Here is a 112,827-nt window from a genome sequence, read left to right on the forward strand (position 1 = left end):
CCGAACCCAAAATGAAGCACGAGCTGATGTCTTCGATTACATTGAGCGGTTCCATAATCCTAGGATGCGACGTAGAGTTGCTGCTCAGGACAGAAAACTGTTCGCCGTTTTAAAACCGTCCGTGGAAACGGGGTAGAACCCGACTGCGCGCCTACACAAATTACAATTATGTGCCATTATAAAAACTTCACCTCAACAGGGAGTGGGTTGGGGACATCGACATCATGGAGGATTTATCCGTGCAAAAAGCGATACTTTCGGTTGGTTTATTTTTTCTAGTTGGCTGTGCAGGTACCACAATAACAACACCCCTCGATACCGCTGCCAACGGGTTTCGCTATTCTCTCCCAGTCAGTCGCCTTAACCTTGAGGTGGAGAAAACGACAACCTTCCCCTCTGACGCTGTTTTCAATCAAACAGCGGTCGTGACTATGAAGGCGAACGAACGCCTCTCCATTATTACTCAGGGATTCCTTGAAACCTGTTATTCCACCGGCGTTGCTTATTCAGTCTCAAGAGTATTAGATTCAGAATTTGAGACCATCGCAGATACCAGCCAAGTGTATTCAATCCAGATTGAACCGGGCACTTTTGCCGATGGATCCGTTACGCTGATAAGAAACGAACGTGGGCTTCTGAAATCCGTGAACGCCAAACTAACGGGAAAGGCAGGAGAAGCACTAAAGACTAGCGCTAAGTTTTTAGCAAGGGTCATCGGCTACACGACTTCAGTCCCGTCCGTGCTCCCAACAGATACTAGTCTCTTACCCCAAAACGAAAAGTTTAATCTTTTCGGGGTGCCTATCGACGAAAGCTGTGAAGCGGTTAGAGCAAAATTGATTTCTGCAGCTGGGCTTAACGAAATTGTCACCCCGCTGATGCCAGAAACCCAGGTTATCGGCTTGCTAACAGGCCGGATTAAACCTGAGTGGTTCCAAGCGGTCGACCGCTTGAAAAAGGGAGTTACGGCCTCTCAGCAGAATATCGAGGAAATGACCAAAAAAGCAGCGAGTTCTGAGAGCGCAAAAGAAAAGAAAAGCTTGCTTGAAAGCATCGCCCTCGAAGAACAGCTTAAAACAAAACTAGAGCGTCAACTTTCGCGTTATACCGGCTACATCAATGCGTCGGATAAGAAAATCAAATCAAACTACGGAGTCAAACCGCCAGAAGCTGAAACGCTTAATCGAAGCTATGCGATTTCAGATATCATCGTCGACACAACTTCGGATGGCACTCTCGACTTGGCCGAGTTTGAAGAAATTGGTGTAGCGCCCGTTCTTGAAAGAATTAATCAGTCAGTGGCGACATCCCTTACTCGCGCTGACACCACAGACGAAGCCTTTATCGCCTATCGCGATCCAGAGCCTTTTGTATTTAAGCTCTTCGCTGCACAACCCCCAGAGCGTCCATTCAATGGATCTTCTTCCTCGGAAAAAACACCCGTCCAATGGAAAGCTAGCTTATCTGAAGTTGTGAATGTTATTGCTCCAGACTCACCAATCGGAAGAATCGCATATGAGGAAAATGCTTGGTCAAAACGAGATCTACAACTGACCATTAACGATGACGGTTTTATTACTACAGCGAAGTATGATTTCACGTCATCTGGCAATGAGATATCGTCGGCGCTTGATGTCGCAAGCTCCAACTATATTGAAACCGTAGCAACAGCTGAGAAGGCGCGGCTTGATTTAGTGCAGCAGCGACAGACCTTCGCGAAAACTTACCTGAAAGACCAGGCGGAGATTCTTACGAAAAAGAAAGAAGTTTTGCAGAGCGAGCTTGATTTAAGAGGATTCAATAGCGACGCATATCTCGAGCTTCAAGCTGTTGAACAAGAGCTCGACTTACTTGAAAGCCAGCAAAGGCTTCTTTCGAAAGAGATTGAATTTGGGAAAACCGCTGGAACCGCAGAAGCGAATATTGACACTGCCATACTGCAATCTCAGCTAGGTCTTGTTCAGGCTCAACAGAACCTGTCTGGTTACGAAGCGAGTATTTCGAACAGTGCTGCTCAAATCGCAACCCAGCAGGCCATCACCGCACTGCTTCAACAGCAAATATCCACGCCCGATGACGAAGAGCTCAAGAACGAAGTGAAATCACTACGACTTCAGTTAGAGTTGCTCATCCAAGAACTGGAGATCCGAGGCCAAATATCCGAGTAAAGATGGACAAGAGCGTACTCTTTTCAAACCACCGCGCTCAAGACGGTATTGCCTGCCGCTTTGGATAAAGTGATGATTTTGTCACAAGTATAAACCTGGCCTGGAAGAGTTGGAGATCGACGGAGTGTTGCAGGTCTGAAGGGACTGTCGTCAGATCACATGGGAGCTGAAAGCTACCAAATTCTTTTGGATGGGGTTTTGGATGGTAAAACAAAAAAAGCACCCTTAGGTGCTTGATTTGTATCTTTGTTTGGTGGAGACGGCGGGAATTGAACCCGCGTCCGCCAGTACTCAGCCTTGAGGTCTACATGTTTAGCGTCTCTCTATTGATTTAAGTTCAAGCGACCCGAGAGTCAGGGTGCAAGAACCGAGTTCTTTAAATCTTAGCCGTTAACCAGTGAACTCTGGGTAACGGAGCATCCCGTAAGCGATGACGTCCTGAGATGTTGCTTCCGGGCTACGGGCGACCCGGTCAGGACGACTAGCAGCTTACGCTGCTAGTGCGTAGTTTTCGTCGTTTGCGACTATTGCGTTGCAGCTTTGGATTAACGAGATTGGCTGCCATCTCGACATGCACTCAAGGGTTCGCCACCGGCGTCGAAGCCATGTCGTCCCCTTACCTTCAGTATATGTGTCCGGTTTGCCGGACTTCAAGGTTTCTTTGTTGCAGTTTTGTGCTTTCGGGGCTGTAGATGTACCTAGAACCCTAGCTGGCCTTGCGCTCAATGGCGTCATGTCGGCCTGCCAGGGCCTCGTGGCTCAGGGCCTCGAAGCTTTCCCGGAAGTAGCCCATCACGGCGTCCGGATCCGCGTGAATCGCCTTGTCCACGGTGATGCCGAATTGCACGGTGCCGGCATAACTGAGAATACTCATGCCGATACCGATGCTGCCGCTCTGGGGAACCCAGAACATGGGCTGGGTCAGCTTGCTGCCCGCCAGATACAGGGGCTCTTTCGGGCCGGGCACGTTGGTCAGTACCGCCGAGGCCTTGTTGCTGAGCAGATCCAAGGCCCTTCGTTCGATAACATCGGGGCCGCGCCCGAAGATATCAAGCAGGCTGTAGGTAACCTGGGCCTGATAGGACTGTTTGAGCCGGTTCATGTTCTCCTGCACCTGGCGGAAGCACATGAGCGGGTCCCTCACTTCCACCGGCAGGGTAACCAGTACGAGCCCGAACTTGTTGCCGAGGGTTTCGATGGGCTGATCAAGAGGCCGCAGATTGAACGGTACGGCGACCCGAATGCCGCACTCGGGGATGGTTTCTTTGTGGGCGGCAAAATGTCTCTGCAAGGCGCCTGTAACGGTGCAAAGGAGGGCATCGTTGATGGTGCCCCCCAGAGCCTTGGCACAGGCCTTTACCTCGGCAAGGTCGAGGGGATCGGCCCAGGCCACTTGCTTGCGCCCGGATAACGGCTCTTTCAGTCCGGTTTTGGGTTCGCCGGGCGCCAGGCCCAGTTTCAGGAGGTCAAGGGCGACACCGCTGGCGGTGGTGGCCAGTTTTAACGGGTAGTTGGGCTCCTCACGGACGGACTGGATAAACAGTCTGGCTTGGTTGGTGGCTGTCTGCGCGCTATCCACGGCACGGTGCAGAAAGTTCTGGATGGCCGATTTCCTGCCGGGTTTGGAGCGACGCTTGCGGGCCACTTTGCCCAGCCGGGGTTCCGGCGTTTTGTCGGTCAGTGACAGCATCACACGAACCAGCGAGATGCCATCGGCGATGCAGTGGTGAATGCGGATCAGCAGCGCACCGCCGTCGCCGTAATTGTCGATGTAGTGCATTTGCCAGAGCGGTTGCCGGAAATCCAGCGAGGTGCTGTTCATGTCACTGACCAGTTTCTGGAGTTCGGCTTTGTCTGCCTTGCCGGGTAGGGCGATGCGGTGCAGGTGGTTGTCCAGGTAGAACAGCGGGTCGTCCTGCCAGTAAGCCCGGTCTCCGGTGTCTATGACCCGTTGCCGGAATCGGTTGAAGCACAGGAATCGCTCTTCAAGCGTGTGCCTGAGGCGGCTCATGGAAACCGGCCGTTCCAGTGTCCAAACCCCGCAGATCATCATGGGGTTCTGGGGGGTGTCCATGCGTAGCCACGCGCGGTCTACGGCGGACATGGGTGTCTGTTTGGGTGACATAAGCGGCTCCCTTTGCCATGCACCAGAGTTCCCGAGTATAGGCCCGATGGAATTCTGAACAAAGAGAGTGAGTATGCGACATACCCGTTCACGCCGGCCATGACCGGCGTCAGGTATTTGTTAATTGGTGGCGGGCAGGATCAAACGTTGGTTTCGCGCAGGATGCGTTGCTTCTGGCGGTTCCAGTCGCGTTCTTTCTCGGTGGCGCGCTTGTCGAACAGCTTCTTGCCTTTTACCAGGGCGATTTCGCATTTGACCTTGTTGTTTTTCCAGTACAACGCCAGCGGAATGCAGGTGTAGCCGGCCTGGTTGACCTTGCCCACGATCTTGGCAATTTCCTTGGCGTGCAGCAGCAGCTTGCGGGTGCGCGTGGGGTCTGCGATCACGTGGGTGGACGCCGCAATCAACGGGGTAATGTGAGAGCCGAGCAACCAGGCTTCGCCGTCCTTGAGCAGCACATAGGCGTCCACCAGCTGGGCCTTGCCCGCACGCAGGGACTTCACTTCCCAGCCCAGCAGGGAGAGACCCGCTTCAAAGCGTTCCTCAATGTGATACTCGTGCTTCGCCTTTTTGTTCAGCGCAATGGTATTGCTCGGCGTTCCGGGTTTTTTCTTGCTCATGAATCAATGAATCCGGGGTCGGACGAATGAACGGGCCGGCGTTGCTGCAGCCGGAAAAAGGCGCATTGTAGCCCAACAGTGGCGGACCGGTCACGAATTCGGCGTTGTGGCGGTGTCCGGTTCGTGCGCGACGGGATCCTTCAGCTACAATACTGGCCCAGACTTTCTCCCCGACCTGTTGAGTGGCCTCAGGGAAGCGAATGCCTACGCCGTATCAGACACATATCGGGTCCTTTACCCGAAAATCAACCTTCTTCTGGGCCGCGGTGGGCGCTACCGTGGGTCTTGCCAACCTGTGGCAGTTCCCTTATCTGGCCAGTCTGCATGGTGGTGGCTTGTTCATCCTGCTTTACCTCGCCTGCCTGCTGCTGGTGACTCTGCCTCTGATGGTTACTGAAGCGGCTGTTGGTCGGTATTCCCGCCACGGCATTGTGCTGGCTATGGACGGGCTCATTCGCAGTGCCAGGCAGTCCCGGGCCTGGATGGCGGTTGGCCGGCTCAGCATACTGGCCGCCTTTCTGGTGCTCTCGTTTACGGCAGTCTTCGGATCCATTGCTCTGGCTTACGTGTTCTTCGGCGCACTTGGCCGTTTCTCCGGCGCCGGTGAGGCAGAGGCAACCGGGATTCTGGCGGGGCTGGTGTCCGACCCCAGGCAGTACCGGGTATTCATGGGCTGGCATATCTTCTTTCTGCTACTGGTGCTCTGGGTCTCAGCGCAGGGCGTAGTGAGGGGGCTGGAAAGGGCCCTGAGGGTGGTTGTGCCGGGCGCCCTGGTGCTGATGCTCGTGCTGTTCGCCCTGGCTGCCTGGCATGGTCGGATCGACGGGGCCATCAGCCACATTCTGGCCATGCATCCCGAGGACCTTTCCTGGGAAAGCCTGAAAGCCGCATTGTTTCATGCCTTTTTTACGCTCGGGCTCGGTATGGGTGTCTGGGCGATACTGGGCTCGTACACCACGCCTCAAACCCGTCTGAAGCGTTCGATTCTGGCCGTGGTGCTGATGGATACCCTGGTGGCGATTCTGGCTGGCCTGATGATCTTCGCGATCGCAACAGACGGCAACAGCTTTGATGGTGAACGGGGCTTCAGCCTGCTCTTTGTTTCCATGCCGGTCACGCTGGCCCAGTTGCCCGCGAGCCAGTTCGTGATCGCCGCTGTTTTTCTGCTGGTGGTGCTGATTGTCTGGACCACATCCCTGAATCTGCTGGAGCCCATCGTGGGCTGGTTCCGTGAGTGGACCGGGGCGCCCAGGGCGCTTTCGGTGCTGCTGATTGGTCTGTCGGTGTGGCTGGCGGGGCTCGCGTCTCTGCTGTCGTTTAATGTCTGGGCCGAGGAGCGGATGGGCGGCGCCACCATGTTCCGCTGGCTGGAGCTGATCACCGGTGGATTGCTGATCCCGCTCGTGGCCATCTTGATTGCGCTGTTTACCGGCTGGTGCCTGACCCGGCACCTTTCGGGTACCATGCTCGGCGCAACGCCAAGATTGTTCGCCGGCATCTGGTTCTGGGTGATGCGCCTGGTGCTGCCCCTCGTGGTTGCCTGGATAGGGATCCAGTACACGGCCTTTTCACTGGCTAACCTGTGCAGCAACGGCAATGTTGCAGCCTGGTGCGATCAGCCTGCTGCCATGGTCTCGGAAGACGGGGAAGTGGCAGCGAGAGATCGGCCTTTTGCCGCTACGCCGGCCGAGCCGGAGGAGAAAGCCGCCGAGGCCGAGAAGACAGCGCCCGCGTCAGATCAGAAGTCGCCGGAGGTGAAGGAAAATGGTGGTAAGTCAGGCGAAAAAGCCCCAAAACAGGACGATATCCTTTATGATAGCGTGTGATTGAGGCTCTCTTCCTTTCCAGAAGTCTGCAACCTTTTCACAGCGTGTTTGCAAGCAGGACAACCGGTTCCAATGCCCCATCAGATTGATAAAACAGCTTTGGTTATGCACTCCGCCGAGCGCATGTTTCACCTGGTGAATGACATCGCCCGTTACCCGGAGTTTCTCCCCTGGTGCGCTGGCGCGGAGATTCATGAGCGCCAGCCCGAGCAGGTGACAGCGTCGCTTGAAATTGCCAAGGGTGGGGTGCGGCATACGCTTACGACCCGGAATCAGTTGCTGATGCCGGAGGCGATCGAGATGAACCTGGTGGATGGCCCTTTTCGCAACCTGACCGGTCGCTGGCATTTCAAATCCCTGGATGAGAACGCCTGCAAGGTGATCCTGACCCTGGAGTTCGAGTTCTCCGGATCGCTTTCAAGGATGACCTTCGGGCCGGTATTCAGTCAGGCGGCCAATACGATGGTGGATGCCTTTTGCCGGCGCGCTGATGAGCTTTACCGGAAGGAGGGTGCATGATTCAGGTGGAAGTGGCCTATGCCCGGCCTGACCGGCAGGAAATTGTGCCGGTAAATGTGCCCGAGGGCACGACCGCGCTGGAAGCGGCCAAGCTGTCCGGGATCAGCGATATTTTTCCGGAGATCGATCCGGATACGATTGATATGGGCGTGTTCGGGAAGGTGATCAAGGACCCGGCCGCCCACGAACTGCGTGAAGGTGACCGGGTGGAACTGTATCGCCCGCTGAAGATCGATCCGAAGCAGGCGCGACTGAATCGGGCGAAAAAGAAAGATCAGGCTCAGTAGGCCGGCGTTTCTTCCAGCAGTTGTGCCTCGTAATAGGCGTACTGGTCTTCTTCGTAGTACACGATGATTCGCTGTTCCTGGATGTCCCCGCCTTCTCTCTGGAAGGTGTACACGTAGTATTCGCGGGAGGGGTCAACCGGGTTGAGCATGAGCGGTGTTCCCATCACTGCGTGCACCTGGCTGCGTGGCATGCCCTCGGTCAGTTGCGTCAGCTCCTCATCGGTAACGATGTTTCCCTGCTGGACGTTGATTTTGTAGACGCCCGGGAAAACGCAACCGGATAGAACGAAAGTGAGAATGAGAGCTGTGAGCTTTTGCATCGCCGGGGGAAATCCTCTATCTTGAAATCGCCTGCCAGAGGCAGGTGTGACACGGGTTAACCGTTCAATGGCGGCTTCATCATACCGGAAGCCGTGAGGCACACCAAAGAGTGAATAGTAACATGTCATCCGAAAACGCCGAATTACGAAAAGTCGGTCTGAAAGTGACTCTGCCGCGGGTCAAAATCTTCAATATTCTGGAGACCGCGGAGGAGCATCACCTCAGTGCCGAAGATGTATACAAGAAGCTTCTGGAGCAAGGCGATGACGTGGGGCTGGCAACAGTCTACCGGGTACTGACGCAGTTTGAAGCAGCAGGGCTGGTACTGCGCCATAATTTTGAGGGCGGCCATGCCGTGTTCGAGATGGCTGGCGACGACCACCACGACCATATGGTGTGCACCCAGACGGGTGAGGTAGTCGAGTTTGTCGACGAGGTCATTGAAGAGCGACAAAAGAAGATTGCCGAAGAGCACGGTTACGAAATCGTCGATCACAGCCTGATTCTGTACGTAAAGCCGATCAAGTCCTGAGCCTGGCTCGGGCCGTTGGCTCAAGGAACGAAAAAAGGGGCGGGTTTATGGCCCGCCCCAACAGCTCTCAGGATCGAGAGGGGTAGTGGATAGTTGCTCGCGGCTCAGTGATGGGTTGCCTGCCCCTTTGAAAACATTTCCCTGGCATGAGCGATCGTATGTTCGGTCATGTCCACGCCTCCCAGCATTCTCGCCACTTCACTGATTCTGCCCTGATCGTCCAGCGTCTCGATTTTCGAGAAGGTGGCATCCTGCTCGGTAAACTTGCTGACAAACAGGTGCTGATGACACTGGGCCGCCACTTGCGGCAGGTGGGTGACGCAGAGCACCTGTCCGTTGCCGCCAAGAGTCCGTAACAGTCGGCCAACCACCTCGGCCGTGCCGCCGCCAATGCCGACATCCACTTCATCGAAGACCAGTGTGGGTGTGGTTGATGTCTGGGCAACCACCACCTGGATGGCAAGGCTGATTCGCGACAGTTCGCCGCCGGAGGCTACTTTGGCCAGTGGCCGCGCAGGTTGCCCCGGGTTGGCGCTGACCAGGAATTCAATCTCTTCCAGTCCGTGGGGCGCTGGCTCCCCACCGTTGCTGCGGTTCAGGTGTGTAATGAACTGCATGTTGGGCATGCTTAACTGGGTGAGCTCCGCTGCGACCCGCTGATCCAGTTCGGCGGCGGCCCTGGCACGGGCCTCTGACAGCTCCGCGGCCAGCTCATCGAAGCGTCCGCGCTGGCTGTCCAGCTCTGCGGCCAGCTGCTCCAGGCTGCCCTCGCCACCGTCCAGCTCGGCCAGCTCGGCACTCAGGCGCTGATGCAGTTCCGGTAATTCTTCCGGTGTGATCCGGTGTTTGCGGGCCATCTGGTAGATGGCGCTCAGCCGTTCTTCCACTTCCGCCAGTCGAGCTGGGTCGGCCTCGTAGTCCTCGACGAAATGGCGAAGGTTGTCGCCGGCCTCACTGATCTGGATCTGGGCTTCGTTCAGCATCTGGATCGTGTCCGCCAGTGCAGGAACGTCCACCGGAAGCTGCTCCAGCTGCTGTAACGCCTGGCGCACCAGATCCACTGCGCTGGTTTCATCTTCGGTGCAAAGCAGGGCGGCCTGATGGCTGTTGTGCAGAACCGTATCCGCCTGGCTGAGCTGCGCCTGTTCCTGTTCCAGGTTTTCCTGCTCGCCCGCTTCCAGTGCAAGACGATCCAGTTCTTCCACTTGATATCGCAAAAGCTGGAGTTTGGCCTCTGCTTCATCGGCATTCTGCTGGCGTTCGGTCAGCCGCTGGCGGATCTGGTTCCAGGATTTCCAGGCTTCCCGTGTTTCAGCGGCCAGGGTCTCAACGCCGGCGAACTCGTCCACCAGCTTGCGGTGGGTTTCCTTGCGCAAAAGAGATTGGTGCTGATGCTGGCTGTGAATATCCATTAACACACCGCCCAGTTCCTTGAGGTGGTTCAGGGGGCAGGGTTGGCCATTGATGTAGGCGCGGGAGCGGCCATCCTTGCTGATGACCCGGCGCAGGATGCAATCGTTGTCGTCATCCAGCTCGTGTTCTGCCAACCATTCGGTTGCCTCAGGAATTCCGGATACGTCGAAGGTCGCTGTGATGTCGGCGCGTTTGGCACCATGCCGGACGGCGCCGGCATCGGCTCTGCCACCCATGGCCAGGCCGAGGGCGTCCAGAACGATGGATTTTCCGGCGCCGGTCTCGCCGGTCAATGCGGTCATGCCTTTGCTGAACTGGAGTTCCACTCGTTCAGCGATGGCGTAATTGGAAACCGTAAGTTGAGTCAGCATGCAGATAACCTCCGCGTTGTTCCTGAAACCGGCAAAACACTGTGGATGTATACAGTGACTGTGAATATATACAGGGTTTTTGTGGTTTGCAAACCTGAGGCAGGTATTTTCTTCAGGATTGCAGGCTTTGGTGGTTGAAACCTGGAGAGCGGGCCCCATATCCGTTCGCAACGACATTTTCCGGCTCGAGGCGGCCGGAGCCCATGTTTAACCGGCCACTGACAGCGGGCCGCTTTAGATGAAGCAGGAGTAGCCATGAGCACTGACGAGAACCGCAACGAGCACGAGGAACTGAACGAAGCCCTCGAGGCTGCGAAAGAGGAGGCCCAGGCCGCTGAAGGCGAAGCCGGCGACAACGAAACCTCCGAAGTGGAAGCGCTCCAGGCTCAGGTTCAGGAATTCCAGGAGCAGATGCTGCGCTCCCAGGCGGAAATGCAGAACGTGCGCCGTCGGGCCGAGATCGACGTTGAGAAGGCGCACAAGTTTGCCCTGGAAAAGTTCGTCAAGGAGCTGTTGCCGGTAGCTGACAGCCTTGAGAAGGCGGTCGAGAGCACCGAGGGTCACGATGAGTCCGGCGAACTGGTTGCCTCAATTCGCGAAGGCGTGGAAATGACCCTGAGTCTTTTCATGTCCAGCCTGAAGAAATTCAACGTTGAGCAGATCAACCCGGTGGGCGCACCCTTCGATCCCCAGCATCACGAGGCCATGTCCATGGTGCCTGCGCCGGATGCCGAGCCGAACAGCGTGGTAGCCGTGGTGCAGAAAGGGTATCTGCTGAATGGTCGTGTTGTGCGGCCGGCCATGGTGGTGGTCGCGAAAGCGGAAGATGCACCAAAAATTGATGAGCAGGCTTGAAAAGCCGATTAAAGCGCCAATATAGCCAGTAAATAGCGAAAGCGGAGGCAAATGGCCTCCTGGAAAGCATTCAGAAGAATTGGAGTGACTCAATGAGCAAGATTATCGGTATCGACCTGGGAACGACCAACTCTTGTGTAGCCATCATGGATGGCGACAAGGTGAAGGTAATCGAGAACGCCGAGGGTGATCGCACCACCCCGTCCATCATCGCCTACACCGACGATGGTGAGACCCTGGTTGGCCAGTCAGCCAAGCGCCAGGCGGTTACCAACCCGAACAACACCCTGTACGCCATCAAGCGTCTGATCGGTCGTCGTTTTGAAGACGATGTAGTCCAGAAAGACATCAAGATGGTGCCCTACAAGATTGCCAAGGCAGACAACGGTGATGCCTGGGTTGAAGTGAAGGGCGAGAAAATGGCGCCGCCGCAGGTGTCTGCAGAAGTTCTCAAGAAGATGAAGAAGACTGCAGAAGACTACCTGGGCGAAAAAGTGACCGAAGCCGTCATCACTGTTCCGGCCTACTTCAACGACAGCCAGCGTCAGGCCACCAAGGACGCAGGCAAGATCGCCGGGCTGGAAGTGAAGCGCATCATCAACGAGCCGACCGCAGCAGCCCTGGCTTATGGCCTGGACAAGAAGAGCGGCGATCGTACCGTGGCGGTATATGACCTGGGGGGTGGTACCTTTGACCTGTCCATCATCGAAATTGCCGATGTTGACGGTGAGCACCAGTTCGAGGTTCTGGCCACCAACGGTGACACCTTCCTCGGTGGTGAAGACTTCGACCTCAAGATCATCGAGTACCTGGCAGACCAGTTCAAGAAAGACAGCGGTATCGACCTGCGCGGCGATTCCCTGGCGATGCAGCGTCTGAAAGAAGCGGGCGAGAAAGCCAAGATCGAGCTTTCCAGCAGCCAGCAGACCGACGTTAACCTGCCGTACATCACCGCAGACGCGTCTGGTCCCAAGCACATGAACGTGAAACTGACCCGTGCCAAGCTGGAATCTCTGGTAGAAGACCTGGTTCAGCGCAGCCTCGAGCCGTGTAAAGTAGCGCTGCAGGACGCAGGCATGAAGGCAGGCGAAGTCGACGAGGTTATCCTGGTCGGCGGTCAGACCCGCATGCCGCTGGTGCAGGAAAAAGTGAAAGAGTTCTTCGGCAAAGAAGCTCGCAAGGACGTTAACCCGGACGAAGCTGTGGCGATGGGTGCTGCCATCCAGGCGGCCGTTCTCTCCGGTGATGTGAAGGACGTTCTGCTGCTGGACGTAACCCCGCTGACCCTGGGTATTGAAACCATGGGCGGTGTGGCAACTCCGCTGATCGACAAGAACACCACGATTCCGACCAAGAAGTCGCAGACGTTCTCCACAGCGGACGACAACCAGACCGCGGTAACCATTCACGTGGTTCAGGGTGAGCGTAAGCAGGCTGCCCAGAACAAATCGCTGGGCCGTTTCGATCTGGCTGATATTCCGCCGGCAGCGCGTGGTGTGCCGCAGATTGAAGTTACCTTCGATATCGACGCCAACGGTATCCTGAACGTGTCCGCCAAAGACAAGGCGACCGGTAAAGAGCAGTCAATCGTGATCAAGGCCTCTTCCGGTCTGAACGATGACGAAATCGAGAAGATGGTGCAGGACGCCGAGGCCAACGCCGAGGAAGATCGCAAGTTCGAAGAGCTTGTCCAGGTTCGCAACCAGGGCGACGCGATGGTTCACGCCGTTCGCAAGACATTGAACGAAGCCGGTGACAAGGTCAGCGACAGCGAGAAAGAGTCCATCGAAGCGTCCATCAAGGAGCTCGAAACCGCTCTGGAAGGTTCCGACAAGGAAGACATCGAAGCCAAGACTCAGAAGCTGACCGAGGTCTCTTCCGAGCTGGCCCAGAAGATGTATGCAGATCAGGCGGATCAGACCCAGCAAGCCGGTGGGCAGGAAGAAGCCCAGGGCCAGAAGTCTGACGATGCTGTCGACGCTGAGTTCGAAGAAGTCAAAGACGACGACAAGCGATAAATCTGACGTACATCAGGTAGTTGGAAAACGCGGGGAGATCCCCGCGTTTTCCGCGTTTAAAAACAGGGTTTTAAAAGCATGGCCAAGCGCGATTATTACGAGATTCTCGGGATTTCCCGGGACGCGGACGAGAAGGAAATCAAGCGAGCCTACCGAAAGCTCGCCATGAAGTACCACCCCGACCGTAACCCGGACGACACCGAAGCCGAGAACAAGTTCAAGGAGGCCAGCGAAGCCTACGAAGTACTGGCAGAGCCGTCCAAGCGGGCTGCCTACGACCAGTTCGGCCACGCGGGCGTTGACGGCCAGGCCGGAGGCGGCGGATTCGGAGGCGGCGGTGCCAGCTTCTCGGATATCTTCGGCGATGTATTCGGCGACATCTTTGGTGGCGGCGGTCGTGGCCGCAACACCCGGGGTGCGGACCTGCGCTACACCCTGGAGCTGGATCTGGAAGAGGCCGTGAAAGGCAAGACGGTCCAGATCAAGATCCCGGGGCATCGCGAATGTGAAGTATGCGACGGCAGCGGCGCCGAGAAAGGCTCCCGCCCGGAAACCTGCAGTACCTGTAAGGGTATGGGGCAGGTGCGCATGCAGCAGGGCTTCTTTACCGTACAGCAGGCCTGTCCGACCTGTCGGGGCTCCGGCCAGATCATCAAGAACCCCTGTAAGGCCTGTCACGGTCAGGGCAGGGTTCAGGAAGAGAAAACACTGTCGGTCAAGGTGCCGCCCGGCGTTGACACCGGCGACCGCATTCGCCTTTCCGGTGAAGGCGAGATGGGCGTCGATGGTGGTCCTCCCGGAGATCTGTATGTGCAGATAGCCGTGCGGGAACATTCCATCTTTACCCGCGATGGCCGCAACCTCTATTGCGAAGTTCCCATCAGCATCGTTGATGCCTCTCTGGGTGGAGAGCTCGAGGTGCCGACACTGGATGGCCGGGTGAAACTGAAGATTCCACCGGAGACCCAGACCGGCAAGCTGTTCCGCCTTCGTAACAAGGGTGTCAGCCCGGTTCGTGGTGGTCCTGCTGGTGACTTGCTGTGCCGTGTGATCGTGGAAACGCCGGTGAATCTGACCAAGCGCCAGAGAGAGCTGCTGGAAGAGTTCCAGAAAACTCTGGACGCCAGTAACGGCACAGAGCACGGCCCGAAGAAGACCTCCTGGTTTGAAGGCGTGAAAAGCTTCTTCGACGAAATGAAATTCTGATCGGCGCGACAAGAAGGAACGCGAGCATGAGGGTAGCAATCATCGGCGCCGCCGGGCGCATGGGAAAAGTCCTGATTGAAGCCGTTGACGGCGCCGAGGGTCTCGAGCTGGGTGCCGCCGTGGTCGAGCCCGGCAGTAGCCTGATCGGCGCCGATGCCGGCGAAATGACCGGGATCGGCAAAACCGGCGTCAAAATGGCCGGCAGCCTGGCCGATGTGAAGGATGATTTCGATGTGCTTATCGACTTCACCTTCCCGGACCTGACTCTGGAAAACGCCGAGTTCTGCAAGGCCAACGGCAAGATGCTCGTGATCGGCACTACCGGCATGTCCGACGCCGAAAAGCAGCAACTGGCTCTGGCCGCCGAGTCCACGCCCGTAGTGTTTGCGCCCAACATGAGCGTGGGTGTTAACGTCGTCCTCAACCTGCTGCGCACCGCCGCCGCAACCCTGGGTGACGACTACGACGTGGAGATTATCGAAGCCCATCACCGCCACAAGAAAGACGCGCCCTCGGGAACGGCCCTGCGCATGGGTGAAGTCGTCGCCGATGCCCTCGGTCGTGACCTGAAAGAGTGTGCCGTCTATGGTCGTGAGGGCTTCACCGGCGAGCGAACCCGCAAGGAAATCGGTTTCGAAACGATTCGGGCGGGGGATGTGGTGGGTGATCACACCGTCTTGTTCGCCACCGAGGGTGAGCGTATCGAGGTGACCCACAAGGCCAGCAGCCGGATGACCTTTGCCAAGGGTGCCATGCGGGCCGCTTTATGGCTGAAGGATAAGCCGGCCGGGCTTTATGATATGCAGGACGTGCTGGACCTCAAGTGAGGCCATTTCTCGTGGACACAAAGCGCCATATTTTTTACAATAAGGCGGTTTGACTGCACCAAGCGTACCTTTGCACAAAGATTCTGAAAAAGCGGGACCGAGTTAAGACTCCGTCTCGCTTTTTTGCAACCTGAATTTGCGCTTGCGTTCCTGTTCGTGACGAACCGATACGCCACTCGATGAGGATACAAGCCTTGAGCACACCAGCAATCCTTGCACTCGCAGACGGAAGCCTGTTCTACGGCACAGCCATCGGCGCTGACGGAGAAACCAGCGGCGAAGTGGTGTTCAACACCGCCATGACCGGCTACCAGGAAATCCTGACCGACCCGTCCTACTCCCGCCAGATCGTGACCCTGACCTACCCGCATATCGGTAACACCGGTGTGAACGAAGAAGACATTGAGTCAGACCGCATCCAGGCCGCCGGCCTGATTATCCGCGATCTGCCTCTGCTGGCCAGCAGCTGGCGTAGCAAGGGAACTCTGGACGATTACCTGCGAAGCAACAACATTGTTGGGATCGCCGACATCGATACCCGCCGTCTGACCCGCATCCTCCGGGACAAGGGCTCCCAGAACGGTGCCATCGTTGCCGGTGAAAACGCCACTGCCGAGCGGGCTCTGGAACTGGCAAAAGCCTTCCCGGGCCTCAAGGGTATGGATCTGGCAAAAGAGGTTACCTCCGACAAGATCTGGTCCTGGAAAGAGACGGAGTGGACCCTGGGCGAGGGTTACGGTGAGCGTGAGGAATCACGGTTCAAGGTGGTTGCCTGGGATTACGGCGTCAAGCTGAACATCCTGCGCATGCTCGCCTCCCGGGGCTGCGACATCACCGTGGTGCCGGCGCAGACTCCGGCCTCCGAGGTTCTGGCGATGAACCCGGACGGTGTGTTCCTGTCCAATGGTCCCGGGGACCCCGAGCCCTGTGATTACGCCATCACCGCCATCAAGGAAGTGCTGGAAACCGAGATTCCGGTGTTTGGTATCTGTCTGGGGCACCAGTTGCTGGCCCTGGCCAGCGGTGCCAAGACCATGAAGATGGGGCATGGCCACCACGGAGCCAACCATCCGGTTCAGGATATCGCCACCGGCACCGTGATGATCACCAGCCAGAACCACGGGTTTGCCGTGGATGAGGCAACTCTGCCGGCCAATGTCGAGGCGACTCACAAGTCCCTGTTTGACGGCACCCTGCAGGGCATTCGCCGGACCGACAAGCCGGCCTACAGCTTCCAGGGCCACCCGGAAGCCAGCCCCGGCCCCCATGATGTGGCCCCGCTGTTTGACGAGTTTATCCGCCTGATGGAGGCGCGATCGGCCTGAGACCGATCGCTACGGAAAGCTCACGGGCGCCGCGTGTTGCGCTGCCAGAATTCAAAAGTTGCTGACAGGTTTACCAAGACATGCCAAAACGTACCGACATCCAAAGCATCCTGATCCTGGGCGCCGGCCCCATCGTGATCGGGCAGGCGTGCGAGTTTGATTACTCCGGAGCCCAGGCCTGCAAGGCGCTGCGCGAAGAGGGTTACCGGGTTATTCTGGTTAACTCCAACCCGGCAACCATCATGACCGACCCGGTGATGGCCGATGCCACCTACATCGAGCCGATTACCTGGAAGACCGTCGAGAAGATCATCGAGAAAGAGCAGCCGGATGCGCTGCTGCCCACCATGGGCGGCCAGACCGCACTGAACTGTGCCCTGGACCTCGAGCGCCACGGCATTCTGGAAAAGCACGGCGTGGAAATGATCGGCGCCAACGCCGACACCATTGATAAAGCCGAAGACCGGGACCGCTTCGACAAGGCCATGAAGAAGATCGGCCTCGAGTGTCCGCGGGCCACCATCGCCCACTCCATGGAAGAAGCCTGGAAAGTGGCTGACGACATCGGCTTCCCGTGCATCATCCGCCCGTCTTTCACCATGGGCGGCTCCGGCGGCGGTATCGCCTACAACCGCGACGAGTTCGAGGAAATCTGTACTCGTGGTCTGGACCTGTCCCCGACCAACGAACTGCTGATCGACGAATCCCTGATCGGCTGGAAAGAGTACGAGATGGAAGTTGTCCGGGACAAAAACGACAACTGCATCATCGTCTGTGCCATCGAGAACTTCGACGCCATGGGTGTGCACACCGGTGACTCCATCACCGTGGCCCCGGCCCAGACCCTCACCGACAAGGAATACCAGATCATGCGGAACGCCTCGTTGGCAGTCCTGCGTGAAATCGGTGTGGAAACCGGCGGCTCCAACGTGCAGTTCGGCATGAATCCGGACACCGGCCGCATGGTCGTCATCGAGATGAACCCCCGGGTGTCCCGCTCCTCGGCACTGGCCTCCAAGGCCACCGGCTTCCCGATCGCCAAGGTCGCGGCCAAGCTGGCGGTAGGCTACACCCTGGATGAGCTGCGCAACGAAATTACCGGCGGCGTCACCCCGGCCTCGTTCGAGCCGTCCATCGACTACGTGGTCACCAAGATCCCCCGGTTCACCTTCGAGAAATTCCCCCAGGCCGACGCCCGCCTGACCACCCAGATGAAATCCGTGGGTGAGGTCATGGCCATTGGCCGCACCTTCCAGGAATCCCTGCAGAAAGCCCTGCGCGGCCTGGAAGTGGGTTCCGAAGGCTTTGACGAGAAACTCGAAGACCTGGATTCCGAGAATTCCCAGGAAACCCTGACCCGCGAACTGAACGTGCCCGGTGCCGACCGCATCTGGTACATCGGCGACGCTTTCCGGGCTGGCATGACGGTGGAGGACCTGCACGAGCATACCCACGTGGATCCCTGGTACCTGGTGCAGATCGAGGACCTGATCAGGGAAGAGCAGGCGCTGAAGAGTGCCGGCAAGGCCGACATTGACCAGGCCACCCTGTTCCGTCTCAAGCGCAAGGGCTTCTCCGATGCCCGCCTGGCGAAACTGCTGGGCATCTCCGAGGTAAGCCTGCGCAAGCTGCGCCACGATCTGGATATCCGCCCGGTGTACAAGCGCGTGGATACCTGCGCCGCCGAGTTTGCCTCCGACACCGCGTACATGTACTCCACCTATGAGGAAGAGTGCGAGTCGGACGCCAGCGACCGCGAGAAGATCGTGGTGATCGGTGGTGGCCCCAACCGGATCGGCCAGGGCATTGAGTTCGATTACTGCTGTGTGCATGCGGCCCTGGCCATGCGTGAAGACGGCTACGAAACCATCATGATCAACTGCAACCCGGAGACCGTGTCCACCGACTACGACACCTCCGACCGGTTGTACTTCGAGCCGATCACCCTGGAAGACGTGCTGGAAATCATTCACGTCGAGAAGCCCAAGGGCGTGATTGTGCAGTACGGCGGCCAGACCCCGCTGAAACTGGCCCGTGGCCTGGAAGCGGCCGGTGTGCCGATCATCGGCACCAGCCCGGACGCCATTGACCGTGCCGAGGACCGGGAACGGTTCCAGCAGATGATCACCCGCCTGGGCCTGAAGCAGCCGGAAAACGCTACCGTGCGCAGCCACGAGGAAGGCATCCTGGCAGCCAGAGAGATCGGCTACCCGCTGGTTGTGCGTCCGTCTTACGTGCTGGGCGGTCGTGCCATGGAAATCGTCTACGACGAGGAAGAACTGGTTCGCTACATGCGCAACGCAGTGCTGGTCTCGAACGACAGCCCGGTGCTGCTCGACCACTTCCTGAACGCCGCCATTGAGGTGGACATCGACGCCATCTCCGACGGTAAAGACGTGGTCATTGGTGGCATCATGCAGCATATCGAGCAGGCCGGCGTTCACTCCGGTGACTCCGCCTGCTCGCTGCCGCCGTACACCCTGTCCCAGCAGGTTCAGGACGAAATGCGCGATGCCGTCAAGAAGATGGCCATCGAGCTGGATGTGGTCGGTCTGATGAACGTGCAGCTGGCCTGGCAGGGCGGCGAGATCTACGTGATCGAGGTAAACCCGCGGGCCTCGCGTACCGTGCCGTTCGTGTCCAAGGCCATCGGTGTGTCCCTGGCCAAGGTGGCGGCCCGGGTGATGGCTGGCAAGACCCTCAAAGAGCTGGAGTTCACCCAGGAAATCATCCCCAGCTATTATGCGGTGAAAGAGTCGGTGTTCCCGTTCAACAAATTCCCGGCGGTGGATCCGATCCTTGGGCCGGAAATGAAATCGACCGGTGAGGTCATGGGCCTGGGTGACAGCTTCGACGAAGCCTTCGCCAAAGCCGCGTTGGCTGTTGGTGAGCGTCTGCCGGCCAAGGGCACTGCGTTCATGTCTGTGCGGGATGTTGACAAGCCCGGCGCCGCAAAAGTGGCCCGGGATCTGGTCGAAGCCGGCTTCAAGCTTGTGGCTACCACCGGCACCGCCAAGGCCCTGAAAGAGGCCGGAATCGAGGTTGATCGGGTGAACAAGGTCCGTGAAGGCCGTCCGCATATTGTGGACGCCATCAAGAACGGACAGGTTCAGCTGATCATCAATACCACTGAAGGTCGCAAGGCCATTTCCGACTCGGCCCAGATCCGCCAGTCGGCGTTGCAGACCAAGGTAACCTACACAACAACACTGGCGGGCGGCGAAGCCTTCTGCCGGGCCATCAAGTTCGGCCCGGAGCGCACTGTACGCCGCCTCCAGGATCTTCACGCAGGAAAGTGAGACTATGGCTGACAGAGTACCGATGACAAAGGCGGGCGAGACCCGCCTCCGCGAGGAGCTTCAGAAGCTGAAGTCCGAGGATCGTCCCCGGGTTATTGCGGCGATTGCCGATGCCCGGGAGCACGGCGACCTGAAAGAGAACGCTGAATATCATGCTGCCCGCGAGCAGCAGAGCTTTATTGAAGGCCGTATCCAGGAAATCGAGGGCAAGCTTTCAGCCGCTCAGGTAATCGATGTGACCACCATCGAGAATACCGGCAAGGTGATCTTCGGCACCACGGTACACCTGCTTAACATGGATACGGACGAACAGGTGATCTACAAGATCGTTGGTGAGGATGAGGCGGATATCAAGGCAGGCAAGCTGTCGATTTCCTCACCGATTGCGCGGGCGCTGGTAGGCAAGAGCGAGGGCGATGTGGTCGCCATTCGCGTGCCTTCCGGTACCGTGGAATACGAGATTGAGCAGGTCGAGTACATCTGATCTCGTCTGTGCTGAACGAAAAAAGCCGGCTGGGGTTTTCCCGAGCCGGCTTTTTTGTTTCTGTGTTCCGGGCGGATCAGTGTTTGTGGCGCAACAGGTTGGAGAGCTTGGGATTCGGCTTTTTGGCCCGGCGCAGTATTACGGCGATCTTGCCGATGGTCTGGACGAGCTCGGCGCCAGAGGATTCGCACAGCGCGGTGATCGCCTCGTGCCGGGTTTCCCGGTCTTGGCTCGCCACCTTGATCTTGATCAGCTCATGATCATTCAGTGCGCGCTCGAGTTCTTCCTGCAGTCCCTCGGAAAGGCCTTTGTCGCCAACAATGATGACGGGCTTGAGGTTGTGGGCAATCGCCCGGTATTCCCGGCGCTGTTCCGGTGAAAGACTCATGATGTAATCTCTTTATTGGTGCAATTAACAAAAGGTCAGCGGCGGAAAGGCTGACTTGAACGTATAATCGACGAATTGTAACAGATCGTTCCGCTGTAAGAATGGCCGTTAACACGTATCGACGTGGGGGCAGCAAGCAGAAGGAACCAATCCGGGTGGCAAGGGTCAAAAGGTTCGCGGAATTGGGGGCGTATTGAGGGTTGCTGTTGTAATTTCAGATATGGCGCCCAATATGAAGGTTAAGGCGACTTTTCATTAAAAAACTGTGTGCTGCGTGTGGCCGATACGGATGGGCCGTTTCTGGTGGACGGGCGTACAATTGGTGTAAGGTGTCAGAAAAGGGTGCTTTGAGAAAGGTTAACCCTACAATTCACAGGTGATGATCCTTGAACGATATGGCAAAAAATCTGGTTCTCTGGCTAATTATAGCCGCCGTGCTGCTGATGGTGTTTCAGAACTTTTCTCCCACCACCACCGGCCAACAAGTCAACTATTCCCAGTTTGTGGAGATGGTCCAGGAAGGCCAGGTCCGTCAGGTCACAATCGATGGGTTGCAGGTTCAGGGTACCCGTGGTGACGGCTCCCAGTTCCAGACAATCCGTCCTCAAGTGTCTGACAACAAGCTGATGGACGATCTGCTCGCGAACAACGTTGAGGTTATCGGTAAGGAGCCTGAGCGCCAGAGCCTGTGGACACAGCTTCTGGTAGCCGCGTTTCCGATACTGATCATCATCGCACTGTTTGTGTTCTTCATGCGCCAGATGCAGGGCGGCGGTGGCGGCAAAGGCCCCATGTCGTTCGGCAAGAGTAAAGCGCGTCTGATGAGCGAAGACCAGATCAAGACCACCTTCGCGGACGTGGCCGGTGTTGATGAAGCCAAGGAAGATGTTAAGGAACTGGTGGATTTCCTGCGAGATCCCAGCAAATTCCAGCGTCTTGGCGGCAGCATCCCCAAAGGTGTCCTGATGGTTGGTCAGCCGGGTACGGGTAAAACCCTGCTCGCCAAGGCTATTGCCGGCGAAGCCAAGGTGCCCTTCTTCTCCATCTCCGGTTCTGACTTTGTCGAAATGTTCGTGGGCGTGGGTGCTTCCCGGGTTCGTGACATGTTCGAACAGGCCAAGAAGCAAAGCCCCTGCATTATCTTCATCGACGAGATCGATGCTGTTGGTCGCCACCGTGGCGCCGGCATGGGTGGCGGTCATGACGAGCGTGAACAGACGCTCAACCAGCTGCTCGTTGAGATGGACGGTTTTGAGGGTAATGAAGGCGTTATCGTAATTGCCGCTACCAACCGTCCCGACGTTCTCGACCCGGCACTGTTGCGCCCGGGCCGTTTCGACCGTCAGGTTGTTGTTGGCCTGCCAGACATCATTGGTCGTGAGCAGATCCTCAAGGTGCACATGAAGAAAGTGCCCCTGGCGGACGGCGTCGAGCCGGTTCTGATCGCTCGTGGCACGCCCGGATTCTCCGGTGCGGACCTCGCAAACCTGGTCAACGAGGCGGCGCTCTTCGCGGCCCGTCGCAACCAGCGTCTCGTGTCCATGGAAGAGTTCGAGCTTGCCAAAGACAAGATCATGATGGGCGCCGAGCGCAAGTCCATGGTGATGAGCGAGAAAGAAAAGCGGAATACGGCTTATCACGAGTCTGGCCACGCTATTGTGGGTCGTCTGATGCCGGAGCATGATCCGGTGTACAAGGTGAGCATCATTCCGCGCGGCCGCGCTCTGGGTGTCACCATGTTCCTCCCCGAGGAAGACAAGTACAGCCATAGCAAGCGCTTCCTGATCAGCTCGATTTGCAGTCTGTTCGGTGGCCGCATCGCGGAAGAACTGACGCTGGGCTTTGATGGTGTGACGACCGGCGCTTCGAACGACATCGAGCGGGCGACTAGTCTGGCCCGCAACATGGTGACCCGTTGGGGTCTGTCCGAGAAGCTGGGTCCGTTGCAGTATGATACCGACAGCGAAGAGCCGTTCCTCGGCCGGTCTGCGGGTCAGTCCCAGACGGTGTACTCACCGGAAACGGCCCAGCGCATTGATGAGGAAGTTCGCAACATCATCGACAGCTGCTACGAAAAAGCCAAGCAGATTCTGGTCGATAACCGGGACAAGCTCGACATGATGGCCGACGCGTTGATGAAGTACGAAACCATCGACCGTCACCAGATTGATGACATCATGGAAGGCCGCACACCTCGCCCGCCGAAAGGTTGGGGAGACAGTGGTCCCGCTGGTGGTGTCAAGGCCGACGAGCCTGAGACGGCGCCGGAGCCAAAGGCTTCCGATGACGGTCGTCATCCCGGCGTTGGCCGGCCGGCCGGAGAGCACTGACGGCTAGCAGCTTTTGGTTATAAAAAGAGTGTAGTTCCCTGCGCCGCCCGGATTCCGGGCGGCGTTTGTTTTTGTCATTGTGAAAAAGGTTTGCCATGAAAATGAATTTTGCCGGGCGGGAACTGGATATGTCCCGCTGCCACGTGATGGGCGTTCTGAATGTAACACCGGATTCGTTTTCCGATGGTGGCCAATATAACCGGCCGGATGCGGCTCTCGTCCGGGCCAGGCAAATGGTTGCCGATGGCGCCACGTTTATCGACATCGGTGGTGAATCCACGCGCCCGGGTGCCACGCCCGTGTCGTTGCAGGAAGAGCTGGACCGGGTCTGCCCGGTGGTTGAGGCAGCAGCCCGGGAGCTCGACGCGGTTATCTCGGTAGACACCAGTGCGCCGGAAGTGATGGCTGAAACGGCAAAACTCGGGGCCGGCCTGATCAATGATGTGCGGGCCCTGCAGCGTGACGGTGCTCCGGAAGTGGCTGCAAAAGCGGGCATACCGGTTTGCATCATGCACATCCAGGGGGAGCCGGATACCATGCAGGATCGTCCCGAGTACCGGAATGTGCGTCGGGAAGTCAGTGCTTTTCTGACCGAGCGCATCCGCGTTGCGGAGCAGGCCGGAATTCGCCCTGAAAACATCCTGCTGGATCCCGGCTTCGGTTTTGGGAAAAGCCTTGAGCACAACCTGCAGTTGCTGGCCTCCCTTGAGCAGATGCACATCCTCGGGCATCCCCTGCTGGTTGGCGTTTCCAGGAAGTCCATGTTGGGCCATATCACTGGCCGTGAGGTGAATGAAAGGTTGCCTGCGAGCCTTGCGGCCGCGACAATAGCGGCCATGAAGGGTGCCAGTATTATTCGTGTGCACGATGTCAGGGAAACAGTGGACGCTATCCGTGTGGTGGCGGCAGTGAAGGAGGCAGGTTAATGTCCGAGAGAAAGTACTTTGGTACGGACGGTATTCGCGGGCACGTGGGTGAGTTTCCGATAACGCCGGAATTCATGCTGAAACTTGGCTGGGCTGCGGGCCAGGCCTTCAAGCGCGATGGTCAGCGCAACAGCGTACTGATCGGCAAGGATACTCGCCTGTCCGGTTACATGTTTGAGTCGGCCCTTGAGGCTGGCCTTGCGGCGGCGGGTGTGGATGTAAAGCTGCTTGGTCCGATGCCAACGCCGGCAATCGCTTACCTGACTCGCACTTTCCGCGCTTCGGCCGGCATTGTGATCAGCGCCTCCCACAATCCCCACCACGACAACGGCATCAAGTTCTTCTCAGCGGCCGGCACCAAGCTGGACGATGCTCTTGAAGCCGAGATCGAGCGCTGGCTGGACAAGCCCATTGAGGTTTGTGGCCCGACTGAGCTGGGCAAGGCCTCCCGCGTTGACGACGCGCCGGGCCGGTATGTGGAATTCTGCAAGAGCACTGTGCCCAATGAGTTTACGCTCGACGGCATGAATATCGTATTGGACTGTGCCCATGGCGCCACCTATCACGTGGCCCCCAAGGTATTTCGGGAGCTTGGGGCCAAGGTTTCGGTTATCGGTGGCGATCCCGATGGGCTCAATATCAACCTTAACGTTGGCTCCACTCATCTGCAGGCGCTCAAGGCAGCAGTGATCGAAAAAAACGCTGATCTGGGGATCGCATTCGATGGGGATGGCGATCGGGTTCTGATGGTGGATCGGGACGGATCCGAGGTCGACGGCGATGAGCTGCTCTACGTCATCGCGTCCCAACGCTTTGCCGAGGATCGCCTGAAAGGCGGTGTGGTCGGTACGCTGATGACCAATCTGGGTGTCGAGCTTGCTTTGAATGAAATCGGAATCGAGTTCGAGCGTGCAAAAGTCGGCGACCGTTACGTGATGGAGCGGCTGCTCGCCAACAACTGGGTGCTCGGTGGCGAAGGCTCTGGCCACATGGTTATCCGCGACTGCACCAGTACCGGTGATGGTATTGTTTCGGCGCTGCAGGTCCTTCTTTCGGTGTGGAAGTCCGGGAAAACCCTTGCGGATCTGCGGAAGGGGATGAGCAAGCTCCCCCAGAAAATGATCAACGTTCGGGTGGCGCAGCGTTTCGATCCGTTCAGTCGTGATGATATCGTAGCTGCGGTGCGCAAGGCCGAAACCGAGCTGGGCAGTTCCGGCAGGATTCTGTTGAGGGCTTCTGGCACAGAGCCGCTGATCCGTGTGATGGCGGAGGGGCAGGACGCCAGCGAGATTCTTCGGGTAGTCGAGGAACTGGCAAAAGTTGTGGAGAAATCCACCGCTTAATTTTGTGTTTTCAGGCGGTTGTCTGCCGGGAGGGAGTGCTGTATAGTTCGCCCTCCCTAACGTTCGGGAACTGTTATGCGTCGGAAGATTGTAGCCGGAAACTGGAAAATGAACGGGTCAAAAGACCTGGCACAAACGCTGGTAAGCGATGTGCGATCCCAGGCGGCCTCTCTTGATAATGGCGTTGAGGTTGTTATCATTCCTCCCGCTATTTACGTCCCGGACGTAGTTGCCAGCGCAGGCGATGTACTGTCGGTCGGTGTTCAGAACGTGGCGCAATGGGCGTCCGGAGCCTACACCGGTGAGATTTCCGCGGACATGGCGTTGGATCAGGGCTGTCAATACGTCTTGGTCGGTCATTCCGAACGTCGCCAGCTCTTCGCTGAGACAGACGCTGCAGTGGCCGAAAAAGTCGGTCGCATTCTCGCTTCCGGGCTCCAGGCCATGGTTTGTGTTGGTGAAACCCTGGAAGAGCGTGAGGCTGGTAAGGCCGAGACCGTTGTTGCCGCCCAGGTAAAGGCCGGCCTTGCGACGGTCACAAGCGAGCAGTGGCAGCGTGTAGTGGTTGCCTATGAGCCTGTCTGGGCGATCGGAACAGGTAAAACCGCTACGGCACAGGACGCGCAGGCAATGCATGCGTCGATTCGGCAGGTGCTTTCAGAGATGGGCGCGCCGGCCAATGAGATTTCCCTCCTTTACGGGGGCAGTGTAAAAGCGGATAATGCAGCCGCTCTTTTTGCCGAGCCGGATATTGACGGCGGTTTGATCGGCGGAGCGTCGCTCAAAGCAGAAGATTTTGTAAGTATTTGCCGGAGTGTTCCGGCGGGTACCTGAATTTAAAGGTTCGCGAGAGTCGTTATGGATTGGGTAGAAACGCTGGTAGTCGTTGTGCACGTGGTGATCGCGGTGGCGCTGGTGGGTCTGGTGCTGATCCAGCAGGGCAAAGGCGCAGATGCCGGCGCTGCCTTTGGTGGTGGTGCATCGCAGACTGTGTTTGGTAGTCAGGGTAGCGGTAGCTTTCTCACCCGCTTCACGACTCTGCTCGCAGTGGTATTTTTTGTAACAAGTTTCTCGCTGGCGATTTTTGCCAAGCAGCGTGCCGAAGTGGCAGGCGAAGCCGGTATTCCTGTTGTTCAGGAATCCAGCAGCGCAGCCCCTGCTGATACCGCTGCTGACAATGGCGAAGCCGCAGCCAGCGAAGCCGAGGGTGGGGAGTCTGATCTCCCTGAACTCGAGTAAGAATGTTGCCCGGGTGGTGAAACTGGTAGACACGCTATCTTGAGGGGGTAGTGGCGAAAGCCGTGCCGGTTCGAGTCCGGCCCCGGGCACCATATTAGAAGAAAAACGGCTTGGAGTTTCCAGGCCGTTTTTTTTGGTTAGTCCTTGACCAGTCTGTCCGGCGTCTCTATACTCCGGCGGATATTGGGACCTGCCGCTTGGTGCTGGCGGGTTTCTGGCAGGCCAGGTGTCTGTCAGCAGGAAGCGGTACACCGGTTTGCTTCCTGCGAGTTCTTGCAACAAAAGGCCCCATTGTCAGGGGCTTTTTGATTAAGGGGCCTGGCGCAAAGGGCCCTGGTGCATAAAAAGGGCTGATAAAACAGCCCTTTTTTTGTTTTTGGGGCCGGTAAATTGATAACGGAGAAGGCACAACTTGTCAGCCAAGCTTAAGCAACTGGAAGACATTCTTCAGCCCGTGGTGGAAGGTCTGGGGTATGAGTTCTGGGGCATTGAATTCCGCTCGCAGGGCCATCATTCCCTGTTACGGGTGTTTATTGACGATGCCGAAAACGGCATCGGAGTCGACGACTGTGAGAAAGTCAGTCGCCAGATCAGCGGTGTGATGGATGTGGAAGATCCCATCCAGACCGAATACACACTGGAGGTCTCATCCCCGGGGATGGATCGCCCGCTGTTTCGTCTAGAGCAATACGAGGCCTTTGTTGGTCATCAGGTTCAGATTCGTCTCCGGATGGCATTTGAAGGTCGCCGGAAGTTTCAGGGGCTGATCAAAGGCGTGGAAGGTGATGATGTGGTTGTGGTCGTTGATGATCACGAGTATCTGCTGCCATTCGACAGCATTGAAAAAGCCCACATCGTGCCGGTATTTGAGTGAACGATTTGAATAAAGTCCGTGGACGCACAGTTGATTTTAAGGGCAGGGCAATCCAATGAGTAAAGAGATCTTGCTGGTGGTTGAATCCGTCTCGAACGAGAAAGGTGTCGAGAAGGATGTGATTTTTGAAGCGATCGAGCTGGCACTGGCCACCGCTGCCAAAAAACGCTTTGAAGACGAAGAGGCGGATATCCGCGTATCAATCGACCGGAAAACCGGCGAATACGAAACCTTCCGCCGCTGGCTGGTGGTGGATAACGATGCCGTTCCTGCGCTGGGCACTGAGCTCACCCTGCAGGAAGCCGAGGAAATCGACCCGGCCCTGAAGCCTGGCGATATCCACGAGGAGAAAATCGAATCCGAAGCCTTTGGCCGCATTGGCGCCCAGGCTGCCAAGCAGATTATCTTCCAGAAGGTTCGTGAAGCTGAACGCACCAAGATTGTGGACAGCTACCGCGACCGCGTTGGTGAGCTGGTGTCGGGTACCGTCAAGAAGGTTACTCGCGACAACGTGATTGTCGATCTGGGCGCCAATGCCGAGGCGCTGCTGCCCCGCGAATTCCTGATCCCCCGCGAGACGTTCCGGATGGGTGACAGGGTGCGTTCGCTGCTGCTGGAGATCCGTACGGATCACCGCGGTCCCCAGTTGATTCTCAGCCGCACCTCTCCGCAGATGCTGATCGAGCTGTTCCGCATCGAAGTGCCCGAGATTGCTGAAGATCTGATCGAGATCCGCGGCGCTGCCCGTGATCCCGGTTCCCGGGCCAAGATTGCGGTGAAGACCAACGATCGCCGTATTGATCCCGTTGGCGCCTGTGTTGGTATGCGTGGCTCCCGGGTTCAGGCCGTGTCCAATGAGCTGGGCGGTGAGCGCGTTGATATCGTGTTGTGGGACGACAACCCGGCACAGCTGGTGATCAACGCCATGGCCCCCGCAGAAGTGGCGTCCATCGTGATGGACGAAGACGGGCACACCATGGAAGTGGCAGTGGCGGAAGACAACCTGGCACAGGCAATCGGCCGTAACGGCCAGAATGTCCGCCTGGCCACCGACCTGACAGGTTGGACCCTGAACGTGATGACCGAGGAAGAAGCCGGTGAGCGTCAGGAACAGGAATACAGCCGGCTTGTCGAGCATTTCATTGGCAATCTGGATGTTGATGAAGAATTTGCCGGTGTGCTGATCGAGGAAGGCTTTACCTCTATTGAAGAGGTGGCCTATGTGCCGATGGAAGAGATGTTGGCGATCGAGGGCTTTGACGAAGAGACCGTCACCGAGCTGCGCCGTCGCGCCAAGGATGTCCTGTTGAATCAGGCCCTGGCAAGCGAGGAAGCGCTCGAGGGCGCCGAGCCGGCAGACGATCTTCTGGGAATGGCCGGCATGGACCGCAGCCTGGCCTTCAAACTGGCCGGCATGGGTGTGCGCACCATGGAAGATCTGGCAGAGCAGTCGGTTGGCGACCTGCTTGAGATTGAAGGTATGGATGAAGAGCGTGCTGGTCAGCTTATCATGACCGCACGTGCCCCCTGGTTTGAAGACCAGGCTTAATTCGGGAGGAGGACCAGTATGGCTGAAGTAACGGTAAAACAACTGGCCGAAGATGTAGGCGCTCCCGTGGATCGTTTGCTGAAGCAGATTGTGGAGGCTGGCCTGAAAGCCCGCTCCGAGAATGACTCTGTCTCCAGCGATGAGAAGCAGCAGTTGCTGGCCTATTTGAGAAAGACCCACGGTGAGGCTGACGCCGAGCCGCGCAAGATTACCCTGAAGCGTAAGACCACCACCACGCTCAAGGCCGGCAAGGCAAAGACCGTCAACGTTGAGGTTCGCAAGCGCCGTACCTACATCAAGCGGGCTGAATTGCAGCCTGAGGCCGAAGCGCCGAAACCGGAAGAGCCGGTAGCAGAGCAGCAGCCTGAGCAAGCGCCGGTGGAAGAAGCGCCGAAGGTGGCCGCCGAGCAGGCGCCGCAGAAAGAGGCAGAGAAGCCGGCCGAGGCAGCGACATCAGAGCAGCCGGAACCGACAGAGAAGGCCGAGCCCAAGAAAGAGCCTGAGCCCGAGCCGGTTCCCGCTCCGGAAGATATGCCTATGCCGCCGCCCGAGGGCGAGGGCAAGGATCGGAAGCCGAAGAAAAAGAAAGAGAAAGTTCGCGAGCGCGGCGACGAGATCGAAGAGGGCAAGCCGAAGAAGAAGCAGGCAGGCCATCGTGGTCCTCGCAGTCGTCCGGTGGAAGAGCCGCTGGTTATCTCCGAGGATGAGGAAGAGACCACGCTGCGCAAGCCGCTGCGTGCGAAAAAGAAACCCAAAGAGAAGCGTCATGCTTTCGAGAGGCCGACCAAACCAATGGTCAGAGAAGTAGAGATTCCGGAAACGATATCTGTCGGTGACCTTGCCCAGCGTATGGCAGTCAAATCGGCTGATGTTATCAAGACCCTGATGGGCATGGGCGTCATGGCCACCATCAACCAGGCACTGGACCAGGAAACTGCCGTTCTGGTGACCGAGGAATTGGGTCATAAAGCCAAGACCGTCAGCGACGATGCGTTCGAGGAAGAGGTTCTGAGCGAATTCTCCTTCGAGGGCGGCGAAAAGACCAAGCGGGCTCCGGTTGTGAGCGTGATGGGTCATGTTGACCACGGTAAGACCTCCCTGCTGGACTACATCCGCCGTACCAAGGTGGCCTCCGGTGAGTCTGGTGGTATTACCCAGCACATTGGTGCTTATCACGTAGAAACGGATCACGGCATGGTGTCCTTCCTGGATACCCCGGGCCACGCGGCCTTTACCGCCATGCGTGCCCGCGGTGCCCAGTGCACGGATATCGTTGTCCTGGTTGTTGCCGCCGATGACGGCGTGATGCCACAGACCAAGGAAGCCGTCCAGCACGCGCGCTCCGCCGGGGTGCCGATCGTTGTTGCCATCAACAAGATGGACAAGGAAGAGGCCGATCCCGATCGCGTCAAGACCGAGTTGGCGGGCATGGAAGTCATTCCGGAAGACTGGGGCGGTGACGTTCAGTTCGTGCCTGTTTCAGCACACACCGGTGAGGGCATTGAAGATCTGCTGGAGGCGTTGTTGCTTCAGGCAGAAGTGCTCGAGCTTGAGGCGGCAACCGATGCGCCTGCCAAGGGCGTGGTCGTAGAATCCAGCCTTGAGCGTGGCCGCGGTTCCGTTGCGACTGTCCTGGTACAGAACGGTACCCTGCGTCAGGGCGACATGGTTGTGGCCGGTTCCTACTTCGGTAAGGTCCGTGCGATGACCGATGAAGCCGGTAAGCAGGTCAAGGAAGCAGGCCCGTCTATTCCGGTCGAGATCCTCGGTCTGAACGGAACACCGGATGCCGGTGACGAGTTCTTCGCCGTTGCTGACGAGAAGAAGGCCAAAGAGCTGGCCGAGTTCCGTCAGAGCCGCGAGCGGGAGCAGCGTCTCCAGCGTCAGCAGGCCGCCAAGCTTGAGAACCTGTTCGAGAACATGGGCAAGGACGAGGTCAAAACCCTCAATGTTGTGCTCAAGACCGACGTTCGGGGTTCGCTGGAAGCCATCACCAAGGCCTTGCAGGACCTGGGTAACGATGAGGTCCAGGTCAAGATCGTGTCGTCCGGTGTTGGCGGTATTGCCGAGACCGACGTCAGTCTGGCCATGGCAACCAATGCGGTTATCTTCGGTTTCAACGTCCGTGCCGACACAGCGTCCAAGCGCCTGGTTGAGCAGGAAGGTCTGGATCTGCGCTACTACAGCATCATCTATAACCTGATTGATGATGTGAAAGCAGCCCTGACTGGCATGCTGGCACCGGAATTCCGCGAAGATATTGTTGGCATCGCCGACGTGCGTGATGTGTTCCGTTCGCCGAAGTTTGGTCAGGTGGCCGGTTGCATGGTTACTGAAGGCACGGTTTACCGTAACAAGCCGATCCGGGTTCTGCGGGACAATGTGGTTATCTTTGAAGGCGAGCTGGAATCCCTGCGTCGCTTCAAGGACGACGTACCTGAAGTCCGTAACGGTATGGAATGCGGTATTGGCGTTAAGGGTTACGACGTGAAAGTCGGCGACCAGATCGAGGTTTTCGATCGCGTCCGGGTCGAGCGCAAGCTTGAGTCCACCGGCGCGTGATGCGCCCGATTTTGAAGGAAGCCTAATGCCAAGAGAGTTCAGTCGTATTGATCGCATCGGCGATCAGATGCAACGGGAACTGGCCCAGCTCATCCAGCGGGAAGTCAAAGACCCGCGGGTGGGTATGGTCACGGTCAACGCAGTCAAGGTCAGTCGTGATCTTGGCTACGCCGATATCTATGTTTCCCTGCTTTCCACCGAAGAACTGACGGAAGAGTCTCCGGAGGTCCGGGAATCGATTGCGGTGCTCAACAAAGCCTCGGGCTTTCTGCGGGGCCAGGTAGGTCGCGCAATGAAGCTGCGGGTTGTGCCACAGCTGCGTTTCCACTTCGATACGCTGCAGGGATACAGCCGCAAAATGGATAGCCTCATTCGGGAAGCGGTCGGCGACAAGCCGGCCGTTGACCGCACCGACGATGATCAGGATGACCCGGAGCGTAACGCTTGAGCCGCAGACGCAAAGGCCGTGACGTTAACGGTATCCTCGTTATCGACAAGCCGGCAGGTGTTACCTCCAACGGCATCCTGCAGCAGGTGAAGCGCCTGTTCGGGGCCGCCAAGGCGGGCCACACCGGTGCTCTTGATCCCCTGGCCACGGGCGTGCTGCCGCTGTGCTTCGGTGAGGCCACCAAGTTCTCCCAGATGATGCTCGACAGCGACAAGGCCTACATTGCCACCGCCCGGCTCGGAGTCCAAACCGAAACCGGTGACAGTGAGGGCGCCGTCGTTGCCGAGAAACCGGTACCGGCCGGTCTCACCGCCGAGGTCCTGGAGCCGGTACTTGACGGTTTCCGGGGTGATATCCAACAGGTTCCCTCCATGTACTCGGCGCTCAAGCACAAAGGGCGTCCGCTCTACGAATATGCTCGCGAAGGTATCGAGGTGGAACGTCCGGCAAGACCGGTGACCATTTACGAACTGACGCTCCTGGATATTCGCGAGAATGAACTGGATATCGCGGTCAGCTGCACCAAGGGTACGTACATCCGCTCACTGGTTGAGGATATCGGTGAAGCCCTGGGCTGCGGAGCCCATGTAACGGCGCTGCGCCGTACCATGGCTTCCGGGTTCACTCTGGCCGATGCCCATGCCGTGAGTGATCTGGAGGCGATGCGTGAGCGGGGTGAAAGCCTTGATGGTCTCCTCGTGGCACCGGATGCCGCGCTGTCCATGTTCCCCGAGCACCGTCTGGCGGGGCAGGCGCTGGTATCGATCTTGAACGGACAACCGGTTAGAATACCGGGTCAGGCTTACGACGGGTTCGTGCGTCTCTATGCGAATGAGAGCGCTAACGAAAGCTTCGTCGGGCTTGCAGAAGCATTCCCGGAAGGCGAGCAGACCAATCTGGTCCCACGCCGACTGGTGAAAAGCAGCGGAAAGCGTTAGGCGCGTCGCTGTCTAGCCGGGCTGTAGAGATGCGCGGTTCGGCCGTATTCGAAAGCATCGCAAACAATGAGGTGAGTTATGGCACTTTCTGCCAACGAGAAAGCACAGATCGTTAAGGATTTTCAGCAAGGTGATGGCGATACCGGTTCCCCTGAAGTTCAGGTGGCACTGCTGAGCGCGAACATCAACAAGCTGCAGGATCACTTCAAGGCCAACAAGCAGGATCACCATTCCCGCCGCGGCCTGATCCGGATGGTAAACCAGCGTCGTAAGCTGCTGGACTACCTCAAGCGCAAGAACGCCGATCGTTACCTGGAGCTCATCCAGCGCCTGGGTCTGCGTCGCTAATCCGGGTCTTTACGACCTGAGGGCTGTGCCGGTACGTCCGGCGGCAGTCGTCAACCAGCAGTCCTCCTCGCGGGGACTGCTGGTTGTGTTTTTTCCCACTGCAGTTGGATTGTCTGTGTGTTCGAAGGATTCCCTGTCGTAATGGAAAGCCGAAATTGATAGCAGGTTGTTGAAAAGCCCGGGCCTGGCGGCCTCCGGAACTGCCGCCTCCCAGACCGGGGTTTTGCAACAGCCTGTTAGCTTTCAGACGGGTTGCTCTTCAGACCACAGCACATCATCTGCAGAACTATGGTTTCGAGCGCAGGGGCGCCCGGAACGAATCAATCTGGAACAGATAGACCAGGAGTTTTTTGTGGATCTGAAACCTTTCAAGAAATCATTTGAGCTTGGCGGCAAAACCGTCACTCTGGAGACCGGCCGTATTGCCCGTCAGGCAACCGGTTCCGTACTGGTAACCGTGGATGATATTTCCGTTCTCGGCACCGTTGTTGGCGCCAAAGAAGCCAAGCCCGGCCAGCCGTTCTTCCCGCTGACCGTGAACTACTTCGAGAAGACCTACGCCGTGGGCAAAATCCCCGGTGGCTTCTTCAAGCGCGAAGGTCGTCCTTCCGAAAAGGAAACGCTGACCTCACGCCTGATCGACCGTCCGATTCGTCCGCTGTTCCCGAACGGCTTCATGAACGAAGTTCAGGTCATCACCACGGTCATGTCCTCCAGTAAGAACCAGGACCCGGATATTGCCGCGATGCTGGCGGCGTCTGCCGCTCTGTCCATCTCCGGTATTCCGTTCGATGGCCCCATCGGTGCGTCCCGCGTGGGTTACACCAACGAGCGCGGTTACTTCCTGAACCCGACGTTTGAAGAACTGCAGACCTCCCTGCTGGATATGGTCGTTGCCGGTACTGAAGACGCGGTTCTGATGGTTGAATCCGAAGCCAAAGGCCTGACCGAAGACCAGATGCTGGGCGGCGTGCTTTATGGTCATCAGGAAATGCAGACAGCGGTTACCGCCATCAAGGAATTTGCTGCTGAAATCGGCAAGCCCCGTTGGGACTGGCAGCCGGCCGCCGAGAACACCGAGCTGCTGAATGCCATCAAGGCCGACTTTGCCGGTGCTATCGAGGAAGCCTACGGCATCCGTGACAAGATGGCCCGCTACGAGCGGCTTGGCGAAGTAAAAGCCGCTGCCGTTGAGAAACTGGCCGGTGAAGAGGAAGGCCAACCTTCCGAAGACGAAGTCAAAAAGTACTTCGGCAAGATCGAGAAGAGTGTGGTTCGCCAGCAGGTCATTGATGGCAAGCCGCGAATCGATGGTCGTGACAACAAGACTGTCCGTCCGATCGAAATTGAAGTGGGTGTTCTGCCCAGCGTTCACGGTTCCGCCCTGTTTACCCGTGGCGAGACCCAGGCCATCGTGACCACTACTCTGGGTACGTCCCGTGATGTGCAAATCATTGATGCACTGGAAGGTGAGCGCAAGGATCCGTTCCTGTTCCACTACAACTTCCCTCCGTACTCCGTGGGTGAAGCTGGCCGTGTAGGCACCCCGGGCCGCCGCGAAGTTGGTCACGGTCGTCTGGCCAAGCGTGGTGTTCTGGCTGTTATGCCGACACTGGAAGAATTCCCGTACGCTATCCGTGCGGTTTCCGAGATCACCGAGTCCAACGGTTCCAGTTCCATGGCCTCTGTCTGTGGTTCCAGCCTGGCGCTGATGGACGCGGGTGTACCCATCAAGGCACCGGTTGCCGGTATCGCCATGGGTCTGGTCAAGGAAGGCGACAAGTTCGCGGTCCTGACTGATATCCTGGGTGACGAAGATCACCTGGGCGACATGGACTTCAAGGTGGCCGGTACCCAGGAGGGCGTGACCGCCCTGCAGATGGATATCAAGATCAACGGCATCACCGACGAGATCATGGAAATCGCTCTCGAGCAGGCTCACGCTGCGCGTCTGCATATCCTGGGCGAGATGAACAAGGTGATCTCCGAGCCGCGTGCCGAGCTGTCTGCCCGTGCGCCGAGCATCACCACCATCAAGATCAATCCGGAGAAAATCCGCGACGTTATCGGTAAGGGCGGTTCTGTTATCCGCGCGATCTGTGACGAGACCGGCGCCTCCATCGATCTGGATGATGATGGCAACGTGAAGATCTACGCCGACAACCAGGAAGCTGCCCAGGCGGCGGTTAACCGGGTCAAGGAAATCACGGCCGAGATCGAAGTGGGTGCTATCTACAAGGGCCGCGTAGAGCGCATTGTAGACTTCGGTGCCTTCGTTAACATCCTGCCTGGCAAGGATGGTCTGGTGCACATTTCCCAGATCTCTGATCGCCGCATCGAGAACGTGACTGACGAGCTGAGCGAAGGTCAGGAAGTTCTGGTGAAGGTGCTGGATGTGGACAACCGTGGTCGCGTGAAGCTGTCCATGAAGGAAATCAAGGAAGGCGATCAGCCGACCGATTTCTCTGCCTGATCGTTTTCGGGCTTGATAAAAACCCGCCTTTCCTCTGGATTGGCGGGTTTTTTCTTGCGCTTGGCTTGGTTGCAAGCGGCTGTTGGGTTTCCCTTTTCAAAAGACGCTACGAGCACATCCATGTGCGCTTGTTTCGGGCCGTCCTTGGCCCTCAACACTTTTGAAAAGGGAAACCCAACAGCCGCCCACACTCTATCGCCCAGCATTCATGAAGCGAAGCACCTCTCTCCGGTACCCGGGAATAACAAACGTCGCCCCGTGAGGCGTATCCGTCTGCAAGAACTCTTTGGGCTCCTGTGCTGCCTCAAACAGCGCCTCTCCATGATGAAAGGGAATAATCCCGTCTCGAACGCTGTGGATTACCATCACCTGCACCGGACTGATCCTAGGAATATGATCCACACCTTCGTAGTCGTCGGGTATGGTCCAGCTTAGCGGGATCTGCAACGGCCAGGTAAGCCAGAACCCACCTAATTTCTCCCGGGCGATCTTGCGAAAGCCGGAGAAGGTACCATCCAGGATTACACCGTCCAGCCGGGGCTGTTCCTCCCTCTGAGTCCATTCACTGGCCAGGGCGATTCCGAGACCGCCGCCGAGGCTCTGGCCGAGGATGTATAGGGGGCGGTCGGTCACGTCAGGTTTTTTGGCCAGCCAGCGCAGGCCGGTTTCCACGTCGTGCAGGGCGCCTTCGATGTCCGGGTCGCCAGTAGATTTGCCGTAGCCCCGATAGTCGATGGTAAAGACGTTGTAGCCCTTCTCAGGCAACCACGCCACGTTGAGGATGTGACTGCTGATGTTCTGTGCGTTGCCGTGCAGGAAGTAGACCGTGCCCCTGGCGTTGTTCTCAGGTGCTTGTGCGGGCAGCCACCAGCCATGCAGGGTCTCGCCGTCCTCGGTATCAAGGTAGACGTCCTCGTATTCGAGATTTAGTCGGTCCGGGGTGATGTAGGTGACCCTGTCCGGGTAGAAGAACACGCTACTGCAACCGGACAGCATGAGAACTGCAGCCAGAAGCCCGGGCATCCGGGCGTTGGCGGCGATCAGAAGTAGGCGTGAAGTCCGGCGTGCCATGTGCTCTGGTACCTGTCGTAGTGATCTTCGCGGGTGAATTCGGCGAACAGGCTGAATTCCCGGCCGATGTGCCAGTTGGCTTTGGCGTAGAGCTGGTCCTGGCGGTGCTGGCTGCTGACGATCCAGGCCTTGGTTTTGGCACCGGCAAGCAGGCTGAACTTGTTGTTCTGGTGGAGCAGGCCGATGTCGGCGCCCGGGGCAGCATCGTAGCCTCGGCGCAGGTCGTCGTCGATCTCCAGGTCGGCGGTGGCGATGGCAAAGGCCTGGGTCTGGTTGCCAAGTCGCCAGCTGCCGCCAGCTCCGCCCTCGAGATAGGGCGTCAGGACCCGATCGTTGCCAGTATCCGTGCGGCGGCCACCAAAACCTACCTGCCAGGACAGTGGCGAGAAAAAGGCGTTCCGCGGGCTCAGGGAGCGGATTTCCACGCCGGTAAGCTGTTCCAGTTGAAGTTCGTCGTTGTCGGTATACAGGCGCGCGTCGAGTCGGAGGAACTGCAGCTGGGCACCGGTACGGTAGCCGGCCGGCGGGTCCAGCACATCGTGGTAGGCCGGGCGCAGGGTCAACTGGGTAAATTCCCTGTGTGCCTGCTGGCCTGCTCCGAGGCTCAGGCGGAAGGTGTCGTGGCCCTGATCATCCCGAACTACCGGTTCTGGTGGTTCCTCGGGCGGTGCGACGTCGCTGATCTGGCTGCGCTCTCTCAACAGGTCATGGGAGAGTGGTGCGGCGATTTCACGGGGCCAACCGTCGGCCTCGCTCTTGTATCGAACATAATCGTAGGTGGCATCCAGAACATGTGCTCGTTGCTCGGCTGGCAGTGACTTCACTTCGCTACCATCAGCGGCTACATATCCGTTGGCGACGGCTGCCGCAAGGGTCTGTTGATCGTCGGGCAGGCTAGAGAGACTGTAGGCCACCGACGTGGCAGCCGAGGGGCGGTAGTAGACTTCGCTGACCAGATCCTTGTCGACCACCCAGCGAACCGTGTCCGACGGAATGGCGTGAGTGCTTACTTCCCCCAAAAGGTCCGTGCCCGGGCGGGCAATGTCTATCAGCGCCAACAGGCGATAGGCGCAGTTTTCATCGAAGAAGTAATAATCAAAATTCCGATCCCGTATTTCCCAGGCGTGGGCAATCATCAGGTCCACTTCATCCTGGGTAAGGTTCAGTTTGTACTCCCACAGGTCACGATGTTCGATGTCGGAGTAAAGCCGAATTTTCTCGTAGTACGGCTGGACCGTAGTGATGCCGGGATAGCCGCCGAAAATGCCCTTGTACGCGAACAGCAGTTCACTGTCGTGGGCGGCGGCATCAGCGGCATAGGAGATTGTGTTGGCCAGCAGCAGGTTGGTTTCGTCGTCATCCTGGGGTGGGTCCAGGCGCAGAAACGTGTGCCCGAACATGGAAGACGGGCTGTTGAGGTAAGAGGCGGCAAACACCAGGGTCACCGTCTCGGTGTTCAATGTTTCCGACCATTCCTGGAAGCCGGGACACTCGATCTCCGGTAGCGACAGATCAAGTTGCTGACTGAGCCAGGTTGCCCGTGCCGGGAAGCGGCAGAGGGCGTGGTCGTCGCCTTCCCCGTCTATCTGGATAGCATCCAGGGTGGCTTTGAGCTCTGCCCGGGGGGAGTGCTTGCCATTTTCGCTCAGGAAAAAGGCCGGATCATCGGCCTGGCTGGTATATCCGCTACCAAACCTGTCGGGTTGATAATGAATGAGTGTGAGCCAGGCAGGGTCGAGATGGAGCTCGGTTGCGTGTTCAGGCGAATTGGCCTGGGTCGGCAGGCTGACTGCAAGCCAGATCAGGGCTGGCCCAATGCGAAGCATGTTGCCCATGGGTTGGTGCTGCATCCGGGGTTGAACAGGGTAGAGAATGGAACGATGCGCCGTCCCTGGCGCATGAGAGTCCCTTCAAGGAGCCTGGATCAGGCTGCTACGTATTTGCTGAGTGACTCGTTTTGCTCCAGGAGCGCGACGATGGCGTCCACAGCTTCGCCGGAGGTGGTGTCAGAGTCCGGGAAAATGGAGGCAAAGTTGTCCTGCAGCACCTTGCGGAACGCATCGCGATCCGCTTCGTCAACACCCAGAAGTACTGCCAGGGTGTCCAGGTTCTCGCCGGAACCGCGGGACATGTCCCGGGCCACCTTGTCGATGTTGCTGTCCATGTACATGGCCATGGACTGAACAGACTGGTTGGTCTGGCAGCCAAGGGTACCTGTGGTCATACCAAACGTCTGGTTACCAAAGGTACCGTTGGTGGTTGCAGCGAGTACGTGGGGGGCAATGCCGGATTGTCCTTTCCAGATCATGGCACCGACGCCACAGCCCGGTTGGGCAAAGGCCATGGAAGAGGCACCAAGAAGAATTGCACCTGCGATCAGTTTTTTCATTATCCACTCCTTCCTGTGGTTTAAAGCTGTCGTCGCAATACACAATGCTGCTCCTGACGTGGAGCAGCATTGCGAAAACGGCCCTGACTGGTCTTGTGGAGACAGGTTGACCGTTGATCTGAGTATAGTTGAAATCCAGCCAACGCAAGTTTAAAGATTGGTGAGTATTTGATTTAGCCCAAAAAAAAACCGGAGCAGCGTGCATGCTCCGGTTTTATGCTTCGAGGCAAGGATCCAGGATCAGCCGCCCAGATAGGCGTTCTGGACATCCGGGTTGTTGAGCAGATTCTTGCCCGTGTCGTGCAGGCGAATCTTTCCGGTTTCCAGCACGTAACCCCGGTCTGCCAGGTTGAGGGCCTGGTGGGCGTTCTGCTCGACGAGGAAAACCGTAATGCCTTCCTCGCGAAGCTGGCCGATGATCTCGAAGATCTGCTTGATGATCAGCGGTGCCAGGCCCAGTGATGGTTCATCAAGGATGATCATCTCTGGCCTGCTCATCAGGGCCCGCCCGATAGCCAGCATTTGCTGCTCGCCGCCGGACATGGTGCCGGCGCGCTGATGTTCACGTTCCTTGAGGCGCGGGAAGAGCTCGTAGACGTGCTCCTGGCTCTTGCGGATTTCGGCCTTGGTGTTGAAGAAACCACCCATGTGGAGGTTTTCCTCCACGGTCAGGCCCGAGAACACCCGACGCCCCTCCGGAACAATGGCGATGTCGGAGCGCATGATCTGCGCCGTGGATTCGTTGGTGATTTCCCGGCCCTCCAGGAAAATGCGTCCTGAACTGGCCCGGGGGTTACCGCAGACGGTCATCAGCAGCGTGGTTTTGCCGGCGCCGTTGGCGCCGATCAGTGACACAATCTCGCCCTTCTTTACTTCCACGGACACGCCGTGCAGGGCCTCGATTTTGCCATAGTGGGTATGTACGTCTTCCAGTACCAGCATGGTGTCTCCTCAGGCCTCGCCCAGATAGGCTTTGATCACGTCGTCGTTCTGGCGGATTTCTTCCGGTGTGCCACTGGCCAGGGGGCGGCCCTGGTTGATGACGTTGATGCGGTCCGAAATATCCATTACCAGGCTCATGTCGTGCTCAATCAGCACTACGGAAACGTTGTAGTCCTCTTTCAGGCTGATGATCAGCTGGTTGAGTTCCTTGGTTTCCGCCGGGTTGAGGCCGGCTGCCGGCTCGTCGAGCATCAGCAGCTTGGGCTCGGTGACCATGCAGCGGGCAATCTCCAGGCGGCGTTGCTGGCCGTAGGCCAGGTTGCCCGCTTCCCGGTTGGCCAGATCCAGCAGGCCTACCCGGTCCAGCCAGTAGGCGGCCCGGTCCAGGGATTTCTGCTCTTTCTTCCGGTAACTGGGTGTCTGGATGAGGCCGGAAATCAGGTTGGTGTTCAGGTGGCGATGTTGTGCCACCAGCAGGTTTTCCACCACCGTCATCTGGCTGAACAGCCGGACATGCTGGAAGGTACGAACCATCCCCAGTCGGGAGATCTTGTAGTCGGGTTTACCCTGTACTTCCTTGCCCTCGAACAGGATCTTGCCGCCCGTGGGCTTGTAAAAACCGCTCATGCAGTTGAATACAGTGGTTTTTCCAGCCCCGTTGGGGCCGATGATGGACACAATCTCGTGTTCCTGAACGTCCAGAGACACTTCGTCTACCGCCAGCAGGCCGCCAAAGCGCATGGACAGATTCTGTACTTCAAGCATCGTCTGTCACTCCTGCCTTTTGAGTTCAATATGAATGCGGCGCATGGGCATCAGCCCCTGTGGCCGCCAGACCATCATCAGTACCATGGCGGCGCCGAACACCAGCATCCGGTAGTCGGAAAACTCCCGGGCCAGTTCCGGCAGGATGGTCACGGCAATGGCGGCAAGTACAACGCCCAGCTGCGAGCCCATGCCGCCGAGTACCACGATCGCCAGGATGATGGCAGACTCAAGGAACACAAACGACTCCGGGCTGATAAAGCCCTGCTTGGAGGCAAACACCGTGCCGGCAAATCCGGCAAAGAAAGCGCCAATGGTAAAGGCGGAGAGTTTTACCGCGGTACGGCTCAGGCCCAGGGAGCGGGCTGCAATCTCGTCTTCCCGCAGGGCTTCCCAGGCACGGCCAACGGGCATGCGCATGAACCGGCGGATGATCAGGGCTGTAATCACGGCCAGGACGAGAGCAATCAGGTAGAGGAAAATCACCTTGTGCTCGCCGCTGTAGGCGATGCCGAAGGTCTCATGGAAGGAGGTGTTGCCTTCTTCGCGCACCCGGCGGCCGAATTCCATGCCGAACAGGGTGGGGTCGGGAATGCCGCCAATGCCGTTGGGGCCGCCGGTGACGGCCGTCCAGTTATTGAGCAGAATCCGGATGATTTCACCGAAGCCGAGTGTGACGATGGCGAGATAGTCCCCTCGTAACCGGAGCACGGGGAAGCCCAGAACCAGGCCAAACAAGGCCGCCAGGCAAGCCCCGATAGGCAGAGCCATCCAGAAGGAAATACCGGCGTATTGGGACAACAGGGCAAAGGTGTAGGCGCCAACCGCGTAGAACGCCACGTAGCCGAGATCCAGCAGGCCGGCCAGGCCGACCACGACGTTCAGGCCCAATGCCAGCATGACGTAGATCAGCACCAGCGTCGCCAGATCCACAGCGCCACGGGAGACAAAGAAAGGCCAGAACAGAGCCAGAACGACAATGCCGGTGAGTACCCAGGATTCGATTTTGGCCCGTTTGTTCTCGGCCATCGGCTCCTTCTGGGTTTTGGGCAGCGGGCTCGGGATGCTCTTGAGCCCGCCCATGATCTGGTCCCGGAACAACTGGAACAGGAACACGATCACCGCGGCCAGCAACACGAGGATAACCGTGCTGGTGTCGGCGCCGGTCAGGGTCACGCTGATGCCCTGGGCTTCCAGATTAAAGCCGATGATCGGGTAGGAAATGATCAGTGTGATGATCGCGCAGAAGAGCGCGTGTCGAAAATTGTTGGCAGCCATCAGATCTTCTCAACCTCCGGTTTGCCCAGCAGTCCGGTGGGTTTGAACAGCAGAATCAGAATGAGCAGGCTGAACGACACCACATCTTTGTATTCACCACTCAGGTAGCCCGAGGTCATGCTCTCGGCAACGCCGAGGATGAGACCGCCCAGCATGGCGCCGGGAATGCTGCCAATACCGCCAAGAACGGCTGCGGTGAAGGCTTTCAGGCCGGCAATAAAGCCGAAGAGCGGATCCACAGACCCGTAATACATGCCCAGCAACAGGCCCGCGACGGCAGCGAGCGCGGCACCAATTACGAAGGTGGCGGAGATGATGCGGTTGGTGTCGATACCCAGCAAGTTCGCCATGCCCAGATCCTGCGAGACCGCGCGGCAGGCCCTGCCGATACGGGAGCGGGAGATGAACAGGGAAAGTGCGGTCATGCAGATCAGGGTGGTGATGAATATGGTGATCTGAATGTAAGAGATGGACATCGGGAAGGTATCTTCGGAACCGAACCGGAAGCCACCTTCAATCAAGGCAGGGAAGCCGATGTTGCGGGAGCCCTGGGCCAGATGGACATAATTCTGCAGGAAGATGGACATGCCAATGGCGGAGATCAGCGGGATCAGCCGGTGCCGCCCACGTACCGGCCGATAGGCCACCCGTTCCACGGCCCAACCCATGGAGCTGGAGACAATTACCGCGCATATCAGCGCCACGATCAATATCAGGGGTAGCCAGGCAATCCCCATGGTTGCCAGGCCGGTTATGGCGATCAGCGCGGTGTAGGCACCGATCATGTAAACCTCACCATGGGCAAAGTTGATCATGCCGATGATGCCGTAAACCATCGTGTAGCCGATGGCGATCAGGGCGTAGGTGCTCCCGATCGTCAGCCCGTTAATGAGCTGCTGAAAGAAATACAGGAGGTCTTGCATGTTTGTGGAACTCCGAAAGCCCGCTCCCTCGCCTGGCTGCGACCGAGCACCGGTGTCGCCGGTGCGGATGTAGTGAGGGTCTGCAGGAGCCCAGAAAAACACCTTCCCCCGGATCGCGGTGGGAAGGTGCTCTCATTATTACCGTTAGTTAACGATTTTGGCTCAGTTTACCGGAGTTTTGCTGCCGTCTGAATGCCATTCGTACACCACAAACTCGAACGACTTCATGTCGCCGGCTTTGTCGTACTGAACAGTGCCGATGGGAGTCTCGAAGCTTCCGGCACGAAGGGCCTGGGCCACGTCGAACGGATCTTTGGAATCGGCGGCTTCAATGCCTTCCGCAATCAGCTGTACGGCGGCATAGGAGGTGAGTACGAAGGGGCCGGAGGGATCTTCACCTTTGGCGTCAAAGGCTGCGATCAGTTCCTGGTTTTCCTCTTTCTGGTCGAAGCTGGGGGGCAGGGTAACCAGCAGGCCTTCGGCGGCTTCGCCGGCGATGGTGTTGATGTCCTTGTTACCCACGCCCTCGGGGCCCATGAAGCGGGCATCCAGGCCAGCGGAGTCAGCCTGGCGCAGAATCAGACCCAGCTCCGGGTGGTAACCGCCGTAGTAGACGTAGTCCACATCAGCCTGTTTGAGTTTGGTTACCAGCGATGAGAAGTCCTTGTCGCCGGCCGTGATGCCTTCAAACATGGCAATTTCAACGCCGGCGTCTTTCAGGGTGTCACGAACCGCAGTCGCAATGCCTTCACCGTACTGCTGCTTGTCGTGAACAATAGCGACGCGCTCGGGATTCTGGGAAGCAATGTAGTTGGCTGCAACCGGGCCCTGCATGCTGTCGAGGCCGATGGTACGGAACACCAGTTCATAGCCACGCTCGGTGATTTCCGGGCTGGTAGAAGCCGGGGTCACCATCAGGATGCCTTCGTCTTCGTAGATGTCAGAAGCGGGCTGGGTGGAGCTGGAACACAGGTGACCGATAACGAAGCGTACGCCATCGTTGACCAGGCTGTTGGCAACGGTTACCGCCTGCTTCGGGTCACACACGTCGTCGTACTCGACGGCAACAAGTTCTTCACCCATGACACCGCCATTGGCGTTGATCTGTTCGATCGCCATGCGGGCACCGGAGAATTGCATGTCACCATACTGGGCAACGGGGCCAGTCATGGGTCCGGCGATACCGATCTGGATTTCAGCAGCGGCATGGCCGGCGCCCATCAGGGCTACGGAAGTGCTAACAGCAGTTACGAGTTTTTTTACTGAAGTTCTCATTGAGTCTGTCCTGTTTTATTTCAGGGTTATTCTTGTGTTCTCAGAGAGTTAAACAAGCACCACACCCCGCTGCTTGTCAACTGGATGAGTCTGGGGTTTGGTCCGGAACACGGGCCTGTCTGCAGAGGCAAATCCCGTGCCGCTCTGAGCGGTGTCACGCATCCGTGCTGTTTTCTTCATCCTGGTAGACCAGCTCGCGGAAGCTCTCATGTTCGCGCAGCTGATCAAAACTAACGTCTACGGAAGCATCGTCGCGGTATGCCTCGGAAATTTCAATAGCTTTCTTCAAGGTGCTTACTGCGTCCTCCCAGCGGCCGATTTCCGCATAGGCGCATGCCAGCTGATAGTGCGCGTGGCCATTATCCGGTGCAAGCTTCAGCGCGCGTTGGCAGAGACTGATGGCCCACAACGGTTCCTGCATTTCCAGGACAGCGTCGGCCTTGTAACTCAGAGCTTCCACATCATCCGGGCGAAGATCCAGAATCTGGTCGTAGGCGGAAATCTTGTTCTGCTGTGAGGTTTCCTGGCTGGCTTTCAGCCACAGGGAATGCACTTCGTTGGTGCGCTCGATCTCGGCCTGGTTCTGGTGAATGATGTCGGATTTCTGCTTGAGCTGGTCCTCGATGAACTCGAGCCGTTGCTCATACTCGATCACCAGCTCGTTGACCCGTTTTTCGGCCAGACTGGTCAGCTGATTGCGCATGTCCCGGATGGAGTTCCAGCCGATCACCACGAGAATGGAGGTGGCGCCGGCGATCAAGTAAAAGAAGTAGGTAACGGTATCGGTGGCATAGGACATGGTTTTGTCGGCAACGGACAGTTCCTTGTCTACCACCTTTTCGATCAGTTCTGCGCGGGTGTTCTGCATTTCTTTGCGCAACGCTTTGCTCTCTTCTAACAGGTAAAGCTCGATGAAAGGGGTATACATCGGCTTTTCCAGCGTCTTGATGCTCTCTCTCAGGTCTTCTGAGGTGAGTTCTCCCTCTGGCCCCAGTTTATCCTGGGCGAAGAGGGTACCGGCGAACGTCGTCATCAAAAGAAAAGGCAGGAAATACTTGATCATCGGGCGCATTCCGTCCGTCTGTCGTAAGTGGAACAAGTGGGAAACCTTAGCATAGTGGAAGGCCGAAGAAATGCCGGGAATCTCCCTGACTTGCAATCATGGGTGCAAAGACCTCTAATAGTTAGGGGTATAAAGAAATTCCCATGACCGAATCGGAGTATTGCTGTGAACAGTTATGAAGATGTACTGGTAGCTCTCAGGCGGGTTATCCGGGCGACGGACCTTCATTCGAAGCGTCTCAGCAAGCATGCCGGGCTCACGGGGCCCCAGCTGCTGATCATGAGAACGATTCGGGATCTGGGCGAGGTGACTATCGGCACCATTGCGGAAAAGGTCAGTCTCAGCCAGGCGACGGTAACCACCATCCTGGATCGCCTCGAGCATCGGAAACTGGTTTATCGGGTACGCAGCACCCAGGACAAACGTAAGGTTCACGCGCACCTGACCGAGGAAGGTGCAGATCTTCTGGCCCGGGCGCCCAATCCGTTGCAAGAGGATTTCATTCAGAAATTCCAGAGCCTGGCGGAGTGGGAGCAAACCATGATTCTGGCCTCGCTTCAGCGGGTGGCCAACATGATGGATGCCGATGATATTGATGCATCACCGGTGCTAACCGTTGGGTCGGTTCTGAAGGATGACGGGTGGAAGGAGAAAGCCTGACCTCAATGAGCCAGGCTTTCTCCTGCCATTAGTGCACCGAAGACCCTTTCCTCGGCTTATTGGCGAAGCACACCTGGAAAACATCGCTGTAATGCTTGGCAAAGTTCACCGCCAGGCCTTCCTTCAGGTACTGCGGCAGCTCCTCATAATCCCCCCGATTGGCTTCCGGCAGGATCAGGTTACTGATTTTCTGCCGACGCGCCGCAATGACCTTCTCTCGAATGCCGCCTACCGGCAGCACCTGTCCGGTCAGGGTGAGCTCTCCGGTCATGGCGATGTTTTGTTGTGGCGCCTCTCCGCGTGCGATCGACAGCAGGGCGGTGGCCATCGTGACACCGGCGCTGGGGCCGTCCTTGGGCGTGGCTCCCTCGGGTACGTGCAGGTGCACGAAGGATTTGTCGAAGAAAGTCGGCTCGCCCTTGAAGCGTCTGAGGTTGGATGACACATAACTGTAGGCGATCTCGGCGGACTCCTTCATCACATCCCCCAGCTGACCGGTCAGTTTGAAGCCGCGCTGAGAGCTATGGATTCTGGATGCCTCGATGCTCAGTGTGGCCCCGCCCATGGCGGTCCAGGCCAGTCCGGTGACAACGCCGGTGCCTTTGAGAGATTTCTCTTTCTTGAACGAGGGCTGTCCCAGGTAGCTCTGCAGATCCGAAACACCCACCTTCACAGGTTGGTCCGGGGTCTCCAGCAGCTTCACGATGCCCTTGCGAATCACCTTGTGCAGCAGCTTCTCCAGGCTTCGCACACCGGCTTCGCGGGCATAACCCTCAATAATCTGCTTGATAGCGGCGTCGGTAATGTTGAGCTGCTTTTTAAGCAGCCCGGCCCGTTTGAGCAGCCTCGGCAGCAGGAAGTGCTTGGCGATGGCCAGCTTTTCTTCCGCGATGTACCCGGATAGTCGAATCACGTCCATCCGGTCTAGCAGTGGCCGTGGAATCGTGTCGAGCTGGTTGGCGGTGCAGATGAACAGAACCTTGGACAGGTCCATGCGGACGTCCAGGTAGTGGTCCAGGAAGTCGCGATTCTGTTCCGGATCCAGTGTCTCCAGCAGGGCTGACGCGGGGTCGCCCTGGAAAGACGCTCCGATCTTGTCGATTTCATCCAGCATGATTACCGGGTTGGCTACCTTTGAATCTTTCAACGCCTGGACAAACTTGCCCGGCATGGCGCCGATGTAGGTGCGGCGGTGGCCTTTGATTTCAGCTTCATCGCGCATGCCGCCCACACTGAAACGGTAGAATTTCCGCTCCAGTGCGTCTGCCACGGAGTGACCGATGGAGGTCTTGCCAACACCTGGCGGGCCGACCAAAAGCAGAATGGAGCCGCTCACCTCGCCCTTGAAGGTACCTTCTGCCAGAAACTCGATGATGCGGTCTTTGACATCGTCCAGACCGTCGTGATCCCGGTCCAGAATCTGGCGGGCTTTCGCCAGGTCGAAGTGGTCTTCGGAATGGATGCCCCAGGGCACCTGCGTCAGCCAGTCCAGATAATTTCGGGTGACGCCGTATTCGGGTGAGCCCTGCTCCAGCACCTGCAATTTTTCGACTTCATCGTTGAAGCGCTCTTGTACGGCCTCGGGCGGGTTGAGTTCCGCCATCCGCTGCTGGAAGCGCTCGACATCGGCGGTCTTGTCGTCCTTGGCCATGCCCAGCTCGCGCTGGATCACCTTGAGTTGTTCCTTCAGGAAGAATTCGCGTTGGTGCTTCTGCACTTTCGCGTTCACCTCTTCGCTGATTTCTGACTGCAGCCGGGCAACTTCCTGCTCTTTGCGCATCAGCAGAAGAACCTTCTCCATGCGGCGGAGCAAGGGGACGGTGTCGAGCACATCCTGCAACTCTTTACCCGGAGCGCTGGTCATTGAGGCGCCGAAATCGGCCAGAGGTGAACTATCGTCCGGCCCGAATCGGGACAGGTATTGCTTTACCTCTTCACCGTAAAGTGGGTTGGTGCGCAGCAACTCCTTGATCGCGCTGATAATGGCGAGGGTGTAGGCCTTGAGTTCGTCGGCGTCTTCTTCCGGTTCTGTCGGATACTCAACTTCCACCAAATACGGTGGCTTACGACGCAGCCACTGGACAATCCGGAAACGTTGAAGCCCCTGGGCGATAAACTGGACCTTGCCACTGTCATTCTGGGCATGATGCACACGCACCGCGCAGCCAATGGTCTCCAGCTGCTCAGTGGCCGGGACGCCTTCTTCAGCGTCCGGTTCTTCCACAAAGCAGATGCCCATGACCTTGTGGTCAGTCTCACCGACCCTTTTCAGGGTTTCCTGCCACGGGTTCTGGTTTACCACTATCGGCTGAACCTGGGCCGGAAAGAAAGGCCGATTAGAAACCGGCAGCACATACATGCGCCGGGGCATCATCTGCTGGGGCAGGGCAAGGCTTTTGCTATGCTCGTCCTTGCCAATGTATTCGGTCACGTCCTCTTCGAATTCCTCAAAAGAATCGTTTTGCGTCTCGTCATTCATGCCGCGAGTGTCCATCCGGAAAGGTTGTGAATCGGCCCGGGACAGGCTGCGGAGTGATTGTCCCGGCGTGTTGCTTACTAGCTATGTAACGGCAGATACGGTGATTTCAAGGACTTGGGTTAGCGCGTTTGGCGCTTGAATTTCGGGGAGTTGGCCCCATGTTTCTGGCAACTCCGAACGAATCATTCGACTTTTCAGGTGCCTTGCATGAGCAACTCTCCCTACATCTTTGACGCCACCATGGAAAACTTTCAGCAGAAGGTGATGGAAGCCTCTGCAAGCACGCCCATCCTGGTGGATGTGTGGGCCGAGTGGTGTGCCCCCTGTAAACAGTTGATGCCCCTGCTGGAAAAACTGGCGGAGGACTACCAGGGTGCGTTTATGCTGGCCAAGGTGAACGCCGACGAGCAGGAACAGCTCACCTCCAGCCTTGGTGTGCGTAGCCTACCGACCGTAATCCTGGTCAAGAATGGCCAGGCCGTGGATGGCTTCAACGGTGCCCTGCCGGAAAGCGAAATCCGCAAGGTTCTGGACAAACACGTGGAAGCCCCCAAGGAAGATCCCTATGAAAAGGCGCATCGGATCTGGGAAGAAGGCGATGTGGAGGGAGCATTGGCTATCCTGTCCCAGATGAACCAGGAGGACCCGGAAAATCTCAAAGTCCTGATCGACCTGGCCCAGTTGAAGGCGGAAATGGGTGATCTGGAAACGGCCGAGCAGGTCCTTGAAAGTCTGCCTCCAGAAGAAAAAATGCAGCACCAGGCCAAACAGCTGGCAGCACGAATCAAGTTTCTGAAGCAGTCGGCCGAACTGCCTCCGATCAAGGATCTGGAAATGGCGCTGGAGCAGGACCCGAAGGATCCGAACGCACTGCACCAGTTGGCACTTCATCACGTATTACAGGAAAACAACGCCGAGGCCATGGACCTGCTGATCCGCCTGATGCAGGTGGACAGCAAGTACAAAGACGAAGTGGCCAAGACAACGCTGATCGAACTGTTCGACAAGCTGGGTAACAACAACCCGGACGTAAGGACCTATCGCCGGAAGCTCTATACCCTGATGCACTGATTGTTTGGCGCTGGCCAAATACAACATAGGTCGGGTGGAGCCATGGGCGAAACCCGACTGGTATTTCCGCAATGCTCAAACTCCCTCCCCAACCCGACAACTGCGAACTCTGTGAACGCCCGGTTGCGAAACTTACCAGGCACCACCTGATTCCCAAACACCTGCACCGCAAGAAGCGGTTCCAGAAACTGTTCACCAAGGACGATTTGATCACCCGAACGCTGTGGGTATGCCGTCCCTGCCATAACGCCATTCATAAGGCTCGCTCGGAATACGAGCTAGGGCTGCACTTCAATACCCGGGAAAAGCTTCTGGAACTGGAGGAGTTGCGAACGTTCGTGGAATGGTTGAGCGACAAGCCGGAAGGGTTTGTGCCGAAGAAATGAGTAGATTGGAGATGTTCTAGTCTATTTAATTCACAAACTCATATTTAAGATGATCTTTTATAATGTTTCACATTTGAAGGTCAGCATAAAAAGCCAATAAAAACAGTGCAGTGTGGAGTTTCTTCTCGTTTTGAGTGTTTTGTGAACGAAACCCTGCCTATCGAATGGTCTTTCCTTGGATTAGCCTCTTTGACGGTTTGCGACATTGCTGGATGTTAATTTTGTCGTAGCCAACCGTCAGAAAATAAAGATCTCAAGGAGAGACGCTTTGGATAAGTTCAAAAGGTTAGCGCTTGCTGTTGCAGTTTCCTCAGGCCTGGTTGTAACTGGTTGCGGCGGAGGCGGTTCATCGTCACCGTCAGCTGGCACCCCTCCTGGAGGTGATGCCTCTGTTGTATCTGGTTCTGCAGTTAAAGGTGTGATGAAAAATGCGGTTGTGACTGCTTACGAACTGGATGATTCCGGTGAGCGGTTGGATACGCCCGTTGGAACAACTACAACAGATAACGAAGGCCAATACCGTATTGAGCTAAACGATAACTACGAGGGTGGACTTGTAGAGATCGAGATCACCGTGAACTCTGAAACCCGTATGGTTTGCGATGCTTCAGCCTGTGGAACGAAAGGCTCCGATGTGACGTTGCCTGGTGATTTCAAACTCAATGCCATTGGCAAAGCCAGTGCACCTGGTAGCGCCGTGAGTGTTCCGGTGACCGCATGGTCAACCATGGCAGCAAAACGTGCAAAAACTCTTGTTGCCGGAGGAAAGAGTGTTGCCGATGCTGCGAGGCAGGCGAAAGCGGAAGTGAGTCAGGTGGCAGGCTTCGATATTGAAAATACCGTGGCTCGCGACGTGAATGACCTGACCGGTGCAAGCGCTGCTGAAGCACAGGCTGCAGTTATGAACGCAGCTGTTGCCGAACTGGTGTTTTCCGGAGGCGAGAATGTAGCGGCTACATTGGACAGCTTCTCTGATGCTCTCAATGATGGCTCAATCAACAGCGAAGATACATTTACAGCGGCAAGCCTGTCTTCAGCTGTGAAAACTGTTGTCGAGACAACGGACGGCCTGGATGACGAGACTCAGGAGTCCCTGAACAACCAGACTGCTCAGTTTGACGCTGCAGGGGACAACCTTGCTCCCAGCTATGACGAGGAACTGGATCTTGATGAGGGTGCCACGCAAGCGGACAAGGTTGCGGCCTTCCAGTCGTTTGTTTCCCAGTTCCGCAGCTGGGCCGGCTCTATCGATGAAACCGCTGCTGCCCTTCAGGACGAAACGTCCGCCGTTTCTGTTGCGCTGGATGCGGACGCAGAAACCGTCAGTGACGTATTCGCCCAGGCTGGCGTTACCGGCGATCTGGTAAGCAAGGTACTCGATGCCTTTTCTCAACAGTTGGCCGGTACCGAAGGACGGGCGGCTCTGCTGGACGCTCTGGAAAACGGCACGCCTTTCACAGCCCCGTTGAACTGGACGGATGAAGAAGATCCAACAGTGACTGGTACTATGGATGCCGAGCTGGTATTCGAAGACACAGAGTCCGGCCTCAAGGCTACGGCCACTGGCAGTGTTTCCCAGATCGGTGGAGAGACCCGCGAGTTTGACCTGGTTATTGGTACCAGCCTTTCTCAGAGCGATCTGGATCTAACCTACGATGCCGAGAAGGTTCTGTCACTGCTTGCACAAAACAATGTCAGTGTCAGCGGTACGGTCGGTGATGGCACCGGTTTTGATCGTGCAGCTCTGGATCTGGTTGCCAACCTGGAGCTTTCCGAATCGATTGCAGGCGAGGTGACGGCCGATGCGGTTCTGGAAAAATTCAGTGCCATTACTCTTAACGGTTCCGTTGCTCTTGCCAACCCCGAAGCAGCAAGTTTCGATGGCGAGATCTCTGTGAAAGCCGTAAATATGACTGGCTCGAGCTTCAGCGCTTTGGATGAGCCATTCTCTCCGGAGTCTTTCGCCCTGGCTGGGGACTTCACCGCGACGTCCGGACGCACTTTCAATCTTTCAACATCCTTGAACAGCAGCAGCGCTCAGCGCTTCAACCTTTTCACTTACCTTGATTACAACGACACAACTGCGGCGTTTGATTTTGAGGTGGATCGTGCCGAGGTGTCGCAGTTTGTTGAGTATGATGAAACTGCTCAGGATTTCTGGTTTGATATTTATTCATACGGCTCCTGTTATGACTTCGACTCGGGAACAGAAGTTTTCGGTGAGAGAGTGGCTAACTCTGGTTGGTATGACAGCGAGCTTGGCTTCTACGATTACAACTGCAATGTGCTCGATAGTGCCGAAAATGACGCCGTTGACCAGCTAATCCTCGGGAAACTCGAAACCGCCGTTGGCGCCACCGTTGCCGGTCAATCCAGTATCCAAAATGTTTGGGTTTCCGGAAGCAGTGCATCTGATCTTGCTGAAGTTAATGCGGACATTACTTTCCCTGATCTGGAAACCGCCGAAAACTTCGTCAACCTGTCGTTCAACATCGCTGCAGGCGTTTCTCTGGCTGATATGCCGAAAGCTACGGCCGTGGTTACACTGACACGTTCAACTCTGAACGGTGGCAGCGTGCTCGCAAACGTTAGCTGGGATGGTGGCAGCTACAGTCTGAAGGTCAGCACCGATGAGCTGAATGCTGAAAATCCGGAAGTCAGCCTGGCATTCTGGAACCCGCAAGGATTCCGTCTCGAGGCGGTTGGCTCAGAAACGGCCAGCGGTGTTCAGAGCCTGACAGGTAATGTCTTCGTTAACGGCGAAGACATTGGTGACGTAGAGCTACGAAACGGCGTTCCGGTCATCACCTATCCGAACGGCGAAGAAACCGTGTTCGAGACTTTGTTCTGATGAAAGCACCGGGTAACCGGAAAGAAAGGTGGGGCTTCGGCCCCGCCTTTTTTTTCGTTATAGCAAGTGTTTATGCCAATACAGCGCCGGCCGTGGAGATGTTCGGCAGGTTCGAGGCCCAACTGGTTAGCGAGCCGGAGCCAATCAAAACTACACTGAGCGATTGGGGCAGTGAATTCGATTCAGGTCGCCGCCAATGGGCGGTCAGTCAGGCGGAGGTTGGGTTCCGTGAGCGGGGAATCGAGATTTCGGTTTTCACCCGTGCGCTGGCGGATCTGAGGATGAATTCGGAGGCCGTGAGCTTTTACGGACAGATTGCCCGTAAGGAGCCGCTGAACGAGGGCGAACGGATTCCAGTGGCTCTGCGCGTTAACGGTTTTTCGGGGTCCGGGATCCGGTCTGGCTATCGACATAGCCAGGAATCCTGGACCATTTCCGGCGGCATTTCCGTGTTCAAAACCCGCCATTTGATGAGCGGCACCCTTGATGGGGAGTTTGTGGCGGCCGCCGAAAATGACTATGACTTCAGCGCAGACGTTGACTATGTCTACTACCGGGACGTGATCTTTGATCGGCCGGATGTAGAGAAAGCCAGTGGCATCGGCTGGGCTTTTGACATCGCCGCCAGTTGGCAGCCAATGAAAAAACTCAATCTGAATTTTCGAGCCGAGGATCTTTTCTCACGGATTCGTTGGAAGGACGCACCTTTCACTCAAGCTCAGGCAAATACCGACAACAAGTCCTTCGATGACGAAGGCTACGCTGTCTTTGCCCCAACGATATCTGGCACGGAAGGGTATCGGGATACTTTTTATCAGGATCTGGATCCCAGGTTTTATGGTACGGCCCAGTGGCAAGAGGGTGCTTGGCTCGCAGTCGTGCATGGCCAATATCAATTCGGCTATGGGCTCTACGGCGCCGGCTTCGGGCGAACGCTGGCCGGTGAAGCACGGATACTGGCCAGCTACTGGCCGGAGCTGGAATCGTTACGGTTGGAACTGACCAGGGGGAAATGGCAGGCTATGGTTTCTGCAGATGAGGTAACGTGGTCCAGCGTTCGCGCCATAAGTCTGGGGCTGTCTTACAATTATTGAGCTTCAGTACTCCAGATGGGCGCAGGCGCAGATCAGTTCCAGATAGCTGAAAGCGCGCCGTAGTGAGCGCCGCTGATGACCTCAGGGGAACCGTCCGGAAAGTTCCCGGACAACGTGCTCTGGTGTTCTATGTGCACAAGCCTGTCCCCCGAGCCATGAATGACCCTTACTGGCAGGTGTATGTCCTGGGGTGAAAAAGGCCATGATTGGGCTGTTAGAAACGAATCTCTGGCAAGCGCATTGGCTGCCGTTTTGGATCCCTGCTCCAGGGCGGCGCAAAGGTTCTGCGTAAAGCCCGGACGAACAGAGTTTGATAACAGGTAGTGCTCCTCCTGATCGCCTACTGCTCCTATGAGCGCCTCCAATAGCAAATCCACAGAACCGGTAATGACCTCCAGCTCTTTTGCAAGCGCATCGCGATCGTCCAGTGCCGCTCGCCAGGTGCTGGCGGTAAGTTCTGAGGCATAATCGAAGGGATTGTCCATCAGGGGAACCGCCGGCGTTGCTGCGATCACCAGCTCCTCGATTCGTTTACCCAGATCATGGGCGGCGGCCATGGCGAATACGCCGCCACCCGAGAACCCGGATAGCATGACGTCATCCAGTTCCAGATGGTCGGCCAGTTGCCTCAGATCATCCGAATGGTTTGAAAATCCATAACCGGGGCAGGGGCTGGACTGCCCATAACCCGGGCGATCCGGAACAATGACCCGCACCCCGGCGTGGAACAGAGCACTCTCCAGGTGAAGCAGTTCGTTACGGGATCCGGGAATTCCATGGCAGTGAATCCAGGTGCCATTTTCGCCGGTGCCGATGTCTGAAAAACTCAGATTACGGCCGTCTGGCAGTCGAAGATTCAGGTTTCTTGCAGCATCAGTCATTAGGGGATCTTAGCGTGTCGGCGCAAAGTAACAGTATTCGCTGCAGGCTGGCCTGACGGCGAACGCCGGTCTTGCGCATGATGGATTTGAGCTGTGTCCGGCCGGTGTGAGGAGAAATCTCAAGCACTGCGCTGGCCTCGTTGACATCGATGCCGGTTACCAGAAGATTTGCAAGCCGGTACTCCGCAGGTGTGAGGTGATACATCGTGGTCAGCCGATTCTCGTCCAATTCCGCTGGCCGAGTGGTGTCCAACAGAAAACATAGAATTTTGGGTGCCGGTGAGCGGGTTATGTGAAGACTGGTTCCGGCGGTGCAGGTTGGCACCATGAGCAGGCAGGCACCGGTTTGCCCAAGTTTTACGGTTTCCGTGAGCGAGCGATGCTCAGTCAAACGTCGCACCATGGCTCGCAGGGTTGCGGATGCGCCTGCGGCCAGCATTCGAAGACGGTTGTATTGGACTTTCAGACCAAAGCTGTTGGTGGCGAAGGCCTCTTCCGCGCTGGCGTTCAGCCATTGCACCCGTAATTCGCTGTCCATGTACCAGACTCCGAACGGTAATCGGTCCAGGGCATGCCTGGCGACAGAGAGCGCATCGTTCAGGTCGGCCATCATGCGCGATAGCTTCACGACTCGCCGAAGATGGGGGCTGAAGAGCTCCAGCAGTTTGAGTTCGTCGTTACTGAAGGGGCCCTTTTGTTTCGGTCGGTGAATGCCTATATGCATTGCCTGACCGTTCTGGCGTTCGAATTGAGTGCCCAACGCATAAAAGTTGCCGTTGGGCCGAAACACGGATTGGTAGTGGACGGAACGTTCAAACGCCCGGTCTTCGATAACCGCGGTACTCTCTAGCGCCTTGCCGACGGGTAACGCCGCCAATGCATCCCTGAAGGGATCACACTCAACGCCCTCGGCTTCGTATATTCGATTGATTTCCTGTCGGAAACCGGTGGTATAGGATTGGTGTATTACCGGATTGTCCAGGTCGCTCAGACGTATGGTGGCGGTTTCTCCACGGAACAGAACCATAAGCTTGGCAAGGAACTCCGGCCACTGGTCCGGGGCGGTCGCTCGCTCATACAGATCATCCAGCAAGTGAGGGACTTCAGACCCCGGATCCTTCAAACCAATCGCTCCCTGTTGCTTTTTTGTACATATTGGTTGCGTCCTGCAAGTAAAGCACAGGCTTGCAGTCTGTGCCAAACATCCATAAAAAAGCCCCGCACTTGGCGGGGCTGAAGAGAAAAATCAGTTGAGGTGTCAGTTGCAGTTGTTGCAGATGGCGTAGGCTATGTAAACGCCAGCGGGTCCCATTGGTACACCTCCAGAGTTGTCGTAGAAGCGCGAGACCAGTACCAGCAACCGGTTGTCTGCAGAGGAATAACCGAACTGTTCACCATAGCCAACGTCCCCGCCAGAATACGTGTATTGAGGGGATTCCATTCTGATCAGCCCGGTCGGGCCGTCGACCTGATACGTCCAGGTGTTGGCGGGGAGGCCGGCAGATTGCCGGGTCACATCCAAAACGTCGGTGTTCAGACCAAAATTGGAATAGGCAAAGGTAAGGCCCCTTTGTGAGATTGCTGTGCCACTGGCGTCGAATTCCAGTGTTGCTCCTGGCAGGAAGATGTCCGTTTCAAAGTAGTTCTGCCCGGCAAAGTAGCCTTTCAGCATCAGGTCGTAGGACTTTCCGGCGAGGTCGGTGGCCTGGAAGTTCGGGTCCAGTTTTACACCGATGAGGAACGACGATTCTTCGGTCTGCACGGTATAGGGCGTGAATGGATTGGGAAGCCCCAGTGTCATTACGTCGCTGCCCTGCGACACAAATCCGCCGAGCTCGCCATTCAGCAGGTCCAGCGTGCCATCAGTTGTGAGCCCGAAAGCGCCAAGATCAACGTTGAGTGCGGTTTCTTCGTTCCTTGTATCAATGAAGATATCGCTATTCACCAGGGGTTTCAGGCCCTGGCCGACATTCAGCTGTACTTCGTCGGTCAGAGTGGCGTTGCCAGCCGCATCAACGCTGATGTTGAGGGCCCCTGCTCCGTACTCCATCTCGTTCGGTACGACTGCGTCGAAATCATCAACGATGTTGGAGATGCGCAAGGTGGCGAAGCCCCAGTCTCCGGCAAGCGAATCGACGGTCAGCGAGGGATCTGTCTTGCTGAGAACATGGGTATTCATGTCCCGGCCTTCGGTGAAACTTCCGTCGCTTTCCTCGTACTGGAAGCTATTCGCCTCAGTCGCAATAAACAGGCTGCGACCAGCGTCAAGCGCCCGGAAGTCGATCTCTGTTGCGCCGGTGACAATCTGGGAACCATCCTCGGGGTCAATCGTGGTGCTTTCGGGAACTGCTGCAAAAAGCCCCGTTTCGGTGAAGGTCAAATCAAAGCCGTTGCTCTGACCAAAGCACTCACTGACGGAATCGAACAGTGCGTCCCGACCGTCTTCGCTGGTTCCCGGTTCAATGAACAGATCGCCGACACAGAGATCTGCCCAGCTCAGCGTCCCTTTTCCATCGGAATTGTCCGCGATGCTGGCGCCGGTGTGGGCGTAATGCGCCTGAAATACTGTTGGCGGATTGTTTAATCGTGAACTTTCAATGCCAGCGGCAGAGCGTAGGTAGTGAAAGTCTCCTGTGACGGCAGGACCGGGCGCTATTTCCTCATCCGGGCTAACGTAGTTGACAGTGACAGTACCATCGCTCGGTGTCACGCCAGGCGCTATTTCGCTTAGCTGGAACGCTTCACCATCATCAATGATCAGGGCACCGTCGATGACGGTCGCATAGTCAAAGCCTTGCATCGGATCAGACAGGCCGTACTCTCCATTCTGGTCGATCGCCGGGCTTGCGTTAAGTAGAAGCGTTTCACCGTCATAGGTGAAGGTGCCGAACTCCAGCCCTGGCGAACCGGTTTCATCGGCAGGCTGAGTAGTGCCGAGGAAGTAAAAGTTGTCTGCCAGAGCGGTAAATATTGAGACGTTTGTGGGGTCAACGGTGTCCTGAATGATCCAGCTGCCGGTGACGCCTGTTTGGTTCAGTGATACGCGTGTAAACTCAGTTGTTTCAGACTGGCCAACTGTCGGATCATAGGCGGACAGAGTGTCTCCATCGACACGCAAAGCAAGACGCTCCACTCCGCTTTCAACCGATGTCAGTCCCCATTCGCCGTTGTCATCTCGAAGGATCTGAGAAACGGTCAGCTCACCCGTTTGGTTGTCCCACTGGTATTGACCGAATTCGATGCCCGTGCTGCCGGACGTATCCTCCTCCGGGCGGTAGGGCAGATCCAGCTCCTGGTGCATGTAATAACCGTTCTCGAGGAAAGTTATCTGGACCCATGGGGCATTATCCGTCCGATTGCCATTGCGTGCGACCCAGCTGCCGATCAGAGCGTCTTCTGCCATTGGCGCTGGCACCTGGCCGGGGAATGGATTTGAAAGCCTTGCAGAGACGAAGACACCGAATGGATCCCGGGCAATTAACCGGAGTTGATCTGTTTCGGCAGGTACATAGCTTTCAGGCAAAGTGCCGATAAAGCTGGTGGCATCGTTTGCCAGTGGGTTGCCAGTAAAGCCGCCGCCCTGGCCGCCTGAGGTCTGGCCGGTAAAATTATTGCGTACAGATACGGCGTCGTAGCCCGGAGGCAGAGTCCACTGGAAGCTGTATTCATCGGCTGCCAGATCTGCTGAAGCCGCGGTGATTTCCGGCGCGCCATTGCTGAAGTCGGGGCTGCCCCGACGGATGGTGAAGGTCGCTGTGGAATCGACAACCCCTTCGACCGGGTTGTTCCAGGCAAAGGTGACCTGATCGCCAGAGTTGATGGAGCCAGCAGTAAGGCTCTGGAAGGCGGCGAAACGGTTGTTCCCGGAATCTATGGGCAGCCCGCCGTTAAAGCTTTCCAGATCACCGGAAACGGTCACGCTGGAATCTGCGACTGCACCCAGGTTTGCTGAGGGGAAACCGGCATAAATAAGCGTTGCGATCTCTTCAATCGCCACGCTTTCAGCGCCATTTTCATATCGATGTGTAGGTTCAACAAAGACGAAGAATTCCAGCTGGTTACCCTGAAGCTTCCAGTCGCCGTTGTCATTGATGGCCTGCCATGGTCCCTGGGCCTGGCCAACGTTCAGCTTCGCCGTACCTTCGCCCAGGTCTGCCAGGGACCAGTTGCGAATGTCTGCCGCCAGTTCGCCGGCATCTTCAATAGCTGCAGCTGAACCGGACAGGCGAGCCGTCAGGCCACTGATGGTCTCGCCGTTGTTGACGAAGTTGCTGGTTAGGCTCTCCAGGGTTGTTTCATCCTGGCTCTCAAGGGCGTCAGCAAATGAGTTGGCCAGGGTGTTGAGTGCCTGCAATGTGGTTACACCGTCATTGATCTCTGTTTCGTTCACTTCCAGCGTGGTTTCTTCGCTTTCCGGCTGAACAAAACTGTTGGTTATGGTCTGGGTTGGATTTACCCGGTTGGTAATGGTCGCAGTATTCGTTTCCGGATCGACCTGTACCTCGATCACATCGAGAGCCGCGTCGAACCCCGAACGGTTGGCGGTAAAGGGTGAGTTGCGCAGATCAAAATCGTCTTCAACGCCGAGGGCATCAAGCAGGGGCTTCAAGCGCGTCTTCAGTGCGTCTTCCTGAGTCTCGATAGCGGCTTGTTGGATCAGGTCGAAGTCCGGGTTGTTGAAAAACTCCTGAGGGTTTCGGCCCACAGCGTTACCAACAATCAGGTCTGTTAGTGGTGTAATGTTTGCTGTGCCATTCAAATCATCGGCAAACGCCACGGAAAGCATCTGGTAGGCGTTACCGCCTGCAATACCGCTGGCATAGAGCAGAACCGGTGTGGTCAGTTCGGAGAGGTCCAGCTCGAAGCTGCCATCGGCATTGATGGATGCTGTTGCCGTATTGTCTGCGGCGTCTCGGGCGCCCACAACACCCGATACAGGTGCCCCGGCCGCTGCGGTGCCGGAGATGGTTGCAGAATCATCGGTGGAAGGTGTAGTTCCGGAGCCGGAGCTGCTGCCGCCTCCGCAACCACTGATAATGAGTGCTGCTGCCATGGTGCACAGCAACAGCCATAAACGAAGCGAGTGTTGCCTGATCATTTGGTGTTTCCTCATTCTTGGTTTTTATCGGTTTCCGACAAACCAAAGCTAGAAGAGCCACAAATGCCAGGCATCACCCATATGGTGTATGAGCCTTCAGCCGTTACCTTTCTTCATTTCTTCATACTCATCTTCAAAGAAGAATTTCTCTTCTCCAAAGGCCGGTTCCAGCTCATGCAACCAGGTGGCCGTTTCGCTGTACTTTGCGAAGAACGGGCGCTGAACCCAATCGGGGTTGCGGCCCTGCAGGAAGCGCAGTACAAACACCTTCTCGCCGTTGATTTCGGTAATCCCCTGGATCTCCACCTTGCCGGGGCCGGCGCTCATGGAGGGGCCGCGGGCGGTTCGGGCCAGGCCGCTGACCTTCTTCATGGCTTCCCTATAGATGTGGAAAGCCTCGACCAGGGGCACTTCGAAGTAGTTCTTGGCGCCGGTGTCACGCTCTACAAACATGTAGTAGGGGATGATGCCCAGCTGTACTTCCTTCTTCCACAGCTTGGCCCAGGCGTCGGCATCGTCGTTGACGTGCTTGATCAGCGGGCCCTGGGCACGGATCTCGGCACCAGTGGCGCGAATACGGCGGATGGCCTCTTCGGCAATCTCGGTGGTGATTTCCTGCCAGTGGTTGTAGTGGGCCATGATGGCGACGTGCTTGCCGGCGTCGACCAGTTTCGCGAAAAGGTCGATCAGTTCATCGGCATCCTTGTCGGTCACGAAGCGGTAGGGCCAGAAAGTGAGGGCCTTGGTGCCGATGCGAATGGTCTGGATATGATCGAATTCCGGCTGTAGCAGCGGTTCCAGATACTGCACCAGGTTCTTGGTTTTCATCACCATGGGGTCGCCACCGGTGACCAGCAGGTCAGTGACCTCGGTGTGCTCCTGCAGGTAGCCATGAAGCTTTTCCGCTTCGGTGCTGGCCATTTTCAGGTCTTTGTCACCCACGAACTGCGCCCAGCGAAAACAGAAGGTGCAGTAGGAGTGGCAGGTCTGACCCTGGGCCGGGAAAAACAGCACTGTTTCGCGGTACTTGTGCTGAACGCCGTCCAGCACCTCACCGTCGAGCTCCGGCATGTTCATTTCCATCTGGCCTGCCGGGTGCGGGTTCAGTTCATCCCGGATTTCCTTGGCAACCGCCTGGATCTCTTTTTTGTCGGCACCTTCCCGGTGCATTGTTGCCATGCGCTCGTAATGCTCTTCTTTCAACATGCCTTTCTGGGGGAAGACAAGCTGATAGATCGGGTCGTTGGGAACCTTGTCCCAGTTGATCAGTTCATTGATCACATATTCGTTGACCCGGAACGGTAGCACGCTGGCTACCACCTTCATTTCAAACAGCGTCTCCTCAGGGAGATTCTGAATAACTTCAATCTTGTCGAGCTGGCGGTCTGTGTAGACCTTGAAACGCCGTTCCTCGAACTCGGTAGTGGGAATCCGGTTCGGAAAGGTGACGATGGAGTTCATAGATCGCCCTCTGTTGGTGCCAATGACGGAAAAAGTGGTCCGACCACTTTTCGGTGGTTAAAAATCAGGCAGGCGAGTATACATAAACGGGGGATTATTTTCAGGTCTAATTAAAAAGTTCCGGTAAATTAGATGGGTAGAAGAGTTGAAGGCTCAGAATATTCAACAAAAATCGCTAACGGCGGCGAATGTGTAGCGAATTGCGGCGAGGATATCGTTTAGCGTGGTAATCAATTTTCCGGTTGATAAGAATGCTACGACATTGGTCGCAGTCTGGTTGTCTGATGGTCCAAAAACGGTCATTCTTCCGTAAGTAACCGCAAAGAGCGCCCCTGAAATGGATTTGGATAGGGTGTAAATTGAATTTAGCGTTAAAAATGTAGTAAAAAGACGACAAAATGGGTTGGCTGATCCGCGCGCTTCATCGGCATACCGATCATTCGTGGGGCCAAAAGCCCGTAAATCGGGTGCGATCGGGCAGGAAAAGTGTGAAAGCTGTTCTATGCTTTGTACAGGTTCTGTGTACTGGGAGCCGGTACACCTGTCAGGCTGACATACCCACAACAAAACACTGCATTTCATCGCAGCTTATCGACACCGCAACGCGCCCGGCTGCTGATCGTGGCGGCGCTGCACTTTTTGATGCCAAGGGGAGGGTTTGATGTACCAGGACGATGATCCCATTGAAACCAGTGAATGGCTGGACGCGCTGGAATCTCTGATCGAGAACGAAGGCGTAGACCGGGCCAAATACATTCTTGAGAGGCTCTCTGAACGGGCGAGCCGTGACGGAACCGAACTGCCATATTCCATTACCACGCCATTCCGGAACAGTATTCCTGTGTCCCAGCAGGCGCCGATGCCCGGCGACCTCTTCATGGAGCGCCGTATTCGCTCCCTGATCCGCTGGAATGCCATGGCCATGGTTATGCGCGCCAACCAGCGTCCCGGAGATCTTGGCGGCCATGTCTCCTCGTTCTCGTCGGCTGCGACCCTCTACGATGTTGGCTTTAACTACTTCTTCCATGGTGGCGACGAAAAGCGCGAATCCGATCTGGTTTATTTCCAGGGGCACTCATCTCCGGGCATCTATGCACGTTCCTATCTTGAAGGCCGGTTCGATGAAAAAGATCTCGACAAGTACCGCGAAGAGGTAGATGGCACCGGCCTTTCGTCTTACCCGCACCCCTGGTTGATGCCGGATTACTGGCAGTTCCCCACGGTTTCCATGGGTCTGGGCCCGATTCAGGCCATTTATCAGGCCCACGTAATGAAGTACCTGGACAGCCGGGAGCTCATCGAGATGGGCGATCGCAAGGTCTGGTGCTTTGTCGGTGACGGCGAGTGTGACGAGCCGGAAACCCTGGGGTCTATCTCCATGGCCGGCCGGGAAAACCTCAGCAACCTGATCTTTGTGGTTAACTGCAACCTTCAGCGTCTGGACGGCCCAGTCCGTGGTAATGGCAAGATTATCCAGGAACTTGAGGGTGTCTTCCGCGGTGCCGGCTGGAACGTGTTGAAGGTCGTTTGGGGTCGCCACTGGGATCCCCTGTTCGAGAGGGACAAAGAAGGGAAGATGCAGCGCGTCATGGACGAGGTCTGTGACGGCGACCTTCAGAACTTCAAGAGTAATGGCCCGGCCTATACCCGTAAGAATTTCTTCGGCAAGTACCCCGAAACAGCCAAGCTCGTTGAGGACCTGTCGGATGAGGAGATCAACAAGCTCAACCGGGGTGGCCATGATCCTTACAAGATCTATGCAGCCTTCCATCATGCCATCAATAAGAACGGTGGGCGTCCGACCGTCATACTGGCTCATACCATCAAAGGCTATGGCTTTGGTGAGGCCGGCGAGGCGCAGAATACCGCCCACTCTCTGAAGAAGCTCGATATCGAGCAGCTCAAATCGTTCCGCGACCGCTTTGCAGTGCCGCTGAAGGATGAGGAGCTCAAGGACGTTCCCTACTACCGGCCAGCGCCGGATAGCCCGGAAATCGTCTACATGAAGAAGCGCCGGCAGGAATTGGGTGGTTTCTATCCCAAGCGCCGCAAGGATTGCCAGCCGCTGCAGATCCCTGATCTGGATATCTTCAAAGCGGTACTGGAAGGCTCCGGCGACCGGAAGATCTCCACCACGATGGCCTTCGTCCGTATCCTGACAGCCCTGACCAAGGACAAGCGTATCGGCAAGCGCGTGGTACCCATTGTGCCCGACGAAGCCCGTACCTTTGGTATGGAAGGTATGTTCCGTCAGCTCGGTATCTACACCGCCGAGGGGCAGAAGTACGTTCCGGAAGACCGTGATCAGATCATGTACTACCGGGAAGACAAGAAGGGCCAGATTCTCGAGGAAGGCATCAACGAAGACGGCTCGATGGCAGCGTGGATGGCGGCAGCGACCTCCTACAGCACCAACAACTTCCCGTTGATTCCGTTCTACATCTTCTATTCCATGTTCGGTTTCCAGCGAGTTGGCGATCTGGCGTGGGCATCCGGTGACATCCAGGCCCGTGGTTTCCTGATCGGCGGTACCGCCGGCCGGACCACCCTGAACGGCGAAGGCCTGCAGCACCAGGACGGCCACAGCCACGTGCTGGCCAACACCATTCCGAACTGTAAAGCCTACGATCCGGCTTATGGTTATGAAATGGCGGTCGTGCTCCGCAAGGGTATGAAGGAGATGTTCGAGGATAACCAGAACGTCTTCTACTACCTGACCATCGAAAACGAGAACTACGAACAGCCTGCCATGCCCAAGGATTGCGAAGACGGCATTATCAAGGGCATGTACAAGTTCGAGTCTGTTGAAACCAAGGGCAACAAGAAGACGCCTCGGGTTCAGTTGCTTGGTGCGGGCGCTATCCTCAACGAGGTGCGTGCTGCCGCCCAGATGCTGAAAGACGACTGGGGTGTTGCCTCCGATGTGTGGAGTGTTACCAGCTTCAACGAGCTCGCCCGTGAAGGCTTGCACGTAGAGCGCTGGAACCGCCTGCACCCGGATGACAAGCCGAAAAAGGCGTATGTTACCCAGTGCCTGGAGAAGCAGACCGGGCCAGTGGTTTCTTCCACCGATTACATCAAGCTGCACTCCGAGCAGCTCCGGGCGTTCATCCCGAAAACCTACCTGACCCTGGGCACAGACGGCTTTGGCCGCAGCGACACCCGGGAAAAGCTGCGCAGCTTCTTTGAAGTCGACCGTTACTACGTAACAGTCACGGCGCTGTCAGCTCTGGCCAAGGACGGTGAGGTGAAGAACGATGTGGTTCTCGAAGCCATGCGCAAGTACGGAATCGATCGCAACAAAACGAACCCGGTGCTGAGCTAAGGAGACCGCCATGAGTGAACAGGAAATCAAGGTTCCGGATCTCGGCGGTGCGGATGAGGTCGAGGTTATCGAAATCACCGTCAGCGCAGGGGATTCGGTTGAAGCAGAAGATCCGATCCTGACCGTAGAGTCAGACAAAGCCTCGGTGGAGCTGCCGTCGCCCGGTGCCGGCAAGATCACCAAGATCACCGTTAAGGTGGGCGACAAGGTCAAGGAAGGCGACGTCGTGGGGATGATGGAAGCCAGTGCCGATGGTGGTGGCTCTGACGATTCCGAGGAAGAGCCGGAAGGAAAAGCCGAGGAAAAGAGCGAAGCCGAGAAGCAGGAGAAATCCGAAGAGAGCAAGCCGGCGCCGAAGAAGGCTTCCGGGGGCTCACGCAAGGAGACCGTGAAGGTTCCTGCGCTGGATGGCTTCGATAATGTTCCGGTGATCGAAATCAATGTTGCCGAAGGCGATACCATCGAGGCTGACGATCCGCTGGTTACCGTGGAATCAGACAAGGCCACCATGGAGATTCCCTCGCCGTACTCGGGCAAGGTGGGCAAGATCCTGGTGTCCGAGGGTGACAAGCTCTCCGAGGGCCATGAGCTGCTGGAGATGACCGTTCAGGAAGAGGGCGGCGAATCGGAAGACGACTCCGAGCCGGCGTCTGAAGAACCGGCGAAGGAAGCGAAGTCGGAGCCCGAGTCCGAAGAGAAGCCAAAGCAGCAAGTAGAGTCTGCCCCTGAACCTCAGGGTGCAACCTATGAGCCGCCCACGCCTGGCGCGAAGGTCCATGCTGGCCCTGCTGTTCGCAAGCTGGCCCGTGAGCTGGGTGCCGATCTGGCCCGCATCAAGGGCTCTGGCCCGAAGAGCCGGATTATCAAGGACGATGTCCACGCCTATGTGAAGAGCCAGTTAAAGCAGGCTCAGCAGGGTAGCGGTGTTGCCACCGGCTCCGGTATCCCCGGGGTCAAGCTGCCAGACTTCAGCCAGTTTGGTGAAGTGAAGCGTGAGGCCATGTCGCGGATGATGTTCGCCACGGCCAACAACATGCAGCGCAGCTGGCTTAACGTGCCTCACGTCACCCAGTTCGAGGATGCGGACATCACCGATATGGAGGATTTCCGCAAGGCCCAGAAGGCAGCCGGCGAGAAGAAGGGCGTTAAGATGACGCCGCTTCCGTTCCTGCTGAAGGCCTGTGCCACGGCGCTGGCAGAACTGCCCCAGTTCAACGTGTCTCTGGACATGGAGCGCAAGGAGGTGGTTCGCAAGAAGTACATTCACATCGGGATTGCGGTGGATACGCCCAACGGGCTGATGGTGCCGGTTATCAAGGATGTGGACAAGAAGGGCTTGTGGGAGCTTGCTGCCGAGAGCGCCGAGCTTGCCCAGAAAGCCCGGGACAAGCAGTTGAAGCCGGCAGAGATGCAGGGTGCCTGTTTTACCATCACCAGTCTGGGTGGTATTGGCGGTACCGCGTTTACGCCGATTGTGAATACGCCTGAGGTGGCGATTCTTGGGGTGTCCAAGGCGGCGATGAAGCCGGTTTGGGATGGCAAGGAGTTCCAGCCCCGCCTGATGCTGCCGTTGTCTCTGTCTTATGATCACCGCGCGGTGAATGGGGCCGATGCAGCCCGGTTTACCACGGTGCTCAGTCAGCTTCTTGGGGACATTCGTACCCTTCTGTTGTGATATCAAGCTAGTTGTCACCCAGCCTGAGGGTTGGGTGGCGCGACAAAGGCCGGTGCGGCTTTTCAGAACACGCTACAAGCACATCCCTGTGCGCTTGTTTCGGGCCATCCCTGGCCCTCTACAGTTCTGAAAAGCCGCACCGGCCTTTGTCGTTCTGGCTCTTTCCTGATCGCTTTTTCGCACAAACAAAAACCCCGGCCGGAGCCGGGGTTTCTGCTGAGTTAACTAACTTCTAACGGAAGGATTAGAAGCTGTATTGTGCTACGTACATGAGACGATTTGCGTCGCCGTCGGCTCCGCCTTGGCTTTCAGTTTCCAGATTCTCGAACTGTACGCCCATGCTAACCTTATCAACCGGGCTCCACATATAGTTGATATACATGGACGTGTTCTGCTCAGTCGTGGTTGCTGCGTCTGCTCCGGCAAAGTTGCTACCCGCGCGATATACATACGCATTGGCGCCATCTGCATAGTTGATCGCACCCTGGATTGAGATCATATCGGTAATGGCAATTTTACCAGCCAGGAAACCGGCAAAACCGATGGCTGAATCATCGGCCGAACCTGTGTCGTAAGCTGTTTGCTTGGCCATGACGGCTGCTGCGTAAGAAAATCCACCCTGTGAATCTTCAAACTTTGCAGTCAGTGCAGGAGAGCTGGCGACGGTGCCTCTATCTTGGCCCGGTGTTGGCTCTAGCTGTTGCGTTCCGTCGGGTTGAAGTGTAAGAACCGGAGCTACGCCTACTACTCCGCCGTAGTCGATAGCATTCTCCAGTGAAACGGAGAGCGGGCCGTTCATGTAGGTGATTTGCTCGGTACGGTCTTGTGCACCAGCAGTACCCGGAACGCCATCGAAGTCCACGTTAGCAGTGTTGCCGACCCAGGAGTTACAGTTGGACCAGTACCGACCAATTCTGACATTGTTGTATTCGCCATAAGCGTGGCGCAGGCGCGGATCAAGGCTGGCGCTATTGCTGAAGTCGAATTCGACAACAACTTTGACCCCTTCCGGATTAACCACAGAAAGACCGACACGGCTGGTATTTGCGTCCATGCCAAAATGGCCGTCGGCTGTGTCAGCGTCGCCTTTTGTGATTTTGGCAAAGTTACCGGCGCGACCGCCGTTAGAAATTTCTTCGTCGATTTGTCAATCTCAGTTTGTTGCTTTGCATCGTTGTTGTCTCTACACATTTTTGTTGTTGGACCCAAAAACAAGGTAGTTACGAATTCGTGACAATTTAAATAAATTCATGCAGAAATTAGACGAATGTCTATAACAGCTTTTCGTTCATATACAGACATCTGCAGTTGCCAATGAGGCGTAAAGTTGTTCCATGACGTCCGAAAGTACAGTTATTGAGTCAGCCACCTTCGCGTTTCTTGATATTGAAACCACCGGCGGTAATTCAGCCCGGGACCGGATTACCGAGATTGGTATCCGGTTCTGGCAGGCCGGCGAGGTGGTGGGTGAGTGGCAGACGCTGCTGAATCCGGAAACGCGGATATCCCCGTTTATCGAGAACTTTACCGGCATTTCCAATGAAATGGTCGCCGATGCCCCGTTGTTTGAAGAGGTGGCGGATGAGCTGGAGGAGCAACTCAAGGGCAAGGTGTTTGTCGCTCACAATGCCCGCTTTGATTACGGTTTTATCAAATCCGAATTCCGCAGACTGGGGCGCCTGTTCTCAGCGAAGGTGTTGTGTACGGTAAAGCTTTCCCGGCGGCTGTATCCGGAATTCCGGCGGCATAACATGGACGCGCTGATTGCCCGCCATGGCCTTGCCCGGGTTCAGCGCCACCGGGCCATGGGCGATGTGTCCGCCATGCTGGCGTTCTTTGAGCATGCGCGTTCAGAAAAAGGCGACGGGACGTTCGATAAGGCTCTCCGAGAGCTGCTGCAACGGCCCAGTATTCCTTCCCATCTTCCGTCGGATACGCTTCAGGACCTGCCCCGGGGCCCTGGGGTATACCGGTTTTATGGCGAAAATGATGTGCTTTTATATGTGGGCAAGAGCACCAATATTGCCCAGCGGGTGGCCTCGCACTTTTCCGGCGATCATAACTCTGCCCGTGGTGTCAGGATGTCCGAGAGTCTGCGCCGTGTTGAGTGGACGGAAACTGCCGGCGAGCTTGGCGCGCTCTTGCTTGAGCTCAAGCAGATCAAGACCCTGAAGCCTCTGTTCAACCGTCGCTCCCGGGCGGCCAAGAATCTGGTGAGCATTGAGCTGTCGAAAAACGAGGCGGGGTATCTCCAGGCGCGCCTGGTTCGAGAGATCGAGCCCCACCGGTTGGGGGACTATTTCGGGTTGTTCCGAAGCAAGCGGGATGCCGAGCGGGCATTGAGCGGTATCGCGGCCAAGAATGAATTGTGCAACCGGCTGCTCGGCCTGGAGCCGGAGCACGAGGGTCCTTGTTTCCAGCGCGCACTGGGGCGCTGCAAGGGCGCCTGTGAGGAACTCGAGAATGTCGAGCGCTATAACCTCAGGGTGCAGATTGCCTTCCACGGCCTGCGACTGAAAACCTGGCCCTGGAAAGGGCCGGTCGGGATCGTTGAGCGGGATGGGCGGTCCGGGCGCACGGACATCCTGGTGGTTTATAACTGGATGCATGTCGCCACCCTGCATGAAGAGGAGGAGCTGGCGGATCTCTCACTCAGCGGCCAGGCAGTCACCTTTGACCTGGATTCCTACAAACTTCTGATCGGCGCCCTCATGGACAGAAAAAAGGGCGGGCACGAACAGCAGCGGGTGATCGAATTGCCTGCCATCGGGGAACCGGATGTTCTTATGCCGTGAGTGGCGTATTATGGTGCAAGAGTCCGCATACCTACTTACTTGTTTGGTGCGGCCACTCTACTATTTTTAATTGCTTAGCCGCTTTCCCGAGAGAGATTTATGAATAAAGAACCCGTCAGCCGCGAACTGTTCGATGAAGTCATGGTGCCCAACTACGCTCCCGGTTCCATCATTCCGGTGCGAGGAGAGGGCTCCCGGATCTGGGATCAGGAAGGCCGCGAGTTTATCGATCTCCAGGGCGGCATCGCAGTGACCTGCCTGGGCCATTCCCATCCGGGGCTGGTGGGCGCGTTGCACGATCAGGCAGAGAAAATCTGGCACCTGTCCAACGTGATGACCAACGAACCAGCCCTGCGTCTGGCGAAAACCCTGTGTGACCTCACCTTTGCCGAGCGCGTGTTCTTCGCCAACTCCGGAGCCGAGGCCAACGAAGCGGCGTTCAAGCTGGCCCGTCGGTACGCCTGGGAGCATCACGGCAAAGAGAAGAACGAGATCATTTCGTTCAAGAATTCCTTTCACGGGCGCACCCTGTTTACCGTGAGCGTCGGTGGCCAACCCAAGTACCTGGAAGGATTCGAACCGGCACCCGGCGGCATTCACCATGCCGAGTTCAACGACCTGGAATCCGTGAAGAAACTGATCTCGAAGGAGAAAACCTGTGCCATCGTGGTCGAGCCCATTCAGGGTGAGGGCGGTGTTATGCCCGGCGACCAGGCATTCCTGCAGGGGCTGCGAGATCTGTGCGACGAAAATGACGCATTGCTGGTGTTTGATGAGGTTCAGTCCGGCGTTGGTCGAAGTGGCCACTTCTACGCCTATCAGATGTATGGCGTGGTGCCGGATATTCTCTCCAGTGCCAAGGGGCTTGGCGGCGGTTTTCCGGTCGCAGCCATGCTGACCACGGCCAAGGTTGCAGCCAGCCTGGGCGTCGGTACTCACGGCAGTACCTACGGCGGTAACGCACTGGCCTGCGCCGTAGCGCAGCGGGTAGTGGATACCGTCAGCCAGCCGGAGATTCTCAAGGGCGTGAAAGCCCGTTCCGACAAGCTCCGCAAGGGCATGATGGATATTGGCGAACGCTACGGCGTGTTCACCGAAGTGCGCGGTGCCGGCCTGCTGCTCGGTTGCGTGCTCACCGAGAAATGGCAGGGCAAGGCCAAGGACTTCCTGAACGCCGGGCTGGAAGAGGGCGTGATGGTTCTGGTGGCCGGCGCAAACGTGATTCGTCTGGCGCCATCCCTGATTATCCCGGAACCGGACATTGAATTAGCCCTCGAGCGTTTCGAAGAGGCAGTGAAAAAACTGACGGCCTAAGGAGATCTTATGTGGCTGGTACGTCCGGCTGAGCCGGATGATCTGGACCAGATTCTCGCCATCGCGGGCACCCAATGTGCCCGTCTTTCTTCAACCCTGCCCAAACAGGGCGACGCCCTGGCCTACAAGATCGAGCAGTCCCTGGCGTCGTTTGCCGGCCGGATCAGCGCAGAGGATGACCCTCCCAGGTTCCTGTTCGTGCTTGAGGATACTGAAACCGGAGACATCGCCGGCACGGCCGGTATCGATGCCCATGCCGGCAATGGCCAGCCTTTTTACAGTTACCGGCGGGATGCCCTGATCCATGCCTCCCATGAACTGGGAGTGTCCCGCCGTGTGGAGGTGTTGTACCCCTCCCACTCGCTGACCGATGTATCGCTGCTGTGCTCTTTCTCGATCCGCCCGGGGCTGCAGGGCACGGATGCGTTCGAGTTGCTGTCGCGGGCCCGGATTCTGTTTATTGCTGATCACCGTGAATGGTTTACCCAGCGTATGGCCGTCGAAATTCAGGGCGTTCAGCTCGAAGACGGGAGCGTGCCCTTTTGGGACAGCCTTGGCCGGCATTTCTTTGATATGGATTTTGAAACGGCGGACCAGTACTCCGGGCAGCTCAGCAAAACCTTCATTGCCGAGCTCATGCCGCCCAATCCCATTTATGTGACGCTGCTGAGTGAAGCGGCCCAGAAGGCGATGGGGCAGCCGCACCAGATTACCGTACCCAACTTTGAGTTGCTCCAGCGGGAAGGGTTCCAGCCCGGAAACTATCTGGACATTTTTGATGCCGGTCCGGTTCTTGAAGCTCGTACCGACAGCCTGAAAACCCTCGTGACCAGTCACCCGAAGGAACTTCATGGGACCAACGAGGACTCCGGCGAAACCTGTCTCATTGCCGCTGGCGAGGGTGAACAGTTTCGCTGCACCCTGACACCGGTCGCCGAAACACTGGACGACAAACTCAAGGTGCCGGTCTCGACCTGGCATACGCTGAACCGGACCGCAGGTGACCGGGTAAGGATCGCGCCGCTATGACCTATTCGGGAACCGAGGACGCAGTTAAGTATCAACCCGCCGGGATCACGGAGGCGACACCATGCTGGTAATTCGCCCGTTGCAGGAAAACGATCTGGACGACCTGTATGCCATGGCCCAAAGCGCCGGGAAAGGGCTGACCACCCTGCCGGCGGATCGCGAGCTGCTGCAGAAGAAGATCAATCACGCCCGTGAAACCTTCAACCAGCGCATTGCACCGGAAGCAGGGCTCTATCTCTTCGCTCTGGAGGATACCGAACGCAAGAAAACGGTCGGTATCAGCGGTATCCAGGCTCGCGTTGGTCTGGATGAAGTTTTCTACAATTACCGTCTGAGCGTCACCGTCAATGCCTCGAAAGAGCTGGGTGTGCACGTGCGGACTCCAACGCTGCATCTGTCAAACGACATGACCGATACCAGCGAAATCTGCTCCCTGCTGCTCTCCGATGAGTACAAAGGCGGAGGCAGCGGCCTGCTGCTTTCCCGCTGCCGGTTCATGTACCTGGATGAATTCCGCAAACACTTCTCGGAAAAAATCTTCGCGGAAATGCGGGGCGTGTCGGATGCCAACGGCCGGAGCCCTCTGTGGGACGCGCTGGGAACCAAATTCTTCGACATGGAGTTCAGCGAAGCGGACATGCTCTCGGGGCTGGGCAACAAGTCGTTTATTGCCGAGTTGATGCCCAAGTATCCGATATACCTGTCCATGTTGCCGGATTCCGCACGTGCCGTGATCGGCCGGGTCCATGACAACACCGCTCCGGCACTCCGGATGCTTCAGTCCGAGGGGTTCAACTTCAACGGACTGGTAGACATATTTGATGGCGGGCCCGTGGTTGAAGCCTTCGTTCACAATGTCCGGACGGTTCGCGAAGGCATGAACCGGCACGCCATGGTCACTCGCAAACCGGTCAACCTGGACGTTCCATCTGAGGAGCGGGTCATGGTTTCGAACCGCTCATTCCGGGATTTCCGGGTGACTACCGTGCCGATAGATTGTATCGGACCGGATACCGTCAGCCTGCCACCTGAAGTTGCCGAAGCCTTGCAGATTGAATCTGGCGATCCGGTTCGCCTGGCCCCCTTGAAAGACTCGGGGCTGCTGACCAAACATAGTTATAGAAGCTCAGTACCGGGAGGTGCATCGAAATGGCAAAGCTGACGGGTGAACTGTTTATCGACGGGCTCTGGCTACCGGGCCACGGGCCGGTATTCGAATCTGTCCAGCCGGTGACCGGTGAAACACTCTGGGATGGCGAAAGCGCCAATCTGGAGGATGTGGATGCGGCCGTTCGTGAAGCCCGCAATGCCTTTGTGAAGTGGCAGCGCAAGAGCTTTGCCGAACGCCAGGCCGTTGTTGAAGCCTTTGGTGAACTGCTTGAGGCTCACAAGGAAGAGCTGGCACACCAGATTGGCCTGGAGACCGGCAAGCCGCTGTGGGAATCCCGCACGGAAGTGGCGGCGATGATCGGCAAGATCGGCATTTCCGTGAAAGCCTACAACGACCGTACCGGGACATCTGAATCCGATGTTGCCGGTGGTCACGCCGTGCTCAGGCACCGGCCCCACGGGGTCGTTGCGGTTTTCGGCCCCTACAACTTTCCAGGGCATTTGCCGAATGGCCACATAGTGCCGGCTTTGCTCGCCGGTAACACGGTGGTGTTCAAACCGAGTGAGCTGACCCCGGGGGTCGCCGAGCTGACGGTAAAACTCTGGGAGAAGGCCGGCATTCCCGATGGAGTGATCAACCTCGTCCAGGGCGCTTCTGCCACGGGCAAATCCCTGGCCGGCCACCCGTTGATTGACGGCCTGTTCTTTACCGGCAGTTCTACCGTGGGTCATCTGTTGCACAAACAGTTCGGTGGCCAGCCTGAGAAAATCCTGGCCCTGGAGATGGGCGGCAACAACCCGCTGATCGTTCAGGATGTGGCTGATGTGGATGGTGCAGTGCACCATGCCCTGCAGTCGGCCTTCCTGTCGGCCGGTCAGCGCTGTACCTGTGCACGTCGCCTGCTGGTACCCAAGGGCAAGAAAGGTGACGCGTTCATCGACCGGCTGGTGGAAGTCTCCGCCCGAATCAAGGTCGGCGAGTTCGATGCCGATCCGCAGCCGTTTATGGGCTCCGTGATTTCCGCGGAGGCCGCCGAAAAACTCCTGGCGGCCCAGGCCAGCCTGCTTGAGAAGGGCGGCAAATCCCTGCTGGAGATGAAGTCCCTGAAGTCCGGAACCGGCCTGCTGTCGCCTGGTATCGTGGATGCCACAGGTCTGGACGTGACCGATGAAGAGTTCTTTGGCCCCTTGCTGAAGGTGTATCGCTACAAGAGCTTTGATGATGCACTGGCACTGGCGAACGATACTCACTACGGGCTGTCAGCGGGCATCCTGACGGACGACCGGAAACTCTATGAACGGCTGGTGGAAGAAGTGCGCGCCGGTATCGTGAACTGGAACCGGCCGCTGACCGGCGCCAGCAGCGCGGCGCCCTTTGGTGGTGTTGGCGCCAGTGGCAATCATCGCCCGAGCGCCTACTACGCTGCCGACTACTGTGCCTGGCCCATGGCTTCTCTGGAGGCCGGCAAGAGTGAGATGCCAGAGTCTCTGGCACCCGGCCTCAATTTCGATTAACGGAACCCAGTGCCATGGTGAAACACGCGGTTGAAGCAAACTTCGATGGTCTGGTCGGTCCCACCCACAATTACGCGGGACTGTCCTGGGGCAATGTAGCCTCCAAATCCAATGTCAGTTCCGTCTCGAATCCGAAAGAGGCGGCACTGCAGGGCCTGGCCAAAATGAAGCGCCTTGCGGACCGGGGCTATGTGCAGGGCGTTCTGCCTCCCCATGAGCGGCCGCATATTCCGACACTTCGGGCCCTGGGGTTCGAAGGTCCGGACGCTCGCGTTCTCGAGCAGGCGGCCAAATCCAGTCCATCGATCCTGGCGGCAGTCTCTTCTGCGTCGCCGATGTGGACGGCCAATGCGGCCACGGTATCGCCGAGTGCCGATACCTCTGACCATCGCGTGCATTTCACTCCGGCCAACCTGAGCGCCAAGTTCCACCGTTCCATTGAGCATGCGGTGACCGGACGGGCTCTGAAATCCATTTTTGCCGACGAGAGCTATTTTGCGCACCATCCGGCGCTGCCATCAGTGAGCCACTTTGGCGATGAGGGCGCGGCCAACCACACCCGGTTGTGTGCCGGTTACGGTGAGCCCGGCGTGGAACTGTTTGTGTATGGCCAGATGGCGTTCAACGAGCAGGCTCCGGCTCCGAAGAAATACCCGGCACGGCAAACGCTTGAGGCATCCCAGGCGGTGGCACGGCTGCATGGTCTCAGGGACCAGAATGCGGTGTTTGCCCAACAGAATCCGGACGCCATTGATGGCGGCGTTTTCCACAACGACGTGATAGCGGTGGGCAACGGTAATACGCTTTTCTACCATGAAATGGCGTTTCTTAACGAAGCGCAGGTGCTGGCGGACATCAGGGAGCGGCTCACCGGTGCCGAGCTGGAAGCGGTCCGGGTCAGCAGTGCCGATGTGCCGCTGGAAGATGCCGTGGCCTCCTACCTGTTCAACAGTCAGTTGCTGAACACACCCGACGGCATGCTGCTGGCGGTGCCCGGCGAGTGCCGAGAAGTGGCTTCGGTCAGCCGTTATCTGGATGGCCTGGTGAAGTCCGGCGGGCCGATCACCGCGGTGGAAGTGTTCGACGTCAAGCAGTCTATGCGCAATGGCGGTGGCCCGGCCTGTCTGCGGTTGAGGGTGGTGCTCAACGACGATGAGCTGAAAGCCATCAACCGGGGTGTGTTGCTCACCGATGAACTCTATGAGCGCCTGACCACCTGGGTGGAAGCCCATTACCGGGATGAACTCAGCCAGAACGAGCTTGGCGATCCGATGTTGCTGGAGGAGGTTCGCAAAGCCCTGGACGAACTCACCGGGATCATGGGCCTGGGCTCCATCTACGATTTCCAGCTCTAGCAGCCTGCCGGGCTGCGAGTTGTCAGGCAGAAATCGACGACGTCAGCATATCCATGGTGTGCCGGATCAGCTGCTCGGCCGGAAACGCCGGGTTACCCTCGCCCATTTCCGACTGGCAGAGCAGGATCACCCCGTGCAGGGCCCCGCGCAGGTACAGTGCGGTCTGAACGGGGTCGTTGATCCGGTCGCGGTTCATGGTGCCGTCCCGTAGCCCCAGTTCGATGGCCCCCACCATCAGCTCCATCAGGTCTGATTTGGAGCACAACATTTCCTCTGCCTGACTTTCGTCTGCCTCTGCCATGGCGGTGGACGCCTTGGTCAAAGCCGAGAAGTAATCCGGTTCCTCCAGATAGAAGCGATAATAGGATTCTCCCATCGCCCGGATCTGGCTCAGCCCGTTATCCGCGGTCTGTCTTGCCTCTTCAAATCGACGGAACAGGCTATGGCCAGCCCTGAGCATAATGCCCCTCTGTATCGCAGCCTTGTCCTTGAAGTACACGTACAGCAAGGCCCGGCTAAGGCTGGCGGTACGGGCGATGTCGTCCATGGACGTGCGTTCGTAGCCCTTTTCCGAGAACACCAGTTCGGCGGCGTCCAGGATGGTGTCGTAACGGGCCTGTTTCTCACGCTCGCGACGGGTTTTCAGCGGTTCGCTCATTCAATCATCCGGTAAGTTGGCAACAGCACGCATAGGATACCTGAAATCGAATCAAACCCGATTATTGACAAAATGTCAAAGAATGACATGATGTCTAAATCAATCATCGGGTTTCTCCAGGGACAGGACCCCGCCAACTACACAAGCAAGGATGAAAGGAAGAGTCATGACACCACTTCGAATCCCCGTTGCCATCGTTTCTCTTGCGGTTTTTTCACTGTTTCTGTCGGGCTGTAAAGCCAGTGACGTAGCCCCGGAGTCCGGGCAGCAGAAGGTTTCAGTGCGTGTGTCTGAAGTTTCCGGCGGCGAGAGCCAGGATATGCCGCTGCGGTTTTCCGGAATTGTTCGTGCTACCCAGCGAGCGACACTGACCTTCCAGGTCAGTGGCACCCTCAAAGAGCAGGCGGTGGAGCTCGGTCAGAAGGTGCAGGCCGGTGATCTGCTCGCCCGGGTCTACAATCCTGGCCTGGAGCCGGCCCGGGATTCTGCCAGGGCCCGCCTGGAAGAGTTGAGAACCCAGTATCAGCAGGCTCAGCGGGAGTGGGAGCGCTCCAGCCGATTGCACGAGCGCGGTGTGGTGTCCGAACAGACGCTGGAGCAGCTCGCAGCTCGGCGGGACTCCCTGGAGGCGAGCGTCGCAACGGCGCGGGCGTCCCTGGCGGAGGCAACCCAGCTGCTCGAGGAAAGTACACTTCGGGCGCCCTTTTCCGGACGGGTTGAAGCCCTGCTGGTGGAGCGGGACGAATTCGTGGCGGCCGGACAGCCGGTGATGCGGCTTTCCTCGCCCGAGGGCCGTGAGGTAGAGGTGCGGGTACCGGCGTATCTGCTGGATCATGTCGAGCTGGAGCAAACCTTGCCTGTCTGGTCCGTCCAGGACCGCAGCCGCCCGCCACAATCCGGTTCGGTGGTCGAGATTGCCCAGGCCAGCGCCATTCGCGGCGAGCTGCATCCGGTTCTGGTGAGCCTGCCGGTAAACACCCTGGAGCCCGGCCAGCCGGTAGAAGTGGGCATCACGCCTGTTCGGGAATCTGCCATCACAGTGCCCCTGCTGTCGGTGATCCGCAACGCCGAGGGCGTCAGTGTGTTCCGGGTCCGGGATAATGTGGCCTCCCGTGTTGCGGTGGAAGTCGACCGGGTCGTGGGCGAGCGGGTGGTGGTTACCTCTGGCGATTTGTCCCCGGGTGACCTGGTGGTTTATGCCGGCATGACACGGCTGGCGGACGGTGATGCCGTGGAGGTGCGCTGATGACCCGCCGGCTTCTGAACTGCCAGCGTCTGCTGGGCATGGTGGTGACCATGCTCTGCCTGTTGGGTATCGCGGCTTACAGCACCATGCCACGCCAGGAAGACCCGTCGTTTCCCTACCGGGCCGGCCTGATCAGCATCAACTATCCGGGTGCCAGCGCCGAGGCCGTTGAACGGCTCGTACTCAGGCCCCTGGTGGATGAACTTCGGCAGGTGGAGGAGGTGGATTATACCCAGTCCACCGCCCGTACCGGCGTTGCCATCGTGCGCCTGCGCCTGAATGACGACATCTACGACACCGACCCCGCCTGGGACCGAGTGCGCCAGGCCATGGAGCGCGCGAAGCAGGACTTCCCGGACGATGTGGGCCGGATGGTACTTGATGACCGTCTAATCGATATTCCTGCCATCGTCATGGCCGTAGGTGGCTCGCCCTCGGTAACGGAACTATCCGACGTTGCTGAACGGTTGAAGCAGAACCTCTCGGATTTGCCGGGGGTTTCCCGGATTGAGCTGGAAGGCGATGCAGACGAGCAGATTACCCTGGCACTGGACGATGCCGCGCTCTTCCGGCTTGGTATCTCACCGGCGCGGGTGCTGGACACGCTGGCGCGGCGAAACCAGACCATTCCCGGCGGCTTCGTGGTGGTCAATGGCCGCCGCCTGTCGGTCCTTCCCAACAGCGAGTTTGCCGATATTGACGCCATCCGCGCCACGCCCATTGAACTTCCGGATGGCTCACAGGTGCCCCTGGCCGCGGCAGCGGATGTCTGGCGTGGACCAGTAGAACCCAGACAGCCGGAAACCTGGTACGACGGCGAACGGGTGGTGCTGGTCTCCATCATTATGGAAGAGGGCACCACCGATGCGATCCGCTTTGGTCAGCGGGTGCGCGAACGCATGGAGCAGATTCGCGGAGACTTTGAACCCTACGAGATCCGGGAGATGTTCTTCCAGCCGGACAAGGTGCAGGAACGGCTCGATAACCTGGCCTGGAGCCTGGTGCTTTCAGTGCTGATCATCGTGGCGGTGGTCTTTACCGGCATGGGCATTCGTATGGGGCTGCTGGTCGCGTCCATTCTGCCCATGGTTGCCCTGATCAGTGTCGGGCTCTATGACCTCGGTGGGGGCGTGCTGCATCAGATCGCCGTCATTGGCATGGTGATCTCATTGGGCATCCTGATCGACAACGCCATCGTGATCGTCGAAAACATCCAGGGGCACCTGGATGAGGGCATGCGGCGGCTGGATGCCCTGCGCCAGGCCGTCAGCGAGCTGGCCGGCCCGCTGGGTGCCTCAACGGGAACGACACTGGCGGCCTTCGCACCCCTGCTTCTGGCCAAGGGCGGTGCTGCGGATTTCACCCGTGGCGTGCCGGTTATGATCATGCTGACACTGTCCGTCAGCTATCTGTTGGCTATCTCCGCCGTTCCCTTGCTGGCGGCCAGATTCCTGAAGCCCCGCCGCAAGGCGGGCCAGGACCGATTGATCGGAGTAGCCCGTTTTCTGGGTGGCCTGGTATCCCGTTACCCCGGACGGCTGATTACCGCCGGCGCCATACTTGTGGGCATCAGCCTTGCGATGACCCCCTTCATGGCCCAGCAGTTCTTTCCGAATGCCGATCGCCCGAGGGTGATTGTCGAAGTCTACATGCCCGAAGGCACCGACCAGGCCCGCACGGCTGAGGCCACGGAAAGTCTGGAGCGAATTATCCGTTCACAGCCGGACGCCCTGAAGGTCCACCGGTTCGTAGGCTTCACCGGACCTTCATTTTATTACAACCTGCAGCGCGCCCCCCAGGCACCGAACCGGGCACGGCTGGTGGTTACCACACCCACACTGGAAGACACTACCGGCATGATCCGCTGGATTCGCGCGCACGTGAAAGACCAGATGCCGGAACTGGATGTGACCGTGGGTATCCTCGGGCAGGGGCCGCCCAGGGCTGCGCCGGTGGAAATCCGTGTCTACCATGCCAATGATGGTGCCCGGATCGAAGCGGTGGAGCGGATCTTCAGCATTCTGAGAGGCGTTGAGGGCACGGTTGATGTCCGCCATGACCTGGATATTGGCGTTCCGAGTATTGCCATCAACGTCGACGATGCCACGGCGGCCCGCTACGGCCTGACCCGGGCCGATGTGGCCCAGAGCCTCTATGGCCAGAGCTTTGGTGTGGTGGCTGAGCGCTATCGCCAGGAAGAGGATCCCATCCCCTTGGTGCTGCGTTCCCGCGAGGGCACGGCCCTGTCGCTTTCACGGTTGCTGTCAGTGAATATCTACAACGACCGGGGGGACGCCGTACCGCTCTCAGCAGTAGCGACAGTGGATACCACCTGGGAACCGGCGGCTCGATACCTGCGTGATGGCGTAAGAATGAACACCGTCACGGCTAATCTCGAAACCGGTTACAGCTTCAGCCAGGCTCTGGACGGCCTTTACGCAGGGCTTGAGAGAAACCCGTTACCGCCGGGTACCCGCATGGCCATGGGCGGCGATGCTGAGGGCTCCGGTGAAGCCAATACCGCATTGCTCACCGCAGCCCCCATCGGGATGCTTTTGCTGCTGTTCTTCCTGCTGCTGCAGTTCAACTCCTTCCGCCGGGTCGGCATTATCCTTCTGACGGTGCCGCTGGCTACCGTCGGTATTTTCCCCGGATTGGTGCTGTCCGGCTCACCCTTCGGTTTCCAGTCTCTGCTTGGCGTGATCGCCCTCGTGGGAATCGTGGTGAACAACGCCATCGTTCTGCTGGACGTGATGGATCGGGAACTGGAGAAAGGAAGAGACATCCGCGACGCCATGCGCAACGCGGTAGAGCAGCGCACCCGCCCGATCCTGCTGACCACAGCAACCACCGTGGCCGGCCTGCTGCCATTGGCGTTCTCAAGCTCCACGCTCTGGCCACCCATGGCCTGGGCCATCATCTCCGGCCTGCTGGCCTCAACGGTGCTCACGCTGCTGGTCATCCCGGCTGTCTGCACCCAGTTGATCAAAGCCAGCGTGCCGGAACCCGAAAACGCCCCGGCCTGATCAGCCGGAACGAGGGTCAGATGAAACTTTCATCTGACCCCGTTTCTGGCCGGATCATCAGCCCGACTCGATGGCCCACCGGAACCTCCGGATTGGGGAACACAATCGCCTCTGGTGAATGCCCCACCCGGTAACTGGTCTCGTCGTCCTCCCAGATGACTGTGCCGGGCTGATACTCGGTGAAATTGGCGACATCGTCCGGAATGTGGAACCGGAAGTTCTTCCCGGTGTTCAGAATCTCATGCACCACCTCGAACACCGTCAGGTGATCAAACGGCGGCTGCGGCGCAGGTGAGGGTAGCCCCCGGAACCGCCGTCGCAAGGCATCCTGGATGCCGGAAAAGCGCCCCAGATCATTCTGACCAAACGGCCGAACCTTACCCAACTCCATGGTAAAACTCTCGGCCTTCAACAGCGACGAGGAAAACGACGAAAACGTGGTGCCCGCCTTGTGCTGCAGCAGAAGCGTCTCCACCTCCGCCTCCAGCAGAAAATCACGCTGGTCGACCGGAACCGTCCGGCCCTCAACAAACGGATACAGTGCAAACCGCTCCCGGTGTGACGGCCGAATGGCCGTGTGCAGGTCGTAGTGATAGAGCGCCTGGGGATTGGCCATGGCAAACTGCCGGCAAGCCTCCTCAAGCTCCTGCGCCCGCGCAGCCTCGGCCAGCCCCTCATACTCGTTCCGACTATGCGCGCCATCGAACAGCCGATTGAGGTTCACTTCCAGAAAGCGCTTCCCTGCGACCATCGCGGGGGGATTACCCAGAATCAGCAAGACCGGGCAAGCCAGCTCCCATTCGCCCTCAATCAGTTCGGAAACCAGTCCGTTAAGAACCTCAATGGGCGCTGTTTCGTTCCCGTGAACACCTGCGGAAACGATGATGGCCTCGGCATTCGGGTTGCTTCGGCCAGCCGGGGGAACAATGTCCAGAACACCCACGGCCTTGCGGCTGATTCGGGTACCGTCGGGGAGAAAGGTCTTGATTTCTGGGAGTGATGCGGCTGGGTTGTCCAGGGCGTGGGAAAGCCAGTCACAATTCGTTCCGAACAGATCTTGTTTTGCCGACATAGAAGCCCCGAACCAGGTTTGGGGGCGGGCAGGGTATTGCCTCCCGGGAATGTCTGAAGCCATGGATGGCTTCAGTCAAGCGCACATGGATGTGCTCGTAGCGTTTCCCGGGAGGCAATACCCTGCCTGCCCGGGCACTGAAGTATGATGTTCCGCGGGCTCAGCCGTTCACCGGCCGCTGATGCTTCAGAAGATGAGTTTCGAGTTTGCGGAAAGCAAAAACCAGTATAAACGTGAGCGCCATATAGCAAAGTGCCACAAAGATAAACGCATCAAACGGCGCATAAAACCGGGAGTAAATATTACGGGCTGCTCCCGTCAGATCCACAATGGTTACTACACTCGCAATCGCACTGGCGTGCAGCATGAAGATCACCTCGTTGGAGTAGGCCTGCACCGCCCGCCGCGCTGCACTTGGCAGCACAATCCGCCGCATCCGCATAAACCAGTTCATGCCATAGGCTTTGGCTGCTTCAATTTCACCGTTGGGTGTAGATATGATCGCACCGCGGATAATCTCCGTGGTATAGGCCGCCGTGTTCAGTGTGAAAGCCAGCAGTGCCGGGTAGAAAGGCTCCCGGAAAATCTCCCACCAGAAGGTCTCCTGGATGCCCTCAATCTGGGCCAGCCCGTAATAGATGATGTAAAGCTGGATCAGCAATGGTGTGCCGCGGAACAGATAGGTGTAAAGCCACACCGGGCCGGAGACGAAGGGGTTGCGAACCGTCCGGAGGATGGCCAGCGGAACCGCCACCAGCAAACCGATAACCAGGGACAGAAACACCAGATGCACGGTGGTCACCATGCCATCCCAGTATTCCATGATGGTCATGGCAGTAAAGATTTCGTTCTGGTTCAGCCACTCGGCAATGAAATCAGGCATCCGTTAACCCCCCTGAACCACGCCGACATTGGCCCGTTTATCGAGCCACTTGATGAACAGCTCAGACCCCGCCGTAAGGGCCAGATAGACAAATGCCACCGGAATGAAAAAGTGGAACGGCATGCGCTCCGCCTTGGCGGCTTCCTCCGCCACACGAACCATGTCGGTCAGGCCAATGATCGAAACCAGGGCGGTGGTCTTCAGCAGAACCTGCCAGTTGTTGCCCAGACCGGGCAGGGCATGGCGCAGCATCTGCGGCAGCATGATTCTGCGGAAGGTATGAAAACGGGTAAAACCATAGGCCCGGGCAGCCTCAATCTGGCCGGTTTCAACAGCCAGGAACGCGCCCCGGAAAGTTTCGGTCATATAGGCGCCGAAAATCAGCCCAATCGTTACAACGCCGGAGATAAACGGGTCGAACTGAAAGAAAAAGTCGATCTCGTAAGTTTCCCAGATGTAATCCGAGAGCATATTCACTGCAACCTGGCCGCCATAGTAGAACAACAGCATCATGACCAGATCGGGCACGCCACGAATCAGAGTGGTGTAGGTGGTCGCGATACCTTTGGCAACCCGGCTTTGCGACAGTTTGGCAGACGCGCCAATCAGTCCCAGGGCAACCGAGAGAGCAAGAGACAGGAAGGCCAGTTCAATGGTGACTATTGCCCCATCCATCAGGGCCGGGCCATAGCCTTTCAGATCAAGCATGGGAAAGTCCGGTAAGCAGGGGCGGCCCCAACGGGCCACCCCTCGGCAGATTTACATCTTGATGTCGTAAGCGAAGTACTTCTGCATGATGGTGTCGTAGGTACCATCTTCCTTCAGGGTGCGAAGGGCAGCGTTCACTTCTTCGGCAAGCTCGGTATCGCGCTGGCGCATGGCAACACCCACGCCCTGACCCAGCTTGACCGGCTCACCGACTTCCTTGAAGCCTTCCTTGGTGAGGACGGTCTGCTCGCCAACCGGATAGTCTACGAACACAACGTCCAGACGCTGGCCTTCGAGGTCCAGAACCATGTCATCGGCGGTGGTGTAACGCTTGATGTTGACAATGCCACCCATGTTTTCGGTGACGTAGGTGTCCATGGTGGTGCCGCGCTGAACGCCGACGGTCTTGCCTTCCATCGCATCCATGTCGGTGACGTCGCTGTTGAAGCTCTCAGGGCCGAACCAGCCACCCGGGGTGTTGTAATACGGCTCGGAGAACAGAACCCGCTCTGCGCGCTCCGGCGTGATGGACATGGACGACATGATCAGATCGAATTTACGTGCCAGCAGGCCCGGGATCATGCCGTCCCATGCCTGGATCACGAATTCGCAGTTGGCGTTCATTTCTTCGCACATGGCTTCGGCCAGTTCCACTTCGAAACCGGTCAGTTCGCCATTTTCGTCTTTGTACTCAAACGGCTCGTAGGGCACGTCGAAGGCGATACGCAGATCCCGTTCCTGGGCCTGTGCGCCACCAGCAATCAGGGCGAGGGCGCAGCTTGCTGCAACAATCAGTTTTTTCATGTGTCACTTCTCCAGTGGTTTGCCTTTTGGGCTTTATTTTTGATGGAAGTTTTTGGTTCCAGCATTTTATTTTTCACCGGTTCAAGATAGCACCGAGTGTCAGAAGTTGGGAGTCAGGAACTGCTTCATGCGTTCCGAATCCGGGTGATCAAACACTTTTTCGGGGGTACCCTGTTCCTCGATCACGCCCTGATGCAAAAACAGGACCTGACTCGACACATCCCTTGCGAACGCCATTTCGTGGGTAACCACGATCATGGTGCGGCCTTCCTCGGCCAGGCTTTGCATAACCTTCAGTACTTCCCCCACCAGCTCAGGGTCCAGCGCCGACGTGGGTTCGTCAAACAGCATGACTTCCGGTTCCATGGCCAGGGCCCGGGCAATAGCCGCCCGCTGCTGCTGGCCACCGGACATCTGGGCCGGGTAGTAGTCCTTGCGCTCGTAGATGCCCACCTTGTTCAGATAGGCTTCCGCGCGCTCGATGGCTTCCTTCTTGGGAACCTTGAGCACGTGGATCGGCGCTTCAACGATGTTCTCCAGCACCGTCATGTGAGACCAGAGATTGAAGCTTTGGAACACCATGGAAAGTTTGGCGCGGATCAGCTCAACCTGCTTGTTATCCGCGGGAATGCGTTCGCCCCTGCGGTTGGTCGTGAACTTTATTGGGTCGCCGTGCACGATAATGTCGCCGGAAGTGGGGGTTTCCAGCAGGTTTATACAACGCAGGAGGGTGCTCTTGCCGGAGCCGGAGCTGCCGATCAGGGAAACCACGTCGCCTTTGCGGGTCTCCAGTGAAATACCTTTGAGCACTTCAAGCTGGTCAAAGGTCTTGTGAATGTCCCTGCAGATCAAAGGCGACTGGTCCGCCATGGGTGACTCCTGGGGCTGTAATTCAAAGGCGCATGTTTTACGGACTGTGGATACGGAAATCAATCCCTTAAAGAGAGCGTTTTGCCGAATTTCACCGCCGTTCGCTGCATGACATTGTGGTCGAATGATTGTTCAATGCAAGCTTTTTGCCATGCTAGGCTTCTGCCCGCAAATGATCATTCGCTTTGTCCTGTTCAATGGGCAGCCTGATCAGTTTGCCTCCGTCTTTCTCCATGTCTCTCATGGCCTCACTGACAAACCGTACGTGGGCCATCGCCACCTTCTGGGCGTTGGCCGGCTTGCCAGCGATGACGGCCTCATACAGCTGCCGGTGCTGGCGGACGATTTTCTTCCGCATTTCTTCTCTCGGGTTCAGGTTGGCAACCGAGGCCTGAACGGTCAACAACATCATGTTTTTCAGGCTGTTGAGCACATGCACCAGTACCGGATTATGGGATGCCTCGACAATCGCAAGATGGAAACCATGGTCGAGACGGGCGTTACGAAGCGGGTCGGTATCCTCAAGCGCCCGGAACGCCTTCGTGATGCGATGCCGGTCGAGGCGGGTTGCCCGCAGGGCAGCGAGATAGGCGGCCTGGCCTTCCAGTTGTTCGCGTACTTCCAGAAGGTCGAAAAGTGTGCGGGGATGTCCCTCGAAAAGATGCATCAGCGGACTCTGTTCTCCCAGCTCGCTCGCGCCGGGCACCATGCTGGCCACAAACGACCCCTTGCCGTGGCGGGTCTCAATAACGCCGCGGCCCTGAAGCTCATGCAGGGCTTCCCGGATCACTGCGCGGGAAACACCCAGCCGGGTCGCCAGTTGGCGCTCGGACGGTATCTTCTGCTCCGGAGCCAGCCCGCCGTCGAGAATAAGGCGTTCCAGCCGATATGAGATTTCCTGGGAGATTGCCATTTGGGGGCCTGTTTATGCTCTCTGGTCTGACCAGTGAATGCTTCTGATTGTAGGTGTTTCCGTTCTCAGCTGATGTGCGTCCGAGCCCGTTAAATATGGCCGATTCAGAGTATTTCGTCCATTTTTAATACTTCAAAAACTGGTCAGACCAGTGCTCACCGAACTGGACTAAACCCGGATTGGCTACGAATATCATTCTAATGTCGGCCTGCGCCGGCGTTGCCATAGACGCTGATAAAAACAAAGCCAACGGAGACGTTTCGATGAATTCGAAGAATAACATCCGAAATAGCTGTGACACTGGCGAGACCCCACCTCGCAGAAGTTTCCTCAAGACAATCGCCATGGGCGCCACTCTGGCAGGCGCAATGCTCATGGGCGCAGGTCAGGTCCAAGCTGCTACCACGTGGAAAATCCAGTCGACCTGGGACGCGGGTACGGTGGGCTACACGCTCTTCGAGGAGTGGTGTAAGAGTATTGAGGCCAAGTCCGGCGGAGAGCTCAAGTTCCAGTGCTTCCCGGCCAAGGCGGTTGCTGCCGACAACAACGCGCTGTTTGACGCTGTTCGTAACGGCGTGCTGCAGGGTATGAACCCGTTCACCCTGTACTGGGCGGGCAAGATCCCTGCCTCTGTGTTCCTGTCTTCCTACCCAGCGGGTCCGGATCAGCCCCATCAGTGGGACACCATGTTCTACTCCATGGGTATGCTCGAGAAGACCCGGGAAATCTACAAGAAGTTCGGCCTGTTCTACGTTGGCCCGATCCAGCACGATGCCAACATCATCCATTCCAAGCAGCCGGTAAACAGTCTTGACGACCTGAAAGGTATGAAGATCCGCGTACCCGGAGGCATGGTTGCCGAGGTTTTCCAGCAGTTTGGCGTGTCCACGGTCAGTCTGCCGGGCTCGGATATTTTCCCGGCTCTCGAAAAAGGCACCATTGACGCGGCGGACTTTGTAGGTCCTGCGGTCAACTACGAGCTGGGCTTCTCCCAGGTTACTGACTACATCATCTTTGGACCTCCCGGCGTGATGTCTATCTACCAGCCGGTGGACCTGATGGATCTGACCGTCAGTCTGCGTGCCTGGAACTCTATCTCGCCTGAGCTTCAGCAGCTGGTTGAGGACGAGGTTCGGATCTACTCCCAGAAGCACTACCTGGCCATCCAGGCGCGCAACATCGAGGCGATGGAGAAGTTCAAGGCGGATGGCGACACGGTTACCCGCCTGAGCCAGGAAGATCTGGAAACCTGGCGTAAAGCTGCGATCCCCATCTGGTTCAACTGGGCCAACAAGAATGATGACGCGCGCGCCATCCTGGATATCCAGCTGAAGTACATGATGAACGACACGGTTGGCTACATAACCGAAGAAGACATCAAGGGCTTCTGAGTTCCAAAGCTCAAATAAAAAACGACACACGAGGAAGGCAGGGTTAGCCGACTAAGGATTAGCCCTCCCTTCCTCGCTCTTTGATCTGGGTGGTAACAACATGTCTGATCTGAGTTCCTTTGGCTTTGTTTTGCCGCACTGGTTCTACTGGGGCTGGCTTGCGGTAATGCCATTGCTCATGATGGCTTGGGATAAGTGGAGCAGTAAGCACGGCGGAGATGACGCCGAGCCCGAGAAAACGGTTTCCGAGCTGCAGTCTGAAGAAGATGATCCTCTTGCTCACTTTGAGTACGAGGGTAACTGGTTTACGAAAATCGTTGACTGGATGTGCGAGAAGTCAGGTCTTTTCGTTGCGTTCTGGACCATCAACGCCGTGCTTTTCTATTTCTTTGAAGTGGTGATGCGATACATCTTTAACATGCCAACGATCTGGGTGCATGAGGCCAGCTTCCTGATCTTCGGTATGCAGTACATCCTTGCCGGTGCCTTTGCGCTGTTGCACGGAGCGCACGTTCGGGTAGACGTCGTCTACAACTTCCTGCCGGTTCGCGGGCGCGTGGGCATGGATATTTTCACCTCCATGTTCTTCTTCATATTTGCAGCCGTTCTGGCCACCACATCCTGGACCTTCTTCCAGGACTCCCTGATGATGCAAGAGACCACTGTCGAGACCTGGGGTATCCAGTATTACCCCGTGAAAGGCGTGATGTTTGTGGGCGCAATCCTGTTGCTGCTCGCCGGCTTTTCGAAGCTGCTTAAAGACATCGTACTGTTCATCCGTCTCGGTCAGGAGCGCACATCATGAGTACAACAACTGCAGCGCCCAGCAGCGGCATGGCCGGAAAACTGGGTACATGGTTAATGATCATCGCCACCGTGGGTCTGGCGTTTGTCATCTGTGTTGAACTGATCAACATTCTCTTTTATGACCCATGGAGTGATGACAAATTCCTCTTCAAGCTCTCGGGTAGCTTGTCCGGCGTCGAAATCGGGCCGTTGACTTACCTGATGTTTGGATCTCTGGCTGTCGCCCTGATGATGGGGCTGCCGCTTGCTTTCGTGACCGGTGGTCTTGGTGTCATGTTCATCTACCTGGTGGGTGACGCCATGATGTTGAACATTGTCCCCGGCCGGATCTTCCCGTTGATGGCAAACCCCGACATTGCTGCGATCCCTCTGTTCATCTTCATGGCGTCGATGCTTGAACGCGCGGGCCTGATCGAAGAAATGTTCAGCGTGGTTTACAAGTGGATGGGCGGCATCAGTGGCGGCCTTGCTGCTGCAACCATTGTCGCCTCTACGATTCTGGCTGCGATGGTCGGTGTTATCGGTGCCGCCGTTGTCACCATGGGCATTATCGCACTGCCGGCCATGTTGAAACGTCATTACGACCACAAGATTGCCATCGGCTCCATCATGGCGGGTGGAACCCTGGGTATCCTCATTCCGCCTTCGATTCTGGCCATTCTGTATGCCGTTGTTGCACAGCAGTCTGTGGGCGAGCTTTATCTGGGCTCTCTGTTGCCCGGTCTGATGCTCTCCGGTCTGTACCTGACTTATGTTCTGGTGCGCAGCTGGCTGAATCCGAAGCTGGGCCCGCCCATTCCGGTGGAAGACCGGATCAGTCTGAAAGAAAAGCTCAAGCTTCTGGGCAACCTGATTGCACCCCTTGCACTGGTTGGTCTGGTTCTGGGCCTGCTTTTCGGTGGTATTGCCACGCCGGTTGAAGCGGCTGGTATCGGTTCGTTCGGTGCCATTATCGTTGCGATGATGCACAAGAAGTTCTCGATTGCCGGCCTTCGCGAAGCCTCCGTGACCACGGCCAAGGCGTCTGCCATGGTTCTGTGGATCATGTTCGGTGCATCGGTATTCGTCGGTTTCTACATCCTCCAGGGTGGTCAGCAGTTTGTCACCGACGCCATACTTGGAACCGGCATGTCGGCGTACGGGATCCTGCTCCTGCTGATGGTCTTGCTGGTGGTTCTGGGTATGTTCCTTGACTGGGTTGGTATCCTGCTGCTGGCAGTGCCCATCTTCATTCCGATTGTGAAGGCGCTGGAATTCCCTGGCTTGTTCGGCTTCCCGCCGGTAGCCGGTGACGACGTGGTGCTCTGGTTCGGTGTGTTGTACCTGGTGAACATGCAGATGTCTTTCCTGAGTCCGCCGTTTGGTTACGCACTGTTTTACATCCGCGGCGTTTGTCCTCCGGAAATCTCCATGGGTACCATCTTCAAGTCTTCCCTGGTGTTCCTGGCGATTCAGGCGTTCGGACTGTTCATGTGTGTCCTGATCCCCGGCATCGTAACCTGGCTGCCAGGGCTGGTTTACGGTTAATCAAATCAAGGAGTAAAGCTTTATGTTGACGATCAAACGACTGGACCTTGCCGAGGCGCGCATCCTCATTGAGGGCGCGGCTGAAAAGGCCCGTGAAATCGGTGTGCCCATGTGCATCGCTGTGGTGGACGAATCCGGCAATCTGGTGGCCTTCGAGCGCATGGACGGCGGCAAGATCACCAGTGTGACCATTGCCCAGGACAAGGCCTTCACGGCGGCTGCGGCCAAGAAAGCCACCCATGACTACAACAAGGTGAACGTGCCCGGCAGTCTCGCTTTCGGTATCCACACCGAAGTTGGCGGGCGCATCAGCTCTGTTGGCGGTGGTCTGCCGGTGATCGTCGACGGCGAAGTGGTGGGTGGTATCGGAATCAGTTCCGGTACCCCCCAGCAGGATATGGACTGTGCCCAGGCCGGTCTTGACCACTTTGAAACAAAACGCGGTTGATGACTGTCACACTGACGTAATTCGAACCCAGAGAGTGCTATGACTACCAAGCCGAAAGTCAGCAAAGCCGAGCTGGCGGAGCAGTTCCGGGCGTTTATCGACCCGGACTACGTCATCACCGATGACGAAACCATGAAGCCCTACGAATGCGACGGCATGTCGATGTATTGCGAAATGCCGTTGCTGGTGGTGCTGCCGGAAACCGTTGAACAGGTGCAGCGGGTGATGCGCATCTGTAACGAGAACGCGGTACCTGTGGTGGCCCGTGGAGCCGGAACGGGACTCAGTGCCGGTGCCATGCCCAACAAGGAGGGCGTGGTACTGTCGCTGGCCAAGTTCAATCGCATCGTGGAGATTGATCCGCTGGCCCGAACGGCAAGACTGCAGCCCGGGGTGCGAAACCTCGCCATCAGCGAAGAAGCGGCCCAGTACGGTCTGTATTACGGGCCAGATCCTTCCTCGCAGATCGCCTGCACCATTGGCGGTAACGTGGCCGAGAACTCGGGCGGCGTGCATTGCCTCAAGTACGGTCTGACCGTTCACAACATCCTGAGCGTGGAAATGGTCACCGCCGAGGGTGATGTCGTGACCGTGGGCAGTGATGGTCTGGACGGCTGTGGGATGGACCTGCTTGCGCTGATGACCGGCTCCGAGGGGCTGCTGGGTGTGGTGACGGAAGTCAAAGTGAAGCTGTTGCCGAAACCCGAAGTAGCCCAGGTTGTCATGGCCGGGTTTGATGACGTGCAGAAAGGTGGTGACGCCGTGGGCGGGATTATCTCCCACGGCATTATCCCTGGTGGCCTTGAAATGATGGATGGCCACGCCATCATCGCAGCGGATGACTTCGCCCAGGCCGGCTACCCGCGGGACGCCAAGGCGTTGTTGCTCTGTGAAGTGGACGGCACCGAGGAGGAAGTTCACGAACACATTGCCCAGGCCGAAGAAGTCTTCCGAAAGCTGGGTGCCACTTCGGTTCGGACCTCTCAGAGCGAGGAAGAGCGAGCCCTGCTGTGGAAAGGCCGTAAGTCTGCGTTCCCGGCCGTGGGCCGGATTTCACCGGACTACTACTGCATGGACGGTACCATTCCCCGTCGTGAGATCGCCTATGTTCTGACGGAAATGGAGAAGATGTCCGAGGAGTTTGGTCTGCGCGTCGCCAACGTGTTCCATGCCGGCGATGGCAACCTGCACCCGCTGATCCTGTTTGATGCGAATGTGCCCGGCGAATTCGAGCGCACGGAGGCCTTCGGTTCACGCATCCTGGAAATGTGTGTGGAGGTAGGTGGCTGCATTACCGGTGAACACGGCGTTGGCGTTGAAAAGATTCGCCAGATGGCAGTGCAGTTCAACGATGAGGAGCTCCAGCAGTTCCACGACGTAAAGGCCGCGTTTGATCCCGCCGGTATCCTGAACCCGGGCAAGGGCGTACCGGCCCTTCGGTTCTGCCAGGAATACCGCTCCCTTGAGCACAAACAACACACGCACGAACATACGGAAGCCGCCCATGGCTGATATTTCCCAACAGTTGAAGGAGCAGGTGCTCCAGGCCCGGGAGAGCGGGCACAAACTCAATATTGTCGGCGGTGGCACCAAGGCCTTTATGGGCCGGGAAGCCGACACCGATGCCGGAACCCTCAACGTGGGCGAGCATACCGGTATCGTTGACTATCACCCGGTGGAGCTTGTTTTGACCGTCCGTGCCGGTACGCCGCTGAGCGAAATCGAGGCGACTCTGGCTGAAGAAGGTCAGTGCCTGCATTTTGAGCCACCCCATTTTGGTGCCGCCTCCACCATCGGCGGCACCCTGGCCTGTAACCTTTCCGGTCCGGGACGCCCCTGGGCCGGCTCGGTGCGTGACCAGGTGCTGGGTATCCGGCTGCTCAATGGCAAGGGCGAACATCTTCGCTTTGGTGGTCAGGTCATGAAAAACGTGGCCGGCTATGACGTATCACGTCTTCAGGCCGGTGCCCTGGGAACTCTGGGCGTAATCACTGAAATCAGCATGAAAGTGATGCCGAAACCGGCCGCTTCCCTGACCCTGGTTCAGGAAATGGGCATGGACGAGGTGGTTCACTATATGAACAGCCGGGCGGCCGAGCCCAAGCCCATCACCGCCGCCTGCTGGGTGGACGGCAAGGTTTACCTGCGCCTGGCCGGTGCGAAATCCGGTGTGGAAGCCACCGCTGAAAAGTGGTCCGGCGAAGTGATGGAAGAGGGCGACCACTTCTGGCGACAGGTGCAGGATATGCGTCACGAATTTTTTGCCGGTAACGACGTGCCTTTATGGCGCTTCTCCGTTGGTTCGACAGCTGCCACACCGAAACTGGAAGGTAACTGGTTTATCGACTGGGCCGGTTCCCAGCGCTGGTTCCGTGGCGCCGGTGAGCTGAAAGATCTGGAGCCTGCGGCCCGAGCTGCCGGTGGCCAGGTCAGCCTGTTCCGTGGTGGCGATCGCACCGGTGAGGTGATGCATCACCAGCCGGAGGCCCTGAAGGGCATTCAGCGCCGCATCAAGAATGCCTTTGATCCGGACAATATCTTCAATCCCGGACGTTTATACAGCTGGTTGTAATTATGCAGACGAATCTGGTTCAACAATTTGCTAACACCAAGGAAGGCCAGGAAGCCGAGTCGATCCTGAGGGCCTGTGTGCATTGTGGCTTTTGCACCGCGACCTGCCCGACCTATCAGGAACTGAACGATGAGCGTGATGGTCCTCGTGGCCGGATCTACCTGATGAAGATGTTCCTGGAAGGGGCGGAAGTTACCGAGAAAACCCGCGAGCACCTGGACCGCTGCCTGACTTGCCGCAGCTGTGAGACCACCTGTCCGTCCGGTGTCCAGTATGGGCGTCTGGTGGACATCAGCCGCGGTCTGATGGAAAAGGAGATGCCCAGGGAGCCGAAAGACAAGTGGCTGCGCTGGGCCCTGGCGCGGGTGATTCCCAACCGCCAGTTGTTCGGTGTTCTGCTTCGTCTGGGGCAGGTTTTCCGCCCGGTATTACCGGAAAAACTGCGCACCAAGGTGCCGCCCAGAAAGCAGGCCAGCCCCTGGCCTGCAGCCAGTCACAGCCGTATTGTGCTGGCACTGGCCGGTTGCGTGCAGCCTTCGGCCACTCCGAATACCAATGCAGCCGCCGCCCGGGTTCTGGATCGGCTCGGCATTACCATGGTGGAAGCCCCGGAGGCTGGCTGCTGTGGTGCCGTGAATTATCACCTTTCCGAGCACGAGAAAGGCCTGGAAAGAATGCGCCAGAACATTGATGCCTGGTGGCCCGCTATCGAGGCGGGTGCTGAGGCAATCATCATGACGGCTTCCGGTTGCGGGGCGATGGTTCAGGATTACGGTCATCTGTTGAAGGACGATCCGGTCTATGCCGCCAAGGCCCAGAAGGTGAGCGAACTGTGCACCGATCTCGGCGCCTTTTTGCTGAAACAGGATCTGGAAAAGCTCAAGGTCCGGCAGGACCCGGGCAAGGTGGCATTCCATTGTCCCTGCACCCTGCAGCACGCAATGAAGCAGAACGGTGTGGTGGAGCAGGTGCTGACACGGGCGGGTGTTAACCTGGCTGCGACCAAGGACAAGCACCTTTGCTGTGGGTCTGCGGGCACCTATTCGGTGACCCAGCCGGAGATGAGCCAGAAGCTGCTTGGTAACAAACTGAAGGCTTTGACCGTCGACAATCCGGACCGCATCGTGACCGCCAATATCGGTTGCCAGATGCACCTGGAAACCAAGTCGCCGGTGCCGGTGCAGCACTGGATCGAGCTTCTCGACCAGTAAAACCGAAATCGGGGTCGGATGAGGTGTTCATCTGGCCCCTAGCCTATCTGCCCCCAAGCCCGGGGCTTTTTTCGCTATACTGCCCCACCAAATTACCGAACCACAGGGAGTGGAACCGTATGCCAAGGATGATGGCTGGTCTTGTTTTGTCTTTATTTCTCACTTCAGCAGTCAGTGCCGAGGTATACACCTGGATAGACAGCCGGGGCGTAGCGCATTTTTCCGATTACCCGCCGGGAGAAATTCCCCATAAGCAGCTTGACGTGCAGGCGCCTGTCACGGTGCCGATGTCCGAGAATCTCGGGCAAGGCAAACGCGTGTCAGGAATCCGCAAAGAGGTTGAAGGCCTGCTTGCCTCCGGTCGCCCGACGGGCTCCGGAGCAACGGCAAAAGAAAAGGCCGATGCCGAGCTGGAGAAGACCTGCGCAACCTATAGAAGCAAACTGGAGCGGATCCAGTCTAAACTGCGGGCGGGCTATAGCAACGACCGGGGGAACAGTCTCCGGCAGCAGCGCAGGACGCTCAGCCAAAAGCTGAGCCGCGAGTGCATCCTGCGCTGATTCAGGCTGATATCAGGCGCGCTTGAAGCTGGCCAGGGCGACAGCGGCGGTCACAAACAGGCCGCCAAATACGCGGTTCATCTGCCGCTGGCGCCGGGCTGTGGTCATAAACCGGAACAGCTGGCTTGCCAGCAGGGCGTAGCCGAGCATTACCAGGCAATCCACCAGAATCAGTGTGATGCCCATGGTGAGCAACTGCGGGCCATGGGGTGCGCCTGCTACCAGAAACTGTGGAAACAGGGCCACCAGAAAGACCGTGGCCTTGGGGTTGGTGAGGTTCACGAACACGGCATTCCAGAACCGCTTGTACCCGCTAACGGGCTGACGGTCATCGTCCATGGATTCCATCACAGGCTCTCGCCATTTAGAAATGCCCAGCCAGATCAGGTAGGCAACACCCAGCCATTTGATAACCGACAGGGCGATGTTGGAGGACGCGATGATGGCGCCGAGGCCGGCACCCACCAGCAGAATCTGGATGCCAAAACCAAGCTGCAGCCCCATGATTGCCGGCAGCGATCGGCGAACGCCGTAACGCATACCATTACTCATGGTATTGATCGCCCCTGCACCCGGGGACACACTGATCAGAACGGCTGCAACAAGGAAGGTCAGCCAGGCTGCAAGTGACATGATTTACGCTCCCGAAAAAGCCAACAGATACACGGTATAAGCCACGAAGGCAAGTAGCAGGGCGCTCCCTTCAAACCGGTTGACACGTCCGGGCCCGCGGAAGCCATAGCACATGGCAAACAGAACCAGGGTGAGGGCAGCCATTACCGGGAAGTCACGGGTGAGCACTTCTGGCGCCACCGGCATGGGGGCAATCAGTCCTGCAATCCCCACGACGGCAAGGGTGTTAAACAGGTTGGAACCCAGAATGTTGCCCAGGGCCAGATCATGCTCTCCTTTGCGGGCGGCAATGATGGATGAGGCAAGTTCCGGAAGTGATGTACCAACGGCCACGATGGTCAGGCCGATAACCAGATCGCTGATGCCAAAGGTGGTCGCCAGATCAACCGCACCCCACACCAGTATGCGGGAGCTGATAATCAACAGCAGCAGTCCGACCACCAGCCATAAAATGGCTTTGCGCACTGGCATTGCGTTCACTTCTTCGGTCATCTCTGTAGCGAGAGCATCGTCTGGTTGCCGAAGGCCCTGGTAGATGCTCCAGCCAATCAGTACAACGAAAGCCAGCATCAGACCGATGGCATCCATCCGGCTCAGATCTCCGTCCCACAGTTGCCAGCCGGCAAAGGCGGTGACCAGAATGAGAATGGGTAGCTCCTTTCGCATGACCTGGGAGTGAACGGCGATCGGCGCCAGCAGGGCTGTGATGCCCAGAATCAACGCAATGTTGGTGATATTTGAGCCATAGGCGTTGCCCAGAGCCAGACCGGGATTACCCTGCGAGGCCGCCAGTGCAGACACGGCCATCTCTGGCGCAGACGTGCCGAAACCCACCACAACCATACCGATGAGCAGTGGTGGCGTACCGAAGTGGCTGGCTGTGGTAGCCGAGCCTTCCACAAATTTGTCCGCACTCCACACCAGCAGAATCAGGCCTGCAATGATCGCCCCAATGGCCATCAGCATTTCAATCACTCCTTGTCATCAATTGCCGTCTCGGCAGCGCAAGGATTAATGGTGCCACAGGTTCCGGCAATAGGTACAAATGCGCTTCGACCATAAAACCGATCCCGCTGTAATTGATTTCAATCAACCCTCGTATGGCCGCAGCAATGTTAGTTTGGTTAAACATTGATCAGGAAAGGAGTTGATGACATGGCAAATGGAAATCAAAGCATCGTAGTCGCGTGTGACGGTTCGGAGCATTCATCACACGCCGCCAAAATGGCAGCAGAGTTTGCCAAAGCGACGAGCCAGCCACTCAAACTGCTTGCCGTCTTCCCCGGTACCAAGCTCGAGAGACTGATCGTAAGTGGCATACCGCAGAGTGACATTGACGAACAAGCCAGCGAATACGGACGCAAGGCATTTGATGCCGCGAAGCAGGCGGTAAGCGGGATTGTTGAGCCGGCGGAAGAAGTCCTGCTAAAGGGTGATCCGGCCAAGGAAATCGTCGAGTACCTCGATGAACATCCCGGCTCCCATATGTTTCTGGGGCGCCGCGGCGACTCTACGTTGAGAAGCCTCACTCTTGGCAGTGTGAGCGAGAAGGTCGTCAGGCATGCCCATCGTCCGGTGACGGTGGTTAGTGAGTAACCGGCAAAACTTGGTAGACTCTCCAAAGCCCGCATGAAGCGGGCTTTTCCATTCCTGATCCTCAATGCCCTCCATGTTTTGCCACAATTCATGCGAAAAACAACCGAGATAGCTCTGTGCCAGAGACCTTATGCTGACCGGGTGAATTCAACGAAACGAGGTGGCTATGAAGACTGCAGAGTTGATTGAGAAGTGGCTTGATAAGTGCGACCTGGCGAGACTGGCCCAGGAGCGCTACGAAGAAGATCCGAGCCCCACCAATTACTCGGAACTGAAAAGGGCCATGTGTGAGCGACGGTTGATGGAAGAGCGCATTGATCCCAGGACTAGCAATGCCCAAAGAATCCCAGCATGAGTCGGCTTTCTAGGGCGTCAGAAACAACAAAACCCGCACAAGGCGGGTTCTGTCTGAATTCTTAATGGTGCCCGGAGCAGGCACTGGCGCTGGCAAAAGCCAGTGACCGGGCCCGGAAGGCCGGTGCCTTTACCGGCCCTTTGATGGGCTTGCCGGTATCGGTGAAAGACCTGTTCGGTGTGCCGGGACTGCCCATTCACGCCGGCTGTGCCCGGCCATTACCGGAAAGATGGCAGGCAGCAGGGCCTGTGATCAAAGCGCTAAGCGCCCAGCTGGCACCGGTGATGGGGAAAACCCATTGTGTGGAACTGGCGTTCGGCGGGCTTGGTACCAACAGCCACTGGGGAACGCCGGCAAACCCCTGGGAAAAACAGGTTCACCGTGTGCCGGGTGGTTCCAGTTCGGGTGCCGGGGTGTCGCTGGTTAACGGAACAGCGGCGCTGGCGTTGGGGACCGACACCGCCGGGTCCATCCGGGTGCCAGCCAGCATGACAGGCGTAGCAGGGTTGAAGCTGACAGCCGGGCGCTGGCCCACCCAACAGATTGTTCCGCTGTCCCACACGCTGGATACACCGGGATTAATGGCCCGGCGGGTTGATGATCTGGACTATGCTTTTCGCGCTCTTGATCCGGTTGTCAGCAAGCAGCGGGTGGTGCACACAAGCGCTTCCGAGTTGGCTGACCTGACATTCGGCGTACCAGCTGCATTCTTTTGGGAAAACTGCAGCCCCGGTATTGCGGAAGCGGTGGAGGCAGCGCTTAAGGTGATTGAGCGTGCGGGCGCACGCCTGGTGCCTTTTGAGCTGCCAGGTGTGGAACAGATTCATGAATTATTCCTGAAGGGTGGGGTGGCCGCACCCGAGCTGGCCGCCTTAATTCGAGAAGACATGCCGGAAATTGTGGCCTCGCTGGACCCCAATGTGGCGGCGAGGTTGCACACGGCCGAAGAGCTGCCAGCCTGGGAGTATATTCAACGCCTGCAGGTGATGACACGACTCTCCGCCGAGGCAGCCAGTCAGATGCAGCAGGTTGATGCCGTCCTGACCCCGACCGTCACCCTCACCCCGCCCACTGTGGATAGCCTGAAAGATCCAAAGGCCTACACGGCTGCCAATATGCAGGCCCTGCGTAACACAGCAATCGGCAATTATCTGGGGCTTTGTGGGCTGAGTTTGCCGGTCGGGCTGGACAAAGCCGGGTTGCCGGTAGGTATGCAGGTTTTGAGCAGGCCATGGCAGGAGGAGCGCCTGCTGGGTATTGGTCAGGCCATTGAACGTAGCATCGGGTGCGGCCCTGATACACTCGGGCATCATTGCTGAGCGTTATTGGATGAACTTGATGAATCAGAGGTTTGCTTGACTGCTTTAAATGTTCTGATGATTGGTGCCGGTGGCATCGGTGGCTACTATGCGGCAAAGCTGGCGCAAGCGGGCCATAACATCGTCCTGTCTGCCCGGGGCGAGCACCTTGAAGCCCTGCAGGCAAACGGGCTGGTCGTTGATTATGAGGGGGCTGTCACTCACCACGATCTGCCGGCGTTTGATCACCAGGCTCTGATGAGAACGTGCCGGGCGGATGATTTCGACCTGATTGTCATTGCCCTGAAATCCACCGCCACGGATTCGGTGATGGTTGAGTTGTCAGAGTGGCTGCAGGGTGGCTCAGTGCCCGTGTTGTCCCTGCAAAACGGGGTGGATAACGAACAGCGTATCGCCCGGGAGGTTGGTGAACAGCGAGTGCTGGGCGGTCTGGCCGTGCGCATTGGTGGTCATATCACAGAGCCTGGCAAAGTTTACGCCGAAGGCGTGGCTCAGATTGTTTTGGGGGCCTGGCCGGTACAGGCCAGGAACGACCCGCGCACCGGCCTGCTGGCGAGACTGGAGAGAGAATTCACTGAAGCTGGCATACCCACGCGTGTGACCGACGACATTCATTACGAACTGTGGCGCAAGCTGGTGATCAATAATGGCGTGAACCCGTTGTCGGCGCTGACCCACCTGGACACCCGCACTCTGACCCACCATCCGGAATTCGGAAAAATGGTGTACGGCATGATGGCGGAAACCGTCCAGGCCTCAAAGGCCGATGGCGTGAACCTGACTGAGCGTGATCTGGATGAAATGTTTGACCTGATCAGCAGCTTCAATGCCATCAAAACTTCCATGCTGGTGGACCAGGAAAAAGGCCGGCCGCTTGAGCTGGACAGCATTTCCGGTGCTGTACTTCGTCGCTGCCAAAGCCTTGGGATCGAAGCGCCCTATACCCGTACGGTGCATGCACTTCTGCAACATCGAAATGTCCGCTAACTGCTAACTCCCTTCCACTTAAAGGTTATAAGAAATCATGAATGAGCTGATGTCACAAGCCGTGGACCTGATGATTGCCGGCATGGGCTTTGTGTTTGCGTTCCTGATCATCCTGGTGTTCGCAACCACGTTCATGTCCAAACTCATCCTGCGGTTTGCGCCGCCAGAGCCGGTGACCCCGGCCAGCACCCAGCGTGCCAAGCCCAAGGCGCCCACGTCGGTTGATCCTGACACCGCCGAGGCCATCAAGAAGGCAATTGCACAATACCGGTCACGCCACAAGAAGTGACGGTGAAAGACTAGAACCTTTTAACAGAAGGCTGACACGATGACTGACACGAAAAAACCGCTGGGGATTACGGACGTAATTCTGCGCGACGCGCACCAATCCCTGCTTGCCACCCGCATGCGACTGGACGACATGCTCCCCATAGCCGAGAAGCTCGATCAGGTGGGCTTCTGGTCACTGGAATCCTGGGGTGGCGCTACCTTTGATGCCTGCATCCGCTATCTGGGCGAAGATCCGTGGGATCGCATCCGCCAGTTGAAAAAGGCCATGCCCAACACGCCCCAGCAGATGCTGCTGCGCGGCCAGAACCTGTTGGGTTACCGGCACTACGCAGACGATGTGGTAGAGCGGTTTGTCGATCGTGCTGCCGAGAACGGCATTGACGTGTTCCGTATTTTTGACGCGATGAACGACCCGCGCAACATGGACACCGCCATCAAGGCCGTTCGCAAAACCGGCAAGCACGCCCAGGGCACCATTGCCTACACCACCAGCCCCGTACACACCATCGAGAAGTGGGTGGAGCTGGCGAAAGACGTGGAATCCATGGGGGCCGACTCCATTGCCATCAAGGACATGGCCGGCCTGCTCAAGCCGTACGTGGCCTACGATCTGGTCAGCCGTCTGAAGAAAGAGCTGAAAGTGCCCGTGCACATGCAGTGCCACGCCACCACCGGCATGTCCACCGCCACCGCCCTGAAAGCCGCGGAAGCGGGCATCGACAACGTGGACACCGCCATTTCCTCCATGAGCATGACTTACGGCCATTCACCCACCGAAGCGGTGGTGGCCATCCTGGAAGGCACCGACCGTGACACCGGTCTGGACCTGCACCTGCTGGAAGAAATCGCCGCCTACTTCCGCGAAGTGCGGAAGAAGTACGCCAAGTTCGAAGGCAGCCTGCGTGGTGTGGACTCCCGCATCCTGATCGCCCAGGTGCCCGGTGGCATGCTCACCAACATGGAAAGCCAGCTCAAAGAGCAGAACGCCCTCGACAAGTTTGATGACGTGCTGGCGGAAATCCCGAAAGTACGTGAAGACCTGGGCTATATCCCGCTGGTGACCCCGACCTCCCAGATCGTGGGTACCCAGGCGGTACTGAACGTACTGACCGGCGAGCGCTACAAGTCCATCTCCAAGGAAACCTCCGCCATCCTGAAGGGTGAATACGGCGCAGCGCCGGCACCCTTCAACAAGGAACTGCAGGATCGCGTCCTGGATGGCGCCGAACCCATCACCTGCCGTCCGGCCGACCTGATCGAACCGGAAATGGACAAGCTGACCACCGAGCTGGAAGAACTGGCGAAAGAGAAAGGCTTCGAGCTGGCGGACCAGAAAGTGGACGACGTACTGACCTACGCCCTGTTCCCGCAGATCGGCCTGAAGTTCCTGGAAAACCGGGGCAACCCGGACGCCTTTGAGCCGGTGCCGAGCGCCGACGACATGGCGCCGGCCAAAAAGTCTGAAGGCCCGGAAACCTACACCGTGGAAGTGAACGGCCAGAAGTACGTGGTGGCCGTGAGCGAAGGCGGTGAGATCACCCAGATTGAAGGGCAGGGCGGTGCCTCGGCTCCGGCTGCGGGCAACGTGCCGGCGGCCGGTGAAGGCGAGCCGGTGACGGCACCGCTGGGCGGTAACATCTGGAAAGTGGAAGTGTCGCCGGGTGACCAGGTTGAGGAAGGCGATGTGCTGATCATCCTGGAAGCCATGAAAATGGAAACCGAGGTGCGGGCCCCGAAAGCCGGCACCGTGGGTGAAATCTTCATCAAGGTCGGTGATGCCGTCGCTGTTGATGATGAAATGCTGACAATCGCATAAGGGCCAGCATTCCATGGATAAATTAATGACGCTGTGGACAGCCAGTGGCCTGTTCAACATAGAGATCGGGCAGGTGGTGATGATCGCCATCGGCCTGCTGCTCCTGTACTTGGCGATTGCCAAGAAATTCGAGCCGTTGCTGCTGGTGCCGATTGGCTTCGGCGGCATTCTGGCGAACATTCCCGAAGCGGGGCTGGCCCTGACGGCGGCCGAGAACGCCATCCACTTCGCCCTGAAAGACGGCGGCTCGCAGATTCTGGCGGCGCTGGCCGCGCCACTGGACGTGAGCTACCAGGCCGGGCAGGCGATCACGCCGGAATTGAAAGACGCCTTCAAAGAGGCCGTGAAAGAAGCCAGCTACTCTGAAATGGCCATGGCTAATTCGATTGCCCAGGATTACGGCTACGGCAGCGGCATGCTGTACAACTTCTACTCGGTGGTGATTGGCAGTACCGTCGGCCCGCTGCTCATTTTCATGGGCGTGGGGGCGATGACGGACTTTGGCCCGCTGCTGGCGAACCCGAAAACCCTGCTGCTGGGCGCCGCCGCCCAGTTCGGTATCTTCGGTACCGTGATCGGCGCGGCCCTGCTGGATTGGTTCGGCATTCTGGATTTCACCATCCTGGAAGCCGCCGCCATTGGCATCATTGGGGGTGCGGATGGCCCGACGTCGATCTACGTATCGAGCGTGCTGGCGCCGCATCTTCTCGGCGCTATCGCGGTCTCGGCCTACGCCTACATGGCGCTGGTGCCGATGATCCAACCGCCGATTATGAAGGCGCTGACCTCCCAGAAAGAGCGCGCCATCAAGATGAGCCAGCTGCGTCCGGTCACCCGCAAGGAGAAGATTTTCTTCCCGATTGTGGTGCTGATTGCCGTGGTGCTGTTCCTGCCGGATGCGGCGCCGCTGCTGGGCATGTTCTGCTTCGGTAACCTGATGCGCGAGTGTGGCGTGGTGGAGCGTTTGAGCGATACCGCCCAGAACGCGCTGATCAACATCGTGACCATTTTCCTGGGTCTGTCGGTGGGTTCCAAGCTGATGGCCGACAAGTTCCTGGACGCTCAGACGCTGGGCATTCTGGCATTGGGCATTGTTGCCTTTGGTGTCGGCACCGCCACCGGTGTGTTGATGGCCAAGCTGATGAACAAGCTGACCAAGGAACAGATCAACCCGCTGATTGGCTCGGCCGGTGTTTCCGCCGTGCCCATGGCGGCGCGGGTGTCCAACAAGGTGGGCCTGGAGGCCAATCCGCAGAACTTCCTGCTGATGCACGCCATGGGGCCGAACGTGGCCGGTGTGATTGGCTCTGCGGTGGCAGCGGGTGTGATGATCAAGCTGTTGGGTTAACCAAATTTCCCGAGAGGATTCTAATGAGTAAAAGTGGCGAATTTCGCCCTGTTAGCGAGTCTCAGATTGTACTTAAGGAACTGATGGTTCCTTCCTATGAAAATTTTGGCGGCAAGGTTCACGGCGGGGTGGTGCTGTCCCTGATGGACAAGATCGCCTACGCCTGCGCGGCCTCGCATTCCAAGTGCTATTGCGTCACGGCGTCGGTCGATAAAGTGGACTTCCTGAACCCGGTGGAAGTGGGGGAGATTCTGACCCTGTACTCGTCTGTGAACTATACCGGCAAGTCATCGATGGAAATTGGTATTCGGGTGGAGTCTGAGAACTTCCAGACGGGCGTTATTCGTCACACCAACACGTCTTACTTCACCATGGTTGCTTTGAATAGAGATACAAAATCTCCCGAAGCTATACCAGGGCTGCTACTCGAAAGTGACGAAGAGATTCGCCGTTTCCTGGAGGGGCGTTTGCGGCGCAAGGTTCGAAAGCTGCAGCGGCACGAGCTGGAGCAGGCCAGAAGCGAGATTGACTACGATATTGACGAGCGTTCTCTGGAAGGTGAAAACTGCAAGATTGCTGCTGGCTGACGGTCTGTGCTGACAACGTGGAATCTGGTTCATAAAGTCCAGGATAAAGAGAGCGTTCCAAAGCTGAAGTTGTCTTTGTGTTGATCTCCTGCTCCTGTGGTAGTGCGTAGTGTCAGGGCGGCTTGCAGATTGTTCCACTGCCAGGTGCCCCCCACTCCGATTTGGCTAATAATGGGGTCATTGTCGAATCGGTAAGGGGCGGCATGCTCCTCAATGTAGGAATAGGGGGTGTATTCCACCCCGGCTCCTATGAACACAGACCAGCTGCTTTCTGTATTGCTGAATGACCCCGGTAGGGCAATGGAGGTGGAGCTCCCTGCGTAGTCCGGAGCAAAGTTCATTGGCAGGTTGTGGCCGATACGCCATATCAGGCCGGTCTGCACAGAGGTCTGGAATGTTGACAGCATGGCCGAGCCTATCGCAGATACCTGTTGCTCGACCTCCCCCTTGCTTCCCAGCTGCAGAAGTTTCCGGCCATGAATAGCCTGCACGCCACCTACCACGTCAGTACCGAGTTGGTACTCCCATCCTCTTGGACGTTCGCTGCCGGTTACTTTGTGCACCCATTTCTGCGTAGCTTCTGCACCGCTCTCTGGCCCAACAACTCCCAGGTGTAACCCAGCGCCGGTGATTTGATCGGCACGCCAGCTCCAAAGCGAGCTGCTTAAGGAAAGATAGCCCGCGTAGGGAAGGTCGTCATATTGCGGTTCAGGATTTGAAATGTTCTTGGGCGTAACAATTAGCTGACGCAGGCTGAAACTGGTTGCGTGCTGATTTGATTCGTCGTCTATTCCAGGCAGAAATGCCAGGTGGTCCCTAACAGCTGCGGCGAAACCTGAAGATTCCCGTTCAGGCCCCTCGGACGGGGTGTTCAGGTAGGAAATTCGCCCGCCATTGGTGTACCCCTGATCACTGCCGAGGAAAAGGTCGTTATCCCAGGAAAAATTAATAACATCAGCGCTGGCGGGCGCAGAGTTGTGAGTGAATGCTAAAAAAACAATGGTTGCGAATAATGAGGATCGAGGCATGCAATCGAAGGTGGTTTGGGTTGAGAGGGATGAGGCCATAACCCTGTATGAAAAGGCTGACTCTATAAGCTAATTAACGATACGTGTACTAACTATAAATTTTAGCGTATATCGATCCTTGAAGCTAACAGAGCTTTTTGGCAGAGGTGTTCAATAAAATTGAGGCTTCACGATTTTTATGTGTTGGCTGTGCCAAACGGCAACGGTATTTGTCATGTCTCTGGCGGCGTGGTCTGGTGTTGCGCTGGTTGGGCAACTTGCGATCTTCGCATTGCTTCCAGCATTCCCGTTGCCGATTCTGTTACTTCTACGTTCGTAGGTGCTTAGAACTGATCCCAATAAGGTGTTTTGCCAAAGAAACCATCAACAAAGTCGATAAAACCTCGTACCTTGCTGGCCAGCAGCTGCCGATGGGCGTAGACCGCATAAAGCGCCATCGGTTGCGGTTCGTACTCTGGAAGGATCACCTGCAATTTTCCGTCCTTGATGGCGTCACCAGCAATAAAGGTTGGCTGCAGGGCTACACCGGCTCCTGCAATGGCCGACTCCACCAGCACATCGCCGTTATTGCTGATCATGCTCCCATCACTCTTTCGCCCCTGGGTCTGCAGCCATTTCTGAAGTGGATGGCCAGGGCCAATGTCCATGTAGCTGTACTGCAGATAGCGATGATGGCTCAGTTCTTCAGGGCTCTGTGGCGTGCCGTGTTGCTTTAGATAGTCGGGCGAGGCGCAAAGCACTAGTCGGACTGGTGCAAGTCGCTTGGCAATTAAAGAGGAGTTTTTCAGGTGACCAATTCGGAGTGCGATGTCGAATCCTTCTTCCAAGATGTCCACTTTCCGGTCGTTCAGCTGCAGGTCGATGCCCACCGCGGGGTGCGCTTTCTGGAATTCACTCAGCAGAGGTGCCATGTGGCGAATGGCAAAAGAGACTGGTGCGCTTATGCGCAACAGCCCCTGGGCCTGGGTTTGCAGGTTGCCGAGCTGATTTTCCATGTCGTCAATGTCGGCCAAGACCTGTTGGGCTCGCTGATGGTAGTGAGTGCCTGCTTCCGTCAGGTGGGTTCGGCGAGTGGTCCGGTTCAGCAGCCGCACACCCAGGTGTGCTTCAAGTTGGGAGACGTATTTGCTGACCAGCTGTGGTGAGGTGTCCAGCCGGTCGGCGGCGCGGGTGAAGGTGCCTTCATTGACCACAGCCACGAAGGCACGCATGGCCTCGATGCGATCCATTGGCCTGTCCTGTTTGAGGGTGTTATCTGATTATCAATATAAAGTTGATAATAAAGCAACAGTATCCGTCTTAGTCTGCTCCATTGGTGATAGTAAAGTGGGTTCATCGCTTCAAACGGGAGCGGCGGGATAAACCAATGAGAGAAAAATTCGAGGTGACGATTATGAACACGCAATTTTAACAGAGACTGTTTCGCTCCAATGGCGGCTATGCGGCATTGGTACTGCGGGTACAGGTTGGTCTGGTTCTGGCAGCCCACGGTGCTCAGAAACTCTTTGGCTGGTTTCGCGGCTACGGTCTGGAAGGCACCGGGCAGTGGCTGGCAAGCATTGGTCTTGAGCCGGGGTACCTGATGGCCTTGCTGGCTGGCGGTGCCGAGTTCTTTGGCGGTCTGGCGTTGGTGCTTGGGTTGCTGACGCGGCCGGCGGCACTGGTTGCGGCGTTTACCATGCTGGTTGCTATATTCTCAGTGCATATCGGCAACGGTTTGTTCATGTCGAATAATGGTTATGAGTACGCTTTGACCTTGCTGGTTGTCACGGTGGCATTGGCGATGCAGGGCGCGGGCCGGTTTGCAGTAGACAATCTGTTTTACAAAGAGGGCTGAATCATGCTGGTCAACGGCGTCTGGAAAGACAACTGGCAACCGGTACAGGCGAAGGATGAACAGGGACGTTTCATCCGCCAGACCTCTTCCTTCCGAAACTGGGTCACCAGGGATGGCGCCCCGGGGCCTACCGGGACGGGCGGGTTCAAGGCAGAGCCGGGGCGCTATCATCTGTACGTGGCCTACATCTGCCCCTGGGCATCACGAACCTTGATTGCTCGTGAGCTTAAAGGACTCAAGGACATCATCGGGGTAACGGTCGTTAACCCACGCCTGACGGATCAGGGCTGGCAATTCGGCGGCTACCCCGGCGCGCAAGAGGACACGCTGAACGGTGCGCGTTACATGCACGAACTTTACACCAGGGCCGATCCACACATCTCTGGCCGCGCCACGGTGCCGGTACTTTGGGATAAACAGGCCGGGACCATTGTTAATAACGAGTCTGCGGATATTCTCCGGATGCTCAACAGCGCTTTCACCGACATTGTGGATGAAGGCCCGGATCTGTACCCGCAGGCATTGGCGGAGGACATCGACAGCCTCAATGAATACCTCTACACGGATCTGAACAATGGGGTCTACCAGGCCGGCTTCGCCTCCAGCCAGGTTGCCTACAACGAAGCCTGTGAAAAGGTGTTTGCGGCGCTGGATGCCATGGAGTCACGCCTGGCAGCGGGTGGCCCGTTTTTGTTCGGGGATCAACTGACGGAAACCGATGTTCGCCTGTTTGTAACGCTGGTGCGTTTTGACGCGGCTTACCACGGCCTGTTCAAGTGTAACCGGAACACGCTGAAAGCCATGCCGCATTTGCACGGTTACATGCATCGGATCCTGGCGCTGGAGAGTATTGCAGATACGGTGAATCTCGACCATATCAAGGCCGGGTATTACTCCATCAAGGCCCTGAACCCGAGCGGCATTGTTCCGGCGGGGCCGGGCAAGCTCTGAACGGAGGAGGCATAGTCATGACGAAAACAACCGATGTGCTGTTCCTTTCCCATGGTGGCGGGCCCATGCCGCTGTTGGGCGATCCGGACCACCGTGAGATGGTGGAAAAACTCACCGAGCTTGCCGGTAAGCTCCACAAACCGTCGGCGATACTGGTGATCAGCGCCCATTGGGAGGCGTCGGTGCCGACGATCACCTCCGGAGCCAATCCCGGGCTTATTTATGACTACGGCGGCTTCCCGGCGGAGGCCTACGAAATCCAGTATCCCTGCCCGGGGGAGCCCGAGTTGGCGAAGCAGGTATACCATGCATTGGAGGCAGCCGGGATCACGGCGCGGCTTGATGACCAACGTGGTTTTGACCACGGCCTGTTTGTACCGCTCAAGCTGATGTACCCGGAAGCGGATATCCCGTGCATCCAGCTGTCGCTTGTAAGCAGCCTGGACGCCGGCACCCACCTGGCCATCGGCCGTGCTTTCCAGGCCCTGGACTATGGTAACCTGCTGGTGATTGGTTCGGGGTTTTCCTTCCACAACATGCGGGCGTTCTTCGCGACCCAGACACCGGAGATTCAGGCGCGCAATGAGGCGTTTGAGCACTGGCTCGAGGAAACCTGTGGCGACCCCAATATGAGCGAATCGGAGCGCGCGGAACGATTGGTTCACTGGGAACAGGCGCCCCATGCCAGGTTCTGCCATCCCCGGGAAGAACACCTGCTGCCGTTGCATGTCTGTTATGGCTTGGCCAATAAACCCTGTGATGCACATTCATCGGTGGCCGTTCTGGGGAAAGAATCAGGATTTTTCTACTGGAAAGCGGGGTGACGGTACGGGTTTCGGGTGGTGACTCCGTTCGCCACCCTTTGATAATCCCGTTCCTCGCAGGAGTCAGCAGAACACAAAGAGAAGGCTACTCCTTCTTCTTGGCGATTAAATACAGCACTGCGCCCGTTAATCCCACAATCACCAACGCTGCAGCAACAATCAACATGGGGTGAATCACGCTCTACCTCATCGTTCAGAAGGATTTTTGCCGCTCGCACCATTTTTTGATGTCGCTTGGATACCACCGGCGGCTACCCATGCCTTTCTTGGAGGGCAACCGGAATCCTTTCGGGAAGTCCGGCATGTAATAATAGTTTTTCATCACACTCGCCTCACTGACCTGCAGAAAATTGGCTACGTCTGCGGGAGTCCAGAGTCGCTCCTCAGTGTCCGGCTCAGTCTTTTCCAGCAGCTTTTCTAGCACTTGAGTGAGTTGTATTAAAGTTTGAGGGATGGCGTTAGTTTCAGGTTCGAACTGGGAAATCTCTCTCATTTTGACCTCCTCGAAGTATCTATTCGAGGAGGGTACGGATCGCAGAGTTTTAGACTGGGCGCTTGTTGCCTGAACGGTTTCATCTTCTTTAGTAGCAATTAGTAACGCGAAATACTAATTGCTACTAACTCATTGGGGCTAGTCGAGTTTTTCCACCAAATCGGAAGGATCCGGCGCGTAGTAAACTGACTGTAGGATCTTCAGGTCCTGATGACCAGAAATTTTGGCAAGCTCCATCGGCCCGAACTTTTGCGATAGCCGCGTGAGGGCCGTTCTACGGGTGTCGTGAAAGTTGATGCCCTCAAGGCCGGCCTTCTTCATGATTTTCCGTGAGAGAGCGTCTCGCTGGCTGGCCGTTACGCAAAATACTGTTGGTGTGCCTTTGGTGTAGTCCAACACATGGTTGAGTATCTTGATGGCCTTTGTTGATAGCGGAACCCACCTTGGTACACCAGTCTTGGTTTCAGGGATATAAACCACGTGTTTGTTGAAATCGATATCTGTTTTTTTCATTTTGCAGATTTCGCCGCCCCGCATTGCCGTTTCTGAGGCGAACAGAAACATGGCACCAACGCGGCTGAGGACCGTTGCTGGTGGTGTTTTGAAACTGAAACCACTCGTTTCGACGTAGGATTCGATTTCAGCATCGGTAATGACCCTGTCTCGCGGTTTATTCTCGGGTGGTCGCGAAACCCCGACCATTGGGTGCTCTTTGAGCCACTGCCACTCCCTCCATGCGAGCTTGCAGGCGTGAGTTAGAAGATTGAACTCTCGATTCACGGTAGAGCCGGAAACTTCCTTCAAGCGCTTGTCACGCCACGCCGAGAAATGCCGGGGGCCAACGTCCGATAGTTTTACGTCGGCCAGCAGCGGATCCCGCATCATTTGATTCAGGCGCGTCACCTCCCATCTTGCGCCTCGTTTTTTGGGGGAGACGTCATCCCGGTAGCGTTCCAGTATGTGGTACATGGTCGCATTGGGTGGTGCTGCACCGGTATCGTGGTGGCCTTGTTCGATTTCATATTCGATCTGGTTAGACCAGGCAACGGCTTCTCGCTTGGCGCGAAAAGTTTTGGAGCGCCGGATACCTTTTTTGAAAACATCCGCTCGCCAACCGGTGGTGGTTTTTTTGAAGCTAGCCACTGATATCCCTCCATGCATCGGAAAACTCGAATGCGACGGCCAGTGGTTGGGCTCGTACGCCCAAAAATTACGGTCGGAGGAATATTAGGAAGAGGGTGGTGCAGTCGTGATTTTGTCGTGACTGGTTTTACCGGATTTTTCCAAATTTAGGAAAATCAGAGGGTTACGAGAAGCAAGAAAAATGGCAATCACGACAGATCAGGGTGTCGATTTTTGCTTTTTAGACAAGGGGTTACGTTATTTGGGGGAGGGTAAAAATGGTGCCCGGAGGCGGAATCGAACCACCGACACGGGGATTTTCAATCTGGCGAATGCTGTTTTTGACAAAAATCGACAGCATTTAACGACAATAAAATCAGCTACGTACTGAGTATTGGTGTTGCTGAGTTTTGTGGAATATCGCCGTTTGTTTTCATTTAGTGTCCCGCCAGTGTCCCATGGGGCAGCCGCAAGCAATTCGAGATAAAGTCTGGACTATTCGGCAGGCCAATACACTTTTACCAATGGCAGTAAACGCTGTCCCTCGATATCGAATCTTTCATAATTAGCCACCACGAGATCCGCCAGAAGGTCGATGTCGATGAGAGTCACCGGAATGGTAGCCCTCTCGGCCTCATATCGAGCTTCCCGAGTAAAGCCTCCGGTGCTAATGAATAACCCTTGGTCGCCTTCTCGAAGGGCGCCGATGAAGCTTCGGATGGGGTTGGAACCCATGCTGCCGCTTCGGTGCTTTACTTCTGCCTTAATTCGAGGCTGAGTCAGACCAAGGCCGTCGGGAGAGGCCAAAACATCTACACCACGGTCAGGCCCTCTGGCGGAAACCCGAGATTGGTAGCCCATGGCCCGTAGCAGGGCTGCAGTAAGCTCTTCCATTTCATCTGGGTCCAAGCCTTGGATTTTGTCTTTGATGAGCTCGTGGCCCCTGGAGACGACTTCCTCTCGAAGTAGCTCGAACTCGGCCTCTGCAGTGGGTGTGTCGTCTGGTGAGGAGGGCAGCTCGGCCGGCTTGCCTGAGAGCCGGTCCTGTACTTCGCTGATGACCGAATCAGAAAGCGAGAATACGGTCAGTACAGAACCCAGACTGTTTCTGGCTGCTTGGCTGAACTGATCACGGGAAACCCTGCCCAGCCACTTCACTTTGCGTATGTGCTGGAACTCTCCTACCTGGTCCGGTTCTGGTCGGAACTCATACTGACCAAGGTCTTCACCAACGAGGTACTCACGATGCTCCTGACTGTACGTGATGAGGGTGTCGCCTTGCTTGATGTCGTCGCGGAACTTGCGAATCATGGCGATGGCGTTCGCAGTCCGCCCAGGCTTTGCGTTACCGAAATGCTGTATGTAGGCCTCCTTAAGCGCTTCGGGACTGCTGTACTGGCGCAGGTCACCTAGGCTATTCCAGCCAATTGCCACACAGTCGTTGTCCTTGAAGTCGTCAAAATAGCGGCCGCCATTGCCAGCGCGAATCATCCAGCCATTTGTCATCTTTACCCCATCTTTTCAGTGTTTTCTGCGGTTACGTTCGAAGCCGCCACCGGTTGAGGCTCGGTTTAGCGCATCTTTCGGCTTCGAGTCAGACCAGTAGTCAGGATTGTCCGAGTAATAGGTTGAGTAAGCCCCGGGGTCGTGGAGTCGACGGGAGAATCCGCATTTTTTGCATTTCATCACCTCATGCTTTTCCGATCCGCATTTGGGACATTTCACATAGGCCATAAAGTAGCACTCCTTTCCGGTGGCTCACTCTCGCTTTGCCTAGAACGCGCGGTAACAATAGCGGGGTTGCGTTCCATCACTAGCCTGTCTATTATTATTGGCAACACGACCCTGGCCTCTTGGTTGCTTGCAACTTACGCTGGGGTTTTTATTTTCTGGCTACCACCAGTCCTTCCAGTCGTCCGTAATCCCCATCCCGCTCAAATCCAGCTTCCTCGATGAGTGCTGCTCTGGAAACTGTTCTAGGTGCTCTGCCAGCCGGTTGTGCCATTCGGTATTCGGGCATATCGACTTTACCAGCATGCGTGTAATGGCCAGCAGCAGGAAGGGTTTGAAGCGGGTGTCTTCGTTGTTGATGAACGCATCACACCAGGCTATCTCGTCCCGTTTGGGGAGCATGGGCTTGGAGGTGATGTTCCGATTCCACAGGCGGCTGTGGTGGGCCACCAGGTTGCGCAGGTAACTCAGGCTGAACAGCCAGCTTTTGAACACCTTCCAGTCGTTCACGCCATAGCGGTTGGCGATGGCTAGCTGGTCTTTTACGTTGAGCATGCTGAACAGCTGGGAGATGGCACCGAAGTCCAGCACCTCCACGGCGACCCATATCGGCAGTTCATCGCCGTGGTTAGCGTGGTAGTGCCGCACGAAGTCTTCCTTAGACCGGCTGACCAGTCCCCGGTATTTGTTCAGCCAGGCATCAAAGGCGGACTGGGGGCTGCCTTTGTGGAAAGGCCGGCTGGCGAAGCCCGGGTGGAAGTGAGCCTTGGTGTTCTCGATATGGGCGAACGGGCTGCGTCTACCCAACAGGTACGACAGGTCTACCCGCAGAGAAATCTCGATACGTTCGAGGGCATCGGCCAGGTACAGGCGCAGCTGTTTGTCGAACAGGTACAGGTGCACTGCGTCCACGAACTGGGTGCCCGGCTGGAACTCGTCCACAGCCTTTGTAGCCAGCTTTCCGGTTCTCTGGTCCAGCACCACCTCGAACTTACGAAACGGATACCAGTAGCCACTGAGGCGGTAGTAGCCGACGCGCTGCAGGTAATCCAGAGCGGCGGCTTCGTCGGTGACCAGCATGCCCCGGGATTTGAGCAGTTCCAGTTGCTCGGTGAAGGGCTTCCATGGCCTGTTGTACACCATTAGTCCAGGGCTCCTTCCACGACGGCTTCGGCCAGCTGGCAGCGGGTTTCACTGGCCTGGTTCAGGCGCTCCTTGAGTTGGTCGCAGAGGGCCATGAGTTCATCGACTTTTTGGACGATGCGGTGTTGTTCTGCCAGGGGGGGAAGGGGCATCAACCAGCTTCTTAGTTTGCCAAGCGAGACAAACGACTGCACACCGCCTGCAGCTTGCTGCTTGAGGTCTTCAGCCGCGTTTTCTAAGAACAGTTTTAGGAAGGGGGGGCTGGAAAGCTCGTCTGAGTAATACTTGAATAAGGCGACGTTTTTTATGCTGAACTCGCGGTTTGTATTCACTATTACGGGATTTCCAATACTGCCAATCATTGCGAACAAAATGTCGCCTTGCCGAACCCTGGATCGCTCCTGAATTTTTTTGTGGTCTGACTCACTGATGAGCTTTACATCATCAAAGGAGAGTTCGCCAGATGAGAGGTTTTTGCTGGTAATCAAAGGATAACCAGCCGTCTCATACCTAGCCCGGATTTCTCATAGTGCTCCAACAACCTTCGCAGACCAAGCCTGGTAGTGCCAGATCCGAGTGGTCATGGTCGAAGTTGGCGATTATTTAGCCAGTTTCCGGCATTCAGGCACAACTCCCCCTTTCCCCCATTGG

The 112,827-nt window shown here is 57.2% G+C and carries 94 protein-coding genes, 1 tRNA gene, 1 other RNA gene and 2 pseudogenes; 60 read left to right on the plus strand and 38 right to left on the minus strand.

Going from position 1 to position 112,827, the window contains the following annotated elements; translation table 11 throughout:
* Positions 1 to 136 (plus strand): annotated as a pseudogene (locus AC13E3_RS06810) (IS3 family transposase); the annotation flags it as partial.
* An 88-nt stretch (positions 137 to 224) separates the two neighbouring features.
* The gene (locus AC13E3_RS06815) at positions 225 to 2,168 is read left to right on the plus strand and encodes a hypothetical protein (RefSeq protein WP_482901847.1); all 1,944 of its coding nucleotides are present in this window, start codon (positions 225 to 227) and stop codon (positions 2,166 to 2,168) included.
* Between the two features lie 251 nt (positions 2,169 to 2,419).
* Here the strand turns inward: AC13E3_RS06815 and ssrA are convergent.
* The 3 genes from ssrA to smpB all read right to left on the minus strand — a co-directional run bounded on the left by ssrA (position 2,420) and on the right by smpB (position 4,913).
* Positions 2,420 to 2,784, minus strand: a transfer-messenger RNA (tmRNA) gene (gene ssrA / locus AC13E3_RS06820).
* A gap of 90 nt (positions 2,785 to 2,874) precedes the next feature.
* A complete protein-coding gene (locus tag AC13E3_RS06825) occupies positions 2,875 to 4,293 on the minus strand; it encodes a wax ester/triacylglycerol synthase family O-acyltransferase (RefSeq protein ID WP_008171504.1) in 1,419 nt (472 codons plus the stop codon).
* A 140-nt stretch (positions 4,294 to 4,433) separates the two neighbouring features.
* Entirely contained in the window at positions 4,434 to 4,913 is a 480-nt protein-coding gene (gene smpB / locus AC13E3_RS06830) for an SsrA-binding protein SmpB (RefSeq protein WP_008171507.1), read from the minus strand.
* 200 nt (positions 4,914 to 5,113) lie between these two features.
* Between smpB and AC13E3_RS06835 the strand changes: the two genes are divergently transcribed.
* The 3 genes from AC13E3_RS06835 to AC13E3_RS06845 all read left to right on the plus strand — a co-directional run bounded on the left by AC13E3_RS06835 (position 5,114) and on the right by AC13E3_RS06845 (position 7,545).
* Positions 5,114 to 6,739 (plus strand): sodium-dependent transporter, encoded by a 1,626-nt coding sequence (locus AC13E3_RS06835; protein ID WP_008171508.1) that lies wholly within the window; start codon positions 5,114 to 5,116, stop codon positions 6,737 to 6,739.
* Positions 6,740 to 6,811: 72 nt separating this feature from the next.
* The gene (locus AC13E3_RS06840) at positions 6,812 to 7,258 is read left to right on the plus strand and encodes a type II toxin-antitoxin system RatA family toxin (protein WP_008171509.1); all 447 of its coding nucleotides are present in this window, start codon (positions 6,812 to 6,814) and stop codon (positions 7,256 to 7,258) included.
* Complete coding sequence (locus tag AC13E3_RS06845) at positions 7,255 to 7,545, plus strand: RnfH family protein (protein ID WP_008171510.1); 291 nt, start codon at positions 7,255 to 7,257, stop codon at positions 7,543 to 7,545. The genes AC13E3_RS06840 and AC13E3_RS06845 overlap by 4 nt, the downstream gene beginning before the upstream one ends.
* Here AC13E3_RS06845 and AC13E3_RS06850 read toward each other — a convergent pair.
* The gene (locus tag AC13E3_RS06850; protein ID WP_008171511.1) at positions 7,539 to 7,865 is read right to left on the minus strand and encodes an outer membrane protein assembly factor BamE; all 327 of its coding nucleotides are present in this window, start codon (positions 7,863 to 7,865) and stop codon (positions 7,539 to 7,541) included. The genes AC13E3_RS06845 and AC13E3_RS06850 overlap by 7 nt on opposite strands.
* Before the next feature lie 122 nt (positions 7,866 to 7,987).
* Here AC13E3_RS06850 and fur point away from each other — a divergent pair, with 122 nt between their 5' ends.
* Complete coding sequence (gene fur / locus AC13E3_RS06855; RefSeq protein WP_008171512.1) at positions 7,988 to 8,398, plus strand: ferric iron uptake transcriptional regulator; 411 nt, start codon at positions 7,988 to 7,990, stop codon at positions 8,396 to 8,398.
* Between the two features lie 104 nt (positions 8,399 to 8,502).
* Here fur and recN read toward each other — a convergent pair whose 3' ends face one another.
* Positions 8,503 to 10,182, minus strand: a complete 1,680-nt coding sequence (gene recN, locus AC13E3_RS06860; RefSeq protein WP_014578304.1) for a DNA repair protein RecN — start codon at positions 10,180 to 10,182, stop codon at positions 8,503 to 8,505.
* A gap of 255 nt (positions 10,183 to 10,437) precedes the next feature.
* On the opposite strand from recN, the gene grpE reads away from it, so the two are divergent.
* The 7 genes from grpE to greA all read left to right on the plus strand — a co-directional run bounded on the left by grpE (position 10,438) and on the right by greA (position 20,196).
* On the plus strand, positions 10,438 to 11,037 hold the full coding sequence (gene grpE / locus AC13E3_RS06865; protein ID WP_008171515.1) for a nucleotide exchange factor GrpE: 600 nt from the start codon (positions 10,438 to 10,440) through the stop codon (positions 11,035 to 11,037).
* Between the two features lie 92 nt (positions 11,038 to 11,129).
* Complete coding sequence (gene dnaK, locus AC13E3_RS06870) at positions 11,130 to 13,055, plus strand: molecular chaperone DnaK (RefSeq protein WP_014578301.1); 1,926 nt, start codon at positions 11,130 to 11,132, stop codon at positions 13,053 to 13,055.
* Positions 13,056 to 13,133: 78 nt separating this feature from the next.
* Positions 13,134 to 14,261 (plus strand): molecular chaperone DnaJ, encoded by a 1,128-nt coding sequence (gene dnaJ, locus AC13E3_RS06875; protein ID WP_008171518.1) that lies wholly within the window; start codon positions 13,134 to 13,136, stop codon positions 14,259 to 14,261.
* Positions 14,262 to 14,287: 26 nt separating this feature from the next.
* Entirely contained in the window at positions 14,288 to 15,088 is an 801-nt protein-coding gene (dapB, locus tag AC13E3_RS06880) for a 4-hydroxy-tetrahydrodipicolinate reductase (protein ID WP_273018473.1), read from the plus strand.
* A 194-nt stretch (positions 15,089 to 15,282) separates the two neighbouring features.
* Positions 15,283 to 16,413 (plus strand): glutamine-hydrolyzing carbamoyl-phosphate synthase small subunit, encoded by a 1,131-nt coding sequence (gene carA, locus AC13E3_RS06885; protein WP_008171520.1) that lies wholly within the window; start codon positions 15,283 to 15,285, stop codon positions 16,411 to 16,413.
* Between the two features lie 80 nt (positions 16,414 to 16,493).
* On the plus strand, positions 16,494 to 19,712 hold the full coding sequence (carB, locus tag AC13E3_RS06890) for a carbamoyl-phosphate synthase large subunit (protein ID WP_482901848.1): 3,219 nt from the start codon (positions 16,494 to 16,496) through the stop codon (positions 19,710 to 19,712).
* A gap of 4 nt (positions 19,713 to 19,716) precedes the next feature.
* Complete coding sequence (gene greA / locus AC13E3_RS06895) at positions 19,717 to 20,196, plus strand: transcription elongation factor GreA (RefSeq protein ID WP_075267597.1); 480 nt, start codon at positions 19,717 to 19,719, stop codon at positions 20,194 to 20,196.
* A gap of 76 nt (positions 20,197 to 20,272) precedes the next feature.
* Here greA and yhbY read toward each other — a convergent pair whose 3' ends face one another.
* Entirely contained in the window at positions 20,273 to 20,584 is a 312-nt protein-coding gene (gene yhbY / locus AC13E3_RS06900) for a ribosome assembly RNA-binding protein YhbY (protein ID WP_008171523.1), read from the minus strand.
* A 386-nt stretch (positions 20,585 to 20,970) separates the two neighbouring features.
* Between yhbY and ftsH the strand changes: the two genes are divergently transcribed.
* The 13 genes from ftsH (at position 20,971) to pnp (ending at position 35,614) form a co-directional block, all read left to right on the plus strand.
* The gene (gene ftsH, locus AC13E3_RS06905; RefSeq protein WP_169702170.1) at positions 20,971 to 22,914 is read left to right on the plus strand and encodes an ATP-dependent zinc metalloprotease FtsH; all 1,944 of its coding nucleotides are present in this window, start codon (positions 20,971 to 20,973) and stop codon (positions 22,912 to 22,914) included.
* A 95-nt stretch (positions 22,915 to 23,009) separates the two neighbouring features.
* Entirely contained in the window at positions 23,010 to 23,840 is an 831-nt protein-coding gene (gene folP / locus AC13E3_RS06910; RefSeq protein ID WP_008171527.1) for a dihydropteroate synthase, read from the plus strand.
* Entirely contained in the window at positions 23,840 to 25,183 is a 1,344-nt protein-coding gene (gene glmM, locus AC13E3_RS06915) for a phosphoglucosamine mutase (protein ID WP_008171529.1), read from the plus strand. Before folP ends, glmM begins: the two co-directional genes overlap by 1 nt.
* 75 nt (positions 25,184 to 25,258) lie before the next feature.
* Positions 25,259 to 26,017, plus strand: coding sequence for a triose-phosphate isomerase (tpiA, locus tag AC13E3_RS06920; protein ID WP_081467510.1), 759 nt, complete (start codon positions 25,259 to 25,261; stop codon positions 26,015 to 26,017).
* A gap of 24 nt (positions 26,018 to 26,041) precedes the next feature.
* Positions 26,042 to 26,422 carry a preprotein translocase subunit SecG gene (gene secG / locus AC13E3_RS06925; RefSeq protein WP_008171532.1) on the plus strand — a complete coding sequence of 127 codons (381 nt, stop codon included), beginning with the start codon at positions 26,042 to 26,044 and terminating at the stop codon, positions 26,420 to 26,422.
* Between the two features lie 7 nt (positions 26,423 to 26,429).
* Positions 26,430 to 26,514: transfer RNA gene (locus AC13E3_RS06930), tRNA-Leu, on the plus strand.
* 320 nt (positions 26,515 to 26,834) lie between these two features.
* Positions 26,835 to 27,296: a ribosome maturation factor RimP gene (gene rimP, locus AC13E3_RS06935; protein WP_008171533.1), complete on the plus strand. Its 462-nt coding sequence runs from the start codon at positions 26,835 to 26,837 to the stop codon at positions 27,294 to 27,296.
* Positions 27,297 to 27,351: 55 nt separating this feature from the next.
* Positions 27,352 to 28,845 (plus strand): transcription termination factor NusA, encoded by a 1,494-nt coding sequence (gene nusA / locus AC13E3_RS06940; RefSeq protein ID WP_092033274.1) that lies wholly within the window; start codon positions 27,352 to 27,354, stop codon positions 28,843 to 28,845.
* Between the two features lie 18 nt (positions 28,846 to 28,863).
* On the plus strand, positions 28,864 to 31,407 hold the full coding sequence (gene infB, locus AC13E3_RS06945; RefSeq protein ID WP_008171535.1) for a translation initiation factor IF-2: 2,544 nt from the start codon (positions 28,864 to 28,866) through the stop codon (positions 31,405 to 31,407).
* A 25-nt stretch (positions 31,408 to 31,432) separates the two neighbouring features.
* Positions 31,433 to 31,855 carry a 30S ribosome-binding factor RbfA gene (gene rbfA, locus AC13E3_RS06950; protein ID WP_008171536.1) on the plus strand — a complete coding sequence of 141 codons (423 nt, stop codon included), beginning with the start codon at positions 31,433 to 31,435 and terminating at the stop codon, positions 31,853 to 31,855.
* Positions 31,852 to 32,793, plus strand: a complete 942-nt coding sequence (gene truB, locus AC13E3_RS06955; protein ID WP_008171537.1) for a tRNA pseudouridine(55) synthase TruB — start codon at positions 31,852 to 31,854, stop codon at positions 32,791 to 32,793. Before rbfA ends, truB begins: the two co-directional genes overlap by 4 nt.
* A gap of 78 nt (positions 32,794 to 32,871) precedes the next feature.
* Positions 32,872 to 33,141: a 30S ribosomal protein S15 gene (gene rpsO, locus AC13E3_RS06960; RefSeq protein ID WP_008171539.1), complete on the plus strand. Its 270-nt coding sequence runs from the start codon at positions 32,872 to 32,874 to the stop codon at positions 33,139 to 33,141.
* A 358-nt stretch (positions 33,142 to 33,499) separates the two neighbouring features.
* Positions 33,500 to 35,614 (plus strand): polyribonucleotide nucleotidyltransferase, encoded by a 2,115-nt coding sequence (gene pnp, locus AC13E3_RS06965; protein ID WP_227497770.1) that lies wholly within the window; start codon positions 33,500 to 33,502, stop codon positions 35,612 to 35,614.
* Here the strand turns inward: pnp and AC13E3_RS06970 are convergent.
* The 10 genes from AC13E3_RS06970 to AC13E3_RS07015 form a co-directional block, all read right to left on the minus strand.
* On the minus strand, positions 35,590 to 35,820 hold the full coding sequence (locus tag AC13E3_RS06970) for a hypothetical protein (protein ID WP_008171543.1): 231 nt from the start codon (positions 35,818 to 35,820) through the stop codon (positions 35,590 to 35,592). The genes pnp and AC13E3_RS06970 overlap by 25 nt on opposite strands.
* Positions 35,807 to 36,685: an alpha/beta hydrolase gene (locus tag AC13E3_RS06975; protein WP_053113036.1), complete on the minus strand. Its 879-nt coding sequence runs from the start codon at positions 36,683 to 36,685 to the stop codon at positions 35,807 to 35,809. Before AC13E3_RS06975 ends, AC13E3_RS06970 begins: the two co-directional genes overlap by 14 nt.
* Positions 36,655 to 38,520, minus strand: a complete 1,866-nt coding sequence (locus tag AC13E3_RS06980; RefSeq protein ID WP_482901849.1) for an Lnb N-terminal periplasmic domain-containing protein — start codon at positions 38,518 to 38,520, stop codon at positions 36,655 to 36,657. The genes AC13E3_RS06975 and AC13E3_RS06980 overlap by 31 nt, the downstream gene beginning before the upstream one ends.
* An 89-nt stretch (positions 38,521 to 38,609) precedes the next feature.
* Positions 38,610 to 39,074, minus strand: a complete 465-nt coding sequence (locus AC13E3_RS06985; protein ID WP_273085545.1) for a DUF3015 domain-containing protein — start codon at positions 39,072 to 39,074, stop codon at positions 38,610 to 38,612.
* Between the two features lie 240 nt (positions 39,075 to 39,314).
* Positions 39,315 to 40,016, minus strand: coding sequence for an ABC transporter ATP-binding protein (locus AC13E3_RS06990; protein ID WP_482901850.1), 702 nt, complete (start codon positions 40,014 to 40,016; stop codon positions 39,315 to 39,317).
* Between the two features lie 9 nt (positions 40,017 to 40,025).
* On the minus strand, positions 40,026 to 40,781 hold the full coding sequence (livG, locus tag AC13E3_RS06995) for a high-affinity branched-chain amino acid ABC transporter ATP-binding protein LivG (protein ID WP_088559075.1): 756 nt from the start codon (positions 40,779 to 40,781) through the stop codon (positions 40,026 to 40,028).
* 6 nt (positions 40,782 to 40,787) lie between these two features.
* On the minus strand, positions 40,788 to 42,059 hold the full coding sequence (locus AC13E3_RS07000) for a high-affinity branched-chain amino acid ABC transporter permease LivM (protein WP_482901851.1): 1,272 nt from the start codon (positions 42,057 to 42,059) through the stop codon (positions 40,788 to 40,790).
* On the minus strand, positions 42,059 to 42,982 hold the full coding sequence (gene livH / locus AC13E3_RS07005) for a high-affinity branched-chain amino acid ABC transporter permease LivH (RefSeq protein WP_482901852.1): 924 nt from the start codon (positions 42,980 to 42,982) through the stop codon (positions 42,059 to 42,061). The genes AC13E3_RS07000 and livH overlap by 1 nt, the downstream gene beginning before the upstream one ends.
* Before the next feature lie 162 nt (positions 42,983 to 43,144).
* Complete coding sequence (locus AC13E3_RS07010; RefSeq protein WP_482901853.1) at positions 43,145 to 44,257, minus strand: branched-chain amino acid ABC transporter substrate-binding protein; 1,113 nt, start codon at positions 44,255 to 44,257, stop codon at positions 43,145 to 43,147.
* Positions 44,258 to 44,411: 154 nt separating this feature from the next.
* Positions 44,412 to 45,320, minus strand: coding sequence for a TPR end-of-group domain-containing protein (locus AC13E3_RS07015; protein WP_008171560.1), 909 nt, complete (start codon positions 45,318 to 45,320; stop codon positions 44,412 to 44,414).
* 165 nt (positions 45,321 to 45,485) lie between these two features.
* Between AC13E3_RS07015 and AC13E3_RS07020 the strand changes: the two genes are divergently transcribed.
* A complete protein-coding gene (locus AC13E3_RS07020) occupies positions 45,486 to 45,980 on the plus strand; it encodes a MarR family winged helix-turn-helix transcriptional regulator (RefSeq protein ID WP_008171562.1) in 495 nt (164 codons plus the stop codon).
* A 28-nt stretch (positions 45,981 to 46,008) separates the two neighbouring features.
* On the opposite strand, the gene lon is transcribed toward AC13E3_RS07020, so the two are convergent.
* On the minus strand, positions 46,009 to 48,459 hold the full coding sequence (lon, locus tag AC13E3_RS07025) for an endopeptidase La (protein WP_482901854.1): 2,451 nt from the start codon (positions 48,457 to 48,459) through the stop codon (positions 46,009 to 46,011).
* 207 nt (positions 48,460 to 48,666) lie between these two features.
* On the opposite strand from lon, the gene trxA reads away from it, so the two are divergent.
* The 4 genes from trxA to AC13E3_RS07045 all read left to right on the plus strand — a co-directional run bounded on the left by trxA (position 48,667) and on the right by AC13E3_RS07045 (position 53,861).
* Positions 48,667 to 49,530 carry a thioredoxin gene (gene trxA / locus AC13E3_RS07030; protein ID WP_008169221.1) on the plus strand — a complete coding sequence of 288 codons (864 nt, stop codon included), beginning with the start codon at positions 48,667 to 48,669 and terminating at the stop codon, positions 49,528 to 49,530.
* Between the two features lie 71 nt (positions 49,531 to 49,601).
* Entirely contained in the window at positions 49,602 to 49,916 is a 315-nt protein-coding gene (locus tag AC13E3_RS07035) for a hypothetical protein (protein ID WP_008169223.1), read from the plus strand.
* A gap of 421 nt (positions 49,917 to 50,337) precedes the next feature.
* The gene (locus AC13E3_RS07040; protein ID WP_008169226.1) at positions 50,338 to 52,767 is read left to right on the plus strand and encodes an AsmA family protein; all 2,430 of its coding nucleotides are present in this window, start codon (positions 50,338 to 50,340) and stop codon (positions 52,765 to 52,767) included.
* Positions 52,768 to 52,865: 98 nt separating this feature from the next.
* Positions 52,866 to 53,861, plus strand: a complete 996-nt coding sequence (locus tag AC13E3_RS07045; protein ID WP_139043628.1) for a hypothetical protein — start codon at positions 52,866 to 52,868, stop codon at positions 53,859 to 53,861.
* A 32-nt stretch (positions 53,862 to 53,893) separates the two neighbouring features.
* Here the strand turns inward: AC13E3_RS07045 and AC13E3_RS07050 are convergent, their stop codons facing one another.
* From AC13E3_RS07050 to AC13E3_RS07065, 4 genes are all read right to left on the minus strand, one after another.
* A complete protein-coding gene (locus AC13E3_RS07050; protein ID WP_008169230.1) occupies positions 53,894 to 54,742 on the minus strand; it encodes an alpha/beta fold hydrolase in 849 nt (282 codons plus the stop codon).
* Positions 54,735 to 55,865 carry a helix-turn-helix transcriptional regulator gene (locus AC13E3_RS07055; protein WP_139043632.1) on the minus strand — a complete coding sequence of 377 codons (1,131 nt, stop codon included), beginning with the start codon at positions 55,863 to 55,865 and terminating at the stop codon, positions 54,735 to 54,737. The genes AC13E3_RS07050 and AC13E3_RS07055 overlap by 8 nt, the downstream gene beginning before the upstream one ends.
* A 135-nt stretch (positions 55,866 to 56,000) precedes the next feature.
* Positions 56,001 to 59,840, minus strand: coding sequence for a hypothetical protein (locus tag AC13E3_RS07060; protein ID WP_008169233.1), 3,840 nt, complete (start codon positions 59,838 to 59,840; stop codon positions 56,001 to 56,003).
* Between the two features lie 96 nt (positions 59,841 to 59,936).
* Positions 59,937 to 61,301 (minus strand): KamA family radical SAM protein, encoded by a 1,365-nt coding sequence (locus tag AC13E3_RS07065; protein ID WP_482901855.1) that lies wholly within the window; start codon positions 61,299 to 61,301, stop codon positions 59,937 to 59,939.
* 661 nt (positions 61,302 to 61,962) lie between these two features.
* Here AC13E3_RS07065 and aceE point away from each other — a divergent pair.
* Both aceE and aceF read left to right on the plus strand, forming a co-directional pair.
* Entirely contained in the window at positions 61,963 to 64,626 is a 2,664-nt protein-coding gene (gene aceE, locus AC13E3_RS07070; RefSeq protein ID WP_014578275.1) for a pyruvate dehydrogenase (acetyl-transferring), homodimeric type, read from the plus strand.
* A gap of 10 nt (positions 64,627 to 64,636) precedes the next feature.
* A complete protein-coding gene (aceF, locus tag AC13E3_RS07075) occupies positions 64,637 to 66,301 on the plus strand; it encodes a dihydrolipoyllysine-residue acetyltransferase (RefSeq protein ID WP_092033284.1) in 1,665 nt (554 codons plus the stop codon).
* 244 nt (positions 66,302 to 66,545) lie between these two features.
* Here the strand turns inward: aceF and AC13E3_RS07080 are convergent, their stop codons facing one another.
* The gene (locus AC13E3_RS07080; protein ID WP_092033288.1) at positions 66,546 to 67,355 is read right to left on the minus strand and encodes a porin; all 810 of its coding nucleotides are present in this window, start codon (positions 67,353 to 67,355) and stop codon (positions 66,546 to 66,548) included.
* Positions 67,356 to 67,635: 280 nt separating this feature from the next.
* On the opposite strand from AC13E3_RS07080, the gene AC13E3_RS07085 reads away from it, so the two are divergent.
* The 6 genes from AC13E3_RS07085 to astB all read left to right on the plus strand — a co-directional run bounded on the left by AC13E3_RS07085 (position 67,636) and on the right by astB (position 75,419).
* Positions 67,636 to 69,096, plus strand: a complete 1,461-nt coding sequence (locus tag AC13E3_RS07085; RefSeq protein WP_482901856.1) for an exonuclease domain-containing protein — start codon at positions 67,636 to 67,638, stop codon at positions 69,094 to 69,096.
* 99 nt (positions 69,097 to 69,195) lie between these two features.
* Complete coding sequence (locus AC13E3_RS07090; RefSeq protein ID WP_430415556.1) at positions 69,196 to 70,410, plus strand: aspartate aminotransferase family protein; 1,215 nt, start codon at positions 69,196 to 69,198, stop codon at positions 70,408 to 70,410.
* 9 nt (positions 70,411 to 70,419) lie between these two features.
* Entirely contained in the window at positions 70,420 to 71,439 is a 1,020-nt protein-coding gene (locus AC13E3_RS07095) for an arginine N-succinyltransferase (RefSeq protein ID WP_482901857.1), read from the plus strand.
* Between the two features lie 61 nt (positions 71,440 to 71,500).
* Positions 71,501 to 72,601 (plus strand): arginine N-succinyltransferase, encoded by a 1,101-nt coding sequence (gene astA, locus AC13E3_RS07100; protein ID WP_014578269.1) that lies wholly within the window; start codon positions 71,501 to 71,503, stop codon positions 72,599 to 72,601.
* On the plus strand, positions 72,589 to 74,064 hold the full coding sequence (astD, locus tag AC13E3_RS07105) for a succinylglutamate-semialdehyde dehydrogenase (protein WP_053113022.1): 1,476 nt from the start codon (positions 72,589 to 72,591) through the stop codon (positions 74,062 to 74,064). Before astA ends, astD begins: the two co-directional genes overlap by 13 nt.
* A 14-nt stretch (positions 74,065 to 74,078) precedes the next feature.
* Complete coding sequence (astB, locus tag AC13E3_RS07110; RefSeq protein WP_008169251.1) at positions 74,079 to 75,419, plus strand: N-succinylarginine dihydrolase; 1,341 nt, start codon at positions 74,079 to 74,081, stop codon at positions 75,417 to 75,419.
* Positions 75,420 to 75,441: 22 nt separating this feature from the next.
* Here astB and AC13E3_RS07115 read toward each other — a convergent pair whose 3' ends face one another.
* A complete protein-coding gene (locus tag AC13E3_RS07115; protein ID WP_008169253.1) occupies positions 75,442 to 76,077 on the minus strand; it encodes a TetR/AcrR family transcriptional regulator in 636 nt (211 codons plus the stop codon).
* 166 nt (positions 76,078 to 76,243) lie between these two features.
* On the opposite strand from AC13E3_RS07115, the gene AC13E3_RS07120 reads away from it, so the two are divergent.
* Together AC13E3_RS07120 and AC13E3_RS07125 are read left to right on the plus strand one after the other, a co-directional pair.
* Positions 76,244 to 77,323, plus strand: a complete 1,080-nt coding sequence (locus AC13E3_RS07120) for an efflux RND transporter periplasmic adaptor subunit (protein ID WP_092033301.1) — start codon at positions 76,244 to 76,246, stop codon at positions 77,321 to 77,323.
* Positions 77,323 to 80,349 (plus strand): efflux RND transporter permease subunit, encoded by a 3,027-nt coding sequence (locus AC13E3_RS07125; RefSeq protein ID WP_008169259.1) that lies wholly within the window; start codon positions 77,323 to 77,325, stop codon positions 80,347 to 80,349. Before AC13E3_RS07120 ends, AC13E3_RS07125 begins: the two co-directional genes overlap by 1 nt.
* 16 nt (positions 80,350 to 80,365) lie before the next feature.
* Here the strand turns inward: AC13E3_RS07125 and astE are convergent, their stop codons facing one another.
* The 6 genes from astE to AC13E3_RS07155 form a co-directional block, all read right to left on the minus strand.
* Positions 80,366 to 81,421, minus strand: coding sequence for a succinylglutamate desuccinylase (gene astE, locus AC13E3_RS07130; protein ID WP_053113020.1), 1,056 nt, complete (start codon positions 81,419 to 81,421; stop codon positions 80,366 to 80,368).
* A 160-nt stretch (positions 81,422 to 81,581) separates the two neighbouring features.
* On the minus strand, positions 81,582 to 82,304 hold the full coding sequence (locus AC13E3_RS07135; RefSeq protein ID WP_008169264.1) for an ABC transporter permease: 723 nt from the start codon (positions 82,302 to 82,304) through the stop codon (positions 81,582 to 81,584).
* A gap of 3 nt (positions 82,305 to 82,307) precedes the next feature.
* Entirely contained in the window at positions 82,308 to 83,012 is a 705-nt protein-coding gene (locus AC13E3_RS07140; RefSeq protein WP_053113019.1) for an ABC transporter permease, read from the minus strand.
* A 51-nt stretch (positions 83,013 to 83,063) separates the two neighbouring features.
* A complete protein-coding gene (locus AC13E3_RS07145) occupies positions 83,064 to 83,816 on the minus strand; it encodes a transporter substrate-binding domain-containing protein (RefSeq protein ID WP_482901858.1) in 753 nt (250 codons plus the stop codon).
* Positions 83,817 to 83,915: 99 nt separating this feature from the next.
* On the minus strand, positions 83,916 to 84,686 hold the full coding sequence (locus tag AC13E3_RS07150) for an ABC transporter ATP-binding protein (protein WP_008169270.1): 771 nt from the start codon (positions 84,684 to 84,686) through the stop codon (positions 83,916 to 83,918).
* 154 nt (positions 84,687 to 84,840) lie between these two features.
* Positions 84,841 to 85,599, minus strand: coding sequence for an FCD domain-containing protein (locus AC13E3_RS07155; RefSeq protein ID WP_008169272.1), 759 nt, complete (start codon positions 85,597 to 85,599; stop codon positions 84,841 to 84,843).
* A gap of 344 nt (positions 85,600 to 85,943) precedes the next feature.
* Between AC13E3_RS07155 and dctP the strand changes: the two genes are divergently transcribed.
* From dctP to AC13E3_RS07195, 8 genes are all read left to right on the plus strand, one after another.
* Positions 85,944 to 86,990: a TRAP transporter substrate-binding protein DctP gene (gene dctP, locus AC13E3_RS07160; RefSeq protein ID WP_008169277.1), complete on the plus strand. Its 1,047-nt coding sequence runs from the start codon at positions 85,944 to 85,946 to the stop codon at positions 86,988 to 86,990.
* Between the two features lie 100 nt (positions 86,991 to 87,090).
* Positions 87,091 to 87,795 carry a TRAP transporter small permease subunit gene (locus AC13E3_RS07165; protein ID WP_008169278.1) on the plus strand — a complete coding sequence of 235 codons (705 nt, stop codon included), beginning with the start codon at positions 87,091 to 87,093 and terminating at the stop codon, positions 87,793 to 87,795.
* Positions 87,792 to 89,324, plus strand: a complete 1,533-nt coding sequence (locus AC13E3_RS07170) for a TRAP transporter large permease (protein ID WP_008169280.1) — start codon at positions 87,792 to 87,794, stop codon at positions 89,322 to 89,324. The genes AC13E3_RS07165 and AC13E3_RS07170 overlap by 4 nt, the downstream gene beginning before the upstream one ends.
* Positions 89,325 to 89,346: 22 nt before the next feature.
* Entirely contained in the window at positions 89,347 to 89,772 is a 426-nt protein-coding gene (locus tag AC13E3_RS07175; protein ID WP_008169282.1) for a GlcG/HbpS family heme-binding protein, read from the plus strand.
* A 39-nt stretch (positions 89,773 to 89,811) separates the two neighbouring features.
* Positions 89,812 to 91,284: an FAD-linked oxidase C-terminal domain-containing protein gene (locus AC13E3_RS07180; RefSeq protein WP_008169283.1), complete on the plus strand. Its 1,473-nt coding sequence runs from the start codon at positions 89,812 to 89,814 to the stop codon at positions 91,282 to 91,284.
* A complete protein-coding gene (glcE, locus tag AC13E3_RS07185) occupies positions 91,277 to 92,344 on the plus strand; it encodes a glycolate oxidase subunit GlcE (RefSeq protein WP_008169285.1) in 1,068 nt (355 codons plus the stop codon). Before AC13E3_RS07180 ends, glcE begins: the two co-directional genes overlap by 8 nt.
* Positions 92,345 to 92,346: 2 nt before the next feature.
* On the plus strand, positions 92,347 to 93,555 hold the full coding sequence (gene glcF / locus AC13E3_RS07190) for a glycolate oxidase subunit GlcF (RefSeq protein WP_008169287.1): 1,209 nt from the start codon (positions 92,347 to 92,349) through the stop codon (positions 93,553 to 93,555).
* 119 nt (positions 93,556 to 93,674) lie between these two features.
* Positions 93,675 to 94,115 (plus strand): DUF4124 domain-containing protein, encoded by a 441-nt coding sequence (locus AC13E3_RS07195; RefSeq protein WP_008169290.1) that lies wholly within the window; start codon positions 93,675 to 93,677, stop codon positions 94,113 to 94,115.
* A 12-nt stretch (positions 94,116 to 94,127) separates the two neighbouring features.
* Here AC13E3_RS07195 and rhtB read toward each other — a convergent pair whose 3' ends face one another.
* Positions 94,128 to 94,748 (minus strand): homoserine/homoserine lactone efflux protein, encoded by a 621-nt coding sequence (gene rhtB / locus AC13E3_RS07200; protein ID WP_008169293.1) that lies wholly within the window; start codon positions 94,746 to 94,748, stop codon positions 94,128 to 94,130.
* A 3-nt stretch (positions 94,749 to 94,751) separates the two neighbouring features.
* On the minus strand, positions 94,752 to 95,714 hold the full coding sequence (locus tag AC13E3_RS07205) for a calcium/sodium antiporter (RefSeq protein ID WP_008169295.1): 963 nt from the start codon (positions 95,712 to 95,714) through the stop codon (positions 94,752 to 94,754).
* A 189-nt stretch (positions 95,715 to 95,903) separates the two neighbouring features.
* On the opposite strand from AC13E3_RS07205, the gene AC13E3_RS07210 reads away from it, so the two are divergent.
* The 8 genes and pseudogenes from AC13E3_RS07210 (at position 95,904) to AC13E3_RS07245 (ending at position 103,047) form a co-directional block, all read left to right on the plus strand.
* Positions 95,904 to 96,344: a universal stress protein gene (locus AC13E3_RS07210; RefSeq protein ID WP_053113016.1), complete on the plus strand. Its 441-nt coding sequence runs from the start codon at positions 95,904 to 95,906 to the stop codon at positions 96,342 to 96,344.
* Between the two features lie 166 nt (positions 96,345 to 96,510).
* Positions 96,511 to 96,699 carry a hypothetical protein gene (locus AC13E3_RS07215; protein ID WP_482901859.1) on the plus strand — a complete coding sequence of 63 codons (189 nt, stop codon included), beginning with the start codon at positions 96,511 to 96,513 and terminating at the stop codon, positions 96,697 to 96,699.
* Positions 96,700 to 96,779: 80 nt separating this feature from the next.
* Positions 96,780 to 98,018 (plus strand): annotated as a pseudogene (locus AC13E3_RS07220) (amidase); the annotation flags it as partial.
* A gap of 36 nt (positions 98,019 to 98,054) precedes the next feature.
* The gene (locus AC13E3_RS07225; RefSeq protein ID WP_482901860.1) at positions 98,055 to 99,005 is read left to right on the plus strand and encodes a ketopantoate reductase family protein; all 951 of its coding nucleotides are present in this window, start codon (positions 98,055 to 98,057) and stop codon (positions 99,003 to 99,005) included.
* A gap of 37 nt (positions 99,006 to 99,042) precedes the next feature.
* Positions 99,043 to 99,294 (plus strand): OadG family protein, encoded by a 252-nt coding sequence (locus tag AC13E3_RS07230; protein WP_043313092.1) that lies wholly within the window; start codon positions 99,043 to 99,045, stop codon positions 99,292 to 99,294.
* A gap of 39 nt (positions 99,295 to 99,333) precedes the next feature.
* Positions 99,334 to 101,112, plus strand: a complete 1,779-nt coding sequence (gene oadA / locus AC13E3_RS07235; RefSeq protein WP_482901861.1) for a sodium-extruding oxaloacetate decarboxylase subunit alpha — start codon at positions 99,334 to 99,336, stop codon at positions 101,110 to 101,112.
* Between the two features lie 13 nt (positions 101,113 to 101,125).
* Entirely contained in the window at positions 101,126 to 102,460 is a 1,335-nt protein-coding gene (locus tag AC13E3_RS07240; RefSeq protein ID WP_482901862.1) for a sodium ion-translocating decarboxylase subunit beta, read from the plus strand.
* 83 nt (positions 102,461 to 102,543) lie between these two features.
* A complete protein-coding gene (locus tag AC13E3_RS07245) occupies positions 102,544 to 103,047 on the plus strand; it encodes an acyl-CoA thioesterase (RefSeq protein WP_218141235.1) in 504 nt (167 codons plus the stop codon).
* Between the two features lie 29 nt (positions 103,048 to 103,076).
* Here the strand turns inward: AC13E3_RS07245 and AC13E3_RS07250 are convergent, their stop codons facing one another.
* Complete coding sequence (locus tag AC13E3_RS07250) at positions 103,077 to 104,114, minus strand: lipid A deacylase LpxR family protein (protein WP_227663614.1); 1,038 nt, start codon at positions 104,112 to 104,114, stop codon at positions 103,077 to 103,079.
* Positions 104,115 to 104,398: 284 nt separating this feature from the next.
* Complete coding sequence (locus AC13E3_RS07255) at positions 104,399 to 105,304, minus strand: LysR family transcriptional regulator (protein WP_091705345.1); 906 nt, start codon at positions 105,302 to 105,304, stop codon at positions 104,399 to 104,401.
* A 188-nt stretch (positions 105,305 to 105,492) separates the two neighbouring features.
* Between AC13E3_RS07255 and AC13E3_RS07260 the strand changes: the two genes are divergently transcribed.
* Genes AC13E3_RS07260 through AC13E3_RS07270 form a run of 3 tightly spaced genes read left to right on the plus strand, consistent with a single transcriptional unit; the run spans position 105,493 to position 107,687 of the window.
* The gene (locus AC13E3_RS07260; protein ID WP_482901869.1) at positions 105,493 to 105,912 is read left to right on the plus strand and encodes a DoxX family protein; all 420 of its coding nucleotides are present in this window, start codon (positions 105,493 to 105,495) and stop codon (positions 105,910 to 105,912) included.
* A gap of 3 nt (positions 105,913 to 105,915) precedes the next feature.
* A complete protein-coding gene (locus AC13E3_RS07265) occupies positions 105,916 to 106,863 on the plus strand; it encodes a glutathione S-transferase family protein (protein WP_482901863.1) in 948 nt (315 codons plus the stop codon).
* Between the two features lie 17 nt (positions 106,864 to 106,880).
* A complete protein-coding gene (locus AC13E3_RS07270; protein ID WP_482901864.1) occupies positions 106,881 to 107,687 on the plus strand; it encodes a DODA-type extradiol aromatic ring-opening family dioxygenase in 807 nt (268 codons plus the stop codon).
* Between the two features lie 193 nt (positions 107,688 to 107,880).
* Here AC13E3_RS07270 and AC13E3_RS07275 read toward each other — a convergent pair whose 3' ends face one another.
* The 5 genes from AC13E3_RS07275 to AC13E3_RS07295 all read right to left on the minus strand — a co-directional run bounded on the left by AC13E3_RS07275 (position 107,881) and on the right by AC13E3_RS07295 (position 112,664).
* Positions 107,881 to 108,180: a helix-turn-helix transcriptional regulator gene (locus AC13E3_RS07275; protein ID WP_178975003.1), complete on the minus strand. Its 300-nt coding sequence runs from the start codon at positions 108,178 to 108,180 to the stop codon at positions 107,881 to 107,883.
* 138 nt (positions 108,181 to 108,318) lie between these two features.
* Positions 108,319 to 109,323: a tyrosine-type recombinase/integrase gene (locus AC13E3_RS07280; protein WP_482901865.1), complete on the minus strand. Its 1,005-nt coding sequence runs from the start codon at positions 109,321 to 109,323 to the stop codon at positions 108,319 to 108,321.
* Positions 109,324 to 109,797: 474 nt separating this feature from the next.
* Positions 109,798 to 110,808, minus strand: coding sequence for a restriction endonuclease (locus tag AC13E3_RS07285; protein ID WP_482901866.1), 1,011 nt, complete (start codon positions 110,806 to 110,808; stop codon positions 109,798 to 109,800).
* A 387-nt stretch (positions 110,809 to 111,195) separates the two neighbouring features.
* Positions 111,196 to 112,176, minus strand: a complete 981-nt coding sequence (locus AC13E3_RS07290; protein WP_482901867.1) for an Abi family protein — start codon at positions 112,174 to 112,176, stop codon at positions 111,196 to 111,198.
* Complete coding sequence (locus AC13E3_RS07295) at positions 112,176 to 112,664, minus strand: restriction endonuclease subunit S (protein ID WP_482901868.1); 489 nt, start codon at positions 112,662 to 112,664, stop codon at positions 112,176 to 112,178. The genes AC13E3_RS07290 and AC13E3_RS07295 overlap by 1 nt, the downstream gene beginning before the upstream one ends.
* Positions 112,665 to 112,827: the final 163 nt, after the last annotated feature.

The sequence above is a fragment of the Marinobacter sp. L-80 genome (assembly GCF_056859395.1).

Excerpts from the sequence above, each read along its gene's own strand:
- aceF (WP_092033284.1), top strand. The coding sequence starts at position 64,637 with ATGAGTGAACAGGAAATCAAGGTTCCGGATCTCGGCGGTGCGGATGAG.
- greA (WP_075267597.1), top strand. The coding sequence starts at position 19,717 with ATGGCTGACAGAGTACCGATGACAAAGGCGGGCGAGACCCGCCTCCGC.
- AC13E3_RS07170 (WP_008169280.1), top strand. The coding sequence starts at position 87,792 with ATGAGTACAACAACTGCAGCGCCCAGCAGCGGCATGGCCGGAAAACTG.
- livG (WP_088559075.1), bottom strand. The coding sequence starts at position 40,781 with ATGCTTGAAGTACAGAATCTGTCCATGCGCTTTGGCGGCCTGCTGGCG.
- AC13E3_RS07240 (WP_482901862.1), top strand. The coding sequence starts at position 101,126 with ATGGATAAATTAATGACGCTGTGGACAGCCAGTGGCCTGTTCAACATA.
- dapB (WP_273018473.1), top strand. The coding sequence starts at position 14,288 with ATGAGGGTAGCAATCATCGGCGCCGCCGGGCGCATGGGAAAAGTCCTG.
- AC13E3_RS07255 (WP_091705345.1), bottom strand. The coding sequence starts at position 105,304 with ATGGATCGCATCGAGGCCATGCGTGCCTTCGTGGCTGTGGTCAATGAA.
- AC13E3_RS07065 (WP_482901855.1), bottom strand. The coding sequence starts at position 61,301 with ATGAACTCCATCGTCACCTTTCCGAACCGGATTCCCACTACCGAGTTC.
- folP (WP_008171527.1), top strand. The coding sequence starts at position 23,010 with ATGAAAATGAATTTTGCCGGGCGGGAACTGGATATGTCCCGCTGCCAC.
- infB (WP_008171535.1), top strand. The coding sequence starts at position 28,864 with ATGGCTGAAGTAACGGTAAAACAACTGGCCGAAGATGTAGGCGCTCCC.
- astB (WP_008169251.1), top strand. The coding sequence starts at position 74,079 with ATGGTGAAACACGCGGTTGAAGCAAACTTCGATGGTCTGGTCGGTCCC.
- yhbY (WP_008171523.1), bottom strand. The coding sequence starts at position 20,584 with ATGAGTCTTTCACCGGAACAGCGCCGGGAATACCGGGCGATTGCCCAC.
- tpiA (WP_081467510.1), top strand. The coding sequence starts at position 25,259 with ATGCGTCGGAAGATTGTAGCCGGAAACTGGAAAATGAACGGGTCAAAA.
- AC13E3_RS06970 (WP_008171543.1), bottom strand. The coding sequence starts at position 35,820 with ATGCTGGGCGATAGAGTGTGGGCGGCTGTTGGGTTTCCCTTTTCAAAA.
- AC13E3_RS07120 (WP_092033301.1), top strand. The coding sequence starts at position 76,244 with ATGACACCACTTCGAATCCCCGTTGCCATCGTTTCTCTTGCGGTTTTT.
- AC13E3_RS07205 (WP_008169295.1), bottom strand. The coding sequence starts at position 95,714 with ATGCTGATGGCCATTGGGGCGATCATTGCAGGCCTGATTCTGCTGGTG.
- AC13E3_RS07010 (WP_482901853.1), bottom strand. The coding sequence starts at position 44,257 with ATGAGAACTTCAGTAAAAAAACTCGTAACTGCTGTTAGCACTTCCGTA.
- astE (WP_053113020.1), bottom strand. The coding sequence starts at position 81,421 with ATGTCGGCAAAACAAGATCTGTTCGGAACGAATTGTGACTGGCTTTCC.
- AC13E3_RS07195 (WP_008169290.1), top strand. The coding sequence starts at position 93,675 with ATGCCAAGGATGATGGCTGGTCTTGTTTTGTCTTTATTTCTCACTTCA.
- AC13E3_RS07175 (WP_008169282.1), top strand. The coding sequence starts at position 89,347 with ATGTTGACGATCAAACGACTGGACCTTGCCGAGGCGCGCATCCTCATT.
- AC13E3_RS06985 (WP_273085545.1), bottom strand. The coding sequence starts at position 39,074 with ATGAAAAAACTGATCGCAGGTGCAATTCTTCTTGGTGCCTCTTCCATG.
- AC13E3_RS07250 (WP_227663614.1), bottom strand. The coding sequence starts at position 104,114 with ATGGCCTCATCCCTCTCAACCCAAACCACCTTCGATTGCATGCCTCGA.
- AC13E3_RS07245 (WP_218141235.1), top strand. The coding sequence starts at position 102,544 with ATGGTTCCTTCCTATGAAAATTTTGGCGGCAAGGTTCACGGCGGGGTG.
- AC13E3_RS07080 (WP_092033288.1), bottom strand. The coding sequence starts at position 67,355 with ATGGACGCAAATACCAGCCGTGTCGGTCTTTCTGTGGTTAATCCGGAA.
- secG (WP_008171532.1), top strand. The coding sequence starts at position 26,042 with ATGGATTGGGTAGAAACGCTGGTAGTCGTTGTGCACGTGGTGATCGCG.
- AC13E3_RS07045 (WP_139043628.1), top strand. The coding sequence starts at position 52,866 with ATGTTCGGCAGGTTCGAGGCCCAACTGGTTAGCGAGCCGGAGCCAATC.
- AC13E3_RS07090 (WP_430415556.1), top strand. The coding sequence starts at position 69,196 with ATGAATAAAGAACCCGTCAGCCGCGAACTGTTCGATGAAGTCATGGTG.
- rhtB (WP_008169293.1), bottom strand. The coding sequence starts at position 94,748 with ATGTCACTTGCAGCCTGGCTGACCTTCCTTGTTGCAGCCGTTCTGATC.
- AC13E3_RS06835 (WP_008171508.1), top strand. The coding sequence starts at position 5,114 with ATGCCTACGCCGTATCAGACACATATCGGGTCCTTTACCCGAAAATCA.
- AC13E3_RS07155 (WP_008169272.1), bottom strand. The coding sequence starts at position 85,599 with ATGGCAATCTCCCAGGAAATCTCATATCGGCTGGAACGCCTTATTCTC.
- AC13E3_RS07275 (WP_178975003.1), bottom strand. The coding sequence starts at position 108,180 with ATGAGAGAGATTTCCCAGTTCGAACCTGAAACTAACGCCATCCCTCAA.
- AC13E3_RS07015 (WP_008171560.1), bottom strand. The coding sequence starts at position 45,320 with ATGATCAAGTATTTCCTGCCTTTTCTTTTGATGACGACGTTCGCCGGT.
- AC13E3_RS06975 (WP_053113036.1), bottom strand. The coding sequence starts at position 36,685 with ATGGCACGCCGGACTTCACGCCTACTTCTGATCGCCGCCAACGCCCGG.
- AC13E3_RS07150 (WP_008169270.1), bottom strand. The coding sequence starts at position 84,686 with ATGGCGGACCAGTCGCCTTTGATCTGCAGGGACATTCACAAGACCTTT.
- AC13E3_RS07285 (WP_482901866.1), bottom strand. The coding sequence starts at position 110,808 with ATGACAAATGGCTGGATGATTCGCGCTGGCAATGGCGGCCGCTATTTT.
- AC13E3_RS07215 (WP_482901859.1), top strand. The coding sequence starts at position 96,511 with ATGAAGACTGCAGAGTTGATTGAGAAGTGGCTTGATAAGTGCGACCTG.
- AC13E3_RS07040 (WP_008169226.1), top strand. The coding sequence starts at position 50,338 with ATGAAAAATGCGGTTGTGACTGCTTACGAACTGGATGATTCCGGTGAG.
- nusA (WP_092033274.1), top strand. The coding sequence starts at position 27,352 with ATGAGTAAAGAGATCTTGCTGGTGGTTGAATCCGTCTCGAACGAGAAA.
- AC13E3_RS07140 (WP_053113019.1), bottom strand. The coding sequence starts at position 83,012 with ATGCTTGATCTGAAAGGCTATGGCCCGGCCCTGATGGATGGGGCAATA.
- AC13E3_RS07210 (WP_053113016.1), top strand. The coding sequence starts at position 95,904 with ATGGCAAATGGAAATCAAAGCATCGTAGTCGCGTGTGACGGTTCGGAG.
- AC13E3_RS06990 (WP_482901850.1), bottom strand. The coding sequence starts at position 40,016 with ATGCTGGTACTGGAAGACGTACATACCCACTATGGCAAAATCGAGGCC.
- AC13E3_RS07000 (WP_482901851.1), bottom strand. The coding sequence starts at position 42,059 with ATGGCTGCCAACAATTTTCGACACGCGCTCTTCTGCGCGATCATCACA.
- AC13E3_RS07035 (WP_008169223.1), top strand. The coding sequence starts at position 49,602 with ATGCTCAAACTCCCTCCCCAACCCGACAACTGCGAACTCTGTGAACGC.
- AC13E3_RS06815 (WP_482901847.1), top strand. The coding sequence starts at position 225 with ATGGAGGATTTATCCGTGCAAAAAGCGATACTTTCGGTTGGTTTATTT.
- rbfA (WP_008171536.1), top strand. The coding sequence starts at position 31,433 with ATGCCAAGAGAGTTCAGTCGTATTGATCGCATCGGCGATCAGATGCAA.
- glcE (WP_008169285.1), top strand. The coding sequence starts at position 91,277 with ATGGCTGATATTTCCCAACAGTTGAAGGAGCAGGTGCTCCAGGCCCGG.
- AC13E3_RS06840 (WP_008171509.1), top strand. The coding sequence starts at position 6,812 with ATGCCCCATCAGATTGATAAAACAGCTTTGGTTATGCACTCCGCCGAG.
- lon (WP_482901854.1), bottom strand. The coding sequence starts at position 48,459 with ATGAATGACGAGACGCAAAACGATTCTTTTGAGGAATTCGAAGAGGAC.
- AC13E3_RS06850 (WP_008171511.1), bottom strand. The coding sequence starts at position 7,865 with ATGCAAAAGCTCACAGCTCTCATTCTCACTTTCGTTCTATCCGGTTGC.
- livH (WP_482901852.1), bottom strand. The coding sequence starts at position 42,982 with ATGCAAGACCTCCTGTATTTCTTTCAGCAGCTCATTAACGGGCTGACG.
- AC13E3_RS07125 (WP_008169259.1), top strand. The coding sequence starts at position 77,323 with ATGACCCGCCGGCTTCTGAACTGCCAGCGTCTGCTGGGCATGGTGGTG.
- AC13E3_RS07135 (WP_008169264.1), bottom strand. The coding sequence starts at position 82,304 with ATGCCTGATTTCATTGCCGAGTGGCTGAACCAGAACGAAATCTTTACT.
- fur (WP_008171512.1), top strand. The coding sequence starts at position 7,988 with ATGTCATCCGAAAACGCCGAATTACGAAAAGTCGGTCTGAAAGTGACT.
- AC13E3_RS07230 (WP_043313092.1), top strand. The coding sequence starts at position 99,043 with ATGAATGAGCTGATGTCACAAGCCGTGGACCTGATGATTGCCGGCATG.
- astD (WP_053113022.1), top strand. The coding sequence starts at position 72,589 with ATGGCAAAGCTGACGGGTGAACTGTTTATCGACGGGCTCTGGCTACCG.
- AC13E3_RS07270 (WP_482901864.1), top strand. The coding sequence starts at position 106,881 with ATGACGAAAACAACCGATGTGCTGTTCCTTTCCCATGGTGGCGGGCCC.
- grpE (WP_008171515.1), top strand. The coding sequence starts at position 10,438 with ATGAGCACTGACGAGAACCGCAACGAGCACGAGGAACTGAACGAAGCC.
- aceE (WP_014578275.1), top strand. The coding sequence starts at position 61,963 with ATGTACCAGGACGATGATCCCATTGAAACCAGTGAATGGCTGGACGCG.
- AC13E3_RS07180 (WP_008169283.1), top strand. The coding sequence starts at position 89,812 with ATGACTACCAAGCCGAAAGTCAGCAAAGCCGAGCTGGCGGAGCAGTTC.
- dctP (WP_008169277.1), top strand. The coding sequence starts at position 85,944 with ATGGGCGCCACTCTGGCAGGCGCAATGCTCATGGGCGCAGGTCAGGTC.
- AC13E3_RS06825 (WP_008171504.1), bottom strand. The coding sequence starts at position 4,293 with ATGTCACCCAAACAGACACCCATGTCCGCCGTAGACCGCGCGTGGCTA.
- AC13E3_RS07165 (WP_008169278.1), top strand. The coding sequence starts at position 87,091 with ATGTCTGATCTGAGTTCCTTTGGCTTTGTTTTGCCGCACTGGTTCTAC.
- AC13E3_RS07050 (WP_008169230.1), bottom strand. The coding sequence starts at position 54,742 with ATGACTGATGCTGCAAGAAACCTGAATCTTCGACTGCCAGACGGCCGT.
- AC13E3_RS07265 (WP_482901863.1), top strand. The coding sequence starts at position 105,916 with ATGCTGGTCAACGGCGTCTGGAAAGACAACTGGCAACCGGTACAGGCG.
- dnaK (WP_014578301.1), top strand. The coding sequence starts at position 11,130 with ATGAGCAAGATTATCGGTATCGACCTGGGAACGACCAACTCTTGTGTA.
- AC13E3_RS06980 (WP_482901849.1), bottom strand. The coding sequence starts at position 38,520 with ATGGGCAACATGCTTCGCATTGGGCCAGCCCTGATCTGGCTTGCAGTC.
- dnaJ (WP_008171518.1), top strand. The coding sequence starts at position 13,134 with ATGGCCAAGCGCGATTATTACGAGATTCTCGGGATTTCCCGGGACGCG.
- AC13E3_RS06845 (WP_008171510.1), top strand. The coding sequence starts at position 7,255 with ATGATTCAGGTGGAAGTGGCCTATGCCCGGCCTGACCGGCAGGAAATT.
- recN (WP_014578304.1), bottom strand. The coding sequence starts at position 10,182 with ATGCTGACTCAACTTACGGTTTCCAATTACGCCATCGCTGAACGAGTG.
- glmM (WP_008171529.1), top strand. The coding sequence starts at position 23,840 with ATGTCCGAGAGAAAGTACTTTGGTACGGACGGTATTCGCGGGCACGTG.
- trxA (WP_008169221.1), top strand. The coding sequence starts at position 48,667 with ATGAGCAACTCTCCCTACATCTTTGACGCCACCATGGAAAACTTTCAG.
- smpB (WP_008171507.1), bottom strand. The coding sequence starts at position 4,913 with ATGAGCAAGAAAAAACCCGGAACGCCGAGCAATACCATTGCGCTGAAC.
- AC13E3_RS07085 (WP_482901856.1), top strand. The coding sequence starts at position 67,636 with ATGACGTCCGAAAGTACAGTTATTGAGTCAGCCACCTTCGCGTTTCTT.
- glcF (WP_008169287.1), top strand. The coding sequence starts at position 92,347 with ATGCAGACGAATCTGGTTCAACAATTTGCTAACACCAAGGAAGGCCAG.
- oadA (WP_482901861.1), top strand. The coding sequence starts at position 99,334 with ATGACTGACACGAAAAAACCGCTGGGGATTACGGACGTAATTCTGCGC.
- AC13E3_RS07115 (WP_008169253.1), bottom strand. The coding sequence starts at position 76,077 with ATGAGCGAACCGCTGAAAACCCGTCGCGAGCGTGAGAAACAGGCCCGT.
- AC13E3_RS07060 (WP_008169233.1), bottom strand. The coding sequence starts at position 59,840 with ATGATCAGGCAACACTCGCTTCGTTTATGGCTGTTGCTGTGCACCATG.
- astA (WP_014578269.1), top strand. The coding sequence starts at position 71,501 with ATGCTGGTAATTCGCCCGTTGCAGGAAAACGATCTGGACGACCTGTAT.
- AC13E3_RS07290 (WP_482901867.1), bottom strand. The coding sequence starts at position 112,176 with ATGGTGTACAACAGGCCATGGAAGCCCTTCACCGAGCAACTGGAACTG.
- rpsO (WP_008171539.1), top strand. The coding sequence starts at position 32,872 with ATGGCACTTTCTGCCAACGAGAAAGCACAGATCGTTAAGGATTTTCAG.
- AC13E3_RS07145 (WP_482901858.1), bottom strand. The coding sequence starts at position 83,816 with ATGAAAAAACTGATTGTTGCAGCAAGCTGCGCCCTCGCCCTGATTGCT.
- AC13E3_RS07095 (WP_482901857.1), top strand. The coding sequence starts at position 70,420 with ATGTGGCTGGTACGTCCGGCTGAGCCGGATGATCTGGACCAGATTCTC.
- carB (WP_482901848.1), top strand. The coding sequence starts at position 16,494 with ATGCCAAAACGTACCGACATCCAAAGCATCCTGATCCTGGGCGCCGGC.